General features: G+C 51.2%; 125 protein-coding genes and 5 tRNA genes (1 of these 130 running past the window's edge). 54 read left to right on the top strand and 76 right to left on the bottom strand.

The window, feature by feature from the left end:
• Positions 1 to 2,515, top strand: partial view of an AAA family ATPase gene (locus VGS11_03005; protein ID HEV2119066.1) — the 3' portion only. The gene continues 2,147 nt to the left of window position 1, outside the view; 2,515 of the gene's 4,662 nt are visible here — the last part of the coding sequence; the start codon falls outside the window, past its left edge; its stop codon occupies positions 2,513 to 2,515.
• Between the two features lie 64 nt (positions 2,516 to 2,579).
• Here the strand turns inward: VGS11_03005 and VGS11_03000 are convergent, their stop codons facing one another.
• The 17 genes from VGS11_03000 to VGS11_02920 form a co-directional block, all read right to left on the bottom strand.
• A complete protein-coding gene (locus VGS11_03000) occupies positions 2,580 to 2,837 on the bottom strand; it encodes a hypothetical protein (protein HEV2119065.1) in 258 nt (85 codons plus the stop codon).
• 284 nt (positions 2,838 to 3,121) lie between these two features.
• Positions 3,122 to 4,534: a carboxypeptidase regulatory-like domain-containing protein gene (locus VGS11_02995; GenBank protein HEV2119064.1), complete on the bottom strand. Its 1,413-nt coding sequence runs from the start codon at positions 4,532 to 4,534 to the stop codon at positions 3,122 to 3,124.
• Positions 4,535 to 4,862: 328 nt separating this feature from the next.
• Positions 4,863 to 5,858, bottom strand: a complete 996-nt coding sequence (locus tag VGS11_02990) for a type II secretion system F family protein (GenBank protein ID HEV2119063.1) — start codon at positions 5,856 to 5,858, stop codon at positions 4,863 to 4,865.
• An 11-nt stretch (positions 5,859 to 5,869) separates the two neighbouring features.
• The gene (locus VGS11_02985) at positions 5,870 to 7,381 is read right to left on the bottom strand and encodes a type II secretion system F family protein (GenBank protein HEV2119062.1); all 1,512 of its coding nucleotides are present in this window, start codon (positions 7,379 to 7,381) and stop codon (positions 5,870 to 5,872) included.
• On the bottom strand, positions 7,378 to 8,982 hold the full coding sequence (locus tag VGS11_02980) for a type II/IV secretion system ATPase subunit (GenBank protein ID HEV2119061.1): 1,605 nt from the start codon (positions 8,980 to 8,982) through the stop codon (positions 7,378 to 7,380). Before VGS11_02980 ends, VGS11_02985 begins: the two co-directional genes overlap by 4 nt.
• Positions 8,983 to 8,987: 5 nt before the next feature.
• A complete protein-coding gene (locus tag VGS11_02975; protein ID HEV2119060.1) occupies positions 8,988 to 9,776 on the bottom strand; it encodes an RAD55 family ATPase in 789 nt (262 codons plus the stop codon).
• The gene (locus VGS11_02970; protein HEV2119059.1) at positions 9,769 to 10,803 is read right to left on the bottom strand and encodes an ATPase domain-containing protein; all 1,035 of its coding nucleotides are present in this window, start codon (positions 10,801 to 10,803) and stop codon (positions 9,769 to 9,771) included. The genes VGS11_02975 and VGS11_02970 overlap by 8 nt, the downstream gene beginning before the upstream one ends.
• Positions 10,804 to 10,822: 19 nt before the next feature.
• Positions 10,823 to 11,917 (bottom strand): hypothetical protein, encoded by a 1,095-nt coding sequence (locus tag VGS11_02965; protein HEV2119058.1) that lies wholly within the window; start codon positions 11,915 to 11,917, stop codon positions 10,823 to 10,825.
• 2 nt (positions 11,918 to 11,919) lie between these two features.
• Entirely contained in the window at positions 11,920 to 12,447 is a 528-nt protein-coding gene (locus tag VGS11_02960; GenBank protein HEV2119057.1) for a hypothetical protein, read from the bottom strand.
• A gap of 232 nt (positions 12,448 to 12,679) precedes the next feature.
• The gene (locus VGS11_02955; GenBank protein HEV2119056.1) at positions 12,680 to 13,804 is read right to left on the bottom strand and encodes a hypothetical protein; all 1,125 of its coding nucleotides are present in this window, start codon (positions 13,802 to 13,804) and stop codon (positions 12,680 to 12,682) included.
• Positions 13,805 to 13,806: 2 nt separating this feature from the next.
• On the bottom strand, positions 13,807 to 14,292 hold the full coding sequence (locus tag VGS11_02950; GenBank protein ID HEV2119055.1) for a hypothetical protein: 486 nt from the start codon (positions 14,290 to 14,292) through the stop codon (positions 13,807 to 13,809).
• A 101-nt stretch (positions 14,293 to 14,393) separates the two neighbouring features.
• The gene (locus VGS11_02945) at positions 14,394 to 14,897 is read right to left on the bottom strand and encodes a hypothetical protein (GenBank protein ID HEV2119054.1); all 504 of its coding nucleotides are present in this window, start codon (positions 14,895 to 14,897) and stop codon (positions 14,394 to 14,396) included.
• Between the two features lie 16 nt (positions 14,898 to 14,913).
• On the bottom strand, positions 14,914 to 15,444 hold the full coding sequence (locus VGS11_02940) for a hypothetical protein (GenBank protein HEV2119053.1): 531 nt from the start codon (positions 15,442 to 15,444) through the stop codon (positions 14,914 to 14,916).
• Between the two features lie 142 nt (positions 15,445 to 15,586).
• Complete coding sequence (locus VGS11_02935; GenBank protein ID HEV2119052.1) at positions 15,587 to 15,841, bottom strand: hypothetical protein; 255 nt, start codon at positions 15,839 to 15,841, stop codon at positions 15,587 to 15,589.
• Between the two features lie 218 nt (positions 15,842 to 16,059).
• A complete protein-coding gene (locus VGS11_02930) occupies positions 16,060 to 16,878 on the bottom strand; it encodes a helix-turn-helix domain-containing protein (protein HEV2119051.1) in 819 nt (272 codons plus the stop codon).
• 62 nt (positions 16,879 to 16,940) lie between these two features.
• Positions 16,941 to 17,753: an A24 family peptidase C-terminal domain-containing protein gene (locus tag VGS11_02925; GenBank protein HEV2119050.1), complete on the bottom strand. Its 813-nt coding sequence runs from the start codon at positions 17,751 to 17,753 to the stop codon at positions 16,941 to 16,943.
• A 92-nt stretch (positions 17,754 to 17,845) separates the two neighbouring features.
• Positions 17,846 to 19,027: a transposase gene (locus VGS11_02920; GenBank protein ID HEV2119049.1), complete on the bottom strand. Its 1,182-nt coding sequence runs from the start codon at positions 19,025 to 19,027 to the stop codon at positions 17,846 to 17,848.
• 142 nt (positions 19,028 to 19,169) lie between these two features.
• Between VGS11_02920 and VGS11_02915 the strand changes: the two genes are divergently transcribed.
• From VGS11_02915 to VGS11_02905, 3 genes are all read left to right on the top strand, one after another.
• Entirely contained in the window at positions 19,170 to 19,403 is a 234-nt protein-coding gene (locus VGS11_02915) for an Lrp/AsnC ligand binding domain-containing protein (protein HEV2119048.1), read from the top strand.
• 49 nt (positions 19,404 to 19,452) lie between these two features.
• Positions 19,453 to 20,814 carry a tRNA(Ile)(2)-agmatinylcytidine synthase gene (locus VGS11_02910; GenBank protein ID HEV2119047.1) on the top strand — a complete coding sequence of 454 codons (1,362 nt, stop codon included), beginning with the start codon at positions 19,453 to 19,455 and terminating at the stop codon, positions 20,812 to 20,814.
• Positions 20,815 to 20,894: 80 nt separating this feature from the next.
• Positions 20,895 to 21,045: transfer RNA gene (locus VGS11_02905), tRNA-Met, on the top strand.
• A 13-nt stretch (positions 21,046 to 21,058) separates the two neighbouring features.
• On the opposite strand, the gene VGS11_02900 is transcribed toward VGS11_02905, so the two are convergent.
• Entirely contained in the window at positions 21,059 to 21,724 is a 666-nt protein-coding gene (locus VGS11_02900) for a DUF4382 domain-containing protein (protein HEV2119046.1), read from the bottom strand.
• Between the two features lie 80 nt (positions 21,725 to 21,804).
• The gene (locus tag VGS11_02895; protein HEV2119045.1) at positions 21,805 to 22,257 is read right to left on the bottom strand and encodes a hypothetical protein; all 453 of its coding nucleotides are present in this window, start codon (positions 22,255 to 22,257) and stop codon (positions 21,805 to 21,807) included.
• Between the two features lie 117 nt (positions 22,258 to 22,374).
• Here VGS11_02895 and VGS11_02890 point away from each other — a divergent pair, with 117 nt between their 5' ends.
• Entirely contained in the window at positions 22,375 to 23,403 is a 1,029-nt protein-coding gene (locus VGS11_02890; GenBank protein ID HEV2119044.1) for a zinc-binding dehydrogenase, read from the top strand.
• A gap of 38 nt (positions 23,404 to 23,441) precedes the next feature.
• Here the strand turns inward: VGS11_02890 and VGS11_02885 are convergent, their stop codons facing one another.
• Both VGS11_02885 and VGS11_02880 read right to left on the bottom strand, forming a co-directional pair.
• Entirely contained in the window at positions 23,442 to 23,588 is a 147-nt protein-coding gene (locus tag VGS11_02885; protein ID HEV2119043.1) for a hypothetical protein, read from the bottom strand.
• 83 nt (positions 23,589 to 23,671) lie between these two features.
• A complete protein-coding gene (locus tag VGS11_02880; protein HEV2119042.1) occupies positions 23,672 to 24,229 on the bottom strand; it encodes a hypothetical protein in 558 nt (185 codons plus the stop codon).
• Positions 24,230 to 24,343: 114 nt separating this feature from the next.
• Between VGS11_02880 and VGS11_02875 the strand changes: the two genes are divergently transcribed.
• Positions 24,344 to 26,191 (top strand): S9 family peptidase, encoded by a 1,848-nt coding sequence (locus VGS11_02875; protein ID HEV2119041.1) that lies wholly within the window; start codon positions 24,344 to 24,346, stop codon positions 26,189 to 26,191.
• 110 nt (positions 26,192 to 26,301) lie between these two features.
• Here VGS11_02875 and VGS11_02870 read toward each other — a convergent pair whose 3' ends face one another.
• On the bottom strand, positions 26,302 to 27,966 hold the full coding sequence (locus VGS11_02870; GenBank protein ID HEV2119040.1) for a radical SAM protein: 1,665 nt from the start codon (positions 27,964 to 27,966) through the stop codon (positions 26,302 to 26,304).
• A gap of 98 nt (positions 27,967 to 28,064) precedes the next feature.
• Between VGS11_02870 and VGS11_02865 the strand changes: the two genes are divergently transcribed.
• The gene (locus VGS11_02865; protein ID HEV2119039.1) at positions 28,065 to 28,460 is read left to right on the top strand and encodes a helix-turn-helix domain-containing protein; all 396 of its coding nucleotides are present in this window, start codon (positions 28,065 to 28,067) and stop codon (positions 28,458 to 28,460) included.
• Positions 28,461 to 28,463: 3 nt separating this feature from the next.
• Here VGS11_02865 and VGS11_02860 read toward each other — a convergent pair whose 3' ends face one another.
• Both VGS11_02860 and VGS11_02855 read right to left on the bottom strand, forming a co-directional pair.
• Entirely contained in the window at positions 28,464 to 29,084 is a 621-nt protein-coding gene (locus VGS11_02860) for a transcription elongation factor 1 family protein (protein HEV2119038.1), read from the bottom strand.
• Positions 29,085 to 29,199: 115 nt separating this feature from the next.
• Complete coding sequence (locus VGS11_02855) at positions 29,200 to 29,682, bottom strand: hypothetical protein (GenBank protein ID HEV2119037.1); 483 nt, start codon at positions 29,680 to 29,682, stop codon at positions 29,200 to 29,202.
• Positions 29,683 to 29,966: 284 nt separating this feature from the next.
• Here VGS11_02855 and VGS11_02850 point away from each other — a divergent pair, with 284 nt between their 5' ends.
• Positions 29,967 to 30,353 carry a VOC family protein gene (locus tag VGS11_02850; GenBank protein ID HEV2119036.1) on the top strand — a complete coding sequence of 129 codons (387 nt, stop codon included), beginning with the start codon at positions 29,967 to 29,969 and terminating at the stop codon, positions 30,351 to 30,353.
• An 89-nt stretch (positions 30,354 to 30,442) separates the two neighbouring features.
• Here the strand turns inward: VGS11_02850 and VGS11_02845 are convergent, their stop codons facing one another.
• Together VGS11_02845 and VGS11_02840 are read right to left on the bottom strand one after the other, a co-directional pair.
• On the bottom strand, positions 30,443 to 30,943 hold the full coding sequence (locus tag VGS11_02845; protein ID HEV2119035.1) for a pyridoxamine 5'-phosphate oxidase family protein: 501 nt from the start codon (positions 30,941 to 30,943) through the stop codon (positions 30,443 to 30,445).
• 6 nt (positions 30,944 to 30,949) lie between these two features.
• Positions 30,950 to 31,540, bottom strand: a complete 591-nt coding sequence (locus VGS11_02840) for a GNAT family N-acetyltransferase (GenBank protein ID HEV2119034.1) — start codon at positions 31,538 to 31,540, stop codon at positions 30,950 to 30,952.
• Between the two features lie 139 nt (positions 31,541 to 31,679).
• On the opposite strand from VGS11_02840, the gene VGS11_02835 reads away from it, so the two are divergent.
• Positions 31,680 to 32,384 (top strand): VIT1/CCC1 transporter family protein, encoded by a 705-nt coding sequence (locus VGS11_02835; GenBank protein ID HEV2119033.1) that lies wholly within the window; start codon positions 31,680 to 31,682, stop codon positions 32,382 to 32,384.
• Positions 32,385 to 32,440: 56 nt separating this feature from the next.
• Here VGS11_02835 and serS read toward each other — a convergent pair whose 3' ends face one another.
• Positions 32,441 to 33,727: a serine--tRNA ligase gene (serS, locus tag VGS11_02830; protein ID HEV2119032.1), complete on the bottom strand. Its 1,287-nt coding sequence runs from the start codon at positions 33,725 to 33,727 to the stop codon at positions 32,441 to 32,443.
• Positions 33,728 to 33,828: 101 nt separating this feature from the next.
• Here serS and VGS11_02825 point away from each other — a divergent pair, with 101 nt between their 5' ends.
• Together VGS11_02825 and VGS11_02820 are read left to right on the top strand one after the other, a co-directional pair.
• Positions 33,829 to 34,704 (top strand): hypothetical protein, encoded by an 876-nt coding sequence (locus tag VGS11_02825; GenBank protein ID HEV2119031.1) that lies wholly within the window; start codon positions 33,829 to 33,831, stop codon positions 34,702 to 34,704.
• Between the two features lie 7 nt (positions 34,705 to 34,711).
• Positions 34,712 to 35,053: a hypothetical protein gene (locus tag VGS11_02820; GenBank protein ID HEV2119030.1), complete on the top strand. Its 342-nt coding sequence runs from the start codon at positions 34,712 to 34,714 to the stop codon at positions 35,051 to 35,053.
• A 21-nt stretch (positions 35,054 to 35,074) separates the two neighbouring features.
• Here the strand turns inward: VGS11_02820 and VGS11_02815 are convergent, their stop codons facing one another.
• Positions 35,075 to 35,341: a hypothetical protein gene (locus tag VGS11_02815; protein HEV2119029.1), complete on the bottom strand. Its 267-nt coding sequence runs from the start codon at positions 35,339 to 35,341 to the stop codon at positions 35,075 to 35,077.
• Positions 35,342 to 35,646: 305 nt separating this feature from the next.
• Here VGS11_02815 and VGS11_02810 point away from each other — a divergent pair, with 305 nt between their 5' ends.
• Positions 35,647 to 36,222, top strand: coding sequence for a hypothetical protein (locus VGS11_02810; protein ID HEV2119028.1), 576 nt, complete (start codon positions 35,647 to 35,649; stop codon positions 36,220 to 36,222).
• Positions 36,223 to 36,829: 607 nt separating this feature from the next.
• Here the strand turns inward: VGS11_02810 and VGS11_02805 are convergent.
• The 6 genes from VGS11_02805 to VGS11_02780 form a co-directional block, all read right to left on the bottom strand.
• Complete coding sequence (locus VGS11_02805; protein ID HEV2119027.1) at positions 36,830 to 38,074, bottom strand: Coenzyme F420 hydrogenase/dehydrogenase, beta subunit C-terminal domain; 1,245 nt, start codon at positions 38,072 to 38,074, stop codon at positions 36,830 to 36,832.
• Between the two features lie 3 nt (positions 38,075 to 38,077).
• Positions 38,078 to 39,346: an LAGLIDADG family homing endonuclease gene (locus VGS11_02800; protein ID HEV2119026.1), complete on the bottom strand. Its 1,269-nt coding sequence runs from the start codon at positions 39,344 to 39,346 to the stop codon at positions 38,078 to 38,080.
• Positions 39,347 to 39,674: 328 nt separating this feature from the next.
• Positions 39,675 to 40,820 carry an NADH-quinone oxidoreductase subunit D gene (locus VGS11_02795; GenBank protein HEV2119025.1) on the bottom strand — a complete coding sequence of 382 codons (1,146 nt, stop codon included), beginning with the start codon at positions 40,818 to 40,820 and terminating at the stop codon, positions 39,675 to 39,677.
• 7 nt (positions 40,821 to 40,827) lie between these two features.
• Positions 40,828 to 41,310: an NADH-quinone oxidoreductase subunit C gene (locus VGS11_02790; protein HEV2119024.1), complete on the bottom strand. Its 483-nt coding sequence runs from the start codon at positions 41,308 to 41,310 to the stop codon at positions 40,828 to 40,830.
• The gene (gene nuoB / locus VGS11_02785; protein ID HEV2119023.1) at positions 41,307 to 41,858 is read right to left on the bottom strand and encodes an NADH-quinone oxidoreductase subunit NuoB; all 552 of its coding nucleotides are present in this window, start codon (positions 41,856 to 41,858) and stop codon (positions 41,307 to 41,309) included. The genes VGS11_02790 and nuoB overlap by 4 nt, the downstream gene beginning before the upstream one ends.
• Positions 41,859 to 42,044: 186 nt before the next feature.
• A complete protein-coding gene (locus tag VGS11_02780; protein HEV2119022.1) occupies positions 42,045 to 42,443 on the bottom strand; it encodes a hypothetical protein in 399 nt (132 codons plus the stop codon).
• A gap of 193 nt (positions 42,444 to 42,636) precedes the next feature.
• Between VGS11_02780 and VGS11_02775 the strand changes: the two genes are divergently transcribed.
• The 3 genes from VGS11_02775 (at position 42,637) to VGS11_02765 (ending at position 44,508) form a co-directional block, all read left to right on the top strand.
• On the top strand, positions 42,637 to 43,023 hold the full coding sequence (locus VGS11_02775) for a hypothetical protein (protein HEV2119021.1): 387 nt from the start codon (positions 42,637 to 42,639) through the stop codon (positions 43,021 to 43,023).
• A gap of 183 nt (positions 43,024 to 43,206) precedes the next feature.
• Complete coding sequence (locus VGS11_02770) at positions 43,207 to 44,019, top strand: ATPase domain-containing protein (GenBank protein ID HEV2119020.1); 813 nt, start codon at positions 43,207 to 43,209, stop codon at positions 44,017 to 44,019.
• Positions 44,020 to 44,052: 33 nt separating this feature from the next.
• Positions 44,053 to 44,508: a hypothetical protein gene (locus VGS11_02765; GenBank protein HEV2119019.1), complete on the top strand. Its 456-nt coding sequence runs from the start codon at positions 44,053 to 44,055 to the stop codon at positions 44,506 to 44,508.
• A gap of 117 nt (positions 44,509 to 44,625) precedes the next feature.
• Here VGS11_02765 and VGS11_02760 read toward each other — a convergent pair whose 3' ends face one another.
• Entirely contained in the window at positions 44,626 to 45,021 is a 396-nt protein-coding gene (locus VGS11_02760; GenBank protein HEV2119018.1) for a PPOX class F420-dependent oxidoreductase, read from the bottom strand.
• Between the two features lie 217 nt (positions 45,022 to 45,238).
• On the opposite strand from VGS11_02760, the gene VGS11_02755 reads away from it, so the two are divergent.
• From VGS11_02755 to VGS11_02745, 3 genes are read left to right on the top strand one after another with little or no spacing between them, the layout of a single operon-like run.
• Positions 45,239 to 47,368: a PKD domain-containing protein gene (locus VGS11_02755; protein ID HEV2119017.1), complete on the top strand. Its 2,130-nt coding sequence runs from the start codon at positions 45,239 to 45,241 to the stop codon at positions 47,366 to 47,368.
• Positions 47,365 to 48,150, top strand: coding sequence for a MinD/ParA family protein (locus VGS11_02750; protein ID HEV2119016.1), 786 nt, complete (start codon positions 47,365 to 47,367; stop codon positions 48,148 to 48,150). Before VGS11_02755 ends, VGS11_02750 begins: the two co-directional genes overlap by 4 nt.
• The gene (locus VGS11_02745) at positions 48,140 to 48,964 is read left to right on the top strand and encodes a 4-vinyl reductase (GenBank protein HEV2119015.1); all 825 of its coding nucleotides are present in this window, start codon (positions 48,140 to 48,142) and stop codon (positions 48,962 to 48,964) included. Before VGS11_02750 ends, VGS11_02745 begins: the two co-directional genes overlap by 11 nt.
• A gap of 53 nt (positions 48,965 to 49,017) precedes the next feature.
• Here the strand turns inward: VGS11_02745 and VGS11_02740 are convergent.
• Together VGS11_02740 and VGS11_02735 are read right to left on the bottom strand one after the other, a co-directional pair.
• A tRNA-Ser gene (locus tag VGS11_02740) sits at positions 49,018 to 49,130 on the bottom strand.
• A 175-nt stretch (positions 49,131 to 49,305) separates the two neighbouring features.
• Complete coding sequence (locus tag VGS11_02735) at positions 49,306 to 49,728, bottom strand: hypothetical protein (protein HEV2119014.1); 423 nt, start codon at positions 49,726 to 49,728, stop codon at positions 49,306 to 49,308.
• A gap of 238 nt (positions 49,729 to 49,966) precedes the next feature.
• Between VGS11_02735 and VGS11_02730 the strand changes: the two genes are divergently transcribed.
• On the top strand, positions 49,967 to 51,226 hold the full coding sequence (locus VGS11_02730) for a transposase (GenBank protein HEV2119013.1): 1,260 nt from the start codon (positions 49,967 to 49,969) through the stop codon (positions 51,224 to 51,226).
• Positions 51,223 to 51,624 (top strand): 4Fe-4S binding protein, encoded by a 402-nt coding sequence (locus VGS11_02725; protein ID HEV2119012.1) that lies wholly within the window; start codon positions 51,223 to 51,225, stop codon positions 51,622 to 51,624. Before VGS11_02730 ends, VGS11_02725 begins: the two co-directional genes overlap by 4 nt.
• Positions 51,625 to 52,424: 800 nt before the next feature.
• Here VGS11_02725 and VGS11_02720 read toward each other — a convergent pair.
• From VGS11_02720 to VGS11_02705, 4 genes are read right to left on the bottom strand one after another with little or no spacing between them, the layout of a single operon-like run.
• Entirely contained in the window at positions 52,425 to 52,844 is a 420-nt protein-coding gene (locus VGS11_02720; protein HEV2119011.1) for a PPOX class F420-dependent oxidoreductase, read from the bottom strand.
• Between the two features lie 15 nt (positions 52,845 to 52,859).
• Positions 52,860 to 53,948, bottom strand: a complete 1,089-nt coding sequence (locus tag VGS11_02715) for a DUF1512 domain-containing protein (protein ID HEV2119010.1) — start codon at positions 53,946 to 53,948, stop codon at positions 52,860 to 52,862.
• Positions 53,949 to 53,957: 9 nt separating this feature from the next.
• Positions 53,958 to 54,929: a trypsin-like peptidase domain-containing protein gene (locus VGS11_02710; GenBank protein HEV2119009.1), complete on the bottom strand. Its 972-nt coding sequence runs from the start codon at positions 54,927 to 54,929 to the stop codon at positions 53,958 to 53,960.
• A gap of 2 nt (positions 54,930 to 54,931) precedes the next feature.
• A complete protein-coding gene (locus VGS11_02705; GenBank protein HEV2119008.1) occupies positions 54,932 to 55,288 on the bottom strand; it encodes a PPOX class F420-dependent oxidoreductase in 357 nt (118 codons plus the stop codon).
• Between the two features lie 72 nt (positions 55,289 to 55,360).
• Between VGS11_02705 and VGS11_02700 the strand changes: the two genes are divergently transcribed.
• Positions 55,361 to 55,774, top strand: coding sequence for a helix-turn-helix domain-containing protein (locus VGS11_02700; GenBank protein HEV2119007.1), 414 nt, complete (start codon positions 55,361 to 55,363; stop codon positions 55,772 to 55,774).
• Positions 55,775 to 55,839: 65 nt separating this feature from the next.
• Here VGS11_02700 and VGS11_02695 read toward each other — a convergent pair whose 3' ends face one another.
• The 5 genes from VGS11_02695 to VGS11_02675 form a co-directional block, all read right to left on the bottom strand.
• A complete protein-coding gene (locus tag VGS11_02695) occupies positions 55,840 to 57,516 on the bottom strand; it encodes an MDR family MFS transporter (protein ID HEV2119006.1) in 1,677 nt (558 codons plus the stop codon).
• A gap of 147 nt (positions 57,517 to 57,663) precedes the next feature.
• The gene (locus VGS11_02690; GenBank protein ID HEV2119005.1) at positions 57,664 to 58,773 is read right to left on the bottom strand and encodes a site-2 protease family protein; all 1,110 of its coding nucleotides are present in this window, start codon (positions 58,771 to 58,773) and stop codon (positions 57,664 to 57,666) included.
• 133 nt (positions 58,774 to 58,906) lie between these two features.
• Positions 58,907 to 59,791, bottom strand: a complete 885-nt coding sequence (locus tag VGS11_02685) for an NAD(P)H-hydrate dehydratase (GenBank protein ID HEV2119004.1) — start codon at positions 59,789 to 59,791, stop codon at positions 58,907 to 58,909.
• Positions 59,792 to 59,864: 73 nt separating this feature from the next.
• On the bottom strand, positions 59,865 to 60,242 hold the full coding sequence (locus VGS11_02680; protein ID HEV2119003.1) for a hypothetical protein: 378 nt from the start codon (positions 60,240 to 60,242) through the stop codon (positions 59,865 to 59,867).
• Between the two features lie 10 nt (positions 60,243 to 60,252).
• On the bottom strand, positions 60,253 to 60,750 hold the full coding sequence (locus tag VGS11_02675; GenBank protein HEV2119002.1) for a universal stress protein: 498 nt from the start codon (positions 60,748 to 60,750) through the stop codon (positions 60,253 to 60,255).
• Between the two features lie 137 nt (positions 60,751 to 60,887).
• Between VGS11_02675 and VGS11_02670 the strand changes: the two genes are divergently transcribed.
• Complete coding sequence (locus VGS11_02670; GenBank protein ID HEV2119001.1) at positions 60,888 to 61,163, top strand: DUF4342 domain-containing protein; 276 nt, start codon at positions 60,888 to 60,890, stop codon at positions 61,161 to 61,163.
• 66 nt (positions 61,164 to 61,229) lie between these two features.
• Here VGS11_02670 and VGS11_02665 read toward each other — a convergent pair whose 3' ends face one another.
• Positions 61,230 to 62,600: an Nramp family divalent metal transporter gene (locus tag VGS11_02665; GenBank protein ID HEV2119000.1), complete on the bottom strand. Its 1,371-nt coding sequence runs from the start codon at positions 62,598 to 62,600 to the stop codon at positions 61,230 to 61,232.
• Positions 62,601 to 62,706: 106 nt separating this feature from the next.
• Complete coding sequence (locus VGS11_02660) at positions 62,707 to 63,294, bottom strand: DNA-3-methyladenine glycosylase I (protein ID HEV2118999.1); 588 nt, start codon at positions 63,292 to 63,294, stop codon at positions 62,707 to 62,709.
• Positions 63,295 to 63,610: 316 nt separating this feature from the next.
• Here VGS11_02660 and VGS11_02655 point away from each other — a divergent pair, with 316 nt between their 5' ends.
• Positions 63,611 to 63,808 carry a hypothetical protein gene (locus VGS11_02655; protein ID HEV2118998.1) on the top strand — a complete coding sequence of 66 codons (198 nt, stop codon included), beginning with the start codon at positions 63,611 to 63,613 and terminating at the stop codon, positions 63,806 to 63,808.
• A 145-nt stretch (positions 63,809 to 63,953) separates the two neighbouring features.
• Positions 63,954 to 64,625 (top strand): cyclase family protein, encoded by a 672-nt coding sequence (locus tag VGS11_02650; protein HEV2118997.1) that lies wholly within the window; start codon positions 63,954 to 63,956, stop codon positions 64,623 to 64,625.
• A 76-nt stretch (positions 64,626 to 64,701) separates the two neighbouring features.
• Here the strand turns inward: VGS11_02650 and VGS11_02645 are convergent, their stop codons facing one another.
• Together VGS11_02645 and VGS11_02640 are read right to left on the bottom strand one after the other, a co-directional pair.
• Positions 64,702 to 65,613, bottom strand: a complete 912-nt coding sequence (locus VGS11_02645; protein HEV2118996.1) for a ZIP family metal transporter — start codon at positions 65,611 to 65,613, stop codon at positions 64,702 to 64,704.
• A gap of 120 nt (positions 65,614 to 65,733) precedes the next feature.
• Positions 65,734 to 66,300, bottom strand: a complete 567-nt coding sequence (locus VGS11_02640; GenBank protein HEV2118995.1) for a DoxX family protein — start codon at positions 66,298 to 66,300, stop codon at positions 65,734 to 65,736.
• A 364-nt stretch (positions 66,301 to 66,664) separates the two neighbouring features.
• Here VGS11_02640 and VGS11_02635 point away from each other — a divergent pair, with 364 nt between their 5' ends.
• Entirely contained in the window at positions 66,665 to 66,880 is a 216-nt protein-coding gene (locus tag VGS11_02635) for a hypothetical protein (protein HEV2118994.1), read from the top strand.
• A 456-nt stretch (positions 66,881 to 67,336) separates the two neighbouring features.
• Positions 67,337 to 68,245, top strand: a complete 909-nt coding sequence (locus VGS11_02630) for a rubrerythrin family protein (protein HEV2118993.1) — start codon at positions 67,337 to 67,339, stop codon at positions 68,243 to 68,245.
• 6 nt (positions 68,246 to 68,251) lie between these two features.
• Here the strand turns inward: VGS11_02630 and VGS11_02625 are convergent, their stop codons facing one another.
• Complete coding sequence (locus VGS11_02625) at positions 68,252 to 69,511, bottom strand: alkaline phosphatase family protein (GenBank protein HEV2118992.1); 1,260 nt, start codon at positions 69,509 to 69,511, stop codon at positions 68,252 to 68,254.
• A 180-nt stretch (positions 69,512 to 69,691) separates the two neighbouring features.
• On the opposite strand from VGS11_02625, the gene VGS11_02620 reads away from it, so the two are divergent.
• From VGS11_02620 to VGS11_02600, 5 genes are all read left to right on the top strand, one after another.
• On the top strand, positions 69,692 to 70,879 hold the full coding sequence (locus VGS11_02620; protein ID HEV2118991.1) for a transposase: 1,188 nt from the start codon (positions 69,692 to 69,694) through the stop codon (positions 70,877 to 70,879).
• A gap of 46 nt (positions 70,880 to 70,925) precedes the next feature.
• Positions 70,926 to 72,251, top strand: coding sequence for an aspartate--tRNA(Asn) ligase (aspS, locus tag VGS11_02615; GenBank protein ID HEV2118990.1), 1,326 nt, complete (start codon positions 70,926 to 70,928; stop codon positions 72,249 to 72,251).
• 81 nt (positions 72,252 to 72,332) lie between these two features.
• A complete protein-coding gene (locus VGS11_02610; protein ID HEV2118989.1) occupies positions 72,333 to 72,599 on the top strand; it encodes a hypothetical protein in 267 nt (88 codons plus the stop codon).
• Between the two features lies 1 nt (position 72,600).
• On the top strand, positions 72,601 to 72,978 hold the full coding sequence (locus tag VGS11_02605; GenBank protein HEV2118988.1) for a hypothetical protein: 378 nt from the start codon (positions 72,601 to 72,603) through the stop codon (positions 72,976 to 72,978).
• Entirely contained in the window at positions 72,975 to 73,295 is a 321-nt protein-coding gene (locus VGS11_02600) for a hypothetical protein (GenBank protein HEV2118987.1), read from the top strand. Before VGS11_02605 ends, VGS11_02600 begins: the two co-directional genes overlap by 4 nt.
• A 129-nt stretch (positions 73,296 to 73,424) precedes the next feature.
• Here VGS11_02600 and VGS11_02595 read toward each other — a convergent pair whose 3' ends face one another.
• From VGS11_02595 to VGS11_02575, 5 genes are all read right to left on the bottom strand, one after another.
• Entirely contained in the window at positions 73,425 to 73,823 is a 399-nt protein-coding gene (locus VGS11_02595; GenBank protein ID HEV2118986.1) for a hypothetical protein, read from the bottom strand.
• A 106-nt stretch (positions 73,824 to 73,929) separates the two neighbouring features.
• Positions 73,930 to 74,496, bottom strand: coding sequence for a hypothetical protein (locus tag VGS11_02590; GenBank protein ID HEV2118985.1), 567 nt, complete (start codon positions 74,494 to 74,496; stop codon positions 73,930 to 73,932).
• 200 nt (positions 74,497 to 74,696) lie between these two features.
• Positions 74,697 to 75,461 carry a MinD/ParA family protein gene (locus tag VGS11_02585; protein HEV2118984.1) on the bottom strand — a complete coding sequence of 255 codons (765 nt, stop codon included), beginning with the start codon at positions 75,459 to 75,461 and terminating at the stop codon, positions 74,697 to 74,699.
• On the bottom strand, positions 75,454 to 77,031 hold the full coding sequence (locus VGS11_02580; protein ID HEV2118983.1) for a hypothetical protein: 1,578 nt from the start codon (positions 77,029 to 77,031) through the stop codon (positions 75,454 to 75,456). Before VGS11_02580 ends, VGS11_02585 begins: the two co-directional genes overlap by 8 nt.
• Before the next feature lie 197 nt (positions 77,032 to 77,228).
• Positions 77,229 to 77,543 carry a hypothetical protein gene (locus VGS11_02575; protein ID HEV2118982.1) on the bottom strand — a complete coding sequence of 105 codons (315 nt, stop codon included), beginning with the start codon at positions 77,541 to 77,543 and terminating at the stop codon, positions 77,229 to 77,231.
• 221 nt (positions 77,544 to 77,764) lie between these two features.
• On the opposite strand from VGS11_02575, the gene VGS11_02570 reads away from it, so the two are divergent.
• Positions 77,765 to 78,958, top strand: a complete 1,194-nt coding sequence (locus tag VGS11_02570) for a winged helix-turn-helix transcriptional regulator (GenBank protein ID HEV2118981.1) — start codon at positions 77,765 to 77,767, stop codon at positions 78,956 to 78,958.
• 55 nt (positions 78,959 to 79,013) lie between these two features.
• Here the strand turns inward: VGS11_02570 and VGS11_02565 are convergent, their stop codons facing one another.
• A complete protein-coding gene (locus VGS11_02565; GenBank protein HEV2118980.1) occupies positions 79,014 to 80,216 on the bottom strand; it encodes a winged helix-turn-helix transcriptional regulator in 1,203 nt (400 codons plus the stop codon).
• A gap of 237 nt (positions 80,217 to 80,453) precedes the next feature.
• Positions 80,454 to 80,987, bottom strand: a complete 534-nt coding sequence (locus VGS11_02560; GenBank protein HEV2118979.1) for a hypothetical protein — start codon at positions 80,985 to 80,987, stop codon at positions 80,454 to 80,456.
• Between the two features lie 558 nt (positions 80,988 to 81,545).
• Between VGS11_02560 and VGS11_02555 the strand changes: the two genes are divergently transcribed.
• The 5 genes from VGS11_02555 (at position 81,546) to VGS11_02535 (ending at position 84,771) form a co-directional block, all read left to right on the top strand.
• The gene (locus VGS11_02555) at positions 81,546 to 81,764 is read left to right on the top strand and encodes a hypothetical protein (protein HEV2118978.1); all 219 of its coding nucleotides are present in this window, start codon (positions 81,546 to 81,548) and stop codon (positions 81,762 to 81,764) included.
• Positions 81,765 to 82,041: 277 nt separating this feature from the next.
• Positions 82,042 to 83,493: a pyruvate kinase gene (gene pyk / locus VGS11_02550; GenBank protein ID HEV2118977.1), complete on the top strand. Its 1,452-nt coding sequence runs from the start codon at positions 82,042 to 82,044 to the stop codon at positions 83,491 to 83,493.
• Between the two features lie 100 nt (positions 83,494 to 83,593).
• Positions 83,594 to 83,956 carry a 50S ribosomal protein L18e gene (locus tag VGS11_02545; GenBank protein HEV2118976.1) on the top strand — a complete coding sequence of 121 codons (363 nt, stop codon included), beginning with the start codon at positions 83,594 to 83,596 and terminating at the stop codon, positions 83,954 to 83,956.
• Between the two features lie 67 nt (positions 83,957 to 84,023).
• Positions 84,024 to 84,120 (top strand) — tRNA-Val (locus tag VGS11_02540).
• Positions 84,121 to 84,159: 39 nt separating this feature from the next.
• Positions 84,160 to 84,771: a MarC family protein gene (locus VGS11_02535; GenBank protein HEV2118975.1), complete on the top strand. Its 612-nt coding sequence runs from the start codon at positions 84,160 to 84,162 to the stop codon at positions 84,769 to 84,771.
• 21 nt (positions 84,772 to 84,792) lie between these two features.
• Here VGS11_02535 and VGS11_02530 read toward each other — a convergent pair whose 3' ends face one another.
• Positions 84,793 to 85,137, bottom strand: coding sequence for an MscL family protein (locus VGS11_02530; protein HEV2118974.1), 345 nt, complete (start codon positions 85,135 to 85,137; stop codon positions 84,793 to 84,795).
• Between the two features lie 255 nt (positions 85,138 to 85,392).
• Between VGS11_02530 and VGS11_02525 the strand changes: the two genes are divergently transcribed.
• From VGS11_02525 to VGS11_02490, 8 genes are all read left to right on the top strand, one after another.
• Complete coding sequence (locus VGS11_02525; protein HEV2118973.1) at positions 85,393 to 85,632, top strand: hypothetical protein; 240 nt, start codon at positions 85,393 to 85,395, stop codon at positions 85,630 to 85,632.
• Between the two features lie 693 nt (positions 85,633 to 86,325).
• The gene (locus VGS11_02520) at positions 86,326 to 86,793 is read left to right on the top strand and encodes a hypothetical protein (GenBank protein HEV2118972.1); all 468 of its coding nucleotides are present in this window, start codon (positions 86,326 to 86,328) and stop codon (positions 86,791 to 86,793) included.
• Positions 86,794 to 86,832: 39 nt separating this feature from the next.
• Positions 86,833 to 87,546: a hypothetical protein gene (locus VGS11_02515; GenBank protein HEV2118971.1), complete on the top strand. Its 714-nt coding sequence runs from the start codon at positions 86,833 to 86,835 to the stop codon at positions 87,544 to 87,546.
• A gap of 276 nt (positions 87,547 to 87,822) precedes the next feature.
• Positions 87,823 to 88,203, top strand: a complete 381-nt coding sequence (locus VGS11_02510) for a hypothetical protein (GenBank protein ID HEV2118970.1) — start codon at positions 87,823 to 87,825, stop codon at positions 88,201 to 88,203.
• 258 nt (positions 88,204 to 88,461) lie between these two features.
• Entirely contained in the window at positions 88,462 to 88,842 is a 381-nt protein-coding gene (locus VGS11_02505; protein ID HEV2118969.1) for a hypothetical protein, read from the top strand.
• A 192-nt stretch (positions 88,843 to 89,034) separates the two neighbouring features.
• Positions 89,035 to 89,553, top strand: coding sequence for a hypothetical protein (locus tag VGS11_02500; protein HEV2118968.1), 519 nt, complete (start codon positions 89,035 to 89,037; stop codon positions 89,551 to 89,553).
• Positions 89,554 to 89,619: 66 nt separating this feature from the next.
• Complete coding sequence (locus VGS11_02495) at positions 89,620 to 89,880, top strand: hypothetical protein (protein ID HEV2118967.1); 261 nt, start codon at positions 89,620 to 89,622, stop codon at positions 89,878 to 89,880.
• Between the two features lie 609 nt (positions 89,881 to 90,489).
• Positions 90,490 to 91,161: a hypothetical protein gene (locus tag VGS11_02490; protein HEV2118966.1), complete on the top strand. Its 672-nt coding sequence runs from the start codon at positions 90,490 to 90,492 to the stop codon at positions 91,159 to 91,161.
• Between the two features lie 416 nt (positions 91,162 to 91,577).
• Here the strand turns inward: VGS11_02490 and VGS11_02485 are convergent, their stop codons facing one another.
• The 4 genes from VGS11_02485 to VGS11_02470 all read right to left on the bottom strand — a co-directional run bounded on the left by VGS11_02485 (position 91,578) and on the right by VGS11_02470 (position 93,606).
• Positions 91,578 to 92,276 carry a hypothetical protein gene (locus VGS11_02485; GenBank protein ID HEV2118965.1) on the bottom strand — a complete coding sequence of 233 codons (699 nt, stop codon included), beginning with the start codon at positions 92,274 to 92,276 and terminating at the stop codon, positions 91,578 to 91,580.
• A gap of 95 nt (positions 92,277 to 92,371) precedes the next feature.
• Complete coding sequence (locus VGS11_02480; protein HEV2118964.1) at positions 92,372 to 92,788, bottom strand: hypothetical protein; 417 nt, start codon at positions 92,786 to 92,788, stop codon at positions 92,372 to 92,374.
• 3 nt (positions 92,789 to 92,791) lie between these two features.
• The gene (locus tag VGS11_02475; protein HEV2118963.1) at positions 92,792 to 93,388 is read right to left on the bottom strand and encodes a hypothetical protein; all 597 of its coding nucleotides are present in this window, start codon (positions 93,386 to 93,388) and stop codon (positions 92,792 to 92,794) included.
• A gap of 32 nt (positions 93,389 to 93,420) precedes the next feature.
• On the bottom strand, positions 93,421 to 93,606 hold the full coding sequence (locus VGS11_02470) for a hypothetical protein (protein ID HEV2118962.1): 186 nt from the start codon (positions 93,604 to 93,606) through the stop codon (positions 93,421 to 93,423).
• 356 nt (positions 93,607 to 93,962) lie between these two features.
• Here VGS11_02470 and sufC point away from each other — a divergent pair, with 356 nt between their 5' ends.
• From sufC to VGS11_02450, 4 genes are all read left to right on the top strand, one after another.
• Positions 93,963 to 94,736, top strand: coding sequence for a Fe-S cluster assembly ATPase SufC (gene sufC / locus VGS11_02465; protein ID HEV2118961.1), 774 nt, complete (start codon positions 93,963 to 93,965; stop codon positions 94,734 to 94,736).
• A 14-nt stretch (positions 94,737 to 94,750) separates the two neighbouring features.
• Positions 94,751 to 95,131: an iron-sulfur cluster assembly accessory protein gene (locus VGS11_02460; GenBank protein HEV2118960.1), complete on the top strand. Its 381-nt coding sequence runs from the start codon at positions 94,751 to 94,753 to the stop codon at positions 95,129 to 95,131.
• A gap of 79 nt (positions 95,132 to 95,210) precedes the next feature.
• Positions 95,211 to 96,455: a cysteine desulfurase gene (locus VGS11_02455; protein HEV2118959.1), complete on the top strand. Its 1,245-nt coding sequence runs from the start codon at positions 95,211 to 95,213 to the stop codon at positions 96,453 to 96,455.
• Positions 96,452 to 96,862 (top strand): SUF system NifU family Fe-S cluster assembly protein, encoded by a 411-nt coding sequence (locus tag VGS11_02450; protein ID HEV2118958.1) that lies wholly within the window; start codon positions 96,452 to 96,454, stop codon positions 96,860 to 96,862. Before VGS11_02455 ends, VGS11_02450 begins: the two co-directional genes overlap by 4 nt.
• Before the next feature lie 21 nt (positions 96,863 to 96,883).
• Here VGS11_02450 and VGS11_02445 read toward each other — a convergent pair whose 3' ends face one another.
• The 7 genes from VGS11_02445 to VGS11_02415 form a co-directional block, all read right to left on the bottom strand.
• A complete protein-coding gene (locus tag VGS11_02445; protein ID HEV2118957.1) occupies positions 96,884 to 98,491 on the bottom strand; it encodes a hypothetical protein in 1,608 nt (535 codons plus the stop codon).
• Between the two features lie 188 nt (positions 98,492 to 98,679).
• Positions 98,680 to 98,991: a non-heme iron oxygenase ferredoxin subunit gene (locus VGS11_02440; GenBank protein ID HEV2118956.1), complete on the bottom strand. Its 312-nt coding sequence runs from the start codon at positions 98,989 to 98,991 to the stop codon at positions 98,680 to 98,682.
• A gap of 8 nt (positions 98,992 to 98,999) precedes the next feature.
• Positions 99,000 to 100,421: a Fe-S cluster assembly protein SufD gene (gene sufD / locus VGS11_02435; protein HEV2118955.1), complete on the bottom strand. Its 1,422-nt coding sequence runs from the start codon at positions 100,419 to 100,421 to the stop codon at positions 99,000 to 99,002.
• Positions 100,422 to 100,475: 54 nt separating this feature from the next.
• Positions 100,476 to 101,876 (bottom strand): Fe-S cluster assembly protein SufB, encoded by a 1,401-nt coding sequence (gene sufB / locus VGS11_02430; protein ID HEV2118954.1) that lies wholly within the window; start codon positions 101,874 to 101,876, stop codon positions 100,476 to 100,478.
• Between the two features lie 508 nt (positions 101,877 to 102,384).
• Positions 102,385 to 103,101, bottom strand: a complete 717-nt coding sequence (gene nth, locus VGS11_02425) for an endonuclease III (protein ID HEV2118953.1) — start codon at positions 103,099 to 103,101, stop codon at positions 102,385 to 102,387.
• Complete coding sequence (locus VGS11_02420) at positions 103,098 to 103,937, bottom strand: deoxyribonuclease IV (protein HEV2118952.1); 840 nt, start codon at positions 103,935 to 103,937, stop codon at positions 103,098 to 103,100. Before VGS11_02420 ends, nth begins: the two co-directional genes overlap by 4 nt.
• Positions 103,938 to 104,062: 125 nt before the next feature.
• A complete protein-coding gene (locus VGS11_02415; GenBank protein ID HEV2118951.1) occupies positions 104,063 to 104,320 on the bottom strand; it encodes a hypothetical protein in 258 nt (85 codons plus the stop codon).
• Positions 104,321 to 104,612: 292 nt separating this feature from the next.
• Between VGS11_02415 and VGS11_02410 the strand changes: the two genes are divergently transcribed.
• Positions 104,613 to 104,735, top strand: a tRNA-Phe gene (locus VGS11_02410).
• 2 nt (positions 104,736 to 104,737) lie between these two features.
• Here VGS11_02410 and VGS11_02405 read toward each other — a convergent pair.
• Positions 104,738 to 105,661: a hypothetical protein gene (locus tag VGS11_02405; GenBank protein HEV2118950.1), complete on the bottom strand. Its 924-nt coding sequence runs from the start codon at positions 105,659 to 105,661 to the stop codon at positions 104,738 to 104,740.
• 133 nt (positions 105,662 to 105,794) lie between these two features.
• Between VGS11_02405 and VGS11_02400 the strand changes: the two genes are divergently transcribed.
• Positions 105,795 to 105,917, top strand: a tRNA-Ala gene (locus VGS11_02400).
• Positions 105,918 to 105,948: 31 nt separating this feature from the next.
• Here VGS11_02400 and VGS11_02395 read toward each other — a convergent pair.
• Entirely contained in the window at positions 105,949 to 107,130 is a 1,182-nt protein-coding gene (locus tag VGS11_02395; GenBank protein HEV2118949.1) for an amidohydrolase family protein, read from the bottom strand.
• Positions 107,131 to 107,224: 94 nt separating this feature from the next.
• On the opposite strand from VGS11_02395, the gene VGS11_02390 reads away from it, so the two are divergent.
• Positions 107,225 to 107,953: an NAD(P)H-hydrate epimerase gene (locus tag VGS11_02390; protein HEV2118948.1), complete on the top strand. Its 729-nt coding sequence runs from the start codon at positions 107,225 to 107,227 to the stop codon at positions 107,951 to 107,953.
• A gap of 49 nt (positions 107,954 to 108,002) precedes the next feature.
• Here VGS11_02390 and VGS11_02385 read toward each other — a convergent pair whose 3' ends face one another.
• Complete coding sequence (locus VGS11_02385; protein HEV2118947.1) at positions 108,003 to 108,458, bottom strand: peroxiredoxin; 456 nt, start codon at positions 108,456 to 108,458, stop codon at positions 108,003 to 108,005.
• A 448-nt stretch (positions 108,459 to 108,906) separates the two neighbouring features.
• Between VGS11_02385 and VGS11_02380 the strand changes: the two genes are divergently transcribed.
• The gene (locus tag VGS11_02380) at positions 108,907 to 110,457 is read left to right on the top strand and encodes a radical SAM protein (GenBank protein HEV2118946.1); all 1,551 of its coding nucleotides are present in this window, start codon (positions 108,907 to 108,909) and stop codon (positions 110,455 to 110,457) included.
• A gap of 19 nt (positions 110,458 to 110,476) precedes the next feature.
• Here VGS11_02380 and VGS11_02375 read toward each other — a convergent pair whose 3' ends face one another.
• The 3 genes from VGS11_02375 to VGS11_02365 all read right to left on the bottom strand — a co-directional run bounded on the left by VGS11_02375 (position 110,477) and on the right by VGS11_02365 (position 114,249).
• Positions 110,477 to 111,283: a nucleotidyltransferase domain-containing protein gene (locus VGS11_02375; protein HEV2118945.1), complete on the bottom strand. Its 807-nt coding sequence runs from the start codon at positions 111,281 to 111,283 to the stop codon at positions 110,477 to 110,479.
• A 931-nt stretch (positions 111,284 to 112,214) separates the two neighbouring features.
• Complete coding sequence (locus tag VGS11_02370; protein ID HEV2118944.1) at positions 112,215 to 112,772, bottom strand: hypothetical protein; 558 nt, start codon at positions 112,770 to 112,772, stop codon at positions 112,215 to 112,217.
• A 61-nt stretch (positions 112,773 to 112,833) separates the two neighbouring features.
• Positions 112,834 to 114,249: an NAD(P)/FAD-dependent oxidoreductase gene (locus tag VGS11_02365; protein HEV2118943.1), complete on the bottom strand. Its 1,416-nt coding sequence runs from the start codon at positions 114,247 to 114,249 to the stop codon at positions 112,834 to 112,836.
• A 130-nt stretch (positions 114,250 to 114,379) separates the two neighbouring features.
• On the opposite strand from VGS11_02365, the gene menA reads away from it, so the two are divergent.
• The coding region (gene menA, locus VGS11_02360) for a 1,4-dihydroxy-2-naphthoate octaprenyltransferase (GenBank protein ID HEV2118942.1) at positions 114,380 to 115,343 on the top strand (964 nt) is incomplete at its 3' end.

Genomic DNA, 115,343 nt, shown 5'->3' with positions numbered 1-115,343 from the left:
CCCATGTGGAGAGGAAGGCTCTGAACCGAACGTGGAGGGTTACCGTGTTCTCGGCCTTCAGCCAATGAGATCAACAAACCCACGATTTCGGAAATACACTTTCTTCGGGGGCAGTAGATTCCAGGCTTTCAAATCTGTCTTCAGACATAAGGTGCACGAGCTCTTCGAGATCGAATATCTTGGAGGCAGGATTCGGGCCACGGGCAGTCATTCTGTGTTTGTCAGAACTCGAAAGGGAATAGAAGCAAAGAGAGTAGACCAGCTAAAGATTGGCGAGAACCTTGTGGACCTACCTTTCAAATTGAGGCTAAAACAAAACACTCGCGAGACTAGAGCTCATGCATTCGAGCCTTACGAGCCCGTCTACTTCCAACTATATGACAACAAGACTATACAGGCATACAATCAAGCCACGTTCCTTCAGGATACCCCAGGACCACGAGGCCAGTCACACCTTATTGCACTTCAAGCAGGCGTCCACCCAAGCACTGTACAACTCTGGCGACACAATGATGTGGTCCCGCATCCTGTAAGATGGGCCCTTGCAGGGATACCTCGAATAGTGGCGCTCTCTCCCGAGTTGAGCAGACTCTTTGGATATTATCTCGCCGAAGGTTCAGCTTCGAGGAGCGGGCTTACTTTCACTTTCGGCAGCCACGAGAGGACGTACATCGAGGATGTCAAATTGTTGATGCTGAAGGCTTTCGACATGTCGCCGTCCACCGAGAGGAAACACTCCAACGCGCATTCGATTTACTACTCATGCCAACCAGTAAAGGACCTGTTCGGCAACCTCTTTGGACACAACGCGTACGAAAAACGCCTGCCATCTTTCATGTTTACAGTTCCCACAGATTTCTTCATGGAATTTCTAGAAGGCGAGGCGCGAGGGGATGGTCACAATGGTCCGAAGGACGGCAAACTGGTAATCACCGCCGTTAGCAAGAATTTGATTCTCGATTTGAACTGGCTATGTCGGATGCATGGGATCAAGACTTATCTCGGGTCCTACAAGGTTCCCGCGGGCCGGATGATCAGAGACACCCTTGTAACCAAAGAGACGACCGCTTTTAGGCTAGGATTCGGCAAGACAAACAATCCCTTCAACAATCAACCTGTAAAGAAATCACTAGCCCAGAAAAGACCGACCGTAAGGTCTGTCAAGAAATTACCCTACGACGGGTATGTCTATGATATTTGCGGTGCCGAAGGCGAGGCTTTCTTTGGCGGCGAGAATCCCGTACTGCTTCACAATACAAACCGGATCAACTCGATCGACCCAGCGCTGCGCCGGCCGGGAAGGTTCGACCGGGAAATCGAGATTGGGGTCCCCGACCGCGATGGCCGGTTGGAAATCATGCAGATTCACACCAGAGGGATGCCTTTGGCCGAGGATGTGGATCTGAAGAAGCTAGCTGATGTCACCCACGGGTTTGTGGGCGCCGACCTAGAGGCTCTTGCGAAGGAGGCGGCTATCAGAGCTCTGCGCAGGATTCTGCCTGAGATCAACTTGGAAGCGGAGAACATTCCGGCTGAGGTCCTCAACAAGATCATCGTGCGAATGAGCGACTTCCAAGAAGCCCTCAAGGAGGTGGAACCTTCCGCGATGCGAGAAGTTCTGGTGGAGGTCCCAGATATCAAATGGGACGATATCGGCGGGCTGGAGGGAGTGAAGGAGGAACTTCGAGAGGCGATCGAGTGGCCACTCAAATATCCTGAACTCTTCGCCCAGATGAACGCTGTTCCCCCGAAGGGACTCCTCCTTTACGGTCCTCCCGGAACCGGTAAGACGCTTCTAGCCAAGGCGGCTGCGAACGAGAGCGAAGCCAACTTCATCAGCGTCAAGGGTCCGGAATTGCTTAACAAGTTCGTAGGAGAGTCCGAGAAGGCCGTTAGAGAGATCTTTCGCAAAGCTCGACAAGCATCGCCCTGCATCATATTCTTTGACGAAATTGATTCGGTAGCGCCCGTTCGCGGAAGCGGCTCGAACGACTCTAACGTGACAGAGAGGGTGATCAGCCAGTTTCTGACCGAGATGGATGGACTCGAAGAGCTGAGAAACGTCGTCATTATCGCGGCAACGAATAGACCCGATATTGTCGACCCAGCGCTGCTCAGACCCGGGAGATTTGACAGGATGCTGCTGGTCCCTCCGCCGGATTTGGAGGCGAGGAAGCAGATCTTTCGCATCCATACCAAGAAAACGCCGTTGGCGGACGATGTGAAACTCGACGAACTAGCTAGAAAGACGCAAGGCTACACAGGAGCAGATATCGCATCGATCTGCAACACCGCTGTGATGTTGTCAATCAAGGATCATATTGGAAAGGCGAAGGATCCGGAGGATGCGAAGAAGCGAGCCAAGGGCTTGAAGGTGGTTAAGCGTCATTTTGACGAGGCCATGCAGAAGGTCAAGCCGATTTCTAGCCAAGAGCTTAGGATGTACGAGCGCTTCTCACAGCAGTTTGCTGATTCGAAGCCAGGGCTTCAGCAGATACCAGCACCGGCAAGCTAGCCTGAAACCCGTCCCTTGAGGACGAGCGAGATCCGGCCGGTCCCTAAAAAGCCGGGAGGTTGGGTTAGGTTCGGGACCGCCCAACCGAGGAGGATAGGGAACGATGCGATTGGCCGAGGATTCCGGTGGCATGGTTGAGAAGCGACGATGTTTCGGTTATGCTCGAGTGGGTGTTCGTCACGGTAGTGTCGATGTGGGTTCTAATCCACTCTGGTATGACCACGGTGCGGATCAGTGCTTGGATGGTCACGTCTCTCGTCTTGGCTTCAAGCTGCAGTTTTCGGTAGTTTTCGTTCCCCATTGAGAAGATAAACTTGGCCATGACAGATACATTGTGGTATAGTTCGGTATAAGCCCACAATTTTGAACGACAAAGCCAGGCGGCTAGAAGTTCTACAAAAGCCCGTTCAAATAGTTTGAACGGAGAAAATTCTTGCCACGGACAGAAAAAAGGCTCTCTTCCCGTGAAACAGTTGGCCGGTCAGGAAAGATTTCTCAGAAAAAGTCGACACCCTGTCTCGGCTAAGCAGAAACATCGTGGTAAGGTCACGATGAAACTAGCGCTCCTAAGGTCTATCGCCTAACGGGGTGAAGCCCAGGGCTCGGCTACTCGATTGAAGGTGGAGGCGGAGCCTTACGTACCCGAATCGCCAGTAAGACCAGAAGGAAGGCAAGTCCGAATATGGTAAGCAGGACAACGGCAGAAACCGCCGTGCTGTTCGTAGTACCCCCGCCGCCTGCATTGGAAATAGTGACCATGAGAGGTTGAGCCGCGCTGGAAGCGTCTGTCGCCCAGTTTGAACTCTTACCCTGATAGGTTACTTGAACATTGTAGGGTCCTGTTGGAATGTGACCGAGCTGCACAACTCCCGTATTGTCCGTTGTAAAGGTCTTCACAGTAGCGTTGAGGAAAGTTACGGTTACGGTCACGCCCGAGACCGGATTGCCGGATCCGTCAACGGCCTTGACACTTGCCGAATAGGCCTTTAACGTGATTGTGACAACTGCGGCGCCAGCCGTCAGGTCAATGGTGGGCGAGCTTGAGACCATTCCCCTCATGCCTTCCCACATTGCATCCGTCACAGTCCATGAACCGGCGCTCGTCCATTGCGCAGAATAAGATGTAACATTGATCGAAGTCGAACCACTCGTTAGAGTGGCAAACGCCGGTGCGGAAACCGGCTGGCCAGTGGGGTCGACGAAGTTCATTGTCAACTTGAACTGCTTATCGAATACCGCCGTGAACCCTCCTATCCCGTTAAGATACGTGGTACCTGAGGGACTGGTGTAGTTGTAGTACATCGTTGGAGTTGTAAGAGTGGCGCTTGTTGTAGGCGGAACGCCAGTGCAAGCGCAACTCCACTGTTTCCACGTGTACAGCGCGCCGGATGAGGCTCCAGTAAAGGTCGAGTTCTGGACCTGTATCGCATGCACCGTACCGTTACCGAAAGCAAAGGTCTGACTCAAAGATACTGCAGGTGCACCGTCAACCTTGACCCAGATCTTACCGTCGGCAGACGCGACATTAGTCGAAACGTCCATGCCGCAGTTTGTCTTACAACCGACAGGTGGCGAGACATTGTACACTGCCCAGAATGGACAGTTCTGACCCGGGGGACCCTTCACACACTTGGCCACCGTATAATCAGTGTAGCTAGGAGGAGTATTCAGCGGATTAGAGTCAAACTGGAACCATCCACTTATCCCGTAAGTGTACCAACCGGAGAAGCTGTATCTCTTACCGCTCGCCGCTCCGATGAAAAATGTATTGAGGACCTTAACAGTGTGCTGAGTACTATTGGCAAAAGTAAAAGTGTGATTCAGATTGAAACAGTTCGCAGGGCATACCCCACCATCGAGCTGAACCTGAACAGTACCTTCAGAGGAGGGCACATTCGTTATCGTATCAACACTACACGGGGAAGTACAGCCCATGGCATGGACGCTGAAAATGAAGCCTGGAACTACTGCAGCCGCCATAGAGAGGACTATAAGTAGAAACGGGAGATTCTTTCTCAAAGGAAATCCTCGGGTTCTCTTGAACTACGAGTACGATAACCCCAGTCAATAGTGTCTTGACTCCGTACTCAGCCTGGATGGGTACTAGATGCCTTTAGAACTCTGAAAATTTTTTTCTCTATTCAGGCGAATTGCCTTTCGCCTCCTTCTTGATCTTTTCTCTCTGAGAGTTAGATTCAACCAGCATGGAGAGGAAGAATCGAGTAATTGCATGCTGGAAAATATCGGGATAATGTCCGTTGAGAGTGGAGAGGCACAGAACTTGATTGGAGCCGGTGACGCTCTTTGGCTGGTGAGGTAGATGTGGGTCAGAAGTGAAGGTTCCTGGCTAGATGAAGAATATGAAAGTAATGAAGCATATCATCATCAGCATTATTGCGTGTTTGAGTCCGTCCTTGAGATAGCCTGATGCCATCTTACCACCCACCAATCCCGCGAAAAGCGCCTCTATCATAGCCATGTACAAGAATACCGCGGTGATCTTGTCCAAGGGAAGACTAACGAAGTTGAAACCTACTCCTCCAACGGTCGTTCCACCGCCGCCGAAGTTCGTGTTGGCCAATTGTTTGAAGAAGCTTGAGATTAGCAAGTAGACCGTGACCAGGAAAACTGCGAAGCTGATGTACATGACTCCGATGAAAGGCCTCAGAGTCGCACGCCTCTTTCTCTCCAAGTACTGGATCTCCTGGACATGCTTGGAGACGGATTCCATGCTTTCTTGAATGTCTCCTCCTGACTTGTTAGCCTCGGAGATTAGCATTGCGCTTCGCCTGGAGAGCGTGGTACCCGTCGAGTCAGCGAAGTATTGAAGCGCCCTTTCCAAAGGAACCCTGAAGCTGATCTTTGCGATTAGTTTCTTGAGTTCGCTTGTCAATGGTCCGTAGTCGCGCTCAGCGGATATCTCGATAGCGCGCGTGAGAGTCATGCCGCTTCTGCCTGCGTCGGCAATGTCTCTGATAAGGTGAGGAATGTTATTGTCAATGGAATCTCTTCTCTTGCCATCGATAAAGTAAACAATGGCCGGTGGAATCAGGGCAGCAATTCCTCCGAGAAGGAGGAAGCGGTCAATGCTGAATTTGCCTACCAGTCCGAGGATTCCAACTTGTGGCGTTGGTCCGAGGAGAGCGATCTCTACGAGTCCCCAGAAGAAGATTGATCCGAAGATTATGCCGCTGAAGACCCATACGAGTTTGCGGGTTAGTTTGCCGAGGAGCCGTGATACAACTCCGCCGCCGGTCGGATCTTTGATCTTCTTTAGTTTCTTAGCCGGGGCTACCCCTGCAGATGCTTGCGGTTCCGGTGCTGGTTCTGTTGGTTGTGACATTTTCTAATCTCCTAACCTTTCGGCTGCATCGTATCTAGTATGAAGAGGAACATTACTCCGCAAATTGGTATGAGTATGAATGCGAGCAGGTACATGAAGGAGAAGACGTCGACTCCTCCAAGGTTTCCACCGATGGAGGCCATAATTGACAACATGACGACAAGCATCAGTGGGAAGGCGATTAGCATGAGCACGTATGTCTCAGCGATGATTCCTAGGGTGTCGAGGAATGATTGGACGGAAAGGGCGCGTTTCTGGAACAAGTGGTCTGTTATTCCTTGGAAGAATTTCTTCATGTCGCCACCAGTACGGACTACGCCAGCAAAGCCCCGTAGAAGGTCCTGGTAGTTCGTTGACGGCGAACGTTCCACTTCAGCATTTAGTGCGTTGATGACGTCATAGCCTAGCAAGTCGATTCTTCCAATGACGTTGGCTATCTCGTCAGATAGCATGAACTTGGGATCTTTCTCAGAGGTGGATCTCAATATTCGCTCAGGGGTAACTCCAGCGGACGCAAGCACAGTCATGTAACTGGAGGTGAAAGGCAAGAACTGGTCTAAGTGTTGTCTGCGTGAGCCGACTTTCATGAATGGAAGAATGTAGAAGAATCCGAGAATTGCGGCCCCAGTCATTACGGCGAACAGGATCGAAAGTACGATGCTCACCAGGACCGAGGTTATAGAAAAGGTGAGACCGAAAGCGCTTCCAAGACCGAGGTTGAGAATTAGGAACCATACGAAGAAGGATATACCTCCTCCGACCAAGGCGAAGAATACCATGCTACTGACGTAGGCTTTGTAGCCCATTTTCATTCCGGCGAGAGACATGACCTGTTTGAGGCCCCCGAAAATGGGAAGAAGTCTGCCTATCTTTCTGCCGAGAAGACCGTACGTGAAATAGGAGAAGCCTTGTTTCTCAGGTGGAAGCGCGACACCTCCCTTGCCCTTGCCGCCCTTTTCTGTCTGTTCAAAGAAGCGGCGGAGTCTTGTACGGTAGTCTCCCATGTGGAGTACGGCTTTCTCGTAGACGAAGCTGCTGTAAATTGCGCCAGCGGGTGCGAGTATGATGATCTCGATGACGAGCCAGGGGGGTGTGGTTGCGATCAAAGGAAATAGTATGTTTGATACGATTGACAGCGGGACGGAAAGCGGGATGCTGATGAACCACTTGTACTTCTTCAAAGCTGGAACGTTGAAGTTGTAAATTATCGCAAAGAATGAACCGGCTATGAGAAGATAGGTGAGAGGGACTAGTTGTTGGATTGCGCCTGTGTTTGGATCGGTATACCATGTGCAGCCACAGATGGCACCCATTCCTCTGAAGAGGATCGTAAGGATCGAAAGGACGACAGTGGCCCCTACCCAAGCTTTGCTGGTCTCAAAAATGCTCGCCTTCGTCTTGTAAAGGCCAAATGAAACGAGTGCTAGCAGTCCCAGTCCTATCGAGATTATGTCGTTGGAGTTTGTCGCTAGCAGTTGACCTAGCGGTCCAAGGGATGGAGCTATCGGATCGATTAGGCTCATGAGGGACCTGCTCCTGATGGCTGAACCATCTTCTCCCGCTTGACCCGGTCGAGGAGCTGTTGTGGATTGACATAGTATGTGCGAATGACTTCAACTACATCCTTGAAATCGCGTATGTTGTTGCGCACCATCCATTCCAAGACGAGGCGCCTATTGTTGAGCTCCTCCATGACCTCCTCGTGCTTGTAGCCATGGCGTTTCATGATGTTCTCGAGCACGTAGCTTCGTCCGTAGAACACGTAAGTGTCCGTCTTCGGATTCCACTTGAAGACATCGTTGGTCAGCACGTCTTTCGTGGTGGGATCCAGTCCGACAACCTCTGCGATGTTGACCATTCTTCGGACACTCTTGTCACCGACTTGGACTCTGGTCTGGACACCGATGACATCGATGGTCGGGATCAGGGGTCGGGGTATGTTCATGGGTTCGCTTTCGAGACGGTGGATCGCCGCTTCTGCGGAATCCGCGTGAAGTGTTGCGAGGCCTCCGTGACCAGTAGCGATTGCCTGCATCAGGGTGTAGGCTTCGTTGCCTCTGACCTCTCCGACGATGATGTACTCAGGGCGCTGCCTCATGGCGTTCTTTAGCAAGTCGAAGAGTGTAATCTCCGAAACTTCGCCTGTGACTCCGAAGCCTGTTCGGACGACCGAGGAGAGCCAGTTTTCGTGTGGTAGTTGAATTTCTGACGTGTCTTCGATAGAGACGATCTTGGCGTTGGGCTTGATGAACATCGCAAGAGTGTTGATGCAAGTTGTCTTTCCTGAGGCTGTGCCGCCCACGACGATGACTGAGGCTTGTTTCTCGATGATGTACCAGTACCACGCTGCCATTTCCGCTGACATTGTGTTGTAGATTATCAGGTCCGAGCAGGTGAGAGGTCTCTCCCGGAACTTTCGTATAGTGAAAGTTGATCCGCGTCTAGTGACCTCTTTCTCGTAGGTCATCTGGACTCGACTGCCATCGGGCAATGTAGCGTCCAGGACAGGTTGTGCGATAGATATTGCGCGACCGGTCATGTAACTTAGTTTGAGAATGAACTTGTCGAGCTCTTCCGAAGTGTTGAAGATAACATTGGTGGGTATCGATTCATGCTTTCGATGCCATATGTAAAGCGGTATTCCCATGCCGTTGCATGAGATATCTTCGATCCAGGGATCCCGCATCAACGGATCTATCTTATCGAAGTGTACAAAGTCTCGAATCACATAGTACATCAAACGATCTAGTGAATCAGGCGTTACTTTGATCTTGTAGTTCTTGATGATCTTCTCGACTAGTTTCCGAATGTAGGCTGCAGCGTTCTCGTTGCTACCTAGTCTCTTAACGTCGACATCAAGCTCTTCAACGAGAAGTTCGCCAATCTCTTTGAGCTTCTGTTTTTCCTCATCACTTAGCGCTACCTCTACTATCTGATACTTGATCGCGCCATCTTCCTTGACGATCCGCGCCTTGGCATACGGCGCATTTAGGTCGTATTGATCTAGAACGGGAGTATCTGATGCCTTCTTCATCAGATCTATAGTCATCTTTTCGTATTCCATCAGCATGCCGACAATGTTGTCGATCTTGTCGGTTTTTTCGGGCTTAGCAGATCTTGACATGATTATCAGATCACCCTTCCGAATGTCTCGGCCATGACTCCCCTATCAGTAATCGAGAATGGTAAGAGCAATGGGCGCAGCTGCGCTCTCCTCATCTTGTAGAACCGCAATTTGCCCTCCAAGTGTTCAGACTCAAGCTCGAACTCCACGACGACATCGGACATGTGTGACAATGTGGCGACAGTGTGTGGATCGTGGATATCCGACAGGATAGGCATGAAGACCAGCCCGTTTCTAGCGTGAATCTGGCTGCCTAGGATCTCCAAGAGTTCGCGCACGGATGCGGCGTCATGATTAACCAGCAGGTCCGAGAGCGAGTCTATCATTACTATGTCTCCTTCATCCAGTTGTGACAGTATTTCTCTCCGCAGTGTTACAAAGAGGTCCGAGCCGAGGCTTCTCGAACCGGGACTCATTGACCCGGGACCGAGGAACCCACCACCCATGGTCTGCGGCCCTGAACCCCCCTGTTGGAGGGACTGCACTCTTGGGGTGTACGCGTCGATAAAGGTCCACTGTCTCCCCTGTTCCATTTCTCTGGTATCCCATTCATACACCATCATCTCTTCCCGGATGTACGCGGGATCTCTGACAATTGTGAAATAGAAAATTCTGTGACCCTCCGTCCCGAGGAGATAGGCGATCTGCTGGCAAAATAAACGGACAGGCCCTTCTTGGTTACTGATCAGCAGGACAGTACTGCCTGCTGGGATCCCGCCGCCAAGTTTTTCGTCCAGGCCGCCCATGCCAACCCGGATTCGGCGAACCCTCTCCGGATTTCTTCCCCTAATCAACCTGTTTCGCCTTGAAGATAGCGCGTCTCAAACGCTTGGTGACTTCTGGCTCTGATTTGATCTCGATCCCATTTTCTCCGATCGTGAAAGGATGCTGGTATTGCGAGTGAGAGGTACCACGCATTTTTGGAATCTCGATTTTTCGCGAGCGCACTTTCATGGCGAACGAGTCCTCCTCTAGCGAGTTTCCTTGGAGTGCGTTCTGTTCGAGTGTGGTTTCGCCGCTCATGCTTTCTTCGAGGTTGTGGTGAAGCCTGATCATTCCGTCGACGACGTATTCCTCGACGGCTCTCCGTCCTTGGTGAGTTGTTTCGGCTTGCCCGCTGACTAGGAGTGTCGTGCAACCGAAGGACTTGAGTATCATCGTGAGCCTCTGAATGAGGCTTCTGAGATCGACTTGTGTTAGCTCGAGACTCATAGCGTCTAGGGAGTCGATTACTACTCTGCGAGCGTTTACCGTCTGTATTGCGGTCTGGATTTCGTATAGGAGTGCTTCTAGTGTGAAGGGTCGTGGTACGACAAACCGTTCTCCACTGCTTAGACCTAGCCTGCTCGAAATCGCGTCTAGGATGATTATGTTGCCGCTGTCTTCGTAGTTCTGGATGTTCCAGCCGAAACTGTTGTACACGTTCTCCCGGAGCTGTTGAGGAGTCTCTTCTAACACGACATAGACTCCATTCTCATTGTATTTCGAGATCCCGTTGTAGAGAAACTGGGTTGAGAAGATCGTCTTCCCCGCACCAGCAGGTCCAGCGAGGAGGTAGACTCTATCGCGGATGAGTCCGCCGCCGACGATCTGATCGAAGCCTGGTATTCCTGATGGTATTCTCTGGAGCTGTTGGAGCTGCGGGCGTTGTTGCTGTTCCGGTTGGGGAGGTGGTGGTGTGTATCCCGAGTTGTCGTATCCTTGATTCTCGTAGCCTTGGTTCTCGTATCCCGCGTAGCCTTGAGATGGATCGTATTGGGAAGGATCCTGGTAGGCGTAAGGGTCGTTATTCGCCGGTTGTCCCTGGTCATCGTAGCTCATTGTCCATCCCAGGTTTCACTCAACATGACCCCGGATACCCGGCGGTATCTTTGAGATTCATGAACGGTATCGTTTCGCCTTGCACCTGCCCTCTGTACAGGTAGTAGAAACCGATGAACATGAGCCAATTATCACTCTGCCCAAAGCTCACACCGCCAGTTCCGCCTGCGCTGCCTCCACCAAACTTGACGATTACTGGCGCTCCAGGACCGTTTGCTGTGGCGGCTGGCAAGTCGTAGGGGTTTGTGTTGAAGTTGTATCCAACAATGTTGTTAGGGTTGACGCTGCCCGGATCGACTATCCAAGTTCGGACAAATTTTCCGAACCCGTTTGCAGTGTAAGGTTGTGCTTGGATTATGGTATTCGGCTCAAGCTTGACATCGCTGTCCGTTGCTTGGTTGACCATTTTCACCCAGAGAAGGATGGTCACACCGGAAGGAACGCAGAAAGCTGACTGAGATGAAGTTTGAGACCCTTGTGTGAAGTTGAACGATTTATAATCGAAGTAAAGTGAAAGCGGTCCTATGTTGGTGACGAATGTGCCGCCCGTACCCCCTCCAGTCGGGGATGCAGGCCAAGGATAGTAGAAGCTGTATAGCCGACCCCTAGTTGATGAAAGTACTATTTTGTAGCCGCTGCCGTCGTTTATCAGAAGACCGGTGACTTTGATCTGATGGTTGATCTCTCCGACAGCAATGTTACCTCCTGTCATGTAACAGACGGTGCTTCCTACACAGGTCGCGGCTCCTGGACTGGGGTCGACCAGGCATGGGCTGCTGTTGCACTGGGAGGATCCAGAGGGCGAAATGTTGGTGATGTATATTCTCGCGATTCTTACTGAGGTGCCTCCGAGATTGTTTACTGTTATGTTGAAGGACCCGGATCCTGCGCTGTTGAAATTCGTGGCTCCTGGATTTGCTGGGACCAGATTTTCAGAGGCCGCACTCTGATCGTTTTGGTTCATCTTGAAGAGAGCTTGGTTGTATGAGTCGTACTGTGCAAATCCCCAGACCATCAGGTTGAATCCCATGAGTAGGATTATGATGAAAAAGAGCCCTCCGAAAATTGTGCTCATGCCTTTCTTTGCATGGACTAACTTGCGATAGAGACTCAATGTTATGCAACCCACGTCGTTGTTACGGTTGTTCCCCTCGCGGTGGCAACGGTAATCTGCTGAACGTTTCCGTGAGCCCAAGTCTGCCCGATCAGTGAAACGCCTGAAGGCGGGACCGCGGTCACGTTGCCGACGGTAATGGCCTGGGGTGGAGATATCTGGTAAAGTGATGAATTCACGTATATTGATGCAATGGAAAGCGGAATGGTTCCGACGTTTCGGATATAGATCTTGACTATGTTGTTGCTCCCGCCGGTAAAGAACACGTTTTCAACGTTCACTCTTTCCTGGTTTGCCACGCTTCTGCTGGAGAACCAGTATCCTGCTCCTCCCTGATACGCACCGAAGCTGGCGATTGCCCAGACAAATAACAATGAACTTAGGACCACAGTTATGATCAGCATGGTCAAGTTGGCCATGATGACGCTGACGGCGTTCGGTGACCTGCGGTTCTTTTCAATACGATTCTTGGCCCACTTTACCAGATTCGTTGTCTCTTCCTCTTCTACCGTGCTTCCAGACTCTTGCAAATCTCGGGGATCGAGAGTAGGAAGTTCACATCAGAGTTCTCTGTGGAAACGGCGATAAACGTCCTGTACCTCTTGATGTTTCTCCACGGTATCTAGCTCCCACAAATTGTGCATGATCGCGATGGGAAGTCGATTGCCGATGTGAAGTCTGTTGAAGGAAAAAAAATGCCCCAGATTGAAATCGATAGTTAATGACTGATCTGGAGAATCGAAAATCCAGTGCCCATCCGTCTTAAGGACAGGATGGATAAGTTGTGCAAGCTCTGATGGCGACGAAGGATATTGTCTGGCCTACGATCTGCCCGTTGATCTTGTAGAAGAATCCCATGAATACAAGATACGGCGTAGCGTAGTCAACGTCCTGGTTTGGCGGGGGATTTCCACAAGTCGAACCAGGGCAGAACGAACCGAACTTCAGTACTTTGAATCCAGTTGGGCCGCTCGCAGTGGCGGCGGGTATGACGTAGGGATTGTTTACTTCATCATAAGCAACCAAAGTGTTCGGATTCATCGTGGTGTTGTCGACAACGAAGTTCAGATCAGTTTCGGTACAAGCGCCACTTCCTGAGCCGAAGCGATCTTGATAGCACACAAAGTAAAGCGAGGTGTATTGAGAGATTGTTATCGGGTTTAGTGCGTTGTTGACCACTTTCACCCAGTAAACGAGAGGTGTCCCATAGGGAACGGTCCAACCGGGAACGGACGTGGTCTGTGATCCACGCGTGAAGTTGAACGAGTTGAGATCGAACTTGACGTCCAGAGCTCCGTGGGCTGTGTTCGTAGCGTTGGAGTTCGAACCGCCGAAGCCATTTACGGGCCATGGGTAGAAGAAGCTGAATGCTCTTCCGCGTGTCGAGGACATGATTACTTGGTAGCCACTGCCGTCATTGACTGTTAGACCACTCACTTTTATGACATGGTTATTTTCTCCGGGTCGAATGTTCGCGTTTGTGAAACCGCAGAGACCATTACCAGCGCAATTGGTGGTACCAGCACCGGAGTCTACGGTGCACAAGCTAGCACCTCGACACTGCGTAGGCAGTGTGCCTGTTGGTGAGACGTTTTGAATATAGATCCTAGTCAGCGTTGTGGTTACCCCGCCAAGATTTGTCACTGTAATGTTGAAGGTATTGCCTGCGAATCCGGTCGCGCCTGGTGGGACTGCTTGAATATTCTCAGAGGTGGAGAGCTGGTCCCTTTGACTCATTGAGGTTACGACGCCGTTGTAGGCATCGTACTGGAGAAAGTTCCAAGTCATCAGATTGAATCCCATGAGGATCAGGATGACGAAGAATAGTCCTCCGAATACGGTGCTCATGCCTTTCTTTGCGTGGACGAATTTGCGATAGAGACTCATGTCTATGACACCCACTGCGTAGTTATCGCAGTGCCTCTCACGGTCGCAATTCGTATAGTCTGCAGGTCTCCCTTAGCCCATGTCTGGCCTCCTGAGAGGACAAGCTGGATCGACTGAACCTGGTTTACCCCCACCGGGGAATTGGAGATCTGGTAGAGGCTTGAATTCTCATATACCGAGGCGACTGTGAAGGGAATAGTTCCAACATTCCTCACGTAAATTGTAATCTGATTGTTGACTGAGCCTGTACTACCAAAGTACACGGCTTCAATGGAAGGTCTCTCTTGATTCGCTATGCTCCGGCTGCTGAACCAATATCCGGCGCCACCGGTATAGGCTCCAAAGCTAGATGTTGCCCATACGAAGAGCAACCCGCTCAGAGATACAACTATGATTAGCATGGTCAAGTTGGCCATAATCGTCGAAATGGCCTTTCGTGACCTATGATTCCTCTTCGCTCTCGACTTAGTGCTCTTTGGCGACCTCATTCTCTTTCCCTATTCCAATGCTTCTAGTTCGACCGATACGGATCGGTTTTCAAAAACCGGGAAGTTCAAACCAGGCATCTCGACTCGCACGCATGTTATGCTCACTTCGTTACGCTGAAGCTGAACTGGTTGTTACGCGTGGTTACGACCACTACTGTGTAGGAAGTGCCACCACTGAATGTGTTGAAGGCGTTTGCAGTGCCAGTGTACTGGCAGCCGCTGCCGCATCCGCCAGCGCTGGACCCAATCGCGACGTTTATTGCAAGTACGGCGTTTGGATTAACAGGTTGACCTGTTGGGGTCCAGTTGGTGAGTTGCCAGGAGTTTCCAGAGTTGTCTTTGATATAGTAGGTTTGGAAGCTGACGGCGACGGTGCCGGAGTTTCGGACGTATATGGTTACGTTGGTAGTTGACGGGAATGAGTACGAGTCCATGCCAAGAGCTTCTTTGCCGACGTTTGGCTGAACCAGTAGAGTTCCGAGTAGTCCTGTTGACCATGCATAGACCATGACTGAAGCTACGACGACGATGACGACCATGAGAAGAGCTGCGAGTATGGTGTTGATGCCTTTCTTGTCTTTGAGATATCGACGAATATTCTTCATTTGTTGGTCACCTGTTTTAGCGGGTCACAGTGAAGCTGAACTGATTGTTGCGTGAAGTTACGACAACGACGGTGTACGAGAATCCAGAGTTCATTGTGGTGAAGCCGCTGCCCGAGAGGGAGCAACTGTTGCCACATTGACCTCCTGAGCCCGAAGCGCCGGTGCCGATTGTGATGAATACTATGCCGAGTGCGTTAGGGTTGATTGCGCCTGGATGATTAGATCCCACTCCTGGGCAGCAAGCGTCTGTCTGCCAATTGAGCCGAGCCCATTGGTTACCTGTGGAATCTTTGACGTAGTAGCTGTTTAGAGTGATTGCGACGCTCCCAGTGTTCCTTAGGTTCATTGTAACGTTGGTGCCAGAGTTGAATCCTGCGAACTCTGAGATCATTGATTCCTTGCCCGTGTTTGGTGTCACGAGTAGCGTTCCGAGTAGTCCTGTTGACCATGCGTAGACCATGACTGAAGCTACGACGACGATGACGACCATGAGTAGTGCTGCGAGTATGGTGTCGATGCCTTTCTTGTTCCCGATTATTTTTCTCAATTTTTTCACTCCTTGTAGTTTCCCTGTGGGCTCGTCCCAACCCTTTTCCCAGATTGAACCGAAGCCGGGGCTAAACCAGAAGGCGCGATAGAATTGCTCGTTGGTACCGTGGTTGCCTGGTGGAGGTTTCTAGGGGCGTTGTTCATGCGTGGTCTCTCCCTGCTATGCTGAGCCTGGTGTCTGTGTGGTCTACCCAGAACACCCAGGACTTTGTCGTCTTCTGACCGCTGATGACGCCCTCCACCACAAGCTCGAGGAGCAGTGCCTTGGTGCTTTCCCAGTTTTTCAGCCCTGACTTGATCCGGACGTTTTCGACGTCCATCGGTATAGGAGCGCCAGAGAGAACGTGCAGTATCCGGTCGCGTAAGGTATCCTTCGATCTGTTCAATCGACTCATTTGCTCTCTAGCTCTGGGGTCGTGGTGTGGATATCGCCCACAAGCCACTGACTACACCCAAGGCCACATCGAACATAGGCATCATGTAACCCCGAAAATTGTCGTATAGTTACATGGACACTCGCGTGTATGAATCCGGGGAAATAACCGGATATCCCCGGATGTTACGGGGAAAATCTATTCTGATGTGAAAGGTTTGTTGTGATGATGGCTTTTGACTAGCGTGCTTTGGCCTTCAATACTTCCTTCTGTTGCGGCTGCGGTGGCCAAAGCTGCTCGAACATTTTCTCGTGCGCTTTTACCAGCAATGGATCATTTGTCCAAGTCGCTACGTCCTGTCCTGTCGCCACGTTTGTATCGTCGGGTATGTCTTCAGTGAAGATTATCTCTGCGGAATCGGCGGTGAGGAACTTTACCATTGGTCCCGCGGAGTTTCTTACTTCGATCACTTCTCCCAGTTCTCTCGCTACACTCTGATTGGTCTGATTTATCGGCGCGGCAACTCGGACTTTGGCTCCTCGTTCTGCAGCTTTCTCCAGGACCTCTGAGTGGGCTTTGTAGATTCGTACTAGACCGTTCGCCGTGGTTGTGAAGAAGACGTTGACCTTTGCCTCGCCGATCATGTCTTGAATGCGCTTGTAGACTTTGTCTCTTCCTCTGACGCTCCAGAGGTCGTATCTCTCGTAGGGTTTTTCGGTGTAGACGTATCTTGAGGACTCGAAGGCCATTGCCAGGTTTTCAACGACCTGGACGCATTCTGTCGTTTCCTTGTTCAGTTTCTCAACCAGGGGTATCAGTACGTCGTTCGGTGAGACGGCCATGTATCTTTCCGGTTTGCCGGGTACAATCCGCAGTAGTCCCTTGCTTTCTAGTCCACGGATGGCGCCATATGTCTTAGGCCTTGGAACCTTGCCGAGGAAACTGATCTCGCTAGCGTTTCTAGGCCCCATCTTCGTCAATACGACGTAGATACGGGCCTCGTACTCTGTCAGTCCAAGTTTCATCAGCGACTGCACGCTGAATTCGTCTGCGGCCAACACTTTCACTCCTAGACTTCTGTTGTTGTCGTTTACGACGGGATTTAAAATAGACGATGTCATCATGAAACCCCCACGGCTCTGAAAAAGAGCCACATCAACAAATCACCAATTACAACGGTAAAGACCAGACTCGCTGTCATGAATACCAGATGTGGTAGGCCGGGAGTCACCCAAACTCCGTCTGAGAACAAACCCTGATTCTTGTATCCCTCAAGCCCTGCAACTAATTTCTCCCGTTCCTCTTCTACAGAGGACACGAGATGCAAGTGTCGCACTGGCCGCGAATCCACTACGGCAACTTGTTCGGCTGGATACAAGTACGTGCTTGATTGAAGAGCATTGAAACTCGTCTTGTACGACGTGAGAAGAACCAGAGCCTTTCTGAGAACAGATTCTTTCTCAAACCCTTGGAATAGACCCTTTCCAGCGGAGGATCTGGACAAGAGGTTCTTTCCCAACAGAATGAACATCATACTGACAGATAGCAGGAATGAGTTGACTAGGATCGCGATCGGGAACGGATAGAAGATCAAGGGAGCCTGCCAGAGCGGCAATAGAAACGCTGGTGCGACAGGCAGAGCCAAAGCAATGCACATCAACGCTTTACTGTCAGCTCCACCCATCGCTCCGAACTGAAAGAGCAGAAAGGCGACTACGATGGTTGCCCCGGCCGAAACGAGCAGAATGGCAACGGTATCCGGGGCAAAGGCGATCCGCGCCAGGAATAGCGCAGCTGCCACAGGCGCATAGACAATCCAGAATCTGTTGGAGACTTCTCGCGTCTTCAGATCGCTTAGCGACGCCACTATCAGCACTCCTAAACTTACAAGGAGAGCTGCCAGATCGATACTTGGCGGCGTCGTGGTACTCATCGAGTTTCAGTTTTCCCGCTGTACATTGGGACCGGGCATATCAGTTCTGAAACCAACACTAGTGATGGTCGGTACTAGTCAGCATGGTTCCGCTAGCTTATCGCAGGATAAGTTAGCTTCGAGGCATCGACTCCAGGGATTACCGTAGGCGTCGGGTTCCCTCTCAACGCTTCAGCTGCCCCGCCTTTTGAACGGTCGAACCTCAACCGTCCACGCCGTGAAATGTTTACCACAGCAACAACATCGCGGTCGGCCCACATCTCACACTTATCGCACCAAAGACATCTTCCTTGTCTGCCGTCCGGTTGGAGTCTCTCCCCGCATTTCGGACACATGCTACTGGTGCCAAACGTTTCACGTCTCGACAAACGTACCACAGGTAGGCCTGTCCAAGCGGCCTTATACTCGATCTGACGTTGAGCCTCCCCAAACGACCAGCCGTTCATTCTCCCCCTGAAGCTCCTCCCCTGCCAGTTGCCCTTTTGGTAGAGTCTCCGGATCCCACGGATGTTTTCGAGGACAACCGCCTTTCGATTCTCGAAAGCCCTTTCAACAATCGACTTCGTGGCATTGTGCAGGAGATTAATGGTCCGGTTCCTCCGGCGTCTACCATATTTTGACGCGAGCTTCTGGCCGACCCTACAATCGTTCCTCTTGAAGGAAGATAGTATTCTTGATGTTGTGTCGGTTATGTCAACAGCCCTGGATAGGTCATAATGGAGAACCGTCTCCTCATCCCCGCAAGTCAGGTTGCGCAGATTGCGGTCGACACCAACCGTACCTACGCACATAAGCACATCGATCTCCTTTGAGACACAGAGGCTCATCGTATGTGCGGTAAGCGTGAAGGAGCGCACGCGCAAGGTTTTGTCGGAAAGCACCGAGGCGGTGTGGTTCGTTAGAGGAATTCTTTCGTAGATCTTTCGGCCCATAGGTATTCGCAAATAACCATTCTCTACCTTGAAGTTGTAACATGAGATCAGAAGGGGCTTGACTGCGTGCGGACTCTTTGTCGGGAAACCTCTCCTTAGAGACTTCTTTCTTGAGGCCAGTATGCCTGCGGCTCGGGATATGGCGCAGAGCTTGTAGCACGACGGCAACGCATATCCCTTCAGCTCTTTGTATGAGAGGAGGCATAGGCTCTTGAGGGACGAGACGTTCTGCGAAAGCCCAATTACTAGACATTGGTTTACCATTCTTCTGAATATCTCGAGAAGTTCGAGAACCTCCGTCGATGGAGCATAGTTCTGCTTTACCGACTTGATTGCAAGCACAAGGCACCAACTTAGGATAGCACCTAGTTAGGTTGGAGAGAGACCTAACAATGAATCAACATGGACGTCGATAGATTCGTAGGCTGTTCGGCCGAAAGCTTAAAACTGAACAACTCGGACCAGAGGCTCGGCTGTTTCAAAAATGCCGATGGCTTTCGTTCTGATAAACGCTGAGATTGGTTCCGAAGACCAAGTCGTCAAGGAACTCAAGTCTGTTCCTCAAGTCAAAGAGGCTTACATGGTCTACGGAGTGTACGACATTGTTGCAAAGGTCGCCGCGGATAGTATGGACAAGCTGAAAGAGATAATCACCTGGAAGGTTCGCCATCTCAACAAGGTAAAGTCCACGCTGACAATGATCGTTATCGAGAACTAGTCCTCTCAAAACCTCTATTCCTTCGTGCCTTCTTGAGGAAATACCCCTAGTGCGAACTGAGTTTCACATCGGAATTGACGACACTGACTCTAGACTCGGAGGATGCACCACATACACCGTTGCACTCATTTTTCGCGAATTAGTCTCCAAAGGATTCAAGCCCCTCGACTATCCCTGGCTAGTACGACTGAACCCTAACATTCCCTGGAAGACCCGAGGAAACGGAGCTCTTTCACTTCACTTCAATCTCAAAGAAGATGAGGTAGCAGACGCGAAAAAAATCGCTATTGCGGCTGTCCAAAAAACCTCAGACCTTGCTCGTCGATCAACAGACCCAGCCGTGGTCTTCCTCAAGCGCCCTGTGCCTTCAGTGCTGAGAGATTTTTCCACCAGAGCGTTACACGATGTTCTCTCAGTTCGGGAAGCGAGACACATTGCAGGCGTCGTAGACGCAGAAGTATTCTTGCTCAAAGGGTCCCGAGGACTGATTGGAGCGTTTGCGGGTGTTGGAGCCGACCTCAGCCAGGACCATACTTTCGAGATTATCGCCTACAGAACCCCTGAATACGTTGGGACGGAGCGAAGAGTGAACCAGAATTCGGTTCGACAAATGAATGAAAAGTATCAAGGATCAACTTTCAATAACATTGACCCTGAAACAGGTAGAATACTCATTTGCCCCCACGGCCCCGACCCAGTCCTGTTTGGAATCCGAGGCGAAGACCCAGTTACTCTCGTTCAAGCGTTCAAACAAATCGAGGTTGAAGAACCAATCGCCAGTGCGATGATCTTCAAGACAAACCAGGGAACCGACGCGCATCTGAACAATCACAGAACAATTGAGACACTTCGACCCTATCAATCCACCACTATTACCGGTGAGGTCAGCAATGCCCCAGAAAGGATTCGCGGCGGCCACGTGATCTTCGGACTATGTGACGAAACAGGCAAGATTGATTGCGCCGCCTACAGCCCGGCCGGAGATGTTCGCGATGGGGCCCTTCAACTGATCCCTGGAGACTTTGTTACTGTTTCAGGCGGAATCCGTCGTCGGCCACTCGGAGAAATCACCATGAACGTTGAAAAACTCAAAGTGACGAGACTAGTTGACGCCGTCCGATGGGAGAATCCTCTTTGTTCAAGATGCGGAGCTCGCTGTGAATCTATGGGAAAAGATCAAGCATTCAGATGCAAGAGATGCAAAGCGCGTTTCCCAAAAACGCAGAGAATCAAAAGACTTGATGATCGAGATGTTCGTTTGGGAGAGTATCTCCCACCTCCTAGGGCGCATAGACACCTGACAAAGCCTGCCTCCCGATATGAAATCAATCGGTCTATGTCACCAGAAACAAATAGCACATTCATCGACCGGACTCTAGAATCGCTTGTCTTGATTCCGACAGTAGTCTGAGTTGTCGGAGCAAGTGATATTGACTAGAGTTTCCTCCGGTCAAACCTTTTAAAACTCGCCAGAGCCGGCTTCGCTCTTGTAGCGGGGTGGGGTAGATTCTCCGTTGAGGAGAAGCCTTCCCAGGTTTAACCCGCAGGGCTCATAACCCTGAGATTGATCGATACAAGTTCGATCCTCAAGCGGTGGTTCGAAGGGCCCGTGTGGGACCCGAAAATCCACCCCCCGCTACCAAAACTCCGCTGAACTACTTCGGTCCGTCGACGCTGTCCACACTGAGCTCGGGGGTTAGGCGGATAGTGCCGTTGCCCTGAATGACGATGTGAGGTCGATCTGCCACTATGCTTGTCGTCATCTGAGGCTCGACGCTCACTCCTGAATCTATCTGAATCTTCAGATTTTCGCTTGACACAACAACTTGCTCGACAGTCAGAGTTAGTGCGCCTGCGACGCTTACAGCCGCCATGGCTTTGGACACGTGCAGCTCCACCATTGTAACATTCTCTGATGGGATCTTCACCGAGCCGATCAGTACTGAAACGCTCGTAGGCTGTAGAAGGTTGATCGTGACCGGAACACTCGGAACGTCCGTCCATCCACTATCGTTGCCTCCACTTTTATGAAAGACAATGGAGTCGATTGTAACATTAAGATTGACAATCGTGAATACTTTGGGAAGATGAACACTGATGGGAAGGTTACCTGGCAAAGGTCCGGTGTTGGACATACCTTGATTGCCTGAGATATCTGATGGAACATTCTTGAAGTATACTGAGAGGGTCCCGTCCTTGACTAGAATCGGGATGGGGACAGGCAATACCTTCGGAGCCTCGTGGAACAAGGTTATGGTTGAACCGGCTATAAGCAGGCCCAAGAGGCCGTAGTAGACCATCTTTCGGGTTGCCAGATCCATCAGTCTATTCCTCCCACGTTAGTGTGAATCTGACAATTAACTCAACGATTTTGAACACCTGTTCTAGATTTTGACGAAGTCTACGGTCGTTGCCTCCACGTTTTGATGGCTTCGAACCAGAAGATGGCTGAACCGAGCGCCCCGAACAGGAGGCCAAAGAACGCGAAAAAATCGATGGTCACGAGGTTTAGAGCATAGTAGGCGGTTAGTACCGTAAAGAGAACGGCGTAAAGGGAGAACCTGGGGACAAAGAACTGCCCTGGGAGCTTCATGAACTGCTTGAGGACGTCCACTTTCACCTCTTTGATCAGTTTGTACCCTCCTGGGTCCCGTGAGACAAGACCAAGATCCCGAAGCTTATCGAGATGATACAAAGCTAGAGTGGGGCTTGAGAAGTTCAAGGCTCTTTGAGCCTCCCGAACTCCGACCGTCTGATTCGAGGCGTTCATCACGAACCAGTACACCCTTAGCGTATTGCCTTTGAGCTCGCTCGCTATTCTTTCCGCGCTAACTTCTGGCGAGCCCGTAGACATGGATGGCCAACCTAGATTTTGGTTAAGGATTGACCGGGGTAGTTAAGGGTAGACCAACCGCAAAACCATTACGCGAACTTAAAACCGTTGATTTTCTGATCATATCGTGAAACCGATTTGAAGGCTGTTAGATTCCACGAATTCGGTGGACCCGAGAAGCTTCGGCTTGAAGAGGTCCCTAGTCCGAAAATCGGCCCTTTAGAAGTTCTGGTTAGAGTGAAAGCGTGTGCACTCAATCATTTGGACATCTGGGCGAGACTGGGAACGAGGAATGAGAGAATACCCCTGCCTCACATTTCAGGCTCTGACATTTCAGGAGAGGTTGTTGAGGTTGGAGAACTGGTCACGGGACATTCCAAAGGCGAGAAAGCTTTGATGGCGCCAGGACTAAGCTGTGGGATCTGTGATTATTGCAGCAACAGCTGGGACAGCCTTTGCGAGTCCTACAAGATAATTGGATACGAGACCCAGGGTGGCTATGCCGAGTATGTTGCAGTTCCTGGGGCAAATGTTCTACCAATCCCAGAAAAACTCAGCTTCGAACAAGCTGCTTCCGTCCCGTTAGTATTCTTGACTGCCTGGCATATGCTTGTGACCCGGGCACATCTTGTTCCCGGAGAAACGGTTCTCGTTTGGGCTGCGGGAAGCGGCGTTGGGAGCGCTGCTGTTCAGGTTGCAAAGCTACTCGGCGCGAAAGTCATTGCTACTGTTGGGAATGATACGAAAAAAGAGAAAGCGCAGAAACTAGGAGCAAATTTTGTTCTCAACCACAACACCCAAGACATTCCCGGTGAGATCAAGCGAGTAACCGATGGGCGGAAGGCGAATGTCGTCTTCGATCACATCGGACAAGCGACGTGGGAGAAAAGTATGAGGTCAATGGCGCCGGCTGGACGACTGGTCAACTGTGGGGTTACTAGCGGCGGAAAGGCGGAGATCGACATTCGGTACATCTTCGTGAAACAGTTCTCTCTCATGGGTTCTTACATGGGGGGTCGAGGAGAGCTCCTTAAAATCCTAGAATTGTTCGAGGATGGAAGGCTCAAGCCTGTTATCGATTCAATCTTCCCGCTTGCAGAGGCAGCGAAGGCTCAGGAGAAGATGGAAAAGAGCGAGCACTTTGGAAAGATAGTCCTCAAAGTCTAGGGTAATTTGTCCATAGCCAACAGCTGATTTAGTGTAGCCTATTCCGGTACCGAGGTCGTAGCGAGCTTTCCATCCACGATTTTGACGAACAGGTAACGGTTGTCTCTGAGAATGATGGTCACTTCGTTCTCCCCTTCTTCAATCTCCAAGATTTCCTGTCCTCTGATCCCATCGTATTTTGCCAAGTTGAGATTCGCCTAATTCAGCGTCCCGGCTGACCTTAGCCACATAAAGATAACGCTGTCACTTCGCATGGAATTCGAGAAGCTCATTCAACCTGAATCTTCAGAGAAGGTGACTTACCTGACGCCTCTCCTCGCTCGGTGAAGACGTGTTTGCCCCATTTGGCACTGACGTTGGCGGCTAGATTGTGATTGCCCTTTCCGAGTGAGCTTGCGGGCAGTTCGAAGCTCCGTGTGACATTGAACATCATCTCTCTGGCTTCCTCTTCAGTTTTAGGATAGAGGATCGTCTCGAATTCGGTAGCCACGGTCATCCATACACGATGCGGAAGCTCAGGGTTGCGCGTCCAGAAGAAAACTGCTCTTCGGACGAATTTCTCCTCTTTCAAGGGTTTAGCGAGCAATCGAACTCCCGACTTGTGCAGTTCAGCCTTGAAAGCCATGCGAAGCCCACCGTCATGCTGATCGTAAGCGGCTTCCCAGAACTTCTGATGAAAGTTTCGGCGGACAACACCGTCAAGCCTGAAACCTACAGTGAATGCAAGATTATCGTCAACCTTCGCCTTCGATGGAGAGCACTTGACTGTGACATTGTCGATACGCGCCCAGCTGCCTCCATCCTGTTTTACGATAGACTTCTGCAAATTCTCTCACTGGGCTTGTTGGCTCGGTTTCTTCTTTCCACGCTGAAAAACCTTGGCATTAGTTGATAGAACTCAAGTCATTATAAGAACGCCAGATAGAATCCGGTCTTAACTATGTCATCAGACCGTCCACGATACGGGTTCGACCGATACTCCAGTGTTCGAATCGCCTATGGACCAAGCCTCGCGCCTGATGGCAAGAAAGCATCATTCATCAGCGATGTTACCGGCGTTCCCCAGGCCTGGACTCTCGATCTCTCGACAGGCCAGATAGATCAACTGACACTCTTCAACGAGCGGGTCTCCGCAGCTACTTTCTCACCGACCGGCAAGACCCTCGCCTTCTCGATGGACCCGGGAGGCGGTGAGAGACACCAGGTCTGGAATCTAGATATGGAGAATCTCGCGACCAGGAAATTGACCATTGGAGATGAATGGATCCGAGTCTTTGGCTCTTTCTCTCCCGATGGCGAATCAATATGCTATTCGTCAAACGAGAGAGATGAGAAATTCTTTGACATCTACACGGTCGCTATTGCAACTGGAGAAAAGAATCTGGTCTACCAAAACGACACAACTAACTATCCCTTGGACTGGGTGGACAAGGATCGAATACTCTTCACACGAGCAAACACTAACCTAGATAATGATCTCTACCTGCTCTGGCCTGAAACTGACGAAACAGCCCACGTAACCCAGCACTCGGGTGAAGCGAGCTATGACTACGCAGGCCACACCAAAGACATGAGCACGTTGTATGTTCTGACTAACAAAGATCGTGAATTCATTCAACCCGCCACAATCGATATTGGAACGGGGCACATCGAATTCCTCATCGAAGAGAACTGGGACGCAATAGGGGGTAGAATCTCCCCTGACAACAAATTCCTAGCCTACTTCCGAAACGTCAATGGGGCAAGTAGACTACACATTTACAACTTCGAAAAGAACCATGATTCTACTATAGATGGGTTACCTCTAGGCGCGTACGAGTCACCTGTTGTCGCGGGCCACAATCTAATGGATTGGAGCCCTGACTCCAAATATCTCGTATTCAGCTTCCAGGGACCAAAGCACAACCTGAACCTTTGGCTCTACGACCTCGAAGACCGTTCGCTTCGACAAGCAACGTTTGTCCCAAGGGGGGCGATTCCCCAATCAAGCCTCGTCGAGCCTGAAGGATTGAGATTTCCCAGCTTCGACGACCTGCTCATTCCCGTATGGGCCTACAGACCAGTGAATAGTCGAGGTCCCCTACCAACGGTTGTCTTTGTCCACGGAGGTCCAGAGAGCCAAGAAACCGCCAGGTTCAACATCATCATCCAATACCTCGTCAACCGTGGCTTCCTAGTCCTAGCCCCGAACGTGCGAGGCAGCACAGGCTACGGAAAGAAGAGCGTCCATCTCGATGATGTTGGGAAGCGTCTCGACTCGGTTCGGGACTTAGAATACCTAGCAAAGTGGGCGGTTGGGAAAGGTCTCGCCAAGAAAGACAGAGTAGGAATAGTGGGGGGTAGCTATGGCGGGTTCATGGTTCTATCGGCATTGACTGAGTACCCAGACATCTGGGCCGGAGGGGTAGACCTTGTTGGAATTGCGAATTTTGAGACGTTTCTTGAAAATACGGCGCGATGGAGACGGCATCTAAGAGAAGCAGAATACGGCAGCCTCGAAAAGGACAGGGAGCTGTTCAAACGAATCTCGCCTATTCACCATGTGGAGAAGATCCGAGCACCTCTAATGGTGATCCATGGAGCAAACGATCCTAGGGTCCCGATCGGAGAAGCTGAACAGATTGTCGAGAGATTGAAGAAGATTGGAAGGCATGTGGAATTCTTGAGATTCGAGGACGAGGGGCATGGAATCGCGAAGATCCCCAACCGGGTCAAGGCCTACACAGCGATCGGCGACTTTCTCGAACGGACACTACTAGCCCTGGAGAAACAGGCGCCTAACGGATAAGATTTCACGTGTCTCAGTCCTTCGCGGAAACAGAAGGGGAGAGAGCGCGAATAGAGACTATCGTCGCTCTCTGATTCCAGACGAAAAATGCTGGGAAGATATTTTCCGGTCTAGGTGCCGGTTATCGGTTCGATGTGTACTGCGCTGCAGCCGCAGCCGTCGGCGTGCTTTCCGCGTCGTAGCTGTCCACGGTAGAGGCGTGATTCGAGCTTCTCGCCAGTCTTCTTCTCCCACTCCTCTACGCTGACACCGTACTTCTTCTGAATCCTGTCACGGTACCATTCGGGGATGACGTTGAAGCTGCAGAACGGAATGATCCTCATGTCCGGTGTAAGGTAGTGTATGTCGCAGCGTTGTAGTCGTTCCTCGTCTTGGTTGTACTTGTCTTGGAAGTGCATCATGCCCAGGAACATGCTCCGGACATGGAACTGTCCCACTGAGCTGTAGTCGTGTTTGAGCAAGGCTCCAACGAGCAACTTGCTCAGGTTAAGTCCTGCTGGTTGCTTGTCTTTCTCGATGAAGCTGTTGAGTTTGGTGATGAATTTCGCGGCTACTAGATACTTGTTGGTGCCTGAGTTGAGCTCGTCAGTCTTCTCGTCTAGGTACTCGAACAGTCCTTTGAGGTCCACGAACGATGTGATGGGGACCATCTTCTTGGTGTCTTTGTCCTCGAACACGTATGTTCCGGCGCCGCACGCGAAGTGTATCGATAGCTCGTATTGAGGTCTCTTGGTGAAGGCTTCTACGAAGTGTGTTACTGGTGAGCAACTTGGGACTGGGAACCATGCGTCTCTTGGAATTTCTCCGTTGGTCTGCTCCTCGATTCTCTCGATGCAGTCTGGTATTGTGATTCGGTATTTCTCTCTCTCTTGCTTCTTCATTCGTCCTGTGAGGGAGACTGGCTGGTAGCTGATCGCTCGGACGATGTCGATGTTTCTTTGGGCGAATCGGAGTATTCCGCCTAGCTCGTGATCGTTAATCGACTTGATGACTGTCGGGACGAGTACGACGCCGAGGTTGGCCTTTCGGCAGCTCTCTATTGTGTATGGTGCTTCCCAGTGGTTCTTGGGGTTGGTCTTGGGGCTGACTCCGTCGAAGCTCATGTAGAGGTTACTGAGACCGTTATCGCGTAGTATGTGGGCTAGGTTGGGGTTGAGTGCGAGGTTGATGCCGTTGGTGTTGAGCTGGATGTGGTCTACTCCTTCCTCTTTGATGATCTTGACGATCTCCGGAAGCTCCGGTCGTAGGGTCGGCTCTCCACCGGTGATCTGGAGCGAGTTTCCTGGTACTGGCCTCTCGGCTTTGAGGGCTCGGACCATTTCCCTGACCTGGTCGATACTGGGCTCGTAGACGTAGGCTCCTTCGAGTCCTTTCTTGACGTAGAAGAAGCAGTACCAGCATGTCAAATCGCAGCGGTTGGTGACGATGATGTTCGCGAGGCCTGTGTGGCTGAGGTGGTTGGAGCACAAGCCACAGTTTGCAGGGCATGCGCAACTCTCGATCGGGACGTTCGGTGCGTGAGTTCCCTTGCCGTCAGACCAGTAGGTCGCGAATTTCTGATACATGTCGTATGAGCCGAAGTAGAGCTCTTCTGTCTCACCGTGTTCTGGGCAGGTCTTGGTCATGAAGACCTTGCCTTCCCGCTCGAAGACGGTGCTTGGGAGAATGCGGTTGCATTCTGGGCAGATGCTCTGGGTTCGGCGAATGAATTGTCCTATTTGCTTCTGTGGCGGCTGTAGTTCCGCCGGTAGTTCGATTTCTAACAGTACCATCATATACCACTCTGAGTAGTGAATATCCCGTTGGGCACCGGTATTAATGCTTTTGACACCAGTCACAAGGTGAAATAGGGTACTACCCTGAGGGATATTCTATGCCCGTTCCGGGCTCTCTCAAGCGCCAGCAAATCGACAAGAACGAGATTGCTCAGCTTCTCGAACGCCATTTCAATCTCCCTTCTATAGAAACACTGGCATACCTTCGAATGCTTGAAAGAAGCAGCCTCGGGGTAGATGAGCTCGCCGAAACCCTTGCCCTATCGAAGGATGACACGAGGTCCCTCCTTCAGACAATGATTTCTAGAGGTCTCATCATACATGCGCCTGGGTCGAAGGACGCATTCAGCGCACTTCATCCAAGGATGACCATGACCAACATCTTCAAGATCTACGAGAAAGATCTTGTACAATCCCTTAGGGACCGGAGGGCTACAGTAGATAGAGTTGTCAATCTCCTGACACCTATCTACGAGGATAGGAAACCCGCTTAGAGGCTAAGCTTCTTCGGAGGCTTGGGGTGGCAGTGGATTGGGGCTATATCGCTTCTTGTCCTTGTTTTCTTGCAGAATGTCCGCGAACGGCTCACTTTCTTCTTCCGCTTCGGTCTTCTCTTCAGCTTCGGCGGGTTCCGGGTTCTCATCAGCCGATGACTCGATCGCTTCGGGACCAGTCTCCTCGTGGGACAGGACTGGCGATGAACCTGTTTCCTCGAGTTCGGTCGGAGAAGATTCGGGAACCGTGCTTGTCGGAAGCTCTGCTAGAGGGGTCTGTGGGACCACTTCGATCGCGGTGGAGTTACCTGAGGTCTCAAGGGACGGTTCTTCAGGCTCGTCAGTTGGTGCCGTAACATGCTCTCTTTCACGAGGGATTATGGCTCTTGGATCCTTGACCCCGTAGAAACGGTCTGTGAAGTATGAATAGACGTCTATCGTCTGGGCGGCTGGATGGGCTGGAAAGTCGTCTTTGAGCTGGCATAAGGCGCAGAGAACAGTAGCGTGACCAGTTTGCTTGTCGATTGTTACCCTGACAGCTTCTTCACCGCATCGAGGGCAGGTGAAGACCGTGGGGAGTTTCTTCTTGACGATTCTAACTACTCTGCGTCTTCTTCTCCCCAACCGCTAACGACTCATCTTCCAATACGGGAAGAGTCAATATTTACCTTTGGTCGGGGTTCTTCCCGCTCGTCTTTTGATTCGGTCAGCAGAGCGCATAGCCCGTTTACCGCTGTTGCTACGAATTAGGGAGAAAACGGGCTAGCATCGCAATAGCCTTAGTTGTGTCTTCCTGGCTGCGGAAACGCAATTCAATGCGCTTGATTTCCCATCTCGTACCGTATCTTTCAACTCGGATTATTCGGTCGTCTTGCCGATCGACCTTTGAAGGAACCAACTTTCCAGCCTCAGGCCTTGTTGAATCTTTGATTAGAATGCAATTGTCTCCAAGCGCCAAAGTAACCGGGATAGTCTTTTTTCTCAGAATGTAAGCCAACACTGCGGCTATTCCTGCAAGTACAAGGATGGAATAGGCGACCGACCACGACGAATCCGGAATTACTGAAAAACCACCAACACCGGCACTGAAAAGCATCAGCGCAATAATCCACTGCCACCACGGTGCGAGGGGCTTCAGCTGCGCGCTCATTTCAGTGACCTGTATGCCCTGTATGTCCTGAAAGTCTGCCATTCTTTGCGGGAAATCTGCTAGGACTCTCAAATCTTAACTTATCGGAAGATAAGCAGTCAGTGAGCCGAGTCCATTCCGACCCGAACTCTACCGTTTGAGAAGATAGGAGTTTACATCATGCAACCGCCTATATTCTTACGAGGAACTCAATATATCAAAAGGAGAAACCCAAACTCAATTTATCTTTGTTCAGTCGCTTGAAGAGCTTGGAAGATGGCCTAGGCATATCCGAAATCACATTGATTAGACGCAAGGGATTGAAAGTATAGCAATCGCTTATTACTGGCGAATTTCCGCCAGTTCAACCGGTACGTATGCCCGGTAAAGTTGTACACTTCGAGCTACCGGCCGACAACGTCGAACGTGCTAAGACTTTCTACATGAAAGCCTTCGGATGGGAGATCAACCAGTACCCAGGAATGCAGTACCACATGGTAGGCACCACACCATCAAACCAGCAGGGAATGCCCACGGAGCCCGGCGCCATCAACGGGGGAATGACCAAACGTCAAGACCCAGTCAAGAACACAGTCATAACCATAGACGTCCCTGACATCGACGCGTCGCTCAAGAACATCGAGAAGCTAGGCGGCAAGACAGTAAAAAAGAAAGAAGCAGTCGCGGACATGGGCTTCACAGCCTACTTCAAAGACCCCGAAGGAAACATTGTCGGACTCTGGCAAAGCGCCCGCCAAATGTAGATATGAATCCACGTTAGTCGGCCTCTCTCTTTTTTTCGTCCATCTTCAGTCCCAACGACACGAGAGTCTCTAGCTAACTCTCGCCAGGGTCAACCATCGAACCGCCAGCGAGTTGGATTTGCTCCACCTGTTTCTGAGATTCCGAAAATGGCTTTTGGTTGTACCTCGTAAATCGGGTCTTTGCTGTCTTTCATGTCATAACCGTACTTTTTCTTGTAGACAGCTAGAAATCGGGTGCGCAACGATTTCTCGCGAATCTCTCTCGCAGTACCTTCAAAGATAACTGCCTGCTCTGCGTTTTCGGGACAAACCACGCAACGAGGATTCAGAGACAGGTTCCTGGATTTTCGTGATCGACGGCCAGTACTGAAAAAGAACGCGCGACCAAGGAGGACTCCCCAAACAGGCATAGCATGCGGTCCACCATCCGGACGGGTAGTGGAGAGATAGTAGTTGTGTGCCTTCGAAAAGTGATCAACTACCCATTTCCACGATAAGGGACCCCGGTCTTTCCGGAACATCATGTCATAACCGGGCATGTAAGGCCGCCCGGCATGGCGAGAATTTCTCGAACTATTCGTGTTCGCCAATACGACTCAGCCTGGCAGAATTGTCCTACGCATTAGTTGGTAGCTCTTTCCGAGCTGAGCAACCTGTTTGAACCGTTCTCTTCGGAACATGCTTGGCGATCCAAACCACATCCACTCCGGAACCTTTGACAAGTTCTCAGAGACGACAGGATATGCTTCCACGATTCCGCCGCCCTGTTTCCTGATCGATTCTAAGGCCGCTCTCAACGCCGTTCGTGCGACTCCTTGACCCCTGTGTTCTTTGTCGACGAAGAAGCAGGTTATCCGCCATAGCCTCTTGCTCCCAGAACGAGGTCCCAGTTTCTTGTAGTTGCGGCTAGCATCGATTCTTGGAAGTTCCTCCTTTGGTCCGTACTGGCACCAGCCGATAGGTGTCTTTCCATCGTACACTAATGAAGCATGGGACTGACCTTGCTGGACGAGCACCTCTTTCTCTCTCTTGTTCATACTTCCTCTCTCCGCTGTCGACAATTTTCCACGAACGGGGCGTGGCCTGTGATAGTACATGCACCAGCACTGACCCTGCTTCATCGCAAGCTTCTCGAAATCCGGCCAAGTAGATAACGACAGTTCTCTTACAATGAAATCTCGTTTCAACTTGCCCACGATCCGTCCAGTATCATTGAGCCTGCGAGGGAATTAACCTGTCCGATTGGCATCAAAGAGCAGGGCTGAAATAACCCAGTCAGCCTGCCTCAAGAACCCCCCGTACGGATAGCGATCGACAATAGCCAGTTTGAAAACGCAGCCAGGCGAGAGACACAAGCACATCCGCGCTAGGGGCTATATCGGAAGCTCAGCTCTCGGCATATCTGACGGGCTAATCACAAATCTCGCGTTTCTGAGCGGATTCACAGGTTTCGTCTCCGACATTCAACTGATCCGATTCGCGGGAATCGCCTCAATGCTCGCCGGAGCAATCTCCATGTCTTTCGCAGGATTCCTGGCCCAAAGATCCGAGTACGATCTGTACCATGCAGACGCCAAGAGAGAGGCTGGAGAGATAGAGCAGGAGCCTGAAGAAGAGAAGAGCGAGTTGAAGAATTTCTACGCGGCCAAGGGTCTCAGCCAGGACGAGGCCGAAAAGGTAGTCGAGAAGATATCTGCGAACAAGCAAAAATTCCTTGAAGACATTCTGATGCATGAATTGCACGTGCACGAGACGAGGCTGGAGAACCCGATCAAGATGGGTGGAGTGATTGGGTTATCGTATCTTGCGGGCGCGCTGATACCCTTGGCTCCATTCATACTTCTTCCAACTAGAAACAGCTCGATCATTGCCGCCGCTCTCGTCTCACCTCTCTTCTTGTTTGTAGTGGGAGTCTGGAAGGGAAGAATTGTAGGAAGAAGACTTTGGAGGAGCGGGCTCGAAACCTTGGTCATAGGCGTCGCCGCATCGGTCGTCCTGTACATTATCGGAACAGCCATCGGTTTCTTCTAACCGAACAAGGCTGACAACACATCAACAGACGAGTTAGATGCTATCTCTAGACGAGATTAACGGTGTTGTGGAATCTCTCGTTGCCCATTCATGTAATCTTGCAGAACATGCGGTATCTCGATCGTTCCATCACGCGTCTGGTTGTTCTCCATTATTGCCACAATAGCGCGTTCAGTAGCCACAAGTGTACTGTTCAAAGTGTGCACGTACTTGGTAGGAAGGCTGGGCTTCTCTCTGTACCGGACCTTTGACCTGACCGCTTGGTAAGACGTGCAGTTGCTGCACGAGGCCATCTCGCGATACTTTCCCTGCCCAGGCAGCCACGCCTCCAAATCGTACTTCTTCGCCGCGACCGTCCCAAGGTCCCCCGTGCACACATTGACGATCCTGTGCGGGATCTTCAAGCTTTGAAAGAACTCTTCCACGTTATGCAACAGTCCCTCGTGAAGCTTCCAAGAATCCTCAGGAGTTGAGAAGAGGAACATCTCAACCTTCTCGAACTGATGGACACGAAATATCCCCTTGGTATCCCTCCCGTGCGCTCCAGCCTCTTTCCGAAAGCAGGGACTGATCCCTGCATAGCGCAACGGCAGGCTCGGTTGACCGATAATATCGTCATTGTGAAGTGCTAGGAGAGCGTGTTCGGCGGTCGGAATTAGATAGAGGTCTTCTCCCTCGACTTTATAGATCACGTCTTCAAAGTCGCTGAGCGCAACCGCCCCGGCTATCACGTTTCGCCGGAGGAAGTATGGGGGCTGGTACAGTTGGAAGCCTTTCTTTGCAACAAAATCAAGCCCGTAGCGAATGAGCGCATAGTTTAGCCGAACAAGGTCCCCTTTCAGATAATAGAATCGTGCTCCTGCAACACGCCCGGCCTTCTCAATGTCGATGAGCCCGAGTTTGAGTCCTAGATCGATATGATCGAGGATCTTGAAATCGAATTTTGGAATCGTGCCCCATTTTCTGACCTCGACATTATCATCTTCATCCTTTCCAACCGGTACACTTTCGTGGGGAATGTTGGGAAGGTTGAGCAGAATATTCTCGATCTTCTCTCTTTCCTCACCGATTCTTGACTCAAGGCTGTCGACCTTCTCCGGGATCGCCTCAGCCTCCTTCATCAACGCCGTTGCGTCTTGCTTCTTCTTTCTCGCTTCCGCGATTGCCGCGGTGATCTCGTTTCTTTTTTTTCTCAGCTGATCAGTTTCTGCCTGGAGCCGCCGCCATTCAGCATCAAGTTTCAGCAGAAGGTCAACCTGACCGAGCTTGTCCGGCAGGCCTCTTTTTCGCAGGCTCTCCTTGACTATCTCGGGGGTGTCCCTCACGAGCTTGATGTCGAGCAAGACAGGTTCGCGCTTACGATTCTTCTTCGCGCTAAAAAAACAATGTTCCATCTAGTGTGCCAAGACTTTTCAAGGACTAAGCCCCCTCGCAGACTCCAGTCTTGGAGTTACACCAGCACGACGTAGTCTACTTCGGAGTTGTCAACCTCATCGACAACGGCTACGTCATGGGCGCGATAGACGTCTGGAAATGCCGGTCTTGCCCACAGACCTTCTGCGAAGACAAACGCTACGGAGTGATAGACCTCGCCCCCGAGGTCGGGCTTCCAAAGATAGAGCCTGGATCAAAATGGGCCGCCCTAATCTGTACAAGAAACAACGGGTCCAACTGGACACTGATCCAGACGAAGCCTGGTGCTACTATTCAACACTCGTGTACTCCTGACACGAAGCTCGAACTCAGAATTGGACCCGACTATTCGATAGAGATGGGTCCCGCCTCGGGCATAGGACAGCACAGAATCATTCTCGTGGAAAACTTCGTTAACGCGCCCGTTGATGTCATAACGGGAAAGAAACATCTTGGAACAACCAACGCGAACCAAGCGCTAGGAAAACCGTTCTCGTTCACACCACCGTTATCGGCAGCTGTAATACAACCATCGAGATACAACGTTCTCAATCTGACAAGCATCCTCTTCATCATCTCAGGAATCTGGCTGGGCCTGATCGCTTCGTTCAGCCTCGGTACGCCTGCTGTTTCCGGTGTATTTGCAATTCTCGCACTGGCTGCAATAGCATCAGGAATCCTATTGCGCAGGCCCAAACTCTGGCCCGCCACGCTAGGCCTTGCGGCAACTGCGACAGCGTTTGTTGCCCAGCTATTGGTTCAGTTTGGAGGGGGTCTCACGGTGAGCGCCATAACGTTAGACATACTCCTAGCAGCGTCTGTCGTCGCCGGCTGGCTATCATGGTCGCGAGTCCGGAGCCTCAGAGCGAAACAATGGCACCCACTGGACATGCCAGCCTACGGTTGACTTATCAGTGAGTTCTGAGAACCCTTTTCGAAAAGCTGAGGAAGCTCAGCTGCAGTACGAGATGGACATTTTCATCGACGAGATGGGTGAATCGAGCGGTGTCGGCGGCGGAGTCGCAAATTTCCTAACAGGTTACGCGATCTATAAAGGCGAAAAATTCCCGTTCGAGGCCGTCGCCTACGGACGAATAGGCGGCCAGAACGTCAGCCCAATACTACAACCTGAAGCAATCAAGAGACTTGAAGAACTCAATGTCGACCTGGAGCTTTTCACAGCCCGACTACAGAGAAAAATGGTTGAGGGAGAGATGACTCTGAACATTCCCGAGGGAGCCGCTCCCCCAGAATAGAATCCTACAAAGACAATCGAGCTAAGAATTGATCGGCACCAGAGTTTCGCCGAAATAGTATGCCTTCAGATTGCAGAACTCACACCAGGCGCCAACCCTGTTGTCGGTCCGGTCTGAAAAGTAGACGTTCAGCTGTGTGTGCCCACATCTTGGGCATGAGTTGTTGGTGACCTTCTCCAATAGTATTGCCGTGAATCTATCTTGCCAGCGTGGTATTATCCGGTAGATGGTGGTAAAAGTAAAACTGAGGATCGTCCCGACGACCTCTTCATCTAGACGCCGCGTCAAGTATTACCGTCGGAAAACCTGGCTTTGTCGAGAGGAGAATCGGCGGGCAGAGTTTCTTGCCTATTTAAGGCGGGTGTTACTCGGGAGTTTCGGGATTAGTTACAACCGGGGAATTATCCTAACACGCAGAGTCTTCTTATTGACGGTTAGGCGCATGAGCCAATGCATCGTAATCTGCCCCTCCTGCGGGAGAGAAATATTGAGCGATGACCAGGTCCGAAGAACCCCGCGGGGACGGATTGTATGCGAACAATGCGCCGAGGACACGTACCTGGACGTCCCATTGACTTGAGGAGAGAAAAAACATGGAGCCAATTATCTTCGAATTCCTCGGTGGACTACTTGCTGGCGCCATGGTAGGACTCATGGTGGTGTTGAGAATCAAGCACTCTGCGCCTAAGATGATGCCAGTGCTCGCCATTAAGAAGGCCAGATTATCTCCCGTGTTAGCCCATCATCGAAAAACTTCTCACACCAAGGGTCGGGGCACCGTCACCGTCGCCAAAACAAGAAAGAGGGCCAAAACGAAAACTCCGGACGCGCCAATCGCGTCGGGTCAGCTCCAGAGCGCGGCTGCTGCCATGGTATCTTTCGATTCCTGTCCATCTTGTGGGCTACAAGCGCCGGGATCACTTTTGGCTGAGCATTTCCAGGGAAGCCCCTCTCACAGAAATGGCCCTCCGAAAATTGTGCAAGCAGATCCTATCGAGATCCAGGCGGTAGAGGAGGCCGAGGAAGAGGATTCGAAGCAGTCGGTGAGAAATCTCTTGCAGATGCTTGTTCCCCCCAGAGCGTTCGGCCGTCGCCACGCTCACAGATCAGTAGGCCCAATTTCCTCGATTGTCAAAGACTTGGGCTCGCCGCATAGGCGACTCCCATAACAGCAGCACCACTCTTCCTAGAGAAGATATCGCCCAGATTGAGCGCTGTTCCCGAATCTGGAATGCTCGTCAAGATCTCGGTCCAAATTGTTCAGGGGAAGACCTAGATTTCCCGCATCACAAATCTTGTTCAAAGCCTGGATCGTGCCCTAAAGCACAATATTCGCCCATTATCCATACCAGACAGGAAATCTTCTCTAGAAAACAGGAGGTGGGGATAAGGGAGGAACATCTCGAGACGTGACAGTGGTTGAGTAGAACCGCCTGATCCTCGAAATCGCCTATTATCAGCCCTGATCTCGAATCTGTCGCATCACCTATATCTCTGACAGGAATCGTTCAGGGGATCACCGGATAACCCCAGCAAATCCCAGAGCTATCCAAGCATAGATCGCGCCCCAAATCGCCAGACTCGCCCATTATCTCTGCCAGCCGGAAATACTTCCAGAAAAAAGGGGGGTACTAGCGACGCGGTCTCAGGCCGCAAGAGCGGTCTGCCCAGACCCTTGTGAAAGAACCCTTGGAAGCCATGCGGAGCATTCAAATCTGGAAAGATCTCTGCGACTAGACATATTTCGACAAGAGGGATGAAGCATGGTCGAGTTTTCTAGTGGGGAATCTCCAGCGGCGTCAAGGTTGGTTCTGGCTTGGGGAAAGCGGTTTCGTGACGCAGATATGCAGACGGGTCCCTCAACCGTTTCTTCTCGCATAGTTTCTCGAGGAACTTTATCCCTTTCCCAATCGGATCGAGTGGTTTCATGTCCAGGTACCCTGCTTCAACCGCGCCTCTCAGTATCTCATCTCCCCTCGGGCTTCTAGTAATCACGGTGCTCCACCCAGGCGCGGACCCTATCGCACCCACTGCAATGTCAGCCAGCTCAGCAGAGTAGTCAACACAGACGTTGCATTCTTCCCGCGCTGCGGCGGCGACAGCCTCAACTGGTTCGTCGATGGCTAGCTTGTCGCCGGTGTACACTAGCAACCTGTTCCGTTTGATGTTGACTTTCGTAACGTTGTTGAGGTCTATTCCTCGCTTGCCCTGGACATAGTCGACCATCATCTTCTGATAATCAAACACCTTAGAGCAAAAGAGACCGATCGTGAAAACAAGATTTCTCACAAGTTTCGGTGCTGCTATCCAGTGAGTGCCCATGCGCCAATTTCCCTGAAGTTCGCACGGCAAGCCGACGAGAGCGATACGTTCCTCCTGGAAGTTGACAATCGACCGGTTGGGAATCGCCACCTCTGCCAGCCCCCCTACCTGGCCTCCTGGAGTGTATCTGGAACCAGCGTGGTTCAACAAATCCTCCTTTGTGCGCGCGATCTGTGGCTCTGGCCGCCAAGGCTTTCCTGAGGTGAGGCCGGAGTTGACGGCATAGTCGATTATCTTCCGATCAAGCGCGTATAGGAGAAGCGAGGTTACGGCACCACCGTCCTGGGCGCGCTTGACAACATCGGGGTCTTTCGATTTGACCGAGTATGATCCAACGTGGATTCCGAGAATCGCCTCTTCAGCATTTCTCGATCGTCCGAAGACCTGTTGCTCGATCTCCGCTAGGGGCAACTCGACCCTCGGGCAGCTGTAGTAGCAGACTTGGCAGGCAGCACAGGTGCCTCGCATAACTGGCTCTTCTTTTTCGCTGTGAAAGAGAATGTCGATCGGACAGGAAGCGATGCAAGCGCCACAGTACATGCAGAGGTTCTTGTTCACAACCTCCTGGATGAGATTGCCGAAAATCTTGAGCTTGATCGGCCGTGCCTTCCAGCCCTCACCCTCAACGGTGGATTTTAACGGCGTAGTCTGTGGAGCCAGTAATGGCGTCGCAGTTTTCGGGGCAGTTTGTCCTGACAATGTCTAATCCTTCTCCACAGGCACCTGCGACGCGCCTCCGACGGTGTCAACGCTGAAAACGTATTTGTCAGCTTTCTTTACCGGCTGCTTGGCTAGTCTCTCAGGACTCCATACAAGCCGATCCCGGGTATACTCAGCAATATCATACTCAACCGTCTCCTCTAATGCAAACTCTGGACAATAATCCGTACAATTGTGGGCTGTTACGTTTCCCGCCACATAAGACTCGTCTCCTTCAACCGACAGATTCACAACGGGTTCATCACGAACTTCAACTGAGGATATTTTCTCGATCGGTGCGTAGACAAAATCTGTGTCGATTTCGAAACGGGAAAACGTCTTGACCCTTTTGTCCTCAAATGTTATCTCCATTAGGTCCGCCATTGCTGGAACGAAACGGCCTCTAACGGTCACCACGTAGTTTGGTCTCTTATTAGCATGGTTGGCAAGTGCGATCTGGCCAACGATACCGATCCTAAGGAGGAGTTGTTGCAGCTGGAAGGCGAGTGTCCTAGAGATTGTTGTGTACTCGAAGAAAGTCGAACGATTGCCCTCTGTTGGGCTGTGAAGGTAGCCGTCACCTCTCCATGCACCACGTACGAGTTCTCGCTGCTTCTCGGTCGGTGCAAACATGACCCAATCCGGAAGTTTCTTGTTTTCCGCGCCATGGCCAAAACCCTCGAAGAACTGAAGGGCGACTACAGAGTGGAGAAGGACGTGGGTCGAATTGTGTATGGTTGATCTCTTGGTTTCCTTGCCAAAATATTTCTCGAGGAGTCGTGCTGAGTCGGCAATGTACTCTCTTTCATGTTCTCCGAATGAGAACCCGACAGTTCTCTTTGAAACGTAGCCTTCTGCAAGATAGTACCCGATCAGCCTAAAAAGATCGGGCTCCGTTCTCAGGCTCAGCCTAATTTTGAGGCGTTTTCCTGTGCTGGGTTGCCCGAGTATGACTTCCTTTTCGTAAACCTCTATATCCCGACTCTCCTTGGCGACCGGCATCGTCAGGTAGTCGCCCCGTTTCAGTTCAAGGGGTGTCTTCCAAACTGGAGCGCGTGGTCTCTTCTCAAGTCTTCCCTTCTTGGTGATGCTTCTGGAAGACACTAGAAGGGGATGATCCTGCGTCACCTTGAGAGGGAAAGGTGTTCCCAATGGTTTGATGCTGTAGAACTTTCCCGAGTAGTTTCGGGTGAGGACCTCGCGGACTCGGCGGTAACGCCCGGTGTGAGTCAAGACCCAGTCGCCAGGCCGTACCTGGCTTATCGGCGACACCGATGGATTCGTCGATACAAGTGTATCAGGTGCGACACAGAAATGGCAAAAACAACAGCGGCCATAGAAGTATTGCGGGTACCATCTCTGACCCCGTGGCACGATAGTGATACATTTCTCAGGACAGATCCAGGCGCATATCCCACAACCGGTACATCTATCGAGATGAAGCAGATGCCGTCCCCTGTACCCTTTCTCAACCGCGTACCTCTGTTGCGGAAATCTCAGCGTGTAGGGTCTGTGGAAGAGATGGCGAATCCCTGTAAAATATGCAATCAAAATATTGACAGCTGCTTTCGCTTCACCAATAATCGGTGCCATCGATCTTCTACCTGTCCGCCTCAACTGGCCAGTAGTCTATACTCCACCAAGCCGTAGGCATATCCGCCAAACGGCCTCCAAGAAGAACTGCAGGTATAGCAGCCATGTTTCGATAAGATCCTGTGATGTATCGCGCTCGATAGGGCTTGTCTCCTCCTTCCCCGATGAGATAGAAACTGCATTCTCCCCTAGCCGACTCGACTCGCCCATACGCAACGCCACGGGGCAGGACTATCGGGGCCTTTCTTCTGATCGGCCCTGCAGGAATCTTCTTGACGATCTGGCGTATGATTTTACAACTCTCCCGCATTTCGTCCATATGGACCATTGCCCGGCTAAAGGAATCGCCCTCGGGACGTGTTGAGACTTCGAAATCTAGCTCGGGATAAGCAGCATACGGCTCATCCTTTCGGAGGTCAGCATCAACGCCTGAGCCTCGGAGAGTTGGTCCAGTGCATCCGAGCTCAATTGCTCTTTCCTTTGAAAGTACTCCGACGCCCTTAGCACGGGACGTGAACAACGGGTTGTTGAAGAATATCCGGTCGTATTCTTTGAGACGTTTCTCAAAGTACTCGGTTCTCTTGACAGCTTCTTCAGCGAACCCTGGGGGCAGGTCACGGCGCACACCGCCTGGAACAAGATAGGAGTACGTGATTCTAGCCCCGGTAAGCTTCTCCGCGAGATCAATAAACAACTCTCTATCACCGAGAGGCCACATGAACATAGTAGTGTGCCCGAGGAATACACCGTAGATAGAGAGCCAGTAAAGATGGCTCATTATCCTGTTCATCTCGTTCAAGAGAGTTCTGAGATACTGTCCTCTTCTCGGAACCTCGACGCCCTGAATCTCTTCGATGGCCCTTACCCATGCATGGTTTAGGTTGGAGGCGTCGATGATCGAGGGTCTCTCGATAACAGGGATGCTTTTGATGATGTTCCTGAGTTCAATGATCTTCTCGATTCCCCTGTGAACATAGCCCGGGTCCGGTGCGACATTGACGATGATGTCCCCATCCACCTCGACGATTAACCGCATGTGTCCTGAACCGGAGTGCTGGGGACCGACACTCAGCGTGAGAGTTTGGGCTCCAGAGTCCGAGGTCTCCGTTGACTCTACGGTTGTCAGGGGAACAGGCTTAGGTGGTGCGGACATTGTCGCTTCAGTCCGTGGGGAATCGTATGTCTTTCCTGAGAGGTGGTGGTCCATCCCAGTTGTCGGTTAGAAACAGTTTCTCCAATCTCGGGTGTCCATCAAATGTTATTCCGAACATCTCGAAGCTTTCCCGTTCATAGTTCTCGACTCCAGGCCAGACTGAGACAAGAGATCCCACCTTCGGGGTGTTTCTGGGAACTGACTCTTTCAAATCGAGAACGAGATCTCGCATTTCCTTGATGCGTATTGATGAGATATGGTAGACTATCTCGAACCTGCTTTCTCGGTTGAAGTCAACAGCAGAAACCCCGTTTGGATGGTCGAAGCCGAGCTTGTCTCGGAGAAACACCGCGACATCCCTGATCTTCTCAGGTGCGACGGTCACTTCAAGCCTAGCGCGACGAATGATGTTAGTTTCCTTGATGTCGGTGGAAAAGTTTTCCTTCAGCTTCTGGATGAGATCATCTTCTCTTTCATGGGAGAGACTCATCCCTGTTCGTACACCTTTGACCTTCGAATCTTCTCTTGAAGCATAATAATCGCCTGCTCCAAAGCTTCTGGTCTCGGCGGACAACCCGGGACGTAGACATCAACCGGGACAAACTCGTGCGCACCATTCACTATGCTATAGGAATCATGGAATAGGCCGCCAGACATAGCGCAATCCCCCATAGCAATAATGTATCGAGGCAAAGCCATCTGGTCGTAGATCACCCGGAGCCTTTTCGCCATCTTCTTCGTAATGGTCCCTTCGATCACCATGAGGTCTGACTGCCGAAGAGAACCAATCGGCAAGACTCCGAACCGTTCAAGATCATGACGCGCCCCACTGGCCGCACCAAACTCGGCACTGCAGCAAGCAGTTGTGATGTTTACCGGCCAGAGAGAATACATTCGAGCCCAGTTGATCACATTTCGAATCGGCTCTGTGTCAACCACCTTCTTGACGAGATCACTTAGTTTTCCAACCCATATACTGAGCCCCTCTGCGAGCGTCGCAACGGGATCTTGCTCCTGGGCCGTTCTCTGAGTGGACAACTATCTCTCAACTACCAGCTTCTAGGCTGTTTTACCTATTTATCCGCATCTTCACGACTATAACGCGCTATGCGTTAATTTCTCGCGATTCGCCGTGTTAAACTCCCTGACTTGATTCTAATGGGGACCGAGATCAACTTTTGACCGAGCATTTGCACGCTGGCGGCTCTCTTCAATCTAGAACCCTCATTTTTGAGGCGCTTTCTTCCTGTAGGCAGCTGGATCGAACGGTCTTTCCTTTTCCTGCGCTGTTGGTTTGAAGCTCTCGGAGATCAGCAGTTGGAACCCTTCCAGGGCATTATCGATCACTCCCTTCAGTTCATCTCCCGCGGAGATGTCGTGTGTAACCGCCCCTCTCTGGTTGACGATCTTCGACTTTCTCAACACCTTTGCCATGTCTGCCTCTGCGAAGCCACAGAGCTTCATGAGACTGATCAAATATAGGGACGTTTTTCCGTCGAGCGATTCTTTGGAAGCACCGATCAGCTTAGCCAGCTCTGCGCGGTAGATGTTTCCTTGTTTCGAGATGGCCGCGTCGACGAGGTCCTCCAGAATCGGCACGGGCACCCTGACGAGGATAGCCATCTAGAACGCCTTGACTCGATTGAAATCTATGCATCCGGGAAGATAAGTTACGGGGTAGAAAAAAGGTCTGGTACTTTTCGCCTTCGTCATCTCTGTTTCTGAATGAGGAGCCAGTCAAAGCGTGTTAAGGAGTGAAGTTAATAGCCTCAACCAGCTCTCTCTACCCTGAGTCGAAGCGCTCAGGCGTTAGATAATGGCTAAGCTGGAAACATCGTGCATGCTGGAAAACTTTCGAAGATTCATGATAACCAGCACGTGCCGTTCCTTCATTCCAAACGAGTATGGAATGGACTTTTCGGTCTTCCCAGAACGAGCCCGTGAGCTTGGAACCATGTACGTTGAGGCCGAAGACAAAGTGACTTTGAGCAGGGTGAACGATATCAGCTTCGTCCGCGTCAGCTACGTTCTAGGCATAATCTACAACTCCAAAAGCGGACACACCCAACTGAAATGGAGACATGTTAGAGGCGACCAGGGAAGATTGAGCGGAGAGGCGAGCACCAACACGATGGTGAACCTCTACGAAGCCGGCGCGCTCGACAAATCCTTCATCAGAACAATCGCAGCCCAGATTCACTGAAGTGAAAACATGCGACGTCCATTCTCCAACTTGATCAGCGAGTCTTGACACTTCTCGATTCTAAGTCTCTGAACCCGCTCTAACTCTGCAATCCATAAACGACCAGTTTACCCTTGAGGCTCAATGTCGAGACAGTTACAACATCCTTTATCTCGACAACTGAATCCGTGGACACTCGAAAGAGTGGTTAGGCTGCCAAAGTCGTTTGAGACTGGAATTGACGCAGTAGACAAAGTCCTTCCAAAGGGCATACCCAGAAACAGCCTCACGATCCTCGCAGGAGATCTTGGCACTGGAAAATCAGTGCTGATGGAACAGCTCCTCTACAGCATGCTCAAGATAGAGAAGGAGCCGTGCATCTACATGAATTTTGAAGGGCCGCCGATAGCTCTTCAGCAGGATATGGAGTCCTTCGGCTGGGACATCGACCGGTACCTAGATTCTGGGCAACTCAGGTTTCTAGACTGTTTCTCTTTCAGGATGGAACCAACTGAGACTCCGAAATATTCTCACTTTGTCAAGGATCCTAAAGATCTTCACTCCGTCACAAGTGCACTATTCACAATGATGGAGGAGATGAAGATGACCGGAAGAGGCGCTGTATTCGTCGATTCCTTAACAGAGATGTTTACTCTAGTTCAGGAAGAGAGGCCGTTGGTCTTCCACATGCTTGACGGAGTCAAGTCTTGGCGGGCAAAGGGTCCCAAGGAACGCCTTGTTCCGTTCTTCTGCTCGCACCACACTCCTTTGCGAGCCTACGCTGATCTGGACGATCTATTGTTCTATGTCGTGGATGGAATAGTTGATGTGAGATTCAACCCAGGATTCGCTGATAGAGGCCTCCTAGTCAAACAGTTCAGGATCCGAAAGATGAAAGGCGCGCCCCATGAAACGTATTGGGTGACATTCCAAGTCACCCCCTCTGGGATTGTAGAGGTTCCGCTCCCAGTCCCTGTACTGACGTCGGACAAGCCTCGTACAGGCAAAAAGAAGTAGCGCTCACCGAACCTTAGCTTGGAAGGGCTTACAGTGCCCACTGCTCATCACCCTCCCGTTCACCATGAGACTGATCATTCGATTCCTACAAATCACGCCACTCCTCACAGCGGTGCTCCACGAATCAAGGTTCCGTACTCCAAGAACCCAGTTTATGTCGCTGAGGGCTACAGTCCGCCCGTAGTCGCCGGGCGCAATTTCGAGTACGAGACGACACCGCAAAACGCTGCCTACTGGCAGGCGCTTACCCTAACGTATAGACAGGCGATGAAGAAAGAAGCCGACACCCGCGGTATCGATCTCAGGCTCCTCCTCGATGAGCGACGCTCAGGAGCCTTCCATTGTGTTGGCTGTGGCAAGCCTATGGTCATGAGAGAGATGTTCAACAACGGCGACAGGGTCTATCAATGCTGGAACGGGGATTGCGTGAAAAGAATCATCCGATATCAGTATCAGGCCCATACAGGACGCGTTATCGAAGTCACTTAGACAGTTTTTTCTCGACGCTCTCGCCTAGAAGACCTCATAGTAGATTGGCTGGCAAAGAGGCCATTTCACTTAGGAGAGGCTTATACTGAGTTGTTAGATTGTTCTTTCCGAGCCGCTTTACCGCATTCGGGAAACGTGATGAGGTTCGATTTTCAGAAGGACCCTATGTTCGCCGGGTTTCCGATTCGGATATTTTTCCTTGCCAGTGTACTTCTTCGACATCTTGTCGATATGATCCTCAGCTTCGCGTCCCGTGACCTGTTCGATGACTCGTCCTCGAATCATTACGAGCTTGTACGGATTCCCTTGTTCTGTGATCGCCATGGCAACCTGTGGGTTCTTCTTGATGTTTCTATGCTTGACACGACCCACGGCCGTGTTAATGAGAATGTAGTGACCGTCAGTATCAACCCAAGTTGGAGTAACCTGAGGAGAACCATCAGCATTTACTGTGGCGAGGAAGATGAAATTCTTACCTTCGAGGATCTTTCGTGCATCATCATCGAGTTTCATAATGCTTGACGCTATGAATCCTGGCTGAGGGTGCTCCCTTTATCGGTTTCTTCGAGAGAACCACCGGTTCTCAGGTGAACACTTGGTTTGCCTGATACCTGACCGAACGAATTGACCGAGCCCGCTCGGTACCTTCGGCTCGGGTTCGAAGTTACGTGACGCTTTAGTCCCGTGCTGGTTCTGGTTCGACAGGTTCTGTTTCGCGGGGAGCAGTCAGGTGCCACAAGCAAAAGCGACTAGGTACGCTGTCCTCTTGTTTCTCTCAATCCTCGGCATCTACATGTACGTTGAAGTGTCGCCTCTAGCTTACGCGGCGGGGCCGACAACCTACACGCTGACACCCCTGCCATTTGTAACACAAGAAGGGTACACAATCACTCTGATTCTGAGTGTCTCCGGAGCACTTCCGAGCACACTTTATCAATTCAACTTTTCAGTTCGAGACCCATCGACAAAGGTCTGGGTGTCTCATGTCCAAAACTACACGACGTTTTCAACCCAAACTCAATTTGGGCTTGTCGTGCAATATCCCAGCCCCTCATTCATAGGTAATGGAAGAAGCTCCCTTGTCGGACAATACGTCGCCTGGGTAGACGAGATCAGGCCTCTAGTAGCATCCAACCCTGTCGCAGTAACACCGAACGGCTTCTACTTCATTCTGACAGATTTCACAGAATATCAAAGGACTCAAACCGTAGGGATCAGAGCCAGTGGATACAATGCTTCAGAGACCGCAACGATAATCATTCGAACCCAGACATCCTCAACAGTAGTTCTCAACGCTACGGCGACAGCCTCATCAGCAGGACTGATCATAGGTTCATGGAAAATTCCAAGAACTGCGGTCCTGGACAACTACCTAATCACGGTGACAGGCAAGAGTACCGCGAAAAATCCGGCCGATGCTCATTATTTCTTGGTGCACGCCGCTTCCATGTCAGTTCCCACATTCACTGCGAGCAAAGCTTCGTATCAGAGGACAGAGACGATGAAATTCTCGTTTACAGCGCGGTATCCAGACCTACAGTATGCTAACAGCGGGACAGCCTTAGTAACTCTGACGAGTCCCGGGGGAAACAGTGTATCACTCACAGCCGTCTATGACAGCGTCACCGCGACTTTCGACGCAATCTACAAGACATTCACTGACAATCAAACGGGTACATGGACGGCCTCACTAGGAACTAACGGGTTTGATGACGGGTTTGGAAACACTGGCCCGAGCGCCACACTCACCGCATCGCCGCAGCTTCAACCTGCGACTCTCGCTGTTACCATTATTTCGAAGTCTTACTTTGCAATAAGCGAGCAGATCAAGTTCAATGCCACGATCCAATACCCTGACTTCACTATCCTAACCAATCAAATAGGTCAAGCACACGCTTTCCTCCTCTTCTCAGGCGGTGGACACAATGATACAATATCACAGTTGGTATTTGATTCAACCCTCAACCTCTGGGTTGGAACTTATGCTCCAGGCATCGAGCCCGGAGGACTATGGTCGCTAACAGTTGCAGGAGCCGACTCCGCCTCCCCTGCAAACATGGGAAAGGCGACGAAGACTATCCAACTGCAAGACCGCATACCATTTTCGACTTTCACCTTTACAAGCGGAACGATCCTCACCTCTGTGCCGGTTAGCTTCGATGGAACTTCCAGCTACGACCTTGACGGAACAATCGTTGGCTACGCCTGGGATTTTGGAGACGGGTCAACAGGATCGGGAGCCACTCCTACTCACGGCTACTCGATCGCTGGCACGTACTCAGTGAAGCTCAATGTTACCGACAACAGTGGGTCTACACAAGTTTCTACACAGACGGTGACCATCACCGACAGGCCTCCTGTCGTCTCGCTGACACTATCCTCAACTACCGCTACGCCCGGACAAGCGGTGATCCTTACTATTTCGGCCTCAGATCCTGATGGGACGATAGCAAGCACGACTGTGAACTGGGGAGATGGAACAACTGATACGATTTCTGGCCCTCCGACAACAGACAGCCACACCTATTCCTTGGCAAGCGGAACCTCTTCGAAAACTTACACCATTTCCGTGACTGCCCACGACAATAGCGGGTCCACTTTTTCGGCTACGTCGAACCCAATTTCCGTGCAAACAGTTCAGCCGAGCAGTAACGTCTCGTTTCCGTTGTACTATTTCGGAATCCTTGCCGCTCTGATCGCCACGCTCTTGATCGGCGTTTTTCTCGCATTCAGGAGACACAAGGTGACACATGCGAGGTTGAAGATTGATCTTGAGGCCGTCAAGGCTGAAGCGGGACGGATCGAGAATCAGGAGTTCTTCCAGTCGGTGAAAGATCAGTTGAAGAAGGATAAAGAATGACAAAAGTAATCGCCGTTCACTCTTTCAAAGGAGGAACCGGGAAAACAACACTAACCGCAAACCTAGCAGCAACACTTGCAAAGAACCATAGAGTAGGGGTCATGGACCTTGACCTGTCAGGTCCAGGCTTGCACGTGCTGTTCGGATTGAAGAAGAGCGAGATCAAGGCAACGCTCACCGATATCTTTCTCGGAGACGCAACTCCAGCGGATGTTGTAATCGATCTCACGCAGAGGTTCAACCTCAAGAAAGGAGGATTGTTCTTCTGCCCGGCAAGCAACAAGGTCGAGGACATGCTTCGCCTGCTAAAATCAGGGCTCGAAGTCGAGATATTCCAAGACACAATCCAGAAGGTTGGTGAACAAAACAAGCTTGACTACATCATAGTCGACACTCACCCTGGAGTCGAGAATGATACCGTTCTTGCGATGGGCTGCTGCGACGCTCTCGTCCTTGTTTCCAGAGTAGACCAACAGGACCTATTTGGAACCGCAGTAATGGTCCTCTTAGCAGAAACATTCGAGAAACCCACATTTCTTACATTAAACATGGTCCCGCCTGGCGTCAGGATCAAAGACGCGATGAAAGTCGGCCTGGAACTGTCTCAGCTGTTTAGGTCCCACTTCCTACAAGCCTTCGAGTTTCAGTTGGACGTCATCAACAACCTAAGCAGATCCGTATTCGTCGTAGACAACCCCGACTCGCCCTTCGCCAAGAAGGTAACTGAAGCCGTAGATACCTTAGAGAGAGAATTGTCAGGAGCGACAAAGATTGCAAACTAGCCCCAAACGCTCAACAGGCTACGACCTACGAAGACTCGTAGGATCAGTGAACCAGCTCCGCTTCAACGACAACAGGGGAGAAGTGTCATTCTTCGGACAGAAAATGATCATTCTAAGGAGAGACGTTATCCGGATCATGAGAGAGGCGCTGGAGAGACTGGTCGGAGATCAGTCCGCGCCATTCCTATCATACCTCGCTAGCGGCATCGGAGTGCACGAAGGGAGCATTTTCAGAGAAAGCATAGGGTCCACAGGCGAACAGAGCAGACAAAGTCTAGAAAATCTTGTTCACTCAGCACTTGAGGACACAAACCTCGGACTTGGCAAGATCAGGATCAACGGGCTCGACTTCGACAAGAGCAGTGCGAACATAATCGTGAGCAACTGCTTTGAAGCCATGGAAAACGGGCCCTCGGAAGAGCCGAACTGCATCTTCACTAGCGGCTTTCTAGCCGGAATATTCGCCGAAGTTCTCGACAAGACTGTTCAGGCAAAAGAGGTACGCTGCATGTCGCTGGGAGCCCCCGAGTGCGAGTTCCAAATATCCCTCGTCGAAACAGGCGATGGACAAGAAGCTGAGAAGCCGAAAGTAGACTTGAAAGAGTTTGACGGAAAGGCTCCACCGAAAGGGGAAGTCAAACCAGGCACAGGGGGAGGCTCGACTGACTCGAAATCAGCAATGGGGTCCTCGAAAGGATCCTCGGAAGACCAGACCGAAGAATCAGACGATGCAAAGATTGATGCCGGGGTGGAGAAGGCGGCCAGAATCGCCAAACACAAACAGCACTTCTGGAACAAGTTCAAGAAGAGCTAGATCGATCTAGACAGTCCAATACCGAACCGTTCTGTTTGTATCTTACCTTCAGGCGCCGGGAGTGGGATTCGAACCCACGAGGGCGTGACGCCCAACGGCTGTCGTGTCCTGGCCCTTGTCACTTGAGATCTCGAGGCCGTCGCTTTAACCACTCAGCCATCCCGGCGTGGAGCGGCACTAGGATGCCAGTCTTAAACCACTTTCGAACTATAGGGGAACGGAAGCGCTGCGTGGAGAATGCCGATACTCGCCTAGGGAATACACTTGCCGGATCTGCAGTTTAGCAAAGCAGGGAAACTCGAGAAGTCTAAGTTCTGATTGTTACACCGAACTTGATAAACTCATTTTCCGGTGGAAATCGTCGCACTGGGATTTTGACCGAGCTGAGCAGGGTTGGGGGTTGAGAAGACTGGATCGTTTCGTTGCACGCGCTTCGGATAAAGATGGTCCGCGACCACCCGATCTTTGAGCTGGACCATTCTGTCTCTCAGAGAGTCTTGATAGGTGAAGTCCGCCCTGACCTGGTATTCCTGACATAACAATGTCATCGTCCGGTAGATGAGCACTCGAGCGCTTGCTCCGAGAGAGTCCATCAGGACTACAACAACATCGTCGAAGCGTGAAGAAATTTCCGGTTGCTCAATTCCTTTCTTCGCAAGAAGGTCATAGATGACATCGCGTACCGTCGGGCCCATGCCTTCCAGTGCATTTCGGAAGCATTCGTTTACTGTTTCATGGAATACCGTCGAGATCTGAGTACGCAAGTCAATGGCCTGGAAGATAGCGTGGCCGAGGTCGCGCGGATACGCATGTTGTAACAGTGAATTAGCCTCTCCGGGACTGTGAAGGCCTCCCGTTCAACAGGGATTTCGATTATTCCTCTTCGATAGGAAGTGGAACGGGAACGCTGTGTCACGTTCAATTTGCATTCAACGTTGGCAGGGCGTTCACTTACACTCGACTCTCCAACAAAATGTCTCGATCCTAATCGCTTAGGTTGTCTTGCTTGCTGTAAAGTCTGTGAAACAACGTTATCGGCCCAGTCCAAGGGTAAATGAGTTACTCGAGATCTTCCGGTGCATGGTCAATGATTCGATTAGGATCGGACTTGAGAAAGACGCATCGTCTCTGAAGCGACTCTCCTTCTTCACATACACGTCCCTCAAGCGGTACAGCAGCCCCTCCATCTATCGTCTCACCGCTATGTCCAAGGCCGCTGGTATCCTCGCTTCGAGAAAAAAGTCAACTAGGCGAGGTTATCCGACAAAGACACCTTACATGTCCAGGCGTGCTCTCATCTCCTGCTATGGATTCAAGATAGAAGATGGATATCTTAGAATTCCTCTCGGCGAGAAGAAGTTCGAACTTATCCCGCTAACTCCCCACGTCGTCCAGATCCTCTCCGACCCTTTGCTAAATGTTCGATCGTTTCCCCTTACCGAAACGAGTCTAGCTTTTTGTATGTCGAGGGAAGTAGAGGAAGTTGAGTGCAACAGAACGATTGGCGTGGATAGAAACCTGCGTAACCTAACCGTAGGCAATCAGGACCGAGTGGTACAATATGATCTTTCATACACAGTGAAGATCGCCGACACGACGAGAAGGATCATAAGTTCGTTCAGGCGTGACGATGACAGGATCAGAGAAAAACTTAGTCCAAAATATGGCCGGCGAAGACACAACCGCACCCAGCACATCCTCCACAACACAACGAAAGCTGTAGTGGTCGACGCCTTCAAGCGTAGAGAGGCTATTGTCCTTGAGAACATCGAGGGTATCCGACGTCTTTACCGTAGGGGTAGCGGCCTGGGTCCAAGATGGAGGCACCGGATGAACGGCTGGAGCTATGGTGAGGCTCAACGCCAGCTAGTATACAAGTCCCGGTGGGTAGGATTGCCAATTATTCGTCTGAGCAGAAGCGAGACTAGAGGTACGAGTGCCGTCTGTCCGAGATGCGGGGAGAGACTCCAATCGGACAAGAGACTGATCCGGAAACTCTGGTGCGGTAAATGTCGAGTAGTAATGGACCGGGACATGGTTGCAGCTATTAACTTGTCTCGGCGGGGACGGGTGAGGTCCGCACGTTCCCGGCCTCCCATCATCCTAGAGGCACAAGGCAGGGCAGTTGAAGCAGTGAAGGGGAACCCGACGCCTACGGTAATCCCCGGAGTCGATGCCCCGAAGTCAAGCCATGATTCAACCAGCGAGAAACTTGACAGAACCCATTCAACGGTTTTATATGTCGTTAACAGGGGCTCATGAGGAAGGATTCACCTTTGGCGGAAGGAAACGTTCGGAAGCTCATAGAGGATGCGAGTTTTCCAAACCAGTGGCCTACGAAGGAGCAGCATTCAGGACACAAGGTCCTCTACAAGAACGGAGTGAGCAAGGAATACGGGGTTCACGGGAGCAATGTGGGTGTGGACTTTGACATTTGCATCGCCGACGGTATCTGCATAACCGTATGTCCGGTCAACGTGTTCGACAGGATGGAGCTTCCAGGGGAACAGGAGAAGATGGACAAGGGCGTTACCAATGACAGTGGAAAGGCACCATTGGCGAACTGGAAAGCTGACCCGGCTCGGGAACAGGACTGTATCTTCTGCAGGGCATGCGAGATTCAGTGCCCGGTGCAGGCCATAAAGATCACCGAGCCTTAGACCTTCAAGCTCAGAGACTGCTTTCAACTTATTGTTCGCGCCAGTGGGAATTCCGCTAGACCTCGAACCTGCGCCGTAAGACTTTCAACACATACCCCTTTTCCTAAAGCGTCTCTTGTCTGGTAGTGAATACCGGCGGTCTGCTGTCATAATGATCCTTCGTGGTGTTTCTGTTAAGGATCAGGATGTTTTGGCTGATTGGTCCCCTGACCCGGCATGAAGGATCGTCTCCCGCATTTTCTAGCACCCCCCGGCTACTAGAGAAGAGTTCTCTTCCAAGGCTTCACGGGATGATTCGTAGTTGTTGTGAGAGGGGCAATAGGGAGTTGGGAAGCGTGGATAAGTACCAGTTGGGGACTCGTCTCAGCCTTGCAACGAGGATTCTTCTTCAGACCTGGCCGATCACGGCGGGTTTTGTGCTTGACGGCTTAGGAATTATCCCGGTTTTGACCGAACGAGAGAGCGGGGTTTGTTCGCCAACCTCCCAGAATCGGGATCAGGGCTGAAAAATGGGGATTCAGCTGACCCTTATCGGACTTCGCCCCCGAACGTGTGACGACGAATCAACCCTCTCTTAGGAGGACGGTATACTGGAGTTCGTGGCGGCTTGCCCTGCGCGATCAGCTCGCTACATTCCTTGCAGACAACCCAGAGGCATTCAGCCTTACAGTAACAGCAATTGATCGCCTGTCCCCGAACACGATCCCATGGATACACATCGTCCTTATGCCTATCGGCCTTTGCTTTGGATGTTTTAGACAATCTTCAAACCATGCGCTTCTTAGCTATGGATAATCGTGTCAGGATGTCGTCCGGATCGCTAGACCGACCGGCTTGGCCTTATGCCAAGAAAACACGCCGACGACCCATTGCATCAATCTCACCGATCGGTAAGATAGTCCATACTTCTTTTTGAGCAGACTGAACACATGCTCGGATTGCTCACGTCCTAACAGTCTAGCCTCCCCATCGACCCAGTCCCCTTTCAGTGACCCGCCAAAGGTGCAAGGGGCTACACGAACCTTCGGATTGTTTCTGATTCGCTTGATCTTACCATTCTTGGAATCAGATCTAACAAGTAGTTCTCCGTTTTCCTCGACGAACCAGACAGGTGTTCGGACGGCCACTCCGGTTTTCCGGTAGGTTTCGACGCAGATAGTCTTCTCATCCGTGAAGAGCGATAGCTTGTCCGCTGTAGTGGAAATCGGAGAAGATGACAATGTTGGGTGGTCGCCTTATGCGACGCCGATGGTGTTGCCGACACCAACCAAGATGATGCTGTCGCCCGGCTTGGACTTAGATCTGATCTCATTCTGGACTCGAGTGACTGCAGCGTCAACCCCAGTCTTGATCAAAGGCGTGATCCCAGATATTGCCTCCTTGGAAGACATTTTCACAACTACTGCTAGGAGAGGAATCTGGTTCTTCGATGCGCTGGCCTCGATGTGATATCGTTCTGTGCCAGGACCGCCAATCGCGGCACCAATCCCTTCCGCCACGTCTCCACTCGGCTCGCCTTCAAATTTTAAGGCTGCATCAACAGTGACGACAAGACTTATTGGCCCCGATTCCTGGACCAGTTTCTCGACAACAAGACCAGGCTTTCCGACATTCCCACCCGGACCTTTTGCACGGACGACCCAAACTCGCCGACCCTCAAAGTCGACATCGTAGACCATCGTGTCTTTGATCAGCTCGTTGCCTTGTCGTCCGGCCACAATCTGACTTACTACGAGTGGTCCGACTCCGTCGCCTATGGGCTCGGCTTTGGCGAAAGCGTCAATTGCCGCACCGTAGGCTTCAGCCTCTTCCATTATCATCGGAAGAGCCATCTGAAGCTGGGCAAGGGCTATTATTCCACCGGTCTTCTTTGCCAGTAGGTAAAAGTGGCGCACAAGCCGGAACATACCGTCCAAGCCGATCGAGATCTCAAGCTGGTTGCTAAGCGTGTTCACATCGGATTCTGTCGCATTCGGCGCGATGGCCTTGACTTCCATTTTCAAATGATCATCATAGGTGTCCAGAACGTGTTCGAGTTTTCCTACAATTCCAGAGGGATCGAGGCTTACCGGTGTTATCGTGAATGAATTGTTTAACCTGTCGAGTTTGGTTTCGACTGTCTTCTTGTCCATCTGGAATCGGGATATCGAGTCGACAAATTTCTGGCGCGCGGCAGTCTTACTCCTCTCGAGTTTTCCGAGGCTTCGCTTGACGCTAACAAGTTGCCACTGTACCTGAAGACGTTGTCCGTAGAAGAAGATGAGGAAGAATGAGGCGAAGTAGACGAGGTTGACTATCTGGCTGAGATCGATCAGGCTGGCCATGCTATTGCTCTACTCTTGCCTCGACGCGGACACTGCTATAGGTGATTCCTTCAATCTCAGTAAAGCTTTTCGTTTTGCGTTTAGCCGTATGAAGCCCACCTCAACCTCCTCCTTTATGGAAAGCTTCGATAGTGCCATCAGGATGTCCTTCATCTGCTTGACCGAATGAGATCCAATTTGGATTATCACGTCACCGACCCGCATTCCAGCCTCGTAAGCCGGTCCTCGCGAGTCCACTTCGACCACCAGGACCCCGGAGGCTGCTGGGAGGTCGTATCTTCGGGCGATTGCCTGGTTCATGTTGGCTCCGGAGATTCCGAGCCATGGTCGGACGACTCGTCCTTTTTCGAGGATCTGCCCTACGACCCATTTCATTGTGTTGACGGGGATTGCGAAGCCTACTCCTTGGGCGAATGGAATCATGGCTGTGTTCATTCCGATGACGTTTCCACCTATGTCGGCGAGTGGTCCGCCGCTATTTCCAGGGTTGATGGCAGTATCGGTTTGGATCAGACCTTCGAAGATGAAGTCTGTTCCGGGTAACGGGCGTCCTAGCGCGCTTACGACGCCCATAGAGACTGTTGGTCCACCTTGTAGCCCGAGGGTGTTGCCTATCGCGAGGGCGATTTGCCCAACCTTCAGGTGCTCCGAGTCGCCTAGGCTGGCTGCTGGAAGGTTGTCGGCGTCTAGTTTGATTACTGCAATGTCTGTGGAGGAGTCCGATCCGACGACTTCGCCTAGGAAGGTTCTACCATCTTTCAGGTGAACCTGTACCCTTGTTGCGCCGTCGATCACGTGGTTGTTGGTTATGACGTATCCTTTGCGGTCGATTATCAGTCCGGAGCCTTTTCCTTCGACCGGTACGAGACCGTAGCGGAAGTCTCGAGTTACTCGAACGCTGTCAATGCTGACCACGCTCTCGCTCAGGCGTTCGACTGCTTCGGTAACTTGGTTTTCAAGAGCGGATAGAGTTGTTGTCATGTTTAGAGTCCCCAACTGGTCTTCCCTACTGGCGTGATTCTCAGATACAGCTTCTCATCTTTCTCTTTTGTTTCAACAAGCCCCGTGACCTCTATCCCACGTGGGATTAGTCGGTTGGCTGACTCCAAGTCGTCAACGAGGAGTGTGATTTTCTCTTCGGCCAGGTCCTGGAATCGCGGGCTATATTGTAGGTTCCAGCCGCTCAGGTAGAGGTAGCGTCCGTCGAATTCATAGATCACGGGGACGATGTGAGGCTGGGAGTCCTCGCAGACGAACGCGATTCTTGCGAGGCTTCTCTCCATTAGGTATCGGTATTCTCTCTCGGTGAACCCTCTGACACCGTCTTTGTGTCGCATCATGTCTGAGCGATCTATGGGTCGGTCACGCTTATATACTTGGTAGTCCAGGCAAACTAAGTGGGTATTAGTTAGTTGAGTAAGTCAAGCGTGGTTAACCAAGACATAACAAAAGAGCAGACCGAAGAATGCAAGCTTCTACATTCTGCCTGGAACGATCTTACGAAAGTCTGGACCCTTCCAGTGATACATGCACTCGGCCTCAAGGAGCCGGCAAGATTCAACGAGCTGAAAAGAAGGATACAGGGCATAAGCGCCACCAGCCTAGCTGAGAGACTGAACGAGCTTGACCAGAGAAAGATCATCGAGCGAAAAGTCTACCCCGAAACTCCGCCAAGAGTTGAATATTCCCTTACCAAGAAAGGTATGGAATTGCGTGCTCTTCTCGGCGACCTCGCCGAATGGGTGAAAAGGTGGGACAAGCAGGACATTGCTGGCGCAGAAAGGATCAGAGAAGAAAAACTCCGCCCACTAGCCCGAGCTAAGTAACCGGAATCCCGATAAGCTAGGTCTTAGGAGCGTGTTGCTGTTTCCTCGAGCTCGGACCTCTATTCTCAGGTTTGTTGATTTGGAACCTTTACTCTCGGGGGAGTATCTGGATCTGCAGGTGACGCAATCGGAGCCATTGCCCGAGCGTTCTGAGCGGCTACTTGCATCTTGAACGAGCCCGTTACGAAAAGGCCCACAACAAGGGCACCTAAGCATACTGCCAGGCTCGCCCAGAAGACAGGGATGACAGACTGAACAAACGCGTTTCTAAGGACTTGGATGGTTGCAGTCGGGATATGGTAAGTCGCGAAGATCGCATTGTTCGGCTCGACTAAGATCCGACCTATGAAACTGGGGTTGCTCAACTGCAGTGGTATCTGCGCATTTGACTGGGTCAGCCGTGTTCCGAAGACGTTTGTCTGAAGGGTGCCGAGAATCGCAAGCCCTATCGTGCCGCCTAGGTTCCCCATGAACTGGGAGAGAGATGATGCGACGCCAATTCTCTTTCTATCTACGGAGAACTGGATTGCGATCAGAACGGTTGGAAAGGTTACGCCCACTCCGAAGCCCATTATTGCGGCCGCTGTCATCAACTGCGTGAGCGCCACGGTGGAGCTAAGGAATGTCATCAGGTACATTCCTATGGTCATTATTCCGAGGCCTCCGACCGTGATGTTTCGGTAGCCTATGCGCGTGCTCAACTGTCCTCCGAGAATTGCCCCCACAATCATAGGTATGAGGAGAGCATTCAGGACAAGGCTACCATCGCCAATGAGTCTACCCATCCCGGCTTGAACGAAGAGCGGGATGAAGGTCACAGCTCCGAAAAAAGCGACCCCTCTCAGAAAAGAGACGGCCGAAGCGGCGGAGACTGTCCGAGTCTTGAAGAGGTCTAGTGGAAGAACCGGGTCCTCGGACCTTCTCTCAACGAATATGAAAGCCACAAACAGTGCTCCGGCACCGAGAAATGTGGCGGTCTCCTCGACCGAGTACCAAGGAAATGTTGAACCTCCGCTTAGGAACCCGAAGCTGAGAAACCCGACCCAGCCTGTCAACAGAACTATTCCGAGCCAATCTATCACCGATTTCATTCCAATGTTTCTTGACTCACTCAACCCGAACAGAATTAGGAATACTGAAGCGATTCCGAGAGGCAGATTGACGTAGAATATCCACCTCCAGTTCAGCGTTTGTACAATGAAGGTGCCGGCTGAGGGTCCTACTACCGCTGCGATGCCAAAGACGGTTGCGAATACTCCTTGTACTCTTCCTCGGAGGCGGGGTGGAAATACGACACCGATTACAGCTAGAGCAACTGGAAAGAATGCTCCGCTTCCGATGCCCTGGATCGCCCTGAATACGATTAGTTGATTGATATTCTGGGCGGCGCCTGATAGGATCGAGCCCGTGATGAATATGACAAGTCCGAGAAGGAAGAATTTTTTCCTTCCATAGAGATCGGATAGCTTGCCGAAGATTGGCATTGAGACCGTTTGGGTGAGGATGTAGGCGCTGAAGACCCAGGCGTAGAGGCTTATTCCTCCTAGGTCTGAGATGATGGTTGGACCTGCTGTCGCAACTATTGTCTGGTCGATTGCTCCGAGCAGCATTCCGGTCATCAGTCCAGCAATTATCAAAATGACATTGCGTAACGGAGGCAGATCCCTAACTGGGGGACTCTCCAACATCGGTCCGCTCGAGGGGGCTGATGTGTCCATGCTGGCTACCACTCTTGACTCCATGTCTTACGCGTTACCGCAGCTGTAACCATTGTTTCGTCCTGCGTTTGATTTCAGGTCGATGATATATACCTAATAGTTCCAGCTGACTAAGTAGGTTGCCAGCGCCTTTACTTGGTCACAGAACTATAAGGGTGACTGAGTTGAATCCTACAATCCAAGTTCTTGTCTTGCGCGCATCGTTTTCATCAGATCTCCACGCGTGACGATCCCGGCGATTCTATCCTCATCCATCACGAGCAACCTTCCCACCGCATTCTTGGCCATTATGTGAAGGGCGTCAAGTGCTGATGTGTTCGGATTTACTATTATGGTTCGTTCGAACGGGACCATTGCCTGGCTAACTCTCTCAATCTCTCTCTTCTCGCGCGGAATCGATCGGACAGACGACATGGTGACGACCCCCAGCAACTTCCCGTTCGAGACGACAGGGTATCCTCCGTGGGGATGGACGAGGAAGTAGTCGGAGACGAGCTGTTGGACTGACGTGTCCGGTGCGACGGATAGAAGATCTCGCGTCATAATGTCTCCAACCCTGACTCCGGCTAGAGCCTCTGTCAGTCTGGTCTGTCTCAAACTTGTTTCTGCTCCTGACCGGATGAACCATCCTAGAAAGATGATCCATAATCCATTGACAAAGTCGCCGAAGATGACGTAGAACAGTCCGACCGCCATCATCACTAAAGAGATAGCCTCGCTTACTCGAGTAGCATTCGCCGTAGCGCCGACTAGGTTCTTGGACCTTTTCCAGAGACTTCCCCGAAGTACTCTGCCCCCGTCAAGGGGAAAAGCTGGGATTAAGTTGAACGCGCCGAGGACCCCGTTAAGGTATGCTGTGTACTTCAGGGTCGCAGTGACTGGGACTGGCGCACTCAAGAGGACGTTCAGATACCAAAGACCGCCTAGGATAATTGCGATCAGAAAACTTGTCAGCGGTCCCGCAGCTGCCATACGAACCTCTAAATCTGGATCCTTCGGCTCCTCACTCATTTCTGAGACTCCGCCGAAAAAGAACAATGTGATCCTCGCTATCGGGAGCCCGTTTTTCTTAGCGATGTAGGAATGCGAGAGCTCGTGGAGGAAGACTGAGACAAACAATACGACCGCCGAAACGATCCCGACAGCCCAGCGAGTCGCAAGATCTAAGTTCTGAGGCAGATAGCCATCTGCAACCGACCAAGCGATCAATAGAAGGACAAGCCAAAGAGTGTAATGGATTCTGACCGGAATTCCGATTACTCTACCGATGTTAAGCGACATTAGCTGGCCCTTTTGACTCAGCCAGCCTTTCTTAGGCTTGTCCTAGAGTCTCGTTTGCGATTCACATTGGCGAGAGGGAAAGCATCTCAAATTCTCACATAGGGTTCGTTTTCTGGACAATCCTGTCGCTCCCTTAGCGAGAACGAATCGCCGAGGAGAAGAAACTCAAGACATCGCTTGCCAAAGTGCTCTCGCCAAATTTCGCTGAGGCGAGTTCTCCCGCTTTCCCAACTATGTAAGCCGCTATTCTTGCCGCGTCTAGTGGGGCTCTGCCTCTTGCGAGATGTGCGCCTGCAACCCCTGCGAGCAAGTCGCCATATCCTCCTTTTGTCATGTATGGAGAACCTCTAGGGTCAATGTAGTTTTGCTCGCTATCCGAAACGATGTCGGGAGCCCCCTTTACGATCACAACTGCATTGTACTGATTTGCCAGAGCTCTGACGGCCATTTTTCTCGCGTCGGCGGTTGGCGGCCAGGGTTTTCCGGAGAGAACTTCGTATTCTCCTGCGTTTGGTGTCAAGAGTGTTTTCTTTCCTTTGATTGACCCGGCGTTGACGGCCAGGGCGTGTAGTGCTTCGGCGTCCAAAACCATCGGTGTCTTGCAACCTCGGATAATATCTAGTAATGCCCTGTGCGATTCGGCGGTCCTGGCAACCCCACAGCCTATGACGAGTGCGTCGGCGTTTTCGAGCAACTTGAGCGTGATGTTGGGATCTGGAAAGGGCGAATCGCAGGGCACCGTTATCAGATCAGGAGAATATGCTGCGACGATATCCGCGGCTCGTCTTGGCGCGACAACTATTGCAAGGTCCGCCCCGGCTCGCAAGGCTGCTAGGGAATTGAATGCTAGGCAACCAGCGTAGCGATCGCTCCCTCCGCAAACGACAACCTTGCCGAAGTCGCCCTTGCGAGTGTCGTTAGATCGAGACGGATAGAATTCCTTGAGATCGAGCACTCTGTTTGGGTCTCGAACGTTCAGGGTTGGCTCGGCTCGCTGCCTTCTTGGGGTGGAGGGCATTGGAAGAATCCGATGTGATAGGCGGTTGGAAGATAGGGTTTCCCTAGAGGCTTTAGGTTACTTGCTTGATTGTCTAGAATCTGGCGATTGCTCTCTCGGCTCTTGCCGGGAGACGGCGTCGGGACGGGCTGTCGCGGGGTTTTGTCATGAGCCTCTTTATTTTCAATCCTATGTTTTCGAAGACCTCCTCGATGGACCAGCCCTCTTCTCTGAACTCGACTTGGTCCTTGGGCATTCGTATCATTACGTGAACCTCGAAATGCCTCCTCGCTTTTCCTTTGGAGAAAGTCTTGACAGTGGCTCTCGCCTCCCAAATCTCGGGGTAGACGTGGCTGAGAGATTCTATTGATCTTTGGAATTTTGTTTCGGCCAGGGAGGACTCGACATCATTAATTTCGAGACCCACGATGTAAACGGGCAACGGAGTTGAGACTTTCGGTATTGGACTCAAGCGCGAGGTCTCACCTTACAACCAGAACGGGGCAATGAGCGTGAGTGACAACACCACTCGAGACGCTTCCAAGCAGCATCCTCTTGAAGCCTCCCATTCCTCGAGTCCCCATTACAATTAGGTCGATCTTTTCGCCGGACGCGTAGTCCGTAATTACTTGAACAATGGAGCCGATGGTTTCGCTAGTTTGAGGCTTCGCCTTGACGCCTTTTTTCTCGGCCATAGCGGCTATTCGTCTGACTACTTCCAAAGCGGCCTTTCTTGCATTCGCTTGGTAGGCCTGGATTGCCTCTCCAGAAGGAGCTGGAGCGGAGGGAAATACGGTCATGTACTCGGGGTAGTCTCGGAATACGTTTAGGACGAAGAATTGAGCGTCGAATTTCGCGGCTAAATCTACGGCGACTTCTGAGGCTCTCGACGAGCCTTCAGACCCGTCGACTGCAACTAATATTCTTTGGAAACGCAAGCCTGACTCATGTCTAGGACTCTGCTTTCCTATAGAACTCATTGCCAACGCTTTCTTCCCTGACCTGATACTCCCCATCAAGCTATTTAGATGCGCGTTAACACTCTGCAGCCCGAGCTCGAAAAATGGTTAGATGTCTCGAGTGCGGGACTGAACTGCCCGTGGGCGCGAAGTTCTGTTTGTCCTGTGGAGCCCAGGTTGGGCTCAAGAAAGACGTCTTCCAAGTCTCATCTGAAAAACTCCTCGAAAAATTCAAGGAACTAACTAGAGATGCAAGTGTGAAAAGGGTGATCATCAAGGATGATAAGGGAAAGGTAGTCCTGTCCATTCCTCTTACGTGGGGAGCAGCTGGTGCTGTCGCGACCTTGGCCTTAGCGCCTTGGCTTGCCGCAATTGGCGTCATCGCAGGAATCGCTACCAAGTGCACCATAGAGGTAGAAAGAATGGTCAGCTAGACAAACCGAACCAGAGATAATCAGGGCGGACGACTGACCAATTTGCCCGGCGAAAGGGGCTATCGACTATGGGGTGAATATGGCGTAGAGTAGGAAGCTGTTGAAAGCCAAGATAACTGCGACAGTAACTATCGCTAGGACGATCGTAGTTCTTCTATTGACGAACCCTGCCATGAACTTCTTCTTTGATGTATAGTAGACGAGCGGTATCATCGGAAGGGGAATCATTAGACTCAGAATCACCTGACTGTAAACAAGAAGGAGCAGCGGATCGAACCCAAGCAGTATCGCGAACGTGGTCGGAAACACATTGATGAATCTCGTAACTATCCGTCTTGCCCAAACATTCCAGTGTTTCCCAATTAGCCCCTCCATTATCACCTGTCCCGCTATTGTTCCAAGCGCGGACGATGAAAGCCCCGATGCAAGCAGCGTCAGAATGAAGATGATGGCGATCGTCGGCCCGAACATCTGACCGATTTCGCGGACAAAATCGGGGAACGTGACGTTGGCGTTCGGATAAAGCGGTATAGCGATAAGGACTATTCCCACGTTGACCACAGACGCAATAGCCAGAGCTAGGACAGTTTCCTTGAGATGAAACCTGTTCGTTCTCCTTATTTCCTCCGTTGAATATGGGTGATGATTGGATGCTTTCATAGAATCCGTGATTGAAGTGCCTAGGTTTCCCCCGTTATTCTTGCGTCCCAACAGATCCATTTTGTTCTTCGAAAGCCAAGAGTGGACAAACAGCGCGTGCGGCATCACTGTTGCGCCGATCATTCCAACCACGATCAAGAAGGCGGCGTTGCTGGACGCGAGCGGTACCACGGAATGATACCCGATTTGTGTCAAATCGGGTTTTACTACCGCCAAGTTGTAGAGGATGCCTATGACGAGGATGCTTATCAGCATCGCGAAGTATTGCTCGATTAGGCGGAATCTTCTCCCCATCATGCTGAGCAAGAGGATGACATCGAGCGCACCGAATACTGACGCGTAGAGAAGAGGGATACCGAAAAGCAGATTGAGACCGATTACAGTTCCTAGATACTCTGCCAAGTCGGTGGCTGCTGCCGCGGCCTCGGCCGCGAGCCAGTACGGGATGACGTATCTGCGCTTTACAAGCGATTTCCTGACTAGTTCAGGGAGCGAGTAGCCGGAGACGATTCCGAGTTTGCCGGAAAGGTACTGCAGGAGCATGGCCATGCCTCCTGCAAGCCAGGCGGCCCAGAGGAGATCGTACTTGAAGCCCGCCCCGGCTGCGATATCGGTGCCGTAGTTGCCTGGGTCCATGTACGCTATAGATACCATGAGTGCGGGTCCAAGCCATAGAACGAAACTACGCAGCGAAACTCCTGTTCTCGTTTGCTGGACGGGCGCTTCAACCAAGACCTGCTGTTGCGGCTTCGCGCTGCCCTTCCATGGAAACCGCATTGTAAGACTTCACCGGTTGAGTGGGATACTCGTACTAGTGAGATTTAGTGGATACTAATAAAGATAGGCGAACCTAAGATTTCCCCCGACACGCATCGCCCACTCCTTAAGTTGACCCCAATTTTTGAACCACGTTTCGACGGAAGCAGTCCACCGCGTGATCGTTGACGATCCCTATCGCTTGCATCCACGCATAGACGATAACAGGACCTACAAACTTGAATCCTAGCTTCTTCAATACTTTGGATATTTCCTCAGAGAGTGGAGTCTTAGTGGGTACGTGACCGATATTCTGAATTGGTTTTCCACCAGCGATCTCCCAGATGAAGGTCGAGAAATCGTTCCGTGCAGCTTGCATCGCAAGATAGGCGCGAGCGCCGCCGATTGTCGCCTCGATCTTAGCCTTAGATCGAACGATACCTGGATCTTTCAGGAGTCGTGCGACATCTCCTCTGCGAAAACGGGCCACCAGCTCCGGATCGAAGTTCTTGAACGCCTTTCGAAACGCTTCGCGTTTGCGAAGAATGATGGTCCATGAAAGACCTGCCTGGAAGCCCTCGAGCATCAGCGTCTCCCAGAGTTTGCGGCCGTCGTGCTCGGGGACGCCCCATTCCTCGTCGTGATAGGCAAGGAGCAACGGGTCGCCCTCTGCCCAGTGACAACGGCGTACGGCGCGTGATCGACGGGTGTTCAAGCATTCACCTTGTTGCGTTGCAGTTACAACGTGATTCTCTCTTTAGAGTGGCCAATTGATGTGAATTATGGTCCCGAATCTCGATAACTCCTTTGTCTCTATGCTTCGACTTCAGCTCAACCAACTTGGCAAAATCGAAAGTCTTGGGTTTCGAACTCGTCTTTGTCAACCTCGAGCCGTTGATCTGCGTGGTGCTATCAAGCGTCACTCTAGAGACTAAAAACTTCACAAATAGTCGCGTTAACCAAATTACCTGGAAAAATCCAGAAGAGAGACACAAAGAAGGTTCTTATCCACCGCCCAGCGTTTCGACTGCATGAGTAATCTGAAAACAGAACTCGAACACATCAAGCACCACATCAAGTACCCGGCTAACAAAACACAGGTCATCGCAGCCTGCAACAACATGTCGGACGTCCCGTCGATCGACAAGGACTTTGTCGCCAAGTCTCTCCCTGAGAGTAACTACAAGGGTCCAGAAGACGTCGTAAAGGCCCTCCTCAACAAAGTCTAAGCCTCCTCAAACTTCTCCTTTTTTCTGGGCTCCCAGCGCATACTGCGGCCGGCTCCCCCACGAACGTGGGTGATGATAAGACTGTAAAGGGGTTCCAGAGCAGAGACCTTCCACATATTAGGAGTCCCACAGGTGAGGGCCTGCTATGCGGTACTTATTTGAAAGGGCAGTTGACCTGACTCACGAGCTTCACAACGGGATGCCGATCTTTCCTGGAGATCCATCACCAAGCTTCGCCAGCTTCGCTACACTGGAGAAAGATGGGGTGAACCTGACCAAATTGACCCTAGGCTCACACACGGGCACCCATATCGACGCTCCCCGACACTTCATTCGCAACGGAGCTGGCGTGGATCAGATTCCTCCGAGCAAACTCGTCGGAGAAGCTTACGTGACAGACTTGTCCAAGAAGCCAATCGGCAGCGGAATCACAGCTCAGGACCTCCGCAAGTCCCTCGAAGGGAAAGTAGCCGAGGACGACATTGTGGCCATCTATACCGCGTGCAGTGAACGCTGGGACGACGAATCAATACGACGAAACTACACCTACCTTGCAGGAGATGCCGCTGAATATCTAGTCTCCAAAAAGGTCCGCGCGGTAGGCATAGATTTTCTGAGCGTGGAGAAATTTCATGCTGAAGCTCCAGTCGCGCATAAGACTCTTCTTGGCAACGGGATCTTCATCATCGAATCCCTGAGCCGCACGATCAAACAGTTCGTTGGAAAGAGAATCCTGATGATTTGCATGCCCATCAAGCTTCAGAACGGAGACGGGGCCCCGTCAAGGATAATTGGCGTGCCAATTTCAGAGGACTGAGCTCGGGACCCGACGCGGCTTGCGTGCGATCTGGTTGCTCTGGCCATAATTGATCGGTTATGAAAGAATATCTTCCCTAGGCTCCTCCCAGGGTTACCATCAAATCAGTAAGAAAGCCGGCGCACAACCCAACGAATATTCCTATCATGAGGATCTGATTGGTTGTCTGTTTTCTTCCCGAGTTGTACATCAACATTGAAACGTAGAGGATGGCACCGCCAGCAAGGCTCAAGAAGAGCACGTAAGTAAACACGGATGTCCACAAACTTCCCACCACCGTTCCTACAAACGTAGGACCCCCGCCAACCAGACCGGCAACGGCTAGGAAGCGCGCGGTGGGCCTCTTGATGAGTCCAGCTAGAGGACCCGCTATGCCGAAACCTTCCGTGGTGTTGTGAGCACCAAAGCCAACAATGAGCAGCAGGGCTAGCCCGACTGATCCCGCAGCGTAGGATTGGCCGACTGCTAGGCCTTCGCTGAAGTTGTGAGCTCCTATGCCGATCGCTATCATCATTGCAAGCCTGTAGGGGTGATGTTCCTGTAGAATCTGGATCTGTTGGGCCTGCTCAGCGGCGCTTAGCCGAGCAGTTTCGGGTCCGTTCTGCAAACGTGCCTTTACAATAGGAGGGGCTTTTGCCATGTATTTCGCCTCGTAGGCGACGAGGCCCAACAGTCCTAGCGCGAGTCCTCCGAAGACAGCAAGGAGATCCATGATGGCATCAGCACGGGACCAGGTTACCGCAACAGGGCTTGATGCTACGCATGTTGCACCACTTCCTGTAAAGGCGCTAGATGCAACGCATGACGCGGTGTTCCATGCGTGGCTAAACACGTCAATTACGAGGAATAGCAGGATTCCGATTGATAGGGCGTTGAGGAAACCTTTCTTGCGCGGGCTCACATTTTGGAGGATCGCCAAGGGCAGGCCGAGAAAGATCGTGAAGCCGGCAATGGCGCCTAACAGCAAAAGCTGTACGTAGTCAATCAATCCTTGGCACGGGATACCGGACGATTGACCCCCATGTTATAACTTATGTCATAATTGACCTCGAGACGTTCAGTTCAAATTTTGCCCGCGCTATAGGCATCCAGCTCTTGCGTTCTCTTCCTACCCAAATTCAGCAATCCGTTTCCAGGAGGGATTTCTCCGTTCTATCAGAAAGTCCAGGGAGTATTTGCTGGGACCGGAAATGGTGTTTATGATGATAAGCGAAAGGAATAGGAAACTGTAGATCACTCCTGTCCCGACATCAGTGGATGCGGGGCCGTACGGTCCTCCAAAGCCTTCAGGAATGGCCCATATCAATAGGCTGAGAACCATACCGCTGAAGTAGGTAATTTTTCGCATGAAACCTAAGACTAATGCCGCACCGAGAGCCAGCTCCAACGTCCCAATACTGTAGACGAACGGTGCAGCATTGGCTGATGTGACGGTGGCCCAAAAGTTGAACCAGGGCTGAAGCCATGATGGTTGGCCCTCTGATTTGATCAGAGCCGGGAAGGAGTCGACCAGTCCCGGCGAGAACTTGAGGTAGCCGTCGATCAGCCAGACTACTCCCAGAATAATTCTCATGAACGACTTCAGCCAACTAACATTCCTAGCGACCCAGTTTCCGCGCCCTGCCACGGACTGCAGCCGAGCATTAGCTTCGGTGTGCGAACTCTCTCCTGACACGTTGCCCGCTCCACACCATGACAAGGGCACCATGCTTGTTATTTCTGCTTGTTGAATAGAGAGACTGTTCCCTTGGAACTGTATGTTTCCGAATGATCCGGTGAAGTCTCAATTCACCGCGAGTCCAAGTGCTCAGTAACATAGAGCGCTTGTTCGGAAGAAAGATGAGAAGGTTGACATATGACGTACGTATCATATGTTTGTTGAATCTCAAAAGCTCAGCTGCTGCTCTGAGTCGGTTATAGAAGAGAACGACGCCAAAGAAAGCGCGAGACTCTCGAGAGTTAGGCCGAGAATTTCCAATGAACAATTCTGACAATAGGCCTGCGACTATTGGCTCTCGCCAACCCAGACTCTATACAAGTTGCATTGGAAGAAAGGAAACAAGGAATACGTTTGCTGCGGAGCTGACATCTTGCTCAACGGACTGGAGGAGGATTTGGAAGGAGAGGCACAGTGTCCCGTATGCCAGAGCCGCACGCACCTCGTGATCGTTAACGGCAAGATTGACGGATTGGACTTTCGAGATGCCATCATTCACGTTGCTGAAATGCCCACAAAGTCAGCAGGATCTGGATAGAATGTGAATCGACGCATATCTTCGATAGGGAAGTTTGTTTCCAGAAATGGATCGCAGGGAATTCACGTAAGAAGGGATTAGTCGAGTCAGTCGAGGACTATCACAACCGCCGCACGGCGAGAAGGTCAAACAGGCGAGAAGTGCCACAGTACGTGGCAAAGCTTACTCGTTAGAGCTCCCGAACGTCAATCTTTGTAATATTCCTACCCGCGAAGCCCCTCTTTCCCGGGCACTGCTCCCGGAACTATTTTTTCCCGTTAACTCTTCTTTTTTCATAACTTTCTTTTTCTGTTAACTAAATCGTGACCCCGCTGGGGCCCATTTTTTCCCGCGCCGCGCCCTTCGTGAAGCATCGAAAATCCCACGTTCACCCGGCCATACTCAGTCCTTCTTCCTTTCGTGGCCTGAAGATCCTCCCATAGGGCTAACTAAATACCAGAGCCAGCCTGGCATAGGATGAGCTTACCCTTGCAGGAGACCCTTAGCCCTGAACTAGTCAAGCTCGCCGCCAAGTCCGCAAGGGACGAACACACAGATGGCGCCGTCTACCAGATGCTCAGCCGGCACGAGAAGAACCAGTCCTTCAAGAAAGCCCTAGAGGATCTTGCCCGCGGCGAGCAATCACACTACGAGTTCTGGAAAGCATACGCGCCCGAAACCGCTGTTAAGGTGAACCGGCTCAAGGTCTACTTCACCCTCCTCCTCCGCCTCACCCTCGGCCTTACCTTCACCATGAAATTCCTCGAGAGACACGAAGACGCCCTCCACGAACGCTATCGAGAGATGATGAAGAGCATCCCCCTAGCAGACAAGGCACGGTTCGAGGCGATGATGGAAGAGGAAGAACACCAAGAGTCATACCTGATGGGCGAAGTCCATGAAGGACGCGTCAAGTACATGAGCTTCATCGTCCTCGGCCTCGCAGACGCGGTCGTCGAGATATCCGGAATCCACGCCGGCTCGCTCGGAATATACGCGAAAACAGGTCTCGCAGGGCTCGCAGGCGTTGTCGCGGGAATGGCCGCATCTATTGCAATGGCATCAGCCGCCTACGCCCAGGCCAAACAGGGCTTCGAAGGATCAGCGAAATGGAGTGCGATCTACACGGGCGTATCTTACATGTTCACCGCGGTATTCCTCGCCTTACCATACTTCCTCACCGGCTCAATGGTCACAGCCCTCGGAGTCTCGCTAGTCATAGGAGTAGCCCTGGTTGCAGCGATGACCTACTATGACACAGTCATTTCAGCGAGGAAATTCAAGAGACAATTCGCGGAGATCGCAGGAATCATACTCGCCGCCTCCTTCGCCCTCTACATAGCAGGAACCCTCATCAGACAACTGCTCGGAATCGTAATCGGATAGATGCGACTACGAGGCAACCAGCTTCAAGCGCTCTAGAAGCATCCTGCCCTTTCCCCATGTCCCCAAAGACCCTTTTTCGGCCTCTCTCTCTGTGAACCTACGAGACCCGTCCGGCATAGCCTTCCCGCCTATCACAAGCACTGGAACCAGATCATCGCTATGCCCCCTAACCTCCACAGGCGTAGAATGATCACAAGTGACTGCCATAACAAGATCTTTCAACCGAAACGATTTCGACAGGACGGAGAAGAAGCCCTTGTCAATCTCCTCAATTCTCTCCTTCTTCAGATCGAATAATCCATCGTGCCCTGGCTCGTCAGGACCCTTCAAGTGAACATAGACAAAACCAAATCTGCCGAGAGAATCCAGCACAAGCTTTGCCCTGCTTCGATAATCGTCCAATCCTGTCCCAGGCGTCAATTCCCTGACATCCATTCTGAGCAGCCGTCCTATGCCTAGCTCAGCCGGGAGATCCGCGATCATCAGAGGGTGCAAGCCCGACCTCGCCTGAAATCCCTCGACTTGCGGCTTCGAGGTCCCCGCATCCCGCATCAATACAAAATTCGCCGAGACCGTACCCTTTCTCCGCCTTGCCTCGTTCACAGGATGATTATCCAAAATCTTTCTAGCTTTGAAGCCGAACTCGTTGACCAAGGCCGCGGTTACGATGGCTTCGTCAGATCCGTCCAGCGGCTCGCACATTGGAATATCAAACTCCTTCGCACCAGGCTGGGCCAAACTTATGTTGCCCTTGCGAAGGTATGCCGGATCAAAGTTGGAAATGTTAGAAGAGAACCGATGTCCATCCGCTCGGAAGACAGCCACTGCCCTGTGACCTACAGTCGATTTGAAAACAAACCGAACACCCGACTTGAGACGTAGTTCCTTGTTCAGTGCAGCGCCGAGCTGTTGAGCCTCGGGGGTCGAGAGGTTCCTGCCCGCTCTCCTGTCGACAAGCTTGTCTCCTTTGACAGTGGCAAAGCCCGCCCGCAACGCAAGATCACCATCATGAAACTCGACATTAGCACCAAGAGCTTCGACCACGCCCCGGGACAGATGAGTCTCAAGCGGATCATATCCAAGGAGGGAGAAAACGCCGGCGTCACTCTCAGGAGCGATACCCTCTCCAACGGTATACATCCGTCCCGTACTACCTCGCGAGGTCAAAGCGTCCAGGTTTGGCGTAGAAGCCTCTTCCAAAGGCGACCCTATGGCACCAATCCTACCACTCGCGCCATCAAGCACTACCACAACAATTGGGAGCATTATGCAGGATCCTGGAGTTTGAAGTTAGGAATTGGTAGAAAAAGAGTGCATTAGCTCTTCGTCGGATTGCCGGGTTGGTGAGTCTCGTCGTGATCATACTGGTTGCCCGTACTGGTTGTTCGTCAGCCTCTCTGACCTATTCGGATCGAAAAACGCAATCGGTTCTTTGGAAGGAAGTTCGTGCTGGCTGTGAAGGCGATCGTACAGAAGCATCATGCCTCGCCGAATCTCCTGGATCTTCCGGACGAGTTTAGACGCATGGTGAACGTCTGCATAGCCGTCGGAATGGAAGAGAATATTTCCAGTTTCAAGACTCTATCGTTGAAATCCTATCATCGTCTCAGCCCCAAGGTACTTAGCTACTATAGGCTCTGCGCGATAAGTGCTGCCACTGGTATGCTCCGCAACCATCGAAAAGCCAAGAAAAGGAACGCCCGAGCGAAGATTCCATGCGCTAAGAAACTAATGCTGAACACTTGTTATGGGTTTAGAATCCAGAATGGTCTTCTCAGACTTCCAGTAAGACCGCGACAGTACATTCACGTCAAACTAAACCGTCATACCCTCCAGGTTCTCTCAGGGCTCAACCCCCGATCAATCACTCTAACCCCAGACTCGCTAAGCATAATCTACTCGAGAGAGACAGTCGAGATCAAGTCGGAGGGATACCTTGGGGTAGACCGTAACCTAAACAATGTGACAATCGCGTCAACAAACGGGACGGTCAAAACATTCGACGTATCAAAGGCGACCGTGATCAAATCTACCTACCGATTCGCCCAGAGCCAATTCAAGAGAACGGACTTCCGAATAAGAACACGAATTCAAGGCAAGTACGGAGAAAAGCAACGAAACCGTGTCCAACCAATACTTCACAACGTGTCCAAGAGAATAGTCGAAGAGGCCAAAACCAACCGATACGGAATAGTCATGGAAAGGCTGACTGGATTAAGGCGACTCTATCGTAAGGGTAACGGACAATCCCGAAACTATCGAGCTAGGATGAACAGCTGGAGCTATGGAGAGTTGCAGCGACAGATAGGGTACAAGGCGCGATGGGAAGGAGTCAGAGTAGAGTACGTTCCTCCTAGGAACACTTCCAAACGGTGCTCAATATGCGGGTACAAGACCCTAGAGAGCACCAAACGACGACTATGGTGTCCCAAGTGCGGCACCATCCTAGACAGGGACGAGAACGCGGCTAGAAACATAGCCGCGGGAGGGCTGAGGTTCAGCCCCAACGGGCCTCCAGGTGAAGCAATGGTAGAGGAACGAGAACCGGAGAACGCGACCCTAATCCTCAAAGTCGATGGAGGCAAGTTAAGTCAACAACCCACGACCAAAGGAATCAATCCGACAAAGACTTAACAGAACCAAAGAACAAGCATCGTGTCCATTTCCAAGCTGAGCAACCCTGTCCAACAGCGCGCCTGGTCGCACATTCCATCTCAAACGGACCGTCCTCACCTCTCAGCTCAAAGAGCACTTGGACAAGGAAGTCGTCCTAGCCGGCTGGGTTCACGATGTTAGAGTCCTTGGAGGAATATCCTTCATACTCCTCCGCGACATGAGCGGAATCGTCCAAGTGACCGCTCCCAAGGCAAAGGTCACCCCCGAGATCGTCAAGGAAATCGGCACACTTCACCAGGAAGATGTGATCCTTGTCAAAGGCAAGGTTGTGTCGAGCAAGATCGCCAAGAAAGGTATCGAAGTCATTCCGGAACGTCTCGAAGTGGTGAACCGAGCCGAGACACCTCTACCCCTCGATCCGAGGGGGGTGCAGAACACTCTTCTGGAGACCAGGCTCAACTGGAGATTCCTAGACTTTCGCAGCGAAGAATCAAACGCGATCTTCAAGATCCAGTCCAAGATCCTGCAGAGCTTCCGAGAATTCTTCATCACGCGACACTATGTGGAGATACAACCACCGGTAATCATCGCCTCGGCAAGCGAGGGCGGAGCAGAACTCTTCTCGCTCAAATATTTCGAGAAGGACGCCTATCTAGCCCAATCACCTCAGCTCTACAAGCAGATGTGCGCGATATCCTTCGAGAAGGTATTCACTGTTCTACCGGTATTCAGGGCGGAAAAGTTCGAACAGCCCACCCATCTCAACGAAGTCCGACAGATGGACATCGAACAGGCATTCTCAACAGATGAGGAAGTCATGAAAGTCCTCGAGGAATTTCTCGCAGAATGCATCAAGAAGATTACCGTGTCATGCAATGAGGAGCTGGAGAAGATCAGCCAGAAACTCGAACCCCTGCACTTGCCCCTAAACCGAGTACAATACAGAGACGCCATCGAACTCTTGCGGAAGAATGGTGAAGAGATCCAAGTTGGAAATGACTTCTCAAAGACCCAGGAAAAGAAACTCTCGCAACTTCTGAAGGAAGAAGCATTCTTCATTGTTGGCTGGCCTTCGGAGCAAAAGGCGTTTTATGCGATGCCTGACAAGGATGGTAAGACCTCCCGAGCCTTTGACCTGATCTATCGAGGATTGGAGATAGCGTCTGGAACGCAGCGCATACACGTGCCAGCTCTCCTGATTCAGCAGCTCAAGTCCAAGGGGCTGAATCCGGAGAACTTCAAGTTCTACATCGACTCTTTCAGATACGGTGCCCCACCGCACGCAGGCTGGTCGATTGGACTAGAAAGATTGACTATGAAGATGACCAGCAGGGAGAACATTAGAGAAACAACCATGTTTCCAAGAGACAGAAATCGACTGAGCCCTTAACACTCATTCCCATCATGTCGCTAATCAGGTAACGCGGCCCCTATCTAACTCAAGTGAACAGACAATTGATTACTGAGTTAGATGGATGCTCTGTCGACTCTCGGCGTTCTGACATTCATCGCCCTAGTAGCTGTCGGTGCAGTCCCGCTCTACATTTCCCTCCGGGTGAAGACCCAATCTCTTAGAGTTCTTTCCGTACTACTAGGAGCGTTCGCTATCACTCACGGGCTCTATCACCTCGCTTCCATTTACTCCCCGGAGATTCTGTCTGAAGTGGTGTTAGAACCGATCTCAGTGGTGTTCCTTCTTGCATTCGGATTGTACTATTCTAAGAAGGGGGTCCCCTAGCATGGCTGACGATCCTATTGTCTTTGCCGCTGAACTATTCACATCCATAGGCGTAACTCTTGCCGCAATAATCTTCGCAAGATTAGCGTTCAAATCAAAAAGTCTTGGAAGCTTCCAGTTCCAGCTCTCGATCTTCGTCCTCATCTGGGTCGCAGCCGAACTTCCCCACATAGCCAGCACTCTAGGGATCATCGATGACACATCGTATCAAACCCTTGGCCTCGCATTTCACTTCATCTCAATGGCTGCGTTCGCACTATTCGTTGGAGCAAGATCGTTCCAGTTCTTAGGCGCCCATCCAAAACCTCAGCCCAGCCCTCCACACTTTCCACAAACTTCCCTATCGCCCACAAAACATCCAGGAGCCCCAGAAAAGTGACCCTGAACAACTTCGACGAGTTAGTAGCCACCTCAGCCGAAGAGGCCGTATCAAAGATGCTCGGGCACGAAGTGTGGAAGGCAGTTGCCTTCTATTTTGACATGGGAAAACTTGCTAGCCAGCCAGAATCCTTCTGCTCAGTCTTATCCAAATTGTTTGGAGCGTCTTCTAGAGTGCTTCAAACGATAATCGTAGATAGGATCAATGCAAAGGTCGGCATCACCACTGAGACCCGAAAGGATCGAGACTTCAAGGACTGGATCCAGATTGCTAGATATAAGTTTCAATCGTTGTCTGGCCTAACGATTCAGAAATAGCAAATTCGTGCCCCATTGTGGGTAAGGCCCGTTTGAGCGACCTTCTATTTCTACGATTGGACACAGAGTATCAGTCCCTCACATGATCCGACTAGATTGCGCAACTAGTCCATTAAGATGTGAAGGGGATCATACTCTCTCTTCAATCGTCGGTTTGTTGGAGCGTCTGGGTGCCTCGGGGTCCTCGAAGGCACCCGATTTGACTTCAGCCGAGTTTCTTTCGAGCGCTCTCTTGGTTTCCGCTCTGTCGTTGAGCAGGTAGTATGTCGCCTTACGGGTCCTGAGGTTTATCCGGGTTATTCCATTCGTTACTAGTCGGATAAGCCGTGTGGGATGCAGTTCGACATCGTTCCACCTCCAGCCCAAATACTTCGGCGAGTGAAGTCCACTCTCTTCATGCGCAACTGCGAGTTGGAGAACTCTGCGGTAGATCGGGAAGGAATCTAGGAGAACTAATAGTCGAGACGGAGTAGCTGCACTGCGTCCTTCGCGGCCACGCCGCGCTCTGAAGGACGCAGACCTTGGCAAACTATGCAATCATGATACATTTGGCGATTAAAAATGAGATCGTTGCAAATACAAGTTGTTGCACGCAAACCGCGCGCCCAGATTCTTCCCGGGATAAGATTATCCGTCACTCGATAATTTGAGGAATTTGTTGTCTTCTGACCGCGTCGGAGTTGGGTTCGGTGAATCTCTCCTTAATCTCGTTTGGCCCGTATTCAACCTCAAGTTCGACTCCAAGTAAGTCTTTGAATGCTGACCTAATGACCTCAGCGTAGAAAACAGACCATTTTTGTCCCCTATTGTGAAGAATCTTGATAGTGTGCTCCGAGCCCCGTTTCTGGTGTTCGAAAGAGAGGAAGCTCTTGTATTTCTTCGCAAACATTTCGTAGGCGTTGATGACGGTATCGGAGTTGATTTCCTTGAAGATGTCCCATACGAACTTCCTCGAGAAATTTGCAGCCGTCCATCTTCCCAGTTCGGCCACCCTCTCCGTAGGTACGTGTTCCATGATCTTGATCAAGAACGCGCTAGGCACCTCTTCCATTTCAAGGCCTTCGACTAGTGCATCGGCAGCTGCTTGTCGAAGCGCGTCTACAACAAACTCGTTCATGCTGACATTCTTATGGTGAGCAAGCTCGTGTACGGTCTTGAGAAGATCCTCATCTAGCCGGAAAGTCCGGTTTACTGATTTCATCTTCCTCTAGAATTTCCGCGTGAGTATATCAATTGGAGGTTCCAGAACTAGTCATCTTCGGCGATAGATCGAAGGTTATCGAGTAATCCGTAGAGTAGAATGGAATGTGTGACTCGATGCCGCTCCAGCGTCGCTGACCCTTCTGATTTTTGTAGTCTAGAAGAGGAATTGTTTATGTCATTAACACGTTTCGCGCGAGCCTAGGCGAATGTTTCGACTCTCTCCGCCAACGCACGAAATCGGGCAGCTATCGGATCCTTGGGGGTCTTGAGTGTTAGGATGGTTCTGCTGAGCGAGCCTATGATCTCTTCGGAGAATGGCACCCATCCGGCCATATCTACGGCAAAATGCGAGCTTAGCGTTCTGGCGAACTTGGCAACCTCAGCCTCCCGCACACGTGGCGGTATCAGATTGAGTATCAAATGAACGGGTTTTTCAAACGTAGTTGACACCTCAATCATCACACCAGTCCCAAAGATATCCTGCTGGTCTATTCTTGAAACTAGTAGCTGGTGGTCGCAGACCCCCAGTGCTAGTAAGGTGTCGTGCTGGATTCCAGGATGTGTGTCGATTAGGAGGTAGTGCAGCCCGAAGTGTTCTTGGAGCCTCTTGACAGCGTTCTCGAACATGTCCACTTCATACCCAGTCTTGAGGGTCCGCATGATCTCAGCCACCCGGGTGCTCGCTGGACAATAGAATATTTCACCATGGTTGAACCCCAGCTTCTCGCTCAAACGTATGGTTGCCGCCTCAGGTGCGGCTACCCCCGCCAGAACGTCATTCATTGTAAACCGAACCTGGTTCGGGTCGACGTCGAAGAACACGTGAAGCCCTGGTCCTTCGAGGTCCATGTCCATTATTCCGACTCGCCGACCTTTGAGCGCTAGGGCGACCGCTATGTTCGCGGTGAGGGTTGTTTTGCCTGTTCCTCCCTTGTAGGAATGTATCGCAATGCTTCTAGTCATGATCCAGCTTCTCTAACCCTGCTTCCTTTTTCTTCCTCTGCAGCTGATCGTGAATTGATTGTAGGAAATCGTCGCCCTTCACCTTGTCTGCCTGGGTCTTGATGGCCGTGAGATCGAGTTTCACTTCTCTTCGGCTCAATCCTCTCTTTCGGGTGATTAGTATGATGAAACCGAGGACTCCGAGTAGAAGTACAATCACAATGTAGCTCCAGAGCATGGAAGTTGATTGTGCGCTGGAAACGTTGACTGACTCGACGACTGAGCTTTGACCCGTGTTTCCGTAATTATCAGATGCGCTCACAGTTACGAGCCAAGTGCCCGACGGGTCGGACGCGGTAATCTTGTAGTTCCCGATCCATTGTCCGCGGGTGGGATCGTATGTGAGACTCAAGTGGGATCCTACCTGCTTGCCAGAAAGTGTCATTGAGGATTGTACCGCTCCTTGATTGAAGACGGCTCCGCCTGGGACGACCACCGTCGCTTGAATCGTAAGTGTGTCTCCGACGGCGAAGACTGTGCCGGGCGATGCCAGCGTAACTAAGAGGATGGCGGGGAGTACATTGAATGTCGAGCTAGCGGTTTGGAGTGGACCGCCGTTCCCGTAGGGGTCCGTGAGACTTTTTTGATCCAGGTAAGCAGTCCAGGTTCCAGTTTGAGCACTCATCGGGACTGGGAAGGCCGCAGCATAACTTCCGAGCGTGGAATTGTATGATGCGGGCACAAGATGTGTCGTCAGTCCATCTGGTTCGGTGAGCCGGATCATCGATGATGCTTGAGTAGCTGCTTGTCCGGCTAAGTAGGACGCATCAAATCTGAATCCCTGGGTCTCCGATCTCTCCAGGGAAGTCGTCCCGGTAGTGAATCCTGTCGTGGTGATGTTTGTCGGATAAATCATGAACTGTTGCGTGTCAGGAACTGCCTTTGGGAGAGTGTTTTTTCCAACTACGGCTACGGTGTAATTTCCTGTACTTGTGCCGGGGAGGGTCGGCCAGGAGGCTGTGACTAAACCATTGCTATCCGCTGTCCTTGACGTTGAGAGCGTTGCGACTGGATTACCGGACCGAGTGATTGTTACATTGACAAGGTCAGTGGGCAGATAACCCCCAGCCTGCATTCCGACCGGGTAGGTTCGCTGATAGGAGCTACTATCGGTAATAGCCACAGTGAATGTGCCCGTCACCACATTTGCAGATGAAGTGGGCAGACTTTCTGATACGTTAACAGAGTATACTCCTGGAAGGCTTAGGGAAGCACCGCTGAAATTGGCCGGATAGATCTTCGAGAATGACCATGAAGGGGTCGTAGAGACGACGTTGCTTGTAGCGGACCGTGAGGTGCCCGATGGATCTGTGACGGACCAGGAAAACACGTAGGGGGTCGGAGGAGAATACAGGGCGTTGTTTACCGAGATGGTGACTGTTACGCCTGAGGAAGTTGATTCCAAGATCCTGCTTGGAGAAGAGATCAGGCTGTACATTTCTACTGCTCTAGCTTGGTTTGAGAAACCGGAGAACATGATACTGACTACTAGTACTAAGAACGGGGCAAGCTTGAGTAGACGTCTTTGCAACTAAAGTACGGCCTATGGCATTCTCTAATGATTTTGGATTTGGAAACCGTGAACGTTTAGGATAGTGTAACTGTGAGAGTTGTCTCTTGTCGACAGATGAATGACTACCGTTAGGGGTGTATGCGCGGACACTTGGAGATCATCCTAGCAAGTCTCTTTGAATTTAGAGTTGCCCTCTCAAGTCTAGTCCCCATCTTTCAAGCGAGCTCGTGAAGGCTCTTTTTTACCACAGTTTTCTCCCTAAGAAGGTAGTAAGTGGCCTGCCTTGATCTGAGACTTATCCTCGCGATTCCTTCAGTGACAAGCCGAATTAGCTTGGTAGGGTGCGTATCGACATCGTGCCATTGCCATCCCTGGCCGTCCGAGGAGCTTGCGGATTCTTCATGGGCAATGGCTAATCGAAGTGTCTTCTCGTACTCCGGATATCGTCCGAGAAACTCCCTGACTTTCTCTTGTGATGCTGCCCTTTCCTCTTCCATCTTAGTTTCCAACTGCGCCGTTACCTCGTTCAATGGGAGCACTCGAGCGGAGATAAACCTACCTCGGTGTATTGTTAAGATTCCGCTCGGCAAGCCTCATTTAGGCTGACATAAGTTAAACAGTTATCGCTCAGCATGCGAGGTGATTCTCCTGTCGCGTGAAGGCGACAACGGGCCCCCCACTCCCAAAACTATTCCAATGTAGGCAAAACATTGAAAAGTTCCCATTGTCCCCTATTTCTTTCAGACCATCTTTGAGCCAGATCGCCCCAGCGGAGTACTTGGAGAAGATCAATCGATTTGTCTCCTTCTTGGACCCTGGGAACATCAAGATTGTCACGGCAATGAGGAAATATGGCCTCCGAAACCTCCAACTCATAGCTAACAAGACGAACATTCCTCGGCCAACAGTCCACGCGAGAGTCTCCAAACTCGAGAAAGAAGGGCTTCTCCGAACCTGGATCCATCCCGACTACGCGAAGCTAGGGTTGGCGAGAGCGATGGTCCTACTTGCCACGAAACCAGGCAAGGAATTGCTTGCCCCTGAAGCGTTGCGAGTTCCCGGGTACTGGTTGAGACTCATTCGCTGTATGGGGGAGTACAACGGACACTACTCGACTCACGCGATTCCGTTCGAGAAACGCTGGGACTTTGAACAGTACCTTGAGAAGATTGTCTCATCGGGAATTGCCACGGAGTACCGTCTCCTCTGGCTAGAAGAAGCCAGATCACCGCTCCCAGATTTTAGCTACTATGACCCGAAGAAGAAGACATGGACATTTGATTGGCCAAAATGGCTCGAAGCGCTTGCAACCAAGCCCGTTCAGACTCCACGCAAGGAGACCTCTGTTTCCGGCACCTTTGACAAGAAAGACTTGATCATCTTGAAAGAGTTGGTCAAAGACGGCCGAATAAAACTGACCAAACTAGCTGAGCTGCTGAACATGACCGTCCCCGCGGTCAAGTATCGCTTCGACAATCTAGCCCGATCTGGATTCATACGAGAATACGTCATTGACATGCTGCCTTTCGCCCCCGAAATCTCCGACCTCTACGAAATAATTTTGGACTTCAAATCGAGAGATAGCCTATCTCAAGGGGAAAAGCTGCTGAGTAGTCTTCCAATGGTCATGACTCTTTCACGGATAGAAGGCATCAACTCCCTTGCCGTGAGGATGTATCTTCCACGGACCCAGATGAACAATCTTCTCACCATGCTCTCTGCCCTCTCCCGAAAAGGAGTACTTACAGGGTTCACCTATGTTCTCCTTGATCCTATGACTATCCGGACACAGACCTTCGCGTACAAGTCCTACGATGATAACACCGGTTGGCACTACGACAATCTAGAATACTTTGAACAGCTGAGAAAGGTGTCACTCGCCTTCGAGAAGGAGGACGGTATGCAGGTCACGTTCCAGAACATGTCTGTTTCTATCTTCCAGTAGATATCAATGCTCGACTTGATTTTCAGGATCAAGGTCGAGCTCAATCAGAAGGCCGCTACATCATCGTAACGGTTAGGCTTTTCGCCGGCTGGAAGGTTACGGGGGAGGTTTCCGCCTTTTCGATGGATGATGCAAGCTTTCGGAGAGCGCTAAGGTACTCGTGGTTGTCGTAGTGCCATCCTGACTTGTCGTCGAACGCCTTGTAGTGGAATGTCTGAGACTGGATTGTCATAGGATCCAAGAGCATGTATGAGAAGCGATCGATTGCGCTTGCTCTGACGAGAGCCGATAACAGCGTTAGGAGATTGTTGACCTCTGTTCTGGGGAGGTAGATTCTGATAGTTATCGAGTTGGTGCCCTTGATTCGTGAGTAGTTCAACACGAAGGGTAGACGTTTGAAGAGGTTCTCCTTCGCCATCATCGCTTTGTGTTCACCAAAGTCTAATCGAACCTCGCAGAGATCCGATATCTCAGGTGGGTAGGGCAAGACTTGGACAACGTAGTCTTGCAGGAATCCTCGACGAGCAAGGTTGTCAAACCGATACTTGGCAGCTGGAAGCGTCATCCCGATTAGCTGCGACAGTTCGGAGAGCTTCTTGCGAGCATCCTTCATTAGCTCCTTTAGAATTAACAGATCATTCTTGTCAAAATCATCCTTCGACGACTCCTTCTCCTCAGGAACGTTCTGCACCTTGCCCTTTGTGAAAAGGTTCAGCCATCCAGGCCAGTCGAATCGCCAAGCTCTCTTCTTGAAGTCGTAATATTCGAAATTTGGAATGTGGGAGTGGTAGTCGCCAAGCCAGAATATCCGATAACCAGTGGCGAGGCCCGATGACACAATCTGATCGAGATACTGTACAAAGTCTTGCCTGTTCTCGACAGGGACGGCGTGCTGTGAGTAGTATCCGTTGCATTCGCCCGTGCATCTTGCGATCCAGAGCCAATAGCCAGGAATCTTCAGGGCTTCGCTAGCCGTAACCTCTCGACCTGGGGACGGCGTCAGGAGAACCATTGAGCGGGCCAATCCGATCTTGGCCAGATTGGGGTATGTCCAAGTGTCGAGCAGCCCTTGGGAACCGAGCTTGTTTACGCGGGTATAGACGGTTGGGTATGGGACGCCTGATTTTCGGGCGATTGACTGAAGGTTTCGAGGTCCGAACTTTTTCATCGCGCCAATGATCTCCACATTCTCATCGTCAAGGAGAGACATTATCCGGTGTATTCGCTGGAAATACTCGTCTGCCAACTGGTAGCTCAAGGTAAGGCCGCGAGAGGGGTGGACATAGGGGTTATAGAAGATTTGGAAAATTTTCCGCCTTCAGATAGAACTCGATTGAACTTTAGCTCAGTCTAGTGAAATTGGAACAACAATTGTAAAGAGTTTGAAATCCGTCGGAACAAGTAGACTCAGCTCATCAGTATGTGCAGATTTGCCAATGCAAGCCGAGTAAGAATTCTTTGACTCCTTCAGAGAATTCAGTCTTATCTCTACGTGTTAGCGAATTGCCTGTGGAGTAGATCCGCTATCATAATTCTCTCCACCTTCCAGGGATCGATCGATGATGCCTATCATGTTCTCAGCGAGCTCCGTGAATTTCCTGGTCAGCGGATCTTTCTGATGCTCTAGAACGAATACTCCTCTGCTAAGGTTTTCGAAGACGTCGGAATTGAAGGGCAGAGCGGTCAAGACTTGCAGGTTAAAGAGATGCGCTATTCTCTCTCCTATCTTCTTGGACTCCTTATCCCCGACGCTACTCGGAATCATGTTCAGGATCAGAACCACCGGCTTCCTCAGCTGACTGGCCACTTCATTCATAACGCCGCTTCCGAACATGTCTTGATGGTCAACCCTAGACAAGAGTACGACTACGTCGCAGACTGCCATCGAGAGAATTGTGTCTTTTTCGATTCCGGGGTGGCTGTCAATTAGGAGATAGTCGAGATGGTATTCTGTCGCCAGGTTGTTGAGTATTGCTTTTGAAGCGGTTAAGGTTGAAACCCGTGTCGACCATGGCAAGAATCTCTTCAAGCCTGTGTCCAGCTGGACAGAAGAGAAGGCATCCCGATTCAATTCCCAGTCTCGGAGTCAGATCGAGGACAGCGTCTCTGATGGGAATAGGACGCTGAAGAACATCGTTTATGGTCGCCCGAATCTCTCCGTCTGAAACGCCAAAAATAACGTGGAGCCCTGGTCCTTCCAAGTCTAGATCTATCACTGCGACTCTTTTGCCTAGCCGGGCGAGCGTAACGGCAAGATTGGCACTAATCGTACTCTTTCCTGTTCCGCCTTTGAAAGATTGAACCGCTAGTATTGTTGCTAAGCTCAGTCACCACGTCTATCCGGCACGGTCTCCGAATCGTTAGTCCGTGCGTCGAGGGTGTATCACTCGACTAAAACTGCATGTTACTAGCAAAGACAGGTACGAGTAGCCTCCAGCTCTACCAAAAAGGACCATTCAGACCTCGCCGAGTCATGTACAGACACGAACACGCACACCCTTTACTTCTGAGGCACGGGTCCAAAGTAGGAACGGTTCCGAAACCGGAAATTGGACGTTCCAACAATTAGTGTCTTGGAAGATGTGACTTGACCCAGAGCGTGAAACCGTTATTCATCAAACAATCAGCATACCTTCGAGTACCAAAGGACGTCGCTGAACTACTGGACATCATGGGCGCACCGACCGGTGCCGTGGAACTTCGGATCGATGAAAAGGGCTGTGCTCTCGTCTACACTTTCGCAAGGCCAGCGCGAGCTATCACAGAAGAGCCCGAACCAGTCGAAATACTGGTCGCCGCACAATAAGCAACCCAAGGGCAACGACAGTCAGACTCCCCGCAAAGCAAAAAAGGGTTTTTTCTAATTTCACAATCCATTAAAGAAATGCTAGTCAACGACATTTGGAACCTCGTCTCTGCTAACCGGCGTGGAAACCGAGTTCCAGCAGAAACTTCCTCACGCGGTAGGCAATGAATCTTTGACTCCATTCTCCCTCTGGGGACCGACCGCTCCGCTAAGTCTTTCCGAGAGGAAAGTAGGCTCCAAGACCGTCGAGAGAATGTGTTATGAATAATCGGATCAGATGAGCCGCCGGGTTGCCGCAACACTGACAACGAAAGCAAGCACTATTGCCACCAAGATAGTCTGTACAATAGGTCCTGCCTCAGACTCCTCCAGAGTGTTAACTCAACTGACACAGTCGGGGATGGACGTCGCACGCATCAATTTCTCACACGGGACCTATGAGCAACACGTTCGCACTATCAAGACGATTCGACAAGTTAGCCAGCGTCTTCATCGACCTATCGCCATACTCCAAGACCTTCCTGGACCAAAACTCCGAGTTGGCAAACTCACAGCCGAACCTCTCCGCCTACAAAGGCTCGATAGGATTACCTTGACGACCAAACCAACGAATGCCAAGTCGAAAATCCCAATCGCTTACCCCGACCTTCCCAAAGCCGTCAGGAAAGGCGATACAATATTCCTGGCCGATGGAACGATCAGGATCGAAGTCTTGCGAACCAAAAGGGACGGAGTCGAAGGACGAGTAATCAACGGTGGCGATCTGACTTCAGGAAAAGGAGTCAATCTTCCCCGACTTAGAATCAGAGTTCCTGCGATAACGAGCGATGACAAGGAACACATCAAGTTCGGAATGGAGAACAAAGTCGACATTATCGCAGTATCCTTTGTCCAGAAAGTTGACGACATCCGTGCAGCGAGGAAAGTCGCGGAGACCAGCGGGCGTAAGATCTTTGTCGTTGCCAAGATAGAGAAGCGGGAAGCAGTTGACGATCTCGAAGCGATCGTCCAGGAAGCGGACGGGATCATGGTTGCAAGGGGCGACCTTGGAGTAGAACTCAAACTCGAACTTGTCCCTATAATACAGAAAAGAATCATTCACGAGAGCAACAGGCTCGGAAGGCCGGTGATAACCGCCACCCAGATGCTCGAGTCAATGGTCTCCTCACCCACACCAACTAGAGCCGAAGTAACAGATGTCGCGAACGCGATCATAGATGGTACAGACGCGGTAATGCTGTCCGAAGAGACAGCGATAGGCAAGTATCCGGTCGAAGCAGTTCAGATTCTAGGAAGGGTCGCGGAAGAGACTGAGCGATTCCTTCCGAAGGAGATCTCACCTCAACGTCGAGCATGGTATGAACACGGTCAAGCCGACGCGCTAGCACTGGGTGCTTGCGAAACAGCGCTACAAGTCTCGGCTTCAGCGATCGTCGCGCCAACCCGTACTGGCCGGACCGCTCGTCTCGTCTCCAAATATCGACCTCCACTGCCAATTATTGCCCTGACATCTCATCCAGAAGTGCAACGGCAACTATTGCTCTCTTGGAGAGTTCAATCTCTGCTGACTAGGGAATTTAGTACTAGCGAGGAAATTTTCCGCGAAGCCGAGAAAACGGTGGTTAAGATGAAGCTTGCAAAGAAAGGCGACAGAATCGTCATAATTGCTGGGGACCCTAAGGGTCCCTCTGGCAAGACAGAGATTCTGAAGGTCCAGACGATAAGCTAGTCACTACCAACGCTGATGTTCAGAAATTCGAGCTTGATCTCCAAAGGCTTTATTGGTACCGATTCAGGATGAAACGCTTCCCTGCCAAGAGGAGTCCTCCATGCGAGACCATCGACCTACCAATCCAGAAATGCTGAACACGATAAGTTATCTCAAACGTGCTGGCAGGCAACACCAAGCCCCCCTCTGGCTAACAGTCGCAAGCTTCCTGGGGAAGTCACGAAGAACTAGAATAGTTCTCAACCTAGGACAAGTGTCGAGACTTGCCAAGGCCGGAGATGTTATCGTTGTCCCAGGAAAGGTTCTGGGATCTGGAATACCGAAAGAAAAGCTTACGATAGCAGCCTTCAAGTTCTCGCCTAGAGCTCTTGTGAAGATTGAGAAAGCTGGAGGGAGATGTATTCCCTTGTTTCGGCTGATAGAAGAGAACCCTCAGGGTACGAACGTTAGGCTTCTCCGCTAGAACCAACTCTTCGAAAGCCTTTCTCCTCGAAAGATGAAATATACTCGCCCTCGAATCCGTCCCCATAGGGCCGGTAGTCCAGCCTGGTAAGCACCCGATTGCGCAGAACGGACGTCGCCCTCACACGGCGAAGGTCGTGGGTTCAAATCCCTCCCGGCCCACCACAAAGATCCCGAAATGATAGAAAGTGATGATATGCAAGAATGAGTTCGCTCGATGTTTCTCTTTTCGATCTTCTGAAAGCAACCGTTGCTCTCTTCGTTATAGTGGACCCCTTGGGGCCCGTTCCGATTTTTGCCGGACTGACAAAATCAATGAGCATCGGTGAGAAGCGAAAGGTCTTCAGAACAGCTGCAGTAATCGGATCCGTGTTGCTTGCAATTTTCGCGCTCGTCGGTCAGGAAGTTCTATTATTGTTCGGGATATCGCTCCAGAGTTTCCAGATTGCAGGAGGGCTGGTTCTTCTGTTACTGTCGATTGAGATAATATTTCGGGGAGAACGATTCGATAAGCTAGCTCTTGTTACGGCGGAGGAGACTGCGGTTTTCCCAATAGCCTTCCCGCTCTTAGTGGGTCCTGGGGCGATAACCTTGACCCTGATCTCGATTCAGACATACGGAATAGTCGTAGCACTTCTTGCCATCGTAGTAGTCATGTTAGCTAGCTGGGTCGTTCTAAGACAGACCGATAGAATCTACCGCATGCTAGGCAGAACCGGTTCTGCTGTAATAGCCAGAATAATGTCGCTGTTCATCGCTGCCATAGCTGTGCAATACATTCTTGCCGGAATCCAGTTCTATTATCCTCCACACTGAGATTCTGAAGAGCTGACGCAGCTACATCTTAGCCAGACCTGCACGCTTTAGCTGTTTGTAAAGGAAGAAGACGACTATGGCGATGATGATGAAGTAGAGGACTTGTGAGATGAAGTCTCCATAGAGGAAAGCGGCTGGTTTCTGCGAGACCGGAGATGTGACAGTGGCGTTCAGAGAAGAGAGGTTGCCGCTGGGAAGGAAGATGCCGACAAGCGGATTAATGAGATCTTTGACCAGTGCATTCACGACTGCGGAAGCTGCGGCGCCAATGATGAAGGCAATTGCAAGCCCGATGATTCCGAAGGTCTGAAGAAAGTCCATGAATTCCTTGACAAATCCTTTCTTCTTCCCCGTGGATTTCTCCATCTTGTCCAATCTAGAAAACCGTCGTTCAGACCGACGCTTACTCTATTTAGCGGTTTATGGGTAGTGGTTGGGCCCCAGAAAGTTGAGGGTGGGCGAACTTTCTCATCCTAAGCTGAACAGTTAATTGTCTAGCTCCTATGCTTCGTTTCCCAGCCTTCTGGATCAACGATAACTTTCTCATCCTTTTTCTCTGACCTGGGCGCGCGAACTCGTCGGCGTTGTTTGACTGCGTAGACGCCAAAAATTGAAACTCCAATGCCAAGTACTAGAAACGCAAAGGAAGCGGTTGAACTGCCGCAGTTGCTGATAATGGTCTCGGAACAGTCAGAGTGTCCAGAGATACCCGTTCTCGTGTTGAAGCTCCCACCAAGGTTCTCTATGAATAGCAAACCACGGCTCCCGTGCATTGTCCACGAGCCGCTCAAAGACCTGAACAATGAGAGCTTTTCTCCAGAACCCGAAGCGAACGTCACTGAGTCGGTCAGAGATCTATAGAACGAAACCTGGTCCGCAGAACCCGAAGTTGAACCTACCGAAGCACCCAGGTAGATAGCACGTCCTCTGAAGAAAGAAGCCACAAAACTCACCGAATCGCTAAAAGTTCTGAAGAACGAGCGATTCTCACTAATACCCGAGCCTGATCCTATGGAAGCGATCAGGGTTATAGAGCGACCTTTCAAGATGGAAGTCCCAAGACCCAGAAAATCAGCTAGCGACCTGAATAGCGAAACATGCTCCGCAGATCCTGATCCTGATCCCAGCGAACCTGTCAAAACCCAACCGAAACCCTTGGTCTGAGAACCAGCCGAGGTTAGCGTGCCGCTCAAAGACCTGAACAACGAGTTCTTCTCAGCGACACTCGAAGCTGAAGCCATTGACCCGGAGAGAGATCTGATCCACGAAGAGTGATCTGACGCGCTAGACGCTTGGCCGAACGAAGTACTGAAAGTCCTGTACAACAGAGTCCTCCCAGCAGGTCCGGTAGTCCACGAGAACGAACCGGTCAGAGACCTGTAAAGCGATGATTTCTCGATGAGACTTGAGGCCGATGCAAGCGAACCGGAAAGATACCTGAACAACGAAGTGTGCTCTACGAGACTCGAAGCCGAACCAAGTGCACCAGTGAAAGCCCTGAAGAACGAATAGTGTTCGGCGATGCTTGAAGCCGAACCGAGGTTGGTGCTCAAGTTGACTGTGCGTCCTCTGAAGAAGGAGGCTACAAGACCCAGTGAGTCGCTGAGAGATCTGAACATTGAAGCATGCTCTACAAAACCCGTGGCTGAACCCACTGACGCGGTTAGGGTTACGGTACGACCTCTGAAGAATGATTCTGCAAAACCCAACGAATCAGACAGGGTTCTGAAGAGTGAGATGTGTTCTACAAAACTTGAGGTTGAACCAAATGAAGCGCTCAAGGTCACTGTTCGACCTCTAAAGAAGGAGGTTCCGAGGCCAAGAGAATCGGTTAAGGACCTGAACACTGAAGCGTGTTCTACAAAACTGGAAGTTGAGCCTAGCGAAGCGCCCAGAGTCCGAGCAAAGGCCTTGTTCTCAGAACTTGAAAGGCCTAGCGAGCTGAACAGAGACTTGACGAACGCCCCCTTTTCCACAAGACTTGAACTCATCGCCAATGAATCGCTCAAAGAGCGGAAGTAGGAAGATTTCTCCAGCAGACCTGAGGATGAACCTAATGACATGGCAAGAGATCTAACCAATGAACTCTTTTCGCTGAAAACTGAAGTTGAACCTATTGAGGTAGTCGGGGATCGGAAGACTGACGAGTGTTCTAGAAAGCTTGAGGCCGAAGCAATTGACCCAGATAGAGACCTGAATAGTGCAACATGCTCGGCGAAACCGGAGGCTGAACCAAGCGCATTGGTCAAAGATCTAAACAGTGAAGTATGCTCAGTAAAGCTTGAGGATGAACCTAATGACGCGCTCAGGTTTACGGTGCGGCCTCTGAAGAAAGAAGCCACAAAACTCAACGAGTCGCTGAGAGATCTGAAGAACGATCCGTGTTCCACGAAACCTGAGACCGATCCTAGCGACGCAGTCAAGACTTCGGTCCGGGCTCTAGACGAAGAACCTGCAAGGCTCAGAGAGTCGGTTAGAGATCTAAACAATGATGTGTGCTCAGCGAAACTTGAAGATGATCCTAGTGAGGCGCTCAAGTTCACTGTACGACCTCTGAAGAAGGAAGTTCCAACAGTTATGGAACTGGCAAAAGACCTGAAAAATGAAGCATGCTCTACAAAGCCTGAAACTGAGCCTACGGAGGCACTAAAGCCTCTAACGAATCCCTTAGTCTCAGAACTCATGATCCCCAAGGAACTAGACATTGATTTGATGAACAGGCCCTTTTCGGCAAAGCTTGACGCCGAGGCTACTGAATCGCTTAGCAACCTGTAGAAGGACGCTTTCTCCACAAGGTTCGAGGATGAGCCTAGTGCGGCACTTAGAGACCTGAACAGTAAGCTTCTCTCAGCAAAACCTGAAGTTGATGTCAGGGAGCCTGACAGGGATCTGAAGGCAGAGGTTTTCTCTGCAAGGCTTGAGGCCATAGCGAGCGAACTGCTCAAAACTCTCGAGAACGAATTTTGCTTTGCAAAACTCGAGGTCCAAGACATCGAGTCAGCGAATGATCTAAACCACGAACTTTTTTCGGCAAAGCTTGTAGATGGCCCTATGGATGTGATCAAGTTAATGGTGCGACCTCTGAAGAAGGAGCTAGCGAGACTCAGCGAACCACTAAGAGTTCTAAACAGTGAGTTGTGCTCGGTAAGGCTTGAGACTGAGCCCAGGGAAGCACTCAGCGTCACTGTTCGTCCTCTGAGAAGAGAACTCGCAAGACCCAGAGAGTCGATGAAAGACCTAAGGAATGAACTTCTCTCCACAAGACTAGAGGCTGATCCCATTGAGGCACTCAAGCTTACAGAGCGACCTCTGGTTAGAGAACCAGCTAATCCCAGAGAATCGATGAAGGTTCTAAAGAATGAATTCTTCTCCGCAATACTCGAGGAGCCAGCTAGTGATGCAGTCAAGAACTTGCCAAAGCCTTTGCTTTGAGACTCAGCAAAACCGAGCGAGTCAGTCAGCGATCTGAACAATGAACTCCTTTCGGCGAAAAATGAGGATGATCCTAGGGAACTAGTGAAAGACCTGGTAAGGCCTTTGGTCTCAGCAGCGGCGAGAGAGAGTGAACCAGTCAGGGATCTGAACGCCGAAATATGTTGGGCGAAACTTGAGGCCATGGCTACTGTGCCGCTTAGTGATCTGTAGAAGGATCCCTTCTCAGTAAGGCCTGAGGAGGATCCCAATGAGCCTGTGAATGATCTGAAGAACGAAGTTTTCTCAGCAAAGCTTGAAGTCGATGTCAGAGATGCGGTCATCGACCTGAACAGTGTATTCTTTTCAGCTATGCTCGACGCGAGAGACATAGATGCACTCAAAGATTTGAAGAACAATCTCCCTTCAACTAACCCAGAGGCTAAGTTCAGAGAACCGCTGAGAGACCTAAACCACGAACTCTTTTCCAATAGACCCGATGCAGAGCCCAGCGAACCAGTCACAGTTCTAAACAGCATATTCTTCTCGGAAAGACTAGCGGATGACCCGACCGTAATACTCAATCCTACCGCTCGGGCCTTCAACACCGAACTTGCAAAGCCCAGACTGTCAGAGAAGGCTCTGGACAACGAAACGTGATCTGCAAAACTTGAGACCGAAGACAATGATGCAGTTAATGTTCTCGGAAAACCCTTACTCTCAGAAATAGCAATACCTAGCGAGCCGGAAAACGACCTGAACAGGGCAGATCGTTCGACAAAACTTGACGCCGAAGCTACCGAACCCGTTAAAGATCTGAACAATGAACTATGCCCAGCGAAACTGGAAGTCATGGTAAACGAACTAGTCAAAGACCTAAAGATCGAAGACTTCTCAACAAAGCCAGAAGTTATCGTCCACGATCCACTCAGAGATCTAAAGAGCGCAGTATGCTCCCCCAAACCCGAGCCCAAAGATAGAGACCCAGTCAGAGATCTGAACAGCGAACTCTTCTCTGCAAAAGTCGAACTAGATCCGAGCGAACCGGTCAAACCCCTGACGAAACTCTTCACCTCGGATGCCGCCAGAGAAAATGAACCTGTAAAAGACCTAAACAGAGAATTCTTAGGTGCAAAACCTGTGGACGGAGACAACGAATCACTAAACGACCTGAAGAGAGAAGATTTCTCCAGAAAACCGGAAGCGAGAGTGATCGAGCCGGCCAAAGATCTAAACACTGAAGAGTGTTCGGCAAAGGCCGAGGCTAGAGTTAGTGAACTAGTCAGCGATTTGAAAAAGGAGCTTTTCTCCACAAGACTTGAGGCAGGGGATAGCGAACTAGTGAAAGCTTTTGCAAAGCCCTTAGCCTGAGAAGTAGTAAAGGACATTGAGCCAGTTAGGGACCTGAAGTAGGCACGACCTTGGGCAAGACCTGCGGTGATAGTCCAAGTTGCGGTCAGGCTGGTTGAACAGGAGCGAGGACTAGAGTTACAAATCATCTTTCCGGAATCTACGTTTGCAACCATATTGCCGAGTGTGATTGCAATTGAGGCGGAGAGCGTTCTGAGGATTCCACTCTTCACTGTGACAGTTGAGGTTAATGTTAGCGAGCCGGTTAGAGATCTAAAGAGCGAATTCTTCTCGGCAAGACTTGCGGCGGAGGACAACGAGTCTGTGAGCGACCTAACAAGACCGTGAGACTGGGATTGGGCACTTACAAGACCTAGCGAATCAGAGAAAGACCTGAGCAAGGAACTGTGCTCAGTAAACGTTGAGGCTTGGGTTAGGGAGCTGCTGAGACCCGTAGCGAGATCCCATCCGGGAGAGATAACATCTGAGGCTGTGGAGACAGTAGTCTCGGTCATCGTACTCGCGGTAGTTAAAGCCGAGTACTGGATGACAACAAAATATTCGACAGCAAGATACTTACCAGCCCAACCGTTGAGCTGCGCGATGCTTGCTGTGGTGTAGGTATTCTTGGTCGTTGTGGTTGTACCCATGATGTTTGTAACGGTATCCCAATTCTTCCAGATGTTGGTGCATGTTCCAAGACTGTTGGTGGCACATTGCCATGCTGTTGCAAAGAGAAAGCCTTTCGGAGATCCACCTATTGAAATCCAGCTGGTAGTTTCATCAATCTGCCAGGTCCCTGACTGTATGTCGTTCAGGTTAGGCTGGATACCAGCAGTGTTGTAAATCCATGCATATCCACTCGGCGTCGAGGTGCTCGGACTAGCGCTTGTTGTGGTCGAAGCAACATCAGGGTTGACGACGAAATACTTTGGAGCAGACTGGTAAGCATCACAAATGAGAACCCATCTCTGGTTGCTAGTTCCGTATGGACAAGTTTCAGCAGTTGGAGAAGTGTCCGTCTTGTGCTCAACAGCAATGGACGCGGTGGAAGATACAGTCAGGTCAAGAGTAAAGCCAGTACCGGAGGTTTCTGTCACTGCATTCGAAGAACCGAACAATGCAATAATCAAGTCGTTCGCGTTCAAAGCCGTAATACCTCCCCCTAGGACCGGGGAAGTTGAACCACCGGCACTACTTGTTTTGGATGCAGTACCAGGATACCCCGCGGCCTTATCCCAGACAGTGAAGGATGCAGCAGGATCTTCAGCACCATTTATTGCAATAGCTTCACCGCTTGCTGAAGTCGGAGTACCACTCAAAGTCACTGTAATAGTGACAGACGATAGTGTACCTGAAGCAACCCCATGCCATTCCTCGATTGATACCGCGCCACCACCAGGATTGAACGCTAGTCGCGCGGAAGCGTCGAATGTGATGCCTGAAGCCGAAAGACTCGAGACTGTAATTGAGGTCGGATTTTCGACCACTACAACAAGAATCGAGTCAGGATTGGAGGTCGTGGTTAGTCCAGTGATTGTGAAAGTAGTACCAGTGCTCCATGTTCCAGTCTGTTTCGCATTCGCATTCGAGTCTATGGCAGGGGCACTACCGATGCTGATACTCTGACTCGTCCCTGTGTCCGGGGTCCCAGACGCCGTTGTGAAGCCTTCACACTTGCCGGAACAAGTTCCTACAGAAGAATTTCCAAGGTAGAAAGTGTGAACGTTATTGGTCGCGTTAGCAACGGGCACGCTTACCGCTAGAATAATTGCAAGCGTCAATAGTGTGATCAGTGATAATTTTCGCGCTTTCAAGTTCCCTCCAGAAACCTATGAGTTGGTCCTGGCTTTCAGAGTAACGTGCGATACAGCGTGAATACGCATGTTGTAACAAGTGATGTTTGGCATACGAAACTGCTAGACAAAGCAGAGGCTTAGCTCAGCGAGCATCATTGATGCTCAATGGGTGATCGGTAGGAGGTTACTCGGAGATTGAAACATCCGAGTTTCCGGTTTAGCTTTCTTCAGCCGTATGCGTGGCACTTAGCTCCAGGTCCAGGTTATGGTCCACGTTATCTGTATGGTGTCTCCAATCTGGAGAGTGACGGCGGTGAAGGTTGCGGCGGCGAGGTTGACTCTGTTGGCAGATCCGTTCGCCGCTTGGTTGACTAAGCAACTCTGTTGGACCGTCGTCGCAGCCGTATTGTCAGTGAAGGTGTTGATGACGGTCGAACTTTGTGGAGAACTGCCTGAAATGTCTGTCACTGCGCCTGCTGCAGCTGCGAAACCGTTAGTCGTAAGCTCTGAGCCGTTCTGACCACCGCCTCCAGTACCTCCTGCGACGCCGCAGTCTCCGCTGGTTGCAGCTGTAGTCGTGCCCGTGGACGACATGGTAGCAGTAGGAGCGACGGCGTTATTTGACATAGCAACGAAATGGAAGCTGCAAGCCGCCGCTACGGTACAGAAGCCTTCGTTGTTGGAGATGACCAACTTCTCTACATACTGAGCACCAGTGTTGAACAGTACATTATGACTTGATTGACACACAGGAACGCCGCCAGCAGGGGTATAGCATTCTTGGAAGTTCGCGTTTAGTACCTGGTAGTAGTGTCTGTTGCCCCATGGATTCAAGTTCCCGGTAGCTACGTAGCCACCGAGAATGAAGCTCGTGACGACCAAACCTGTTGCTAAGAGTGCGATGGCACTCCTCTTCTTTGTCCATTCTACTTTGAGAAACTTCAATTCACACACTCACCTCCTTCCCACTCCATATCTTCCGGGAGGCGCGCCGGCCGCTCTCTTCTAGCCTGTGTTACCAAGCGCGAACTGAGGTGGTACTATCCGGAGGATGATGATGCAGAGGATTCATCGTCGTTCCTCGGAGCTTCCTCCCACTCCTCCTTTCCTAGAGGTATAGATCCCGAACCGGTTGGCAATGGTCCGCTCTTATCTGATAAGATTCTGATGTGCTTGCGCGCTTCACGAAGAAATGCGAACATGCTTACACTGATAATGAACGCCGACACTGCCAGAATGAATATTGTTGGGGGCGAGACGTTTACTACGGTTCGCGTCGTCGAGCTTGCCGCGGTGGTGCCCGTGCCTCCACCACCCACGCTGAGTGGCTTCTCAGAGACCATCCCATCATAGAAAAGTATCGACGCGCTACCGATGAATAGTGCCGAGAGTAGTAAGAGCCCCAACCTGAGAAATTTTTCATTCCTTGGATCAAAAATCTGTTTGAAGCTCTTCATCTTCTATCCTTCACTCACTTTTTTCTTCGGAGATTCCTCCCAGTCATCTTTTCTTTGCATAGAGGGTATTGACACTGGACCAGCAGACACTAATCGTGCTATAACGGAGGAATTTCTGGCGTGCATGCGCGTCTCACGGAGGAACTCGAGCAAGCTTAGACCGATTGCGAAGGCTGATACTGCGAGAATCAATATTGTTGTGGGGGAGAAGGTTAGGCCTCCTCCCGTTGCAAGAAAGGATGAAACGAGGACCGCTGAAATCATGAATGTAGGCACTGTCACCGTGCCCGAGAGGATTGACGATAGAGCCATTTTCCGACGTATTATGGCAAGATAGACGTTGATCCCTGCTGCGATGGAAATTGCTGATGCGAGGTAGACGACGCTTATCATGAAGCGCGCCGGGTCGGTTAGGCTTCGGCCCAACATTCCGATGTTGACGAATTCTTGATCCATCAGAAGCAGTCCAAGACCCCCTCCAGCCACTACCTGGAACACGTATTGAAGAATCGATGGCAAGTCGTTCTCAAGGAGGGCACTTAGGATGCTCATGGCGAGGAAGACAAAGATCCCCAGCACCATGAAGAACTCTGGTACCAAGCCTGCTCTCTTTCAGATCTAGAACTATGTCCCTAGTTCTCGATTGCGTTACTAGGTCTCTCGAGGATCGCGTAGACGAGGCGCTGACCCTTAGGGGATTCTTCGATGGTCAGATTAAGTATGCTCCCATCCTCGATCTCGAGGAGCCGTGCAAGGTCCTTTGGAATCAGCAGGTACTTGCTTCCCTTGATCTTTGTGGGCGTGAGTCGTATCGCCATTTTTTCTGCCAGCCAGCCGGTTAGATAGAGCCTAGCCCTTCCCTAGCGATAATCAGGGCGTAACTGCGGGGTAAAGCGGAAAGTCACAGATTGCCCTACCCCGAAACAATGTAGGAAATAACAGGGCGCTGTAAAGGCAACTCTTGTTCGATTCCTAGAAATGTTGAGAAATTGCCTGGGAGATGTCAAGTGTGGACCGTGGTCTCGGGCATCGGCCGAGAACGGACTCGCGCAAATCCATGGCGAGGTTTTGGCGCCCTTAAATATGACGTATGTCATGACGCTCTTGCAGAGAACAGAAAAAACGCGATAAGACACGTATAGAACGCAAGTGAGAAAGTAGGAAGAAGAGTAAATTGAGTCAGCTAGAAATCAAGGATCTGCACGCTTCCATTGAAGGCAAAGAGATCCTGAAAGGGGTCGACTTCCAGGTCAAACAGGGCGAAATACACGCGATTATGGGACCAAACGGTTCGGGCAAGAGCACCCTCGCATCCACTATAATGGGACACCCGAAGTACAAGGTAACCAAAGGCGACATCAGCTTTGACGGACAAACACTCCTCAACCTAGCACCGGACGCACGAGCTAGGAAAGGCGTGTTTCTCGCATTCCAGTATCCATACGAAGTTCCCGGGGTGTCGCTCGCTACGTTCCTTCGAACAGCCTACAACTCAGTCAGGCAAGGAGGGAAGAAAGGAGACCTGGGCCAAGAGATGGTATCGGTACTCGAGTTCAGAAAGCTCTTGAAAGAAAAACTCAAGCTCCTGGATATGGACGACTCTTTCGCAACACGATACCTCAACGAAGGATTCTCCGGTGGAGAAAAGAAACGCTGCGAAATACTCCAACTGGCTGTTTTACAGCCGAAAATAGCCGTTCTGGACGAAACAGACTCCGGACTGGACATAGATTCGGTCAAAATAGTCGCAGAAGGCGTGAACAAGCTGGTAGGGCCCGAAATGGGAGTCATGATCATCACACACTACCAGAGAATCCTGCGATACATCAAACCCAACCACGTGCACATTCTCCTCGATGGTCGAATGGTCAAGTCGGGGGGACCAGAGCTCGCGGACGTTCTGGAGGCGAGGGGTTACGATTGGGTTAAAAAGGAAGTCATGAGCTAGGCCAGGTAGAGAATATGGCAATTAGTATAACCGAAAAAGCAGCGGTCAAGGTCCAAGACTACCTCAAACAAGTAAGCGACCAGTCACTCGCTCTCCGCATCTTCGTCAAAGCTGGCGGATGTGCGGGATACCAGTTCGGTCTGAAGCTAGACAAGACTAGTGACAGCGACGTTATCGAACACAGGAACGGGGTCAACATTGTAGCTGACCCAAAGAGCGCAGATCTCCTAGGAGATGCTGAGATCGACTATGTTGAAACGGAAATGGGTGGCGGCTTCAAGTTCAATTTCCCCGAAAGCTACCTCACCTGCGGCTGCGGCCACAGCTTCGTACCAAAAGGCAAGGAACAGGCCACAGGGGCTCGCAGTCCCGAAGAGCACCACGCGCACTACTAAGCCTCCTCTAACTTTTCCCGGACAGCTTGCCCAAAGCACTGTCAGGGGATACGCCACGCAAAAACAGGCGATAGCCTACATTCATCGAAAGAAGCGATACGATGTCGACAAGGTCAGGCATGATTTTCCGATTCTCAAACGCATAATCAACAAAAGGCCGCTAGCCTATCTTGACAATGCGGCTACCACGCAGAAACCTCGAGATGTAATAGATGAAGTGACTCGTTTTTACAACGAGTACAACGCGAACGTTCATCGTGGAGTTTACAAGATCAGCGAAGAGGCAACCGCCGCCTATGAAGAGGCGCGAGCCAAAATTGCACGACTAATAAATGCCAGCAGTCCGAACGAGATCATTTTCGTCCGTGGAACGACTGAAGCAATCAACCTGGTTGCTCAATCCTGGGGCCGGTCAAACATCGGTCTCGGGGACGGAATCATCCTAACCGAGATGGAGCATCACAGCAACATCGTCCCATGGCAATTACTCGCAACTCAGAAAGGCGCACATCTGAAGTACGTGGGCCTAACTGATGATGGTCACCTTGTCCATGAGGACTTTCGCATACATCTGGAATCCGGCGGGATCAAGCTAGTTGCCATGACCCACGTCTCTAACGTTCTGGGAACAATTAATCCAGTTCGCGAGTATATCCGCGAGGCCCACAAGCAGGGTTGTCGGGTGCTTCTCGATGCCGCCCAATCTGTGCCGCATATACCCGTTGATGTTCAAGACATGGACTGTGACTTTCTTGCTTTCTCAGGCCATAAAATGTGTGGGCCAACCGGTATCGGAGTGTTATACGCCAAGAAGTCGGTTCTGGAAGAGATGCCCCCATATCATGGAGGAGGCGAAATGATCCGTGAAGTCCATCTTTACGAGTCGACGTGGAGGGATCCTCCGTATAGGTTTGAGGCGGGAACCACCAATATTGCGGGAGCCATTGGTTTGGGAAAGGCGGTAGACTACTTGTCGGAGATTGGGCTTCGGAACATTCAACTTCATGATCAGGACTTGACCGAGTATGCGCATGATAAGTTGGGAAAAATCAAAGGAGTCAAAATCTACGGTCCTGAGAATACGAATACAAAGGTCGGGGTGATAAGTTTCAATTTGGGAGACGTTCACGCCCACGACATGGCGACTCTGCTAGACGAAGACGGAATCGCCGTAAGGTCTGGGCATCACTGCGCACAGCCGTTGATGGATCGACTTGGTGTAACCTCTACTACCCGGGCCAGTTTCTACATCTACAATGTCAAGGACGAGATTGATCGACTAGTAGGATCCGTAGAGAGAGCAGCGGGAGTGTTCAAGGTATGAGCTCGATCTATTCCGAAATAATTCTCGACTATTATAGACATCCGAGAAACAAAGGGACACTCCCCCATCCTCAGATCCACGCCCGAGACACCAACCCGCTCTGCGGCGACATTGTCGAGATGGAACTTGAGCTAGATGAAAAAAACACGGTGAAAGATGTGAAGTTTAACGGCCAAGGCTGCGCAATAAGCCAGGCCTCAGCCTCCATGCTGACAGAATTGGTAAAAGGAAAAACAATCGATGATGCCCGCAAGATATCCAAAGAAGACGTCCTATCGTTGATAGGAGGACAGCTGACGGCTGTGAGATTGAAATGTGCCCTACTGTCTCTAAAAGTATTGAAGACAGGAGTCTACAACTACATCGGCTCAACCGATGCGACTAATGAAGAACTGTCAGGCCTCTAATTCCTTTGAACCAGTAATCCGCTAAGCGTTTGCCTCTTTGTCCTTACCTCCGCTGCTTTCCATTTTCTGCTGCTTCAGTTGCTCCTGAACCTTCTTGAAGAAATCCTGGTTCGCAACCTTCTTCGCCTCCGCATGGATCGCTTCAAGATCGACCTTCAGCACCCTTCTCAGAACCCTTCGCCTCCCAAAGACGAGCCAGGAAACTAGAACCGCAAACCCAGCGATTATCACTATCAGCAATACTAGAAGATAATTGAACGTGGCACTTTGCTGAGGTGGAGGGGTCGCGGGAGGGATGCTGACTAGAGTAGATGTGGAGCCTTGCCCCGAGTTTCCGTAACTATCCGTTGCGTTGATCTGTATTTGCCAAATACCAGCTGGATTGGTTGAGTTGACCGTGTAGCTGCCCACCCATTTGCCTCGACTCGCGTCATAGAACAATGATAATGGACTACCGATTCGGCTCGAAGAGTGATACGTTGTAGCGGTGACCGTCCCGGTCGTGAAGTTATACCCTCCAGGAGTCACGACAGATGCGTAGATCGCCACGATGCCTCCGATTGTGTAGTTGTTGTAGTTCGTGTTGGCAGACACACTTAGTATCGCCGGTGACACTGTGAAAGGCTTCAACACACTTGAGATTGGTCCCTTGTTCCCATAACCATCGTCGAAGCTGTTAACCTCGACTGTGGCGACCCAGGGACCGACATCGCTGCTCAGAGGGATTTGGAAGCTTCCATGAAACGCGGCCAAAGTCGAACTATAAGCCATTACGACATAGTGGGATGTCAATCCGTCTGCCTCAACTAGACGTAGATTCACGGAACCTACTTTGACCGAAGCACCATTTGGATACGTGGCCGAGAAACGGAAGTCCTCGGTTTGAGACGTTTGCAATAAGCTTCGGCTGATGATTAGAGAAGAAATTGTCACATTGATCGCAGTTACACTGAAGGATTGAATGTCAGGTGGGGTTTTCGCGGGAATGCCTGTGAGGGATACGTTGTAGTTCCCAACGGGAAGTGAGGCAGGTATTGACGGCCAAGTGTATGAGAGGACACCGCTGCCATCTGCTGTCTTATTTAGCGGAAAACCCGCAACGAGGCCGCTCAGGCCAGAGACTCTGATGGTTACGTTTCCGTTGGGCTGATAATTTACCGCCTTGATTGAGACAGGAGCAAGTCTCGGATAGCTGAGACCATCTGTCAGACCCACTTGAAATTGTCCGCTTGCCACACCCGTTGAACCTACTAGCGGTGGCTGGGTCTGATTGACCCATACCGCGTAAGTGCCCGTGTATGATAGGCTCGCTCCTGCACCAAATTTACCAGGATAGGCAACGCTCTCCACGAAGGACGCTGGATGCGGCGCATTGGTTTGGTTGTTGGCCTGACGGACGGTACCGCTTGGATCTTTTACATGCCACGTGAATGCATAGGGCGTGAGCGTGCTAGCGATGGACACGTTTAGAATGAGCAAAGTGTTCGCGGTGTTACTCTCCTGCAATCGAGCAACAGAGGTTGTGAGAGTGTAGGTTTCGCCTGCGGCGTGAACTGGAGGGTTGAAGATTGTGATGAATAGAAGCGCCGCTAGGAATGGAAGGAGAATGTATCTTCTCAGATCCGACAAACCTACCCTCTTTCCTCGCTTTCGCCTCGTTCTTGGTTGTCCCACATCGAAACCGTTCGGTGATTGATGTGAAGAGTAGGTTGAGTTGACTAAAGGGCCATGTAACTTGAAACTGCGAGGGCGAGTAAGAACAGACGAGGCGAAGTAATCTTGATTGGAAAAAGTCGAGGCTAGGGCTTTGGCATGCTTCATTCTACTTCGACGAAGATTTCTCCATTGGATATCTTTACTTGATGTCTACCAAGCGGTTTCTCCGCGGGCGGATTAACGGCTTCTCCGGTTAGTAGATTGAAACGTGACAAGTGTAGTGAACAGGTGACGCTGTCTCCGGTGAGAAAGCCCATCGAAAGATCGTACTCTTCATGTGTACATGTTCCATCCCATGCAGAGATAGCTCCTTCAAGATTGACAACTAGGATTCTCTTGCCTTCATGCTCTATTCCCTTCATTGTCCCGGGCGGGAGCTCTGAGAGGGAACACGCTTTGATGAGAGTTCCCAAGAGAGTCGCTACCGGTACTTGTAGTGCCTCTCGAAAAGATCGGAGGATACGCTTTCTTTCTCGGGTTCTTCTTCGAATTCCGGTAGTTGTTCTGGGCTTGGAGGGATTTGTCCGCCCCTTCCTAGCCACTTCTCTTCGATGAGGTATTGTATAGCGGCTCTTACTGTCTTCAAAGGTATCCGTTGAACAGCGGGGTGTAGGAATCCGATGATGATCATTCTCTGGGCTTCGCTCTGGGTCAAGCCACGAGACATTAGATAGAAAATCTGTTCCTCGTCCACCTGGCTTACAGATCCTGAATGAGTGGCCTTCACCTCGTTCGTCATGATCTCTAGACCCGGTATGGCGTCTGCCCTTGCTTTCTTGCTCAGGATCATTGCGTGTTCTGCAAGGTATGAGTTCGAGTTCTTCGCTCCTTCTTCGATCCGTATCATGCCCTTGAATATGGTACGTGACGTGTCTCGCAACACTCCCCGTGCGAGCACATGTCCCGTTGTGTTGGTGGATCTGTGGGTAAGATCGGTGACTGCGTCAACTCGCTGAGCCCCCGAACCGAAGACGATTTCGACGTCCTCCGCGGCTGCCCCGGGTCCGTTCATGACACTCTCTACTCTGGAGCGGGTCGTCCCACCGCCAATGTGGCCGATGGTCCAGTTCATGCGAGAATCCTTCTGGCCAACGCATCGTCTGTTGAGTGTTGAATGAACGTCACCTTCGAAGTTTTGCAGGCTAGCGAAGTTGACCTCTGCATCTTCGCCGAGATAGACTTCGGTCACCTCACTGTAGAGTGCGGATCCCTGTTGGGAGGGGTCAAGTTTTGAGTAGGCTTCCTGAAGAAAGCTCAGCTTGCTGGCTTCTTCTGCGATAATGATGTTGTGGGTGAATGCCGCTTGACGGCGGGTCTTGAGCAGGACAATATTTCGGAACGGGATTTTGATGTTGAGCCCTTTCGGGACGTATAGGAATGTGCCCGCGGTGAAGAAGGCGTTGTTGAGAGCTGCGAATTTGTCGTCGTCGGGTGGAATCGCCTTGGTAAAGTGGCTTCGAGTCAGCTCTGGGTTGTTGGCTATGGCTGAGTGGATGTTCGAGAATATGATTCCTTCTTTCTCCAGGGTCCCGTGAATTTCCGTGCGGACCATTTGAGAATCGACTTGGAGAGATAGAGTCGGCTCGTCTCTCTCCCTGACGAGATGGGCGATCTCCTGCGGTGTAGATTTGATGTGAGACGGCAGCCCAGGTTCAAACGAATCTAACGTAAGCCCGGATAGAATGTCCACATACTTCGTGTAGAGTGTGGACTTCTCCAGAGGTAGCTTGTTGAAATAGTCGAGAGCAAGGAATCTTTCTCGACTGAGCTCTTGGGGTTCAGAGAAGGATGCTGAGACTTCTTTGATCATGCCTTCCGTGGGACTAGCGAGCGATTTGCCCATGGCTGGCTACCGTTAGAATGCTGGCATGTTAGAAGGTTTGGGTTTCTTCGGTGTCTAGCCGACGGCGCCTTCCATTTCCATCTCGATTAGTCGGTTAAACTCGACCGCGTATTCCATCGGGAGTACTCTTGTGAATGGTTCCATGAATCCTGTGACTATCATGCTGAGTGCTTGGGTTTCGGTCAAGCCTCTGGACATGAGGTAGAATAACTGGTCTTCGTTGATCCGTCCAACTGTTGCTTCGTGAGTTATTGTGGCGTCGTCTTCGTTGACTTCCATGTAGGGGTAGGTTGATGTTTTTGATTGCGCGTCCATTAGTAGGGCGTCGCATCGGACACTGGATTTTACTCCGACGGCCCCCTTGGCGACGTGGACTAGTCCTCGGTATGTTGTCAATCCGCCATCTTTGCTAACGGATTTTGCTGTGATTCTGGAACTGGTGTAAGGAGCGAGGTGGACGGCTTTTGCGCCTGTATCTTGGTGGCGGTCTTTGCCTGCGAATGCTACTGAGACTATCTCGGCCTTCGCTCTTGGTCCGACAAGGTAGACGGACGGGTACTTCATTGTGAGTTTGCTGCCGACGTTTGCGTCGATCCATTCGACGCTTGCGTCTTCGTAGGCGTAGGCTCTCTTGGTGACGAGGTTGTAGACGTCGGACGACCAGTTCTGGAGAGTAGTGTAGCGGACCTTAGCTCCCTTCTTCGCGATTATCTCGACGACCGCGGAGTGGAGAGAGTCTGTGGAATAGACAGGGGCCGTACAGCCTTCGATGTACTGCACGTCTGCGTAGTCGTCTGCGATGATCAGGGTTCTCTCGAACTGTCCCATGTTTGCCGCGTTGATTCTAAAGTACGCTTGTAGTGGTAGGTCGACTTTGACGCCTGGGGGAATGTAGATGAAGCTGCCGCCGCTCCAGACAGCGCTGTTGAGCGCGGCCATCTTGTTATCTTCAGGCGGAATGATTGTTCCGAAATATTTCTTGACAATCTCCGGGTGTAACTTGAGCGCTGTATCAGTGTCGCAGAAGATTACACCCTTGTCCTCCAAATGCTTCAGGAGGCTGTGATAGACAACCTCTGATTCGTATTGAGCGCCTACTCCTGCCAGGAACTTCTTCTCGGCCTCAGGTATTCCTAGCCTGTCGAAGGTCTTCTTGATCTTCTCAGGGACATCGTCCCAGCTCTTCTCCACCTTGTCGGTGGGTTTTAGGTAATAGTAGATGTCGTTGAAGTCGATATGGGACAGGTTGCCGCCCCACGTGGGCATGGGCCGCTGGATGAAATGTTCGTAGGCTCTTAGCCTGAATTTCTTCATCCATTCAGGCTCTTTCTTCATATCAGAAATTTGTTCGACCGTCTCGCGAGAGAGTCCTCTCTCGGACTTGAAGACAGGCTTCTGAGTATCCTTGAAGTCGTATTTTGCGTAATCTAGGTCGAGGTAACTATTCTTGGCCATCGTTTCGTTCTCTCTTTATGACGTATGTTATACTGGGACCGCTCGCTATTTACAGGTTCCGTCTCAAGCCTGGCGGGTCGTTCGAGAGCCAGTAGAAGACCCCGGAATGGGTCGATTACTCTAAAGTCTTACCTTACGATGACTCGAACGCCCGCGCTCCGACATTCAAGAAGGCTGAACAAGCCCAGTAAATTCCCCTGAACAACCGGTCAAAAACATTGGATTATGCCAACGCTATAAACCATAGAAGAGACGACAATGAAATCGTATGCGTCGAGCGACCGAGTGAAATGTCCCTTCTGTGCGCGACTGGACAAGTGTTACGACCCGATCGGCCATGACCACACATGCGGCCTCTGTCATATGACATTCGATGTTGAGAAGCTAGGGCCGACAAATAATCCTCCCAGCCTGAGAATAGCCAGCCAAGTAGCGGCATGAGATTTTCGCTGAACGGGCCGGCTAATCGCCTGGATGGTACTATGAGGGATCGAAGGACGCCGTTTCTCTACTTTCGTTGTTGCTTTTTCTTGATGCGAGGAAGATAGTCAGCCTTGTAGTATTTGCACCTGTCATTCAGCGGACAATCCGAACAGTGTGGCCCGATAGGTTTGCAGACCAGTTGGCCGAATCTTACGAAGACCTCGTTAAGCGGAAGCCAATCTTTCCGGTTGGCTAACCGGGTTAACTCCTTCTCAGTATCCTCAGGTGTCTTGGTCTCAACTACTCCAATACGGTTGAAAATTCGATGCACATGAGTATCGACAGGGATCGCGGGTGTCTTGAACCCGTAAACGAAAACGCAGTTCGCAGTCTTACGTCCAACAGAAGGGAGCTCGAGAAGCTGATCCATATTCTCGGGTACTTTGCCACTGTACTTGTCGAGCAAGATCCTTGAGATCTTCTTGACAGTTCGCGCTTTCGTATTGTAGAAGCCTACGGGCTTGATGAGTCTCGCGACTGTCCGAGGATTTGCAGCAGCCAAACTCTTGACATTAGGGAAGCGGGCGAAGAGCCTAGATGAGGCGAGTGCGGTAACAGGATCCTTGGTTCGATGAGAAAGCACAGTCGCAATTAGGACCCTGAAAGGATCACCATCGGTCGATTCGCTAATCTCCTGCAAAGCTGTTGGATCATCCTTTCTAGCTCTGTCAACTGCTAGAGCGGCATCTCCGATAATCCGGTGAATTGCACCGGCTGATTGTAGATCGACCGGCGTTTTCATTTTGCCAGCTTGCGAACTGTTTCCAAGTTACCCCTATCATCGCGCCTCTCATCCTCGGGCGTTTCCAAAATCCAGGGCAGGTCCCGGATAGCCTCGTGATGTAGAATCGTCTTGAACCCCTTTGCCCCGATGTAGCCCATGCCGATGTGTTCGTGGCGGTCGAGTCCTGACCCTTGCCCGCCGCGGGAATCGTTCAAATGGACCACCTTCAGCTTGTCAAAGCCGATATCTTTGCCGAAACTCGCAAGGGTCTGACCCACGCCCTTCTCGGTGTGGAGATCCATGCCTGCGGCGTAGGCGTGGCAGGTATCGAGGCAGACGCCGAGTCGTTCTTTCTTTTTCACTCCCTCGATGATCTCTCGGATATCGGGAAAGTTTGAGCCCATGCTGTTCCTCTGCCCCGCCATATTCTCCAATAGTATCCAAGGGTCTTTCTTGACGCGCTTGACAGCCATGTTTAGAGCGTCGGTGATTCTTTGCAAGCCAACATCTCTCCCCATTCCCAAGTGGCTGCCAAGATGGCAAACTAGGTAGGGGATCCCGAGGGTCCCGCAACGATCCACTTCTGCTAAGAGTGTGGCGGTGGATTTTTCGTACAGCTCGTCCTCGGGACAGGACAAGTTGGGAAGGTAGGGCATGTGATCCACGACAGGTCCTAGGTTGGACTGGGCTAGTTTTTCCTTGAAACTCTTGACCTCTTCGGGATCTAGGTCGGCGAATTTCCAACCCCGAGGATTTCGAGTGAACACCTGGAATGCATCACAGCCTTCTTCCGTAGCCCGATCAACCGCTTGGCCTATAGAACCTGAGATGGATACGTGTACTCCAACCTTCAAACTCGGACTCTACCACCGTTTGTCGAGGCGTCTCGTGGTAGATAGCTTTGGCTCTCGAAAACTATTCTTGAAGAATCTGGGGGATGAAGTAAGAAAGTGGAGGCGTTGATAGGTTCCGCTGGTGGTTAGAATGCGGGTCTTGTGTGCCGGTTCTCGTAGAGGATCTTCCGTTCGTACACGCCCATGAACCAGTAGAGTCCAACGACGAGTACTAGCCCGAGTATGAAGACGATGTTGTTTGCGTTTGCGCCTAGTCCATTGTAGATCCATTGTCTCGTGGGTTCGCCGAATTCAAGTGTCCAGAGGAGGGTGGCTAGTAGAGCTGCGGGGAGGGCGAGCCTGAAAGTCCTTAACAGGAGAAGCTCGTTTTTCGCACTTGCCATTTTCTACATCTAGAGTGACTGTTAGACGGTCAGGGATTTCATAGCGGTTTTGCAGAAACTCGGGGCTCATCTCTCGATGGGCTCGCGCGGCCTCGGGTTGTTTTGAACATGAAGAATGTCACGTTCATTGAAATAATACATTCTCTCAGTCGGAAAAATGGATGGATTGGTGTAACATTTGGAGCGCGGGTTCGACTTCACGCGTGCAGGTATTGCTGGGACCAGTGCAAGATTCTGTCGCGTGGAGTTTGCAAACTTACATATTCCCCGCCCCTCTCGGGTCTTCCGCGTGGCCGCCGTAGCGTAGCTTGGTAGCGTACAGGCCTGAAGGGTCCCGAAGAGCGGCCCTGGCAAATGGAGCCTGCGGGGCGGGTTCGAAGCGCCTGTAGTAGACGCGAAACTCCCGCCGGCGGCCCCTCAAGAATCGACGAGGACAGGAAGCCCGCGACCCAGACCTGACTGCAAATGCCTGTTGATTTCCCGCATCTTCTGAAGAATCGCCTCTCCTCTTATCTGCGGAAATCCAAAATTCCTCCTCATCTTATCGACGACTGAGAGAAGATCGTAGGGAGTAATCGGGCCTGAAGTCTCAAATCTTGAGGTGCGACCGCTTAGAAACGACAAACGATCTACAATACTGGTTCGAGGAATGCACTCTCCCAGAGATTCGAAGATCATCATGCGAGAAATATGGGACGGATTCGAAAAGCCAATTTCTCTCCTCCAAGTGTCTATGTCGTCCGAGCGGCTGATTTGCAGAATTTGTTGATGACTGACTCCCCATCCGTTGTGAGCCACCCGCTCAGTTCTTCTTAGGAAAGAAATTCCTAACTCATTTCTCAAGAAGTTTGATAGTTGATCAATTACGTGTCCGGCATTCATCTTGAACTGAATTCGAGGATATTTGTGAGCTCCGCCTTGGTTAGCGCTGTAAAACCCAAGGAGGCCATCCGTCGCTAGAAGCTCTCTCCCAAGAAGTCTCATCAACCGGGGATCGCTACTCAGGGACTCCGGGATCGAGAGGTTTCGTTTCCTGCCATTGGGAAGCCCGAGAGTTTCGTGCTTGAAGAGTGCAACGGCTTTGCTCTGATATCTTAACGAGATCCAGGTCTGTTCAGGGTTGATGTACAATCCCGGTCGTTGGAGGTCATACGCGGCGGAGATTGTGGGCATTACGGTGCCGATCAAGTAAAGCTGATCTTCGAGCGCATGTCCCGTTACCTCATACAGATAAGAACCGTGGGGTCCTCCTCTCTTGATGGAGAGCCCGCCATCTCCGATATGGATTCCAGTTTCAGCTGCCACATCTGGAGACATATGGAACTCAGAGGATAGGGACATCGCAGAATCTGTTCTCTTTGCCCTTTGAAGGTTCATAGACGTAAACGAAAGTGTTTGTTGATTTGGAAAGCATTACAGCCGGGACCGTCGTCAAAGGCTTTAACCGGGCTAGAATATCGGGTTCGGACCGAGTGGGCCGGTAGTTCAGCCTGGTATGCTGACGAACGTTGTCAGGCCGAAGAACGTCCGGTTTGCAAACCAGGAAATTGGTCTAGAGACCGGAAGGTCGCGGGTTCAAATCCCGCCCGGTCCACCAAAAATCTCTAGCGCCGTCAGACCCCATGCGTCTATGCTACGCGATGCCCTTCTTGAAACACGGCCGCAACCAACCTTAGCGCACTCATGTTTTCCAAGGGGTTCGCGTCGAGCAAGACTAGGTCCGCCATTTTTCCCTTCTCGATCGTACCGCGTTCAGCCTCGCCGATCAGACTTGCTGCGCTAGAGGTTCCGGCTCTGAGAGCATCCTGTGGCTCCATCCCGCACTCAACCATCAGCTCCGCCTCCCGCGCAATGCGACCATGACGCGTGGCTCCACCACCTGCATCAGTTCCTAGCGCTATCTTCACCCCGGCCTTGATGGCCGCTCTGACTGCCGCACGCGATCCCTGTCGCAGATCTTCGGCCCGCTTCCTACGGGCTTCAGGCCAGTCAACTGCTTTGGAGTAGTAGAGCATAGCGTCCCAGACTGACATAGTCGGAACCAGGTACGTATTGTTCTTGGCCATCGCTTCAAGGTCGTCCGATTCGAGAAACATCCCATGCTCGAGCGAATCAACACCCGCACGGGCGGCTATGCGACAGCTGGTCGGATCGTTCGCATGACACGCGATCTTGAACCCTGCTTTGTGAGCTTCTTCAACGGCTACAGCTAGGAGCTTTTTGTCGAATGGAATGTCTGGCGCATCTTGTGGTCGGACTCCTTCATTCCAGCCTGCTAGTGCCACCTTGATGAGGTCCGCTCCAGCCTCAATCTCCGTCCTAATCGCGTCTCGTAGCTCGCTAGTTTCCTCGAAAAGTCTCGCGAAGAGTACGTAGGTGCCGCGATGGGCGATCCAGGCTCCCGCAGCCCGAATGTTAGGAGCACGAATCTCTCCTGCTCGTGCTGCGCGTGCGAGCTTTATGCTGACCCCATGAGGGGCACCAACATCTCGGGCAGTTGTGACGCCGCTTCGTAAGCTGGTCTCGGCAAGTTCGATCGCACGCATGGAGATTTCTGGTAGAGGATCGGTAAATCGAGCGATCCACTCGGGCCCACCTGGACTGCTGTAGTGAACGTGACAATCCATTATTCCAGGAATCAATGTCCGGGCCCTTCCATCAACAACTCGGACCCTGGCTCGGTTACCCTGCCAATCAGACGCTGCCCCGATCCACTTGATCCGGCCATCTTGAACCTCTACGGACATCTTGGACTGGTCTGGTGAGCCTGTGCCGTCCCAGAGCTGAACATCGTCAATTAGAAGATTCAATTTTCGACTTCACTACTTCTTTTCTCATTCAAGCTTTGAATATTGCACGCGAGTAGGAGTCTGAATATATCTGCTTAGGAAGCGCGGGATGAGCATGCAGGAACGGGCTGGAATTGTCTATCTCACAGCTGATGAGATGCGCAAGCTAGACGCCCTTACAATTCAAGAGCCGAGAGTAAACGTCCTCTCGTTGATGGAAAATGCAGGCAGAGCCGCAGCCATCTTAGCCAGGCAGATGATGCTAGGGACAACAATAGGAAAGAGCGTCGCCTTCCTCATCGGAGGAGGCAACAACGGCGGGGATGGGATGGTTGCTGCGAGACATTTGGCTAACTGGGGCGCCGAAGTCGACGTGATGGTCGGCACAACCAGAGACAGAATGAAAGGCGTACCCCTTGGACAATTGCAAATTCTCGAAAAAATGGAAATCCCCATCGTGTCAACTGGATACGATCTGAGGGATTATGACCTGCTTATCGATGCGCTTATCGGTTATGGGCTTGAGGGCAATCCTCGGGACAAGATAGCGAAAATTATCGAGGACGCTAACGCGAGCGGTCGCCCCATATTGGCGTTGGACCTTCCGTCCGGAATGAACGCGACAACCGGTGAAGTCTATGATCCCTGTATGAGGGCAACCGCAACCCTCACGTTAGCGTTACCAAAGACCTGCTTCCTTCCATTTGACGCCTCACCATATGTGGGTGACCTGTATCTCGCTGACATCTCGATACCTCGAAATGTCTACAAGAGGTTCGGACAGAAGAGCGTCATTTTTCATAAGGACACTCTGTTGAAGATTCCTCTCCCTCCAACGGAGTAGGAGTCGCTGACTATTTTGAAGTTCGGGTCTTAGGCCGGGACCCGAATAGCTATTGAGACAGTGCGTCGATTACTTGTTGCGTATGGGCGTCAGCCTTGACCGGATCGAATACTTTCTCGACGATCCCCTTTTCATCGATGATGAACGTAACCCGCCGGGCCATGTTAGATTTCTCGTTCAGAACGCCATAAGCCTTCGTGATGGTCTTGTCCGAATCCGCGACCAACTGGAACGGAAGGTTGAACTTTTGCGTGAAGTGTTGGTGGGATACGACGTTGTCAACGCTCACACCCAAGACTTCAGCGCCTAGCTCGCGAATTTTCTCGTATTGATCCCGGAGACCACATGCCTCTATGGTACAGCCGGGAGTGTCGTCTTTCGGATAGAAGTAGAGAACTACCTTCTTCCCTTCGTAATCATTGAGCTTCACAACATCGCCCGTAGTCAAGAGAGATGTGAACTCAGGAGCGCGCATTCCTGCTTGGATATTCGTGGTTGCTTGCATGATTTTGTCAAGGAATCGTCGTCTCTTTTATGAACATCGTTCAGTGTTAAGAGAGAACTGTCTGATTCTCCCTGCTCTCCAAGCCTTCTACATGCCGGGCCCTAGGTGTTACATGTGTCGAAGAGATCCGATTAGAGAACGAGATAGATACTGGATTCTCATTGAGAGAGTTCTTCGAAAAGTCCGTTGAACTCTCAACACTTTTTCAAGGGCTACACAATCACGTCGATCCGGAAAAATCGCCTTCAACAGCCTATAGCGGTTCTATCGGGAAGAGAGCTCGTTCAATCCACTGAGGGCGTCCAAAGGAGCATTTGATGATTTTGCGGTTAACATAAAACACTAGTTTAAAATACATAGCACCTCGAAAACAGGTTGTTTTAGGGAAGAACCGGTCGGAAGAGAGACCTAATCCTAACTAAAGCAAGTGTGTTTGAGGTATAGATGAATGGCAAGAATAGTACTCACAGCTGACGCAACCCAGATGAGCGAATACTGGGGAATACCATTGCTCCCCTTCTTCAGCTGTGCACCCGCTGAAAAAGTTCCCCGAATCGTATTCGACTTTCTTTCTCCTCAGGTCAAACACGAGAATGGAGTCGCACGAATGGCGCCCTACGGGCTCCGGAAGCTAGAAGCGTCAATCCTTCGAACTTACAAGCCGGAGGAAGTCGTTATCGCCCATCCTGACCACATTTCAAAGTTCGTCAACGAAGACACCCGGATAATCGGAATATCCACGATGGACCCGTTGGGTCTTGGACCGGTCAGCATGATGTTCACGGACGGTGGCCAACTGACGGCTTATACGAAGAAGAAATTCCTTGAGCTCGTCTACAGCATCAACCAGGCGAGGAAGAGATTCCCCAAGGCCAAGCTGGTGCTTGGCGGGTCAGGTGCCTGGCAGATGGAGACTAAGGACGAGGTGACACGGGGTCTTGGAGTAAACCATACTGTGATCGGAGAGTGCGACCATGTCATACAGGACATCTACAACGACATAGAATTCAACGGTGCACCAGAATTCATCCACGTTCCCCGTGGACCTAAGCTCGAGCAGATCCCGGACATCGTCGGAGCATCAACTCACGGGCTTGTTGAGGTCATGCGAGGCTGTGGCCGCAACTGCCAGTTCTGCGAGCCGAACTTGCGCGTGGCAAAGTACTATCCGACTGACAAGATCGAGCGGGAGATTGCGGTTAACAGGAAGATTGGAAACCCTAATGTCTGGGTTCACAGCGAGGACATTTTCCTCTACAAGCTTGAAGACAAGAACGGGTTCATGCCCAACCACGAGGCCGTCGTTGACCTCTTCAAGACTGTGATGACCCAGGGCGGCATTACTTATGCGAACCCGACCCATGGAACAACGGCCCCGGCAGCGGCTGATCCAGAACTCATCAAGGAAATTTCTGAGACGGTCCGTGCGAAGGATGACAAGTACATCGGTATACAGTCAGGACTCGAGACGGGTTCTACTGAGCTGATTCGCAAGTACATGCCCTTGAAGGTGAAACCTTTCAGCCCGAGCGAATGGCAGGAGGTCATCTACAACGGCACGCGAATCTTCAACGAGAACTACTGGTTCCCAGCCTACACGATCATCGTTGGATTACCCGGAGAGACAACTGACGACGCGATCGAGACAGTCAGACTGATCGATAAGATGGAACATGGACTCAGAAAAGAGATCGGAAACAGGGCTCACTTCACGGTCACGCCTCTCAGCTTCGTCCCGCTAGGCGTTCTGAAGAACAAGGGCTTCTTCAACATCGACGAAGCAATAGATGAGGCGAGGTTCTGGGTCATCTACAGAAGCTGGAGACATACAGTTCTAGAGCTTCACAACATGCCGCCAACGCTCATGAAGCTGAACCCGGCCTTCAAAGCCATCTTCACGACCCTGTGCTGGTTCGGCTCGAAAAAGATCCTGGATAGCATCAAAGCTTGGGGACGATCCCTGGGCTACGATGCTGACAAGAGCCTTCGACTAAACTAGGACGAAGCCCTGTCCCTCTCTAGAGTCCATGCTTTTCCAACGGTTCAGCCAGCAAAGCCCGGAATCGTTTGTGCCGGGCCTTTTTTCGAAAGTTGTTTCTGATTAAGCGCAGGGTTTCACCGCAGAGCCTCATCGCTGATTGATAGACCTCAGCGGTCTGTTTGGTTCCTCTTATTCCAAGAGCAACGGGATAGTCCATTGCGAGATGTCTCGGTCTCTTCTTAGCTTTCAGGACATGATGCCACAGATAGTTCTCGCTGACAATTGAGATCTCATTCAAAGTGATGATCGCTCTTTCAACGTACTGGCCAATGACACGTGCAGCGTGTCTGGTATTGTACTCGTCCTGATCGACCCAACCATTCCTTAGTTTTCCGGAATATTCGATAATGTTGTGGTACGCGTCCCAGAGAGATTTCTCCAGGATTTGTCGCGAAGGCTCCGCTAGTCTCCAGCGACCTAGAATCCGCTTCAGAATTTTCTTGGGGTCATGGAACACTCTGGTTGCTTTGGCGCTCCCGCGGGCCCAGAAGAAAGCTTCGGGATCGCTGAACTCTCTCTCCAACTCTGCAACCCGGAGAAACCCCACACCAACATAGATGTCTCCATCGAAGTAGGAGAACTCGGACGGTTTTTTTCCACCACTCGTTATAGCGGACAGGTCAATGTCGCTAAAAGGTCCCGGCTCTCTTCTCGCGACGCTTCCGTGAACCAGCAAGCCAACCAAGTTGGGATATTCTCTCTTCACGAGAGCAACCGCGCGACGTGTTGTCTCGCCATAATGCCGGTTCAGCTCATTCCTGGTGAGTCGTTTTAGCCGAGGCAAAGAGGGTTGGCCGACGTTCAATTCTCCATACACAGGACACTTTTTGAAACCAAAGAACCCTGTTTAGAAGAGCCTCGAATCATTACATGCTCACTTACGAGTCTACCGGGGCTTTATTCGGGATCACTACGCTCTCCTTCTCTTGACAACTCTTCCTTTCCGTAGGGTGCCGAGTACCCGCTGGACCGCGTTCCTGGGCCTCGGGCAGCTTTCGCCCGATTGTTCGCTCAAAGCACCCTCCCCCTAATGACCTCCCGTGCCAATGGTAGGAGCCCGCTTCTACCACCGTACCCTGTATCTCCCAACAATAGCCAAAACATTTCATCCGGTCTATCAATGGGACGAAAGAACTCCGACTTTACCTTAGCTCCTCTATCGGTGAATAACCCGACCATGTCAATCCACCCCTTCGATAGAGAACTGGCAACCATCGCGAATCGTGTGCAGATTCTACAATCGTTATCGTAGAGAAGAATAGGACGACCAACGATCATTTCGACTGGCAACTAAACCAGGTGCTCTATGGCCCTAACATGGCGCGGTTACCGTGTAAACTTTCTTTTCTCAACGATACGTTCCGACATGTGCCTGCCAGTATTAGCCGTTTGCCAGAACTAGAGCAAGAAGATTGTTCAGACTGCAAACTGGGTCGTCGGCGGGTCGAAGGATATCAGTCTAGGAATCCGTGTTGATTCAAGGACGGGAACGTGCATTGAGCACCCTTTCTGGAGCCGTGCCCATTTCGTTGGGATTTCTGCGCTTCAAGGGTCTGGGGTGACGCTCCATCGGTTGCCAGTCCTGTCGGAACATTCCTGAGCTGAATCGTACGGCTATGGAGGTTCGTTTTCGCATGTTTTCTCTACTATACCCATACGTGGGGTTTGGGATATTGACTGGGGAGAAGGTTATCCAGTCAACGAAACCGGGACAGCTAGCTGTTGTCTTCGGTCTCAGGTAGGATGCGGCTAATTCTGTCGAAGAGTTCGTAGCCCGCAGCTATCGAAGATTGTGCCTCAAGCTCGTTCGTAGGTTGGCTCCATACAAGAATCTCCGCAGAAGCGAGCCGAACTACTAGTTGGAAGCGTCCGTCCTCGGTGATCCAGTAGAGCGATTGGCCTGATTCGTTGGTCGAGTATCCTAGCCATCGGAAATTTTTGAACCAACGACCCTTCAGTTTCGAAGTGAGGACATTAGAGTCGATTCCTGGAGGAAGCTGACCGCGAATGACAGGCTCTCCCTCGTCGAGGTGGCGTGTCGTCTTTCTGGAGTGGTGTAGGACCTTGTATCCATCGTCCGTCTTCAAGACGAGATTGTCGTCCTCGAGGCGTTTGAGGATGCGCGTTAGTTTTTCTTGGTGTAGTCCTAGCCTTCTCTTCATTCCTTGGAAACTGTAGGTCGCGTCGTTCTCGGATGATAGCATGTTCATTACTAGTGTCTGATCGTCTAGTGGTCTTGCGTCGAAGGATTGGCCGAGTTCTGGAGAAGGCAATAGTTTCTAAGTTGGCCTGTTCCGGCGGCCCTTATTTATTGACGATGTTACTGTTCGTGGTTTAGTGGAAACGGGCTCGGCCCTGAGCTAGGATAGAATCGACGTTTGCTTTCCAAGCGTCAAACTGGGCCGGGTCTTTCGGATAGTTCTGGTAGAGCTCGTTGAGCGCTCGCATCCTGGCCATCGTGAACACGAGTCCGCTGAACGCCTTGTACGATCCCAAGCCTCTGAACAGTTTGACTATTTTCTTGGCGGTGGAGAGGTGGGGCATTTCTCCCAGCGATATTTCTGTAGCTTCATCTGATGATAGGAAGTGTCTCATACCGTAGTTGATCTGGTCATTGTTGAGTGTCTGCAGGTACATTCGAAATACTTCCAGCCCGGCCGTCTTGTTGCCGTAGTGGTTGACGAAGTCTATGTTGTACTGCCAGAGTTGTTTCTCGCTGAAGTCGTTCGCCTCTATTGCTCGGACTGCGGCTTCTCCGGCCATGATCCCGCCTATTAGTCCGGGACCGATGCCGCCGGCGCTGATCGGGTTGGGGAACCATGCTGCGTCTCCGCAGATCATGTAGCCGTTGGCGACGAGGCAATCGTTCTGGTGTCGAACAGATACCTGCCAGGAGCCTGTTAGGTTGCTGTCATCGCTCAGTGGTTGAATATCCTTGAATCGGTCATCTGCTGCCAACCAATCCTTCAGGAGCGCGCTGAGCGGCTTGGGGCTTCTTTTCTGCTGGATCCCGAGGCCGATGTTGACTTTGTCTTCGGACTTCGGAAAGAGCCAGAGATAACCCCCAGGCGCTTTTTCCGCATCGAGGTAGATGTCGCAGTGGAAAGGTTCCACCTCAATTCCGTCTCGAAGTTTCGCGTTCAGACGCGCTGTCGGCTCTACATCGTCCTTGTTGATCTCTTTCTCGATATGACTTGGAATCGGAAGATTACGACGAAGCTTAGTAGACATTCCCGAGGTATCTATGATCAGTTTGGATCGGATCTCGAACGGCTGGTTCACCCCTGGTCCAACTGTTTGACCATGCAATCCGACGATTGTTCCGTTTTCCTCGATTAGATCGGTTGCCTGGACGCTTCCGCGAAATTCGACGCCCGCTTTCAGAGCATCGTCGAGAAGGCGTTTCGCAAACTTTGGCCGGTCGAGAACGTATCCCGGGCCTTCGAATGGGACCCTGACTTTCATGTCGGGGGAGTAGACGTAGACTGCGGTTACCCTGTTCTCCATCTCAGGCTTGCCGTAGGTTGTCCCGATGTGGTCGTGAATGTACTTGATATGATGCTCGCCGACTGCGTCACCGCAGACCCAGCCTAGAACTGTTTTCTTTCCCGCTTCTGTGGGCGGGTTTCGGTCCATGAGGAGAACGCTTACGTTGCCTTTGCCCTTCAGGGCTACGGTGCCGGCTGTCATGCAGCCCGCTATACCGGCTCCAACAACTACTACGTCCCAGTTTTCGGCCAAATTCATCACGGTATTAGGAGTCTATCGTGGACTCTCGAACACGCTTTAGCCTTTTGCCTCTCAACTCAATAAACTCGGGGAATTAGCCTTATATCACCTCCGGCGAGCCGATTTTTTCAAACCGGAGAGATAGCCCGTAATGACATCGAACCCGAGCATCGATGCGAAAAAGCCGCCTTTCATCGGGTTGTGGCTTAAGGCGATGCGGGTCCCATTTCTACAGGCCACGTTCGTCCCGATCATCCTTGGGACTGTCATTGCCTGGGAAACAGTCCGGGCTTTCAACTGGGGCACTTTCCTGCTCACATTACTCGGTGCGAGTTTGATCCAGATTGCAAGTAATATGTTCAATGACTATTTTGATTTCAAGAGCGGAAATGATCTCCAGGTTCGACACCAGAACCCGTTCGCCGGTGGCGGAAGAATACTGACAGCGGGCTTGATTCGGCCATCAACCCACTTGATCGTATCGACATCCTGTCTGATCCTCGGATCCCTCATAGGATTCTACCTGATCTTCGCCCTCGGACTCTACCAATTATTCTGGTTCGGATTGATCGGTGTCATATCCACCTACTTCTATGTCGGTCCTCCCTTCAAACTGGCGTATCGAGGGGTTGGAGAATTTCTCGTTGGACTCAATTTCGGGCCCGTAATGACTGTGGGCGCCTTCTACGTCCAAACTGGAAGCCTCGCAGGTGCGACCGTGCCTTTGCTCGCATCAATTCCTGTCGGATTGCTCATTGCGGCGGTTTTGTGGATCAACGAGTTCCCTGACATGGACGCGGACAAGGCGGTTGGAAAGAAGACTCTGGTCTTGAGGCTAGGCTACATGAGGTCTGTCGCAGTCTACGTAGGACTATTAGCGACATCATACTTCCTAATTCTCCTCTATGCAGTTCTGAAGGTGTTTGTCTCTGTCCCAATCACAAGTTTTGCGACGCTCATTGCGTTGTTCAGTCTGCCGTTTGCTTTAAAGGCGGTCAGGATACTACGAGCTAATTACAAAGATCCGCACGCGATAATACCCGCTAACGCGAACACGATATTTCTGCATCTGACGTTTGGTCTCTTGGCGATTGTCGGGTTTGTAATCGGGGGAC

The organism is Candidatus Bathyarchaeia archaeon (assembly GCA_035935655.1).
Classification (GTDB): Archaea; Thermoproteota; Bathyarchaeia; order 40CM-2-53-6; family 40CM-2-53-6; genus 40CM-2-53-6.
The sequence above is the reverse complement of the archived record's forward strand: the minus strand, read 5'-3'. Positions and strand labels throughout refer to the sequence as shown.

Excerpts from the sequence above, each read along its gene's own strand:
- VGS11_03000 (HEV2119065.1), bottom strand. The coding sequence starts at position 2,837 with ATGGCCAAGTTTATCTTCTCAATGGGGAACGAAAACTACCGAAAACTG.
- VGS11_02990 (HEV2119063.1), bottom strand. The coding sequence starts at position 5,858 with ATGTCACAACCAACAGAACCAGCACCGGAACCGCAAGCATCTGCAGGG.
- VGS11_02985 (HEV2119062.1), bottom strand. The coding sequence starts at position 7,381 with ATGAGCCTAATCGATCCGATAGCTCCATCCCTTGGACCGCTAGGTCAA.
- VGS11_02980 (HEV2119061.1), bottom strand. The coding sequence starts at position 8,982 with ATGTCAAGATCTGCTAAGCCCGAAAAAACCGACAAGATCGACAACATT.
- VGS11_02970 (HEV2119059.1), bottom strand. The coding sequence starts at position 10,803 with ATGAGCTACGATGACCAGGGACAACCGGCGAATAACGACCCTTACGCC.
- VGS11_02955 (HEV2119056.1), bottom strand. The coding sequence starts at position 13,804 with ATGAGTCTCTATCGCAAATTCGTCCACGCAAAGAAAGGCATGAGCACC.
- VGS11_02950 (HEV2119055.1), bottom strand. The coding sequence starts at position 14,292 with ATGAGGTCGCCAAAGAGCACTAAGTCGAGAGCGAAGAGGAATCATAGG.
- VGS11_02945 (HEV2119054.1), bottom strand. The coding sequence starts at position 14,897 with ATGAAGAATATTCGTCGATATCTCAAAGACAAGAAAGGCATCAACACC.
- VGS11_02935 (HEV2119052.1), bottom strand. The coding sequence starts at position 15,841 with ATGAGTCGATTGAACAGATCGAAGGATACCTTACGCGACCGGATACTG.
- VGS11_02925 (HEV2119050.1), bottom strand. The coding sequence starts at position 17,753 with ATGAGTACCACGACGCCGCCAAGTATCGATCTGGCAGCTCTCCTTGTA.
- VGS11_02915 (HEV2119048.1), top strand. The coding sequence starts at position 19,170 with ATGCCGATGGCTTTCGTTCTGATAAACGCTGAGATTGGTTCCGAAGAC.
- VGS11_02900 (HEV2119046.1), bottom strand. The coding sequence starts at position 21,724 with ATGGATCTGGCAACCCGAAAGATGGTCTACTACGGCCTCTTGGGCCTG.
- VGS11_02895 (HEV2119045.1), bottom strand. The coding sequence starts at position 22,257 with ATGTCTACGGGCTCGCCAGAAGTTAGCGCGGAAAGAATAGCGAGCGAG.
- VGS11_02875 (HEV2119041.1), top strand. The coding sequence starts at position 24,344 with ATGTCATCAGACCGTCCACGATACGGGTTCGACCGATACTCCAGTGTT.
- VGS11_02870 (HEV2119040.1), bottom strand. The coding sequence starts at position 27,966 with ATGATGGTACTGTTAGAAATCGAACTACCGGCGGAACTACAGCCGCCA.
- VGS11_02865 (HEV2119039.1), top strand. The coding sequence starts at position 28,065 with ATGCCCGTTCCGGGCTCTCTCAAGCGCCAGCAAATCGACAAGAACGAG.
- VGS11_02850 (HEV2119036.1), top strand. The coding sequence starts at position 29,967 with ATGCCCGGTAAAGTTGTACACTTCGAGCTACCGGCCGACAACGTCGAA.
- VGS11_02810 (HEV2119028.1), top strand. The coding sequence starts at position 35,647 with ATGGAGCCAATTATCTTCGAATTCCTCGGTGGACTACTTGCTGGCGCC.
- VGS11_02795 (HEV2119025.1), bottom strand. The coding sequence starts at position 40,820 with ATGTCCGCACCACCTAAGCCTGTTCCCCTGACAACCGTAGAGTCAACG.
- VGS11_02790 (HEV2119024.1), bottom strand. The coding sequence starts at position 41,310 with ATGAGTCTCTCCCATGAAAGAGAAGATGATCTCATCCAGAAGCTGAAG.
- VGS11_02780 (HEV2119022.1), bottom strand. The coding sequence starts at position 42,443 with ATGGCTATCCTCGTCAGGGTGCCCGTGCCGATTCTGGAGGACCTCGTC.
- VGS11_02775 (HEV2119021.1), top strand. The coding sequence starts at position 42,637 with ATGGCTAAGCTGGAAACATCGTGCATGCTGGAAAACTTTCGAAGATTC.
- VGS11_02760 (HEV2119018.1), bottom strand. The coding sequence starts at position 45,021 with ATGAAACTCGATGATGATGCACGAAAGATCCTCGAAGGTAAGAATTTC.
- VGS11_02750 (HEV2119016.1), top strand. The coding sequence starts at position 47,365 with ATGACAAAAGTAATCGCCGTTCACTCTTTCAAAGGAGGAACCGGGAAA.
- VGS11_02725 (HEV2119012.1), top strand. The coding sequence starts at position 51,223 with ATGAGGAAGGATTCACCTTTGGCGGAAGGAAACGTTCGGAAGCTCATA.
- VGS11_02715 (HEV2119010.1), bottom strand. The coding sequence starts at position 53,948 with ATGGCCAGCCTGATCGATCTCAGCCAGATAGTCAACCTCGTCTACTTC.
- VGS11_02710 (HEV2119009.1), bottom strand. The coding sequence starts at position 54,929 with ATGACAACAACTCTATCCGCTCTTGAAAACCAAGTTACCGAAGCAGTC.
- VGS11_02705 (HEV2119008.1), bottom strand. The coding sequence starts at position 55,288 with ATGATGCGACACAAAGACGGTGTCAGAGGGTTCACCGAGAGAGAATAC.
- VGS11_02695 (HEV2119006.1), bottom strand. The coding sequence starts at position 57,516 with ATGGAGTCAAGAGTGGTAGCCAGCATGGACACATCAGCCCCCTCGAGC.
- VGS11_02690 (HEV2119005.1), bottom strand. The coding sequence starts at position 58,773 with ATGTCGCTTAACATCGGTAGAGTAATCGGAATTCCGGTCAGAATCCAT.
- VGS11_02685 (HEV2119004.1), bottom strand. The coding sequence starts at position 59,791 with ATGCCCTCCACCCCAAGAAGGCAGCGAGCCGAGCCAACCCTGAACGTT.
- VGS11_02675 (HEV2119002.1), bottom strand. The coding sequence starts at position 60,750 with ATGAGTTCTATAGGAAAGCAGAGTCCTAGACATGAGTCAGGCTTGCGT.
- VGS11_02665 (HEV2119000.1), bottom strand. The coding sequence starts at position 62,600 with ATGCGGTTTCCATGGAAGGGCAGCGCGAAGCCGCAACAGCAGGTCTTG.
- VGS11_02655 (HEV2118998.1), top strand. The coding sequence starts at position 63,611 with ATGAGTAATCTGAAAACAGAACTCGAACACATCAAGCACCACATCAAG.
- VGS11_02650 (HEV2118997.1), top strand. The coding sequence starts at position 63,954 with ATGCGGTACTTATTTGAAAGGGCAGTTGACCTGACTCACGAGCTTCAC.
- VGS11_02630 (HEV2118993.1), top strand. The coding sequence starts at position 67,337 with ATGAGCTTACCCTTGCAGGAGACCCTTAGCCCTGAACTAGTCAAGCTC.
- VGS11_02625 (HEV2118992.1), bottom strand. The coding sequence starts at position 69,511 with ATGCTCCCAATTGTTGTGGTAGTGCTTGATGGCGCGAGTGGTAGGATT.
- VGS11_02610 (HEV2118989.1), top strand. The coding sequence starts at position 72,333 with ATGGATGCTCTGTCGACTCTCGGCGTTCTGACATTCATCGCCCTAGTA.
- VGS11_02605 (HEV2118988.1), top strand. The coding sequence starts at position 72,601 with ATGGCTGACGATCCTATTGTCTTTGCCGCTGAACTATTCACATCCATA.
- VGS11_02590 (HEV2118985.1), bottom strand. The coding sequence starts at position 74,496 with ATGAAATCAGTAAACCGGACTTTCCGGCTAGATGAGGATCTTCTCAAG.
- VGS11_02585 (HEV2118984.1), bottom strand. The coding sequence starts at position 75,461 with ATGACTAGAAGCATTGCGATACATTCCTACAAGGGAGGAACAGGCAAA.
- pyk (HEV2118977.1), top strand. The coding sequence starts at position 82,042 with ATGAGCCGCCGGGTTGCCGCAACACTGACAACGAAAGCAAGCACTATT.
- VGS11_02545 (HEV2118976.1), top strand. The coding sequence starts at position 83,594 with ATGCGAGACCATCGACCTACCAATCCAGAAATGCTGAACACGATAAGT.
- VGS11_02535 (HEV2118975.1), top strand. The coding sequence starts at position 84,160 with ATGAGTTCGCTCGATGTTTCTCTTTTCGATCTTCTGAAAGCAACCGTT.
- VGS11_02530 (HEV2118974.1), bottom strand. The coding sequence starts at position 85,137 with ATGGAGAAATCCACGGGGAAGAAGAAAGGATTTGTCAAGGAATTCATG.
- VGS11_02525 (HEV2118973.1), top strand. The coding sequence starts at position 85,393 with ATGCCAAGTACTAGAAACGCAAAGGAAGCGGTTGAACTGCCGCAGTTG.
- VGS11_02515 (HEV2118971.1), top strand. The coding sequence starts at position 86,833 with ATGGCAAGAGATCTAACCAATGAACTCTTTTCGCTGAAAACTGAAGTT.
- VGS11_02510 (HEV2118970.1), top strand. The coding sequence starts at position 87,823 with ATGGATGTGATCAAGTTAATGGTGCGACCTCTGAAGAAGGAGCTAGCG.
- VGS11_02500 (HEV2118968.1), top strand. The coding sequence starts at position 89,035 with ATGGTAAACGAACTAGTCAAAGACCTAAAGATCGAAGACTTCTCAACA.
- VGS11_02490 (HEV2118966.1), top strand. The coding sequence starts at position 90,490 with ATGAGAACCCATCTCTGGTTGCTAGTTCCGTATGGACAAGTTTCAGCA.
- VGS11_02480 (HEV2118964.1), bottom strand. The coding sequence starts at position 92,788 with ATGAAGAGCTTCAAACAGATTTTTGATCCAAGGAATGAAAAATTTCTC.
- VGS11_02470 (HEV2118962.1), bottom strand. The coding sequence starts at position 93,606 with ATGGCGATACGACTCACGCCCACAAAGATCAAGGGAAGCAAGTACCTG.
- VGS11_02460 (HEV2118960.1), top strand. The coding sequence starts at position 94,751 with ATGGCAATTAGTATAACCGAAAAAGCAGCGGTCAAGGTCCAAGACTAC.
- VGS11_02450 (HEV2118958.1), top strand. The coding sequence starts at position 96,452 with ATGAGCTCGATCTATTCCGAAATAATTCTCGACTATTATAGACATCCG.
- sufD (HEV2118955.1), bottom strand. The coding sequence starts at position 100,421 with ATGGGCAAATCGCTCGCTAGTCCCACGGAAGGCATGATCAAAGAAGTC.
- sufB (HEV2118954.1), bottom strand. The coding sequence starts at position 101,876 with ATGGCCAAGAATAGTTACCTCGACCTAGATTACGCAAAATACGACTTC.
- nth (HEV2118953.1), bottom strand. The coding sequence starts at position 103,101 with ATGAAAACGCCGGTCGATCTACAATCAGCCGGTGCAATTCACCGGATT.
- VGS11_02415 (HEV2118951.1), bottom strand. The coding sequence starts at position 104,320 with ATGGCAAGTGCGAAAAACGAGCTTCTCCTGTTAAGGACTTTCAGGCTC.
- VGS11_02405 (HEV2118950.1), bottom strand. The coding sequence starts at position 105,661 with ATGTCCCTATCCTCTGAGTTCCATATGTCTCCAGATGTGGCAGCTGAA.
- VGS11_02390 (HEV2118948.1), top strand. The coding sequence starts at position 107,225 with ATGCAGGAACGGGCTGGAATTGTCTATCTCACAGCTGATGAGATGCGC.
- VGS11_02385 (HEV2118947.1), bottom strand. The coding sequence starts at position 108,458 with ATGCAAGCAACCACGAATATCCAAGCAGGAATGCGCGCTCCTGAGTTC.
- VGS11_02380 (HEV2118946.1), top strand. The coding sequence starts at position 108,907 with ATGGCAAGAATAGTACTCACAGCTGACGCAACCCAGATGAGCGAATAC.